General features: G+C 70.2%; 82 protein-coding genes and 10 pseudogenes (2 of these 92 cut by a window edge). 41 read left to right on the top strand and 51 right to left on the bottom strand.

The window, feature by feature from the left end; translation table 11 throughout:
- From OG485_RS06080 to OG485_RS06065, 4 genes and pseudogenes are all read right to left on the bottom strand, one after another.
- Window positions 1-1,365: the 5' portion of a pullulanase X25 domain-containing protein gene (locus OG485_RS06080; RefSeq protein WP_328664967.1), read on the bottom strand. Its footprint begins 1,191 nt before the window's first position; only the first 1,365 of its 2,556 coding nucleotides appear in the window; its start codon is at window positions 1,363-1,365; the stop codon falls past the left edge of the window.
- Window positions 1,366-1,533: 168 nt separating this feature from the next.
- Entirely contained in the window at window positions 1,534-1,839 is a 306-nt protein-coding gene (locus OG485_RS06075; RefSeq protein WP_328664966.1) for a carbohydrate-binding module family 20 domain-containing protein, read from the bottom strand.
- Window positions 1,840-2,472: 633 nt separating this feature from the next.
- Window positions 2,473-3,078 carry a class I SAM-dependent methyltransferase gene (locus OG485_RS06070; RefSeq protein ID WP_328664965.1) on the bottom strand — a complete coding sequence of 202 codons (606 nt, stop codon included), beginning with the start codon at window positions 3,076-3,078 and terminating at the stop codon, window positions 2,473-2,475.
- Between the two features lie 194 nt (window positions 3,079-3,272).
- Window positions 3,273-3,407, bottom strand: a pseudogene (locus OG485_RS06065) (rhodanese-like domain-containing protein); the annotation flags it as partial.
- A 113-nt stretch (window positions 3,408-3,520) separates the two neighbouring features.
- On the opposite strand from OG485_RS06065, the pseudogene OG485_RS06060 reads away from it, so the two are divergent.
- The 4 genes and pseudogenes from OG485_RS06060 to OG485_RS06045 all read left to right on the top strand — a co-directional run.
- Window positions 3,521-3,628 (top strand): annotated as a pseudogene (locus OG485_RS06060) (universal stress protein); the annotation flags it as partial.
- A 277-nt stretch (window positions 3,629-3,905) separates the two neighbouring features.
- Window positions 3,906-4,397: a hypothetical protein gene (locus tag OG485_RS06055; protein ID WP_261709217.1), complete on the top strand. Its 492-nt coding sequence runs from the start codon at window positions 3,906-3,908 to the stop codon at window positions 4,395-4,397.
- 47 nt (window positions 4,398-4,444) lie between these two features.
- Window positions 4,445-4,837 (top strand): hypothetical protein, encoded by a 393-nt coding sequence (locus tag OG485_RS06050; protein WP_328664964.1) that lies wholly within the window; start codon window positions 4,445-4,447, stop codon window positions 4,835-4,837.
- On the top strand, window positions 4,834-5,223 hold the full coding sequence (locus OG485_RS06045) for a hypothetical protein (protein ID WP_328664963.1): 390 nt from the start codon (window positions 4,834-4,836) through the stop codon (window positions 5,221-5,223). Before OG485_RS06050 ends, OG485_RS06045 begins: the two co-directional genes overlap by 4 nt.
- Before the next feature lie 110 nt (window positions 5,224-5,333).
- On the opposite strand, the gene OG485_RS06040 is transcribed toward OG485_RS06045, so the two are convergent.
- The 3 genes and pseudogenes from OG485_RS06040 to OG485_RS06030 all read right to left on the bottom strand — a co-directional run.
- Window positions 5,334-5,540, bottom strand: coding sequence for a hypothetical protein (locus OG485_RS06040; RefSeq protein ID WP_328664962.1), 207 nt, complete (start codon window positions 5,538-5,540; stop codon window positions 5,334-5,336).
- A gap of 245 nt (window positions 5,541-5,785) precedes the next feature.
- Window positions 5,786-6,393, bottom strand: a pseudogene (locus tag OG485_RS06035) (IS5 family transposase); the annotation flags it as partial.
- 292 nt (window positions 6,394-6,685) lie between these two features.
- Window positions 6,686-7,102: pseudogene (locus OG485_RS06030) on the bottom strand (pyridoxamine 5'-phosphate oxidase family protein); the annotation flags it as partial.
- Window positions 7,103-7,171: 69 nt separating this feature from the next.
- Between OG485_RS06030 and OG485_RS06025 the strand changes: the two are divergent.
- Window positions 7,172-8,334, top strand: a protein-coding gene (locus OG485_RS06025) for an IS3 family transposase (RefSeq protein WP_328664961.1) whose coding sequence is annotated in 2 segments (ribosomal slippage) — window positions 7,172-7,456 and window positions 7,459-8,334 — 1,161 coding nt in all. Because the reading frame shifts where the segments join, the coding sequence is not laid out codon by codon here.
- 32 nt (window positions 8,335-8,366) lie between these two features.
- Here the strand turns inward: OG485_RS06025 and OG485_RS06020 are convergent.
- The 3 genes and pseudogenes from OG485_RS06020 to OG485_RS06010 all read right to left on the bottom strand — a co-directional run.
- A pseudogene (locus tag OG485_RS06020) lies at window positions 8,367-8,471 on the bottom strand (pyridoxamine 5'-phosphate oxidase family protein); the annotation flags it as partial.
- A 121-nt stretch (window positions 8,472-8,592) separates the two neighbouring features.
- Window positions 8,593-9,633, bottom strand: coding sequence for a zinc-dependent alcohol dehydrogenase (locus tag OG485_RS06015; RefSeq protein WP_328664960.1), 1,041 nt, complete (start codon window positions 9,631-9,633; stop codon window positions 8,593-8,595).
- Window positions 9,626-10,063 carry a tautomerase family protein gene (locus tag OG485_RS06010; RefSeq protein WP_328664959.1) on the bottom strand — a complete coding sequence of 146 codons (438 nt, stop codon included), beginning with the start codon at window positions 10,061-10,063 and terminating at the stop codon, window positions 9,626-9,628. Before OG485_RS06010 ends, OG485_RS06015 begins: the two co-directional genes overlap by 8 nt.
- Window positions 10,064-10,141: 78 nt before the next feature.
- On the opposite strand from OG485_RS06010, the gene OG485_RS06005 reads away from it, so the two are divergent.
- The gene (locus tag OG485_RS06005; protein ID WP_328664958.1) at window positions 10,142-10,726 is read left to right on the top strand and encodes a TetR/AcrR family transcriptional regulator; all 585 of its coding nucleotides are present in this window, start codon (window positions 10,142-10,144) and stop codon (window positions 10,724-10,726) included.
- A 181-nt stretch (window positions 10,727-10,907) separates the two neighbouring features.
- On the opposite strand, the gene OG485_RS06000 is transcribed toward OG485_RS06005, so the two are convergent.
- From OG485_RS06000 to OG485_RS05955, 10 genes are all read right to left on the bottom strand, one after another.
- Window positions 10,908-11,558 carry a CoA transferase subunit B gene (locus OG485_RS06000; RefSeq protein ID WP_328664957.1) on the bottom strand — a complete coding sequence of 217 codons (651 nt, stop codon included), beginning with the start codon at window positions 11,556-11,558 and terminating at the stop codon, window positions 10,908-10,910.
- On the bottom strand, window positions 11,558-12,313 hold the full coding sequence (locus OG485_RS05995) for a CoA transferase subunit A (RefSeq protein ID WP_328664956.1): 756 nt from the start codon (window positions 12,311-12,313) through the stop codon (window positions 11,558-11,560). Before OG485_RS05995 ends, OG485_RS06000 begins: the two co-directional genes overlap by 1 nt.
- A 44-nt stretch (window positions 12,314-12,357) precedes the next feature.
- Window positions 12,358-13,101, bottom strand: a complete 744-nt coding sequence (locus OG485_RS05990) for an SDR family NAD(P)-dependent oxidoreductase (RefSeq protein WP_328664955.1) — start codon at window positions 13,099-13,101, stop codon at window positions 12,358-12,360.
- Window positions 13,098-13,853, bottom strand: coding sequence for an SDR family NAD(P)-dependent oxidoreductase (locus tag OG485_RS05985; RefSeq protein ID WP_328664954.1), 756 nt, complete (start codon window positions 13,851-13,853; stop codon window positions 13,098-13,100). Before OG485_RS05985 ends, OG485_RS05990 begins: the two co-directional genes overlap by 4 nt.
- A complete protein-coding gene (locus OG485_RS05980) occupies window positions 13,850-14,821 on the bottom strand; it encodes a fumarylacetoacetate hydrolase family protein (RefSeq protein WP_328664953.1) in 972 nt (323 codons plus the stop codon). Before OG485_RS05980 ends, OG485_RS05985 begins: the two co-directional genes overlap by 4 nt.
- 91 nt (window positions 14,822-14,912) lie before the next feature.
- Window positions 14,913-15,851 carry a VOC family protein gene (locus OG485_RS05975; RefSeq protein ID WP_328664952.1) on the bottom strand — a complete coding sequence of 313 codons (939 nt, stop codon included), beginning with the start codon at window positions 15,849-15,851 and terminating at the stop codon, window positions 14,913-14,915.
- A 12-nt stretch (window positions 15,852-15,863) separates the two neighbouring features.
- Complete coding sequence (locus OG485_RS05970; protein WP_328664951.1) at window positions 15,864-16,868, bottom strand: amidohydrolase family protein; 1,005 nt, start codon at window positions 16,866-16,868, stop codon at window positions 15,864-15,866.
- Complete coding sequence (locus tag OG485_RS05965; RefSeq protein ID WP_328664950.1) at window positions 16,865-17,995, bottom strand: FAD-dependent oxidoreductase; 1,131 nt, start codon at window positions 17,993-17,995, stop codon at window positions 16,865-16,867. The genes OG485_RS05970 and OG485_RS05965 overlap by 4 nt, the downstream gene beginning before the upstream one ends.
- A gap of 23 nt (window positions 17,996-18,018) precedes the next feature.
- The gene (locus OG485_RS05960) at window positions 18,019-18,984 is read right to left on the bottom strand and encodes a cyclase family protein (protein ID WP_326789530.1); all 966 of its coding nucleotides are present in this window, start codon (window positions 18,982-18,984) and stop codon (window positions 18,019-18,021) included.
- Complete coding sequence (locus tag OG485_RS05955) at window positions 18,981-19,982, bottom strand: fumarylacetoacetate hydrolase family protein (protein WP_328664949.1); 1,002 nt, start codon at window positions 19,980-19,982, stop codon at window positions 18,981-18,983. Before OG485_RS05955 ends, OG485_RS05960 begins: the two co-directional genes overlap by 4 nt.
- 126 nt (window positions 19,983-20,108) lie before the next feature.
- Here OG485_RS05955 and OG485_RS05950 point away from each other — a divergent pair, with 126 nt between their 5' ends.
- On the top strand, window positions 20,109-21,020 hold the full coding sequence (locus tag OG485_RS05950) for a LysR family transcriptional regulator (RefSeq protein ID WP_328664948.1): 912 nt from the start codon (window positions 20,109-20,111) through the stop codon (window positions 21,018-21,020).
- 258 nt (window positions 21,021-21,278) lie between these two features.
- Complete coding sequence (locus tag OG485_RS05945; protein WP_443048658.1) at window positions 21,279-22,505, top strand: MFS transporter; 1,227 nt, start codon at window positions 21,279-21,281, stop codon at window positions 22,503-22,505.
- Between the two features lie 10 nt (window positions 22,506-22,515).
- Here the strand turns inward: OG485_RS05945 and OG485_RS05940 are convergent, their stop codons facing one another.
- Window positions 22,516-23,607 (bottom strand): LacI family DNA-binding transcriptional regulator, encoded by a 1,092-nt coding sequence (locus OG485_RS05940; protein WP_328455761.1) that lies wholly within the window; start codon window positions 23,605-23,607, stop codon window positions 22,516-22,518.
- 15 nt (window positions 23,608-23,622) lie between these two features.
- Entirely contained in the window at window positions 23,623-24,636 is a 1,014-nt protein-coding gene (locus OG485_RS05935; protein WP_326789534.1) for a LacI family DNA-binding transcriptional regulator, read from the bottom strand.
- 296 nt (window positions 24,637-24,932) lie between these two features.
- On the opposite strand from OG485_RS05935, the gene OG485_RS05930 reads away from it, so the two are divergent.
- From OG485_RS05930 to OG485_RS05880, 11 genes are all read left to right on the top strand, one after another.
- Window positions 24,933-26,249, top strand: coding sequence for an ABC transporter substrate-binding protein (locus OG485_RS05930; protein ID WP_328664947.1), 1,317 nt, complete (start codon window positions 24,933-24,935; stop codon window positions 26,247-26,249).
- A 101-nt stretch (window positions 26,250-26,350) separates the two neighbouring features.
- On the top strand, window positions 26,351-27,235 hold the full coding sequence (locus OG485_RS05925) for a carbohydrate ABC transporter permease (RefSeq protein ID WP_266755484.1): 885 nt from the start codon (window positions 26,351-26,353) through the stop codon (window positions 27,233-27,235).
- Window positions 27,236-27,240: 5 nt separating this feature from the next.
- Entirely contained in the window at window positions 27,241-28,155 is a 915-nt protein-coding gene (locus OG485_RS05920) for a carbohydrate ABC transporter permease (RefSeq protein WP_328664946.1), read from the top strand.
- 44 nt (window positions 28,156-28,199) lie between these two features.
- Entirely contained in the window at window positions 28,200-30,797 is a 2,598-nt protein-coding gene (locus tag OG485_RS05915; RefSeq protein WP_328664945.1) for a family 78 glycoside hydrolase catalytic domain, read from the top strand.
- Between the two features lie 500 nt (window positions 30,798-31,297).
- Entirely contained in the window at window positions 31,298-33,733 is a 2,436-nt protein-coding gene (locus tag OG485_RS05910; RefSeq protein WP_328664944.1) for a beta-glucosidase, read from the top strand.
- Window positions 33,734-33,900: 167 nt separating this feature from the next.
- On the top strand, window positions 33,901-35,112 hold the full coding sequence (locus OG485_RS05905; RefSeq protein ID WP_328664943.1) for an ABC transporter substrate-binding protein: 1,212 nt from the start codon (window positions 33,901-33,903) through the stop codon (window positions 35,110-35,112).
- 51 nt (window positions 35,113-35,163) lie between these two features.
- The gene (locus tag OG485_RS05900; RefSeq protein WP_328455777.1) at window positions 35,164-35,928 is read left to right on the top strand and encodes an IclR family transcriptional regulator; all 765 of its coding nucleotides are present in this window, start codon (window positions 35,164-35,166) and stop codon (window positions 35,926-35,928) included.
- Between the two features lie 130 nt (window positions 35,929-36,058).
- Window positions 36,059-37,048: a PDR/VanB family oxidoreductase gene (locus OG485_RS05895; protein WP_392181493.1), complete on the top strand. Its 990-nt coding sequence runs from the start codon at window positions 36,059-36,061 to the stop codon at window positions 37,046-37,048.
- Window positions 37,049-37,092: 44 nt separating this feature from the next.
- A complete protein-coding gene (locus OG485_RS05890; protein WP_326789542.1) occupies window positions 37,093-38,310 on the top strand; it encodes a cytochrome P450 in 1,218 nt (405 codons plus the stop codon).
- A gap of 65 nt (window positions 38,311-38,375) precedes the next feature.
- Window positions 38,376-39,461 (top strand): S-(hydroxymethyl)mycothiol dehydrogenase, encoded by a 1,086-nt coding sequence (locus OG485_RS05885; protein ID WP_328664942.1) that lies wholly within the window; start codon window positions 38,376-38,378, stop codon window positions 39,459-39,461.
- Window positions 39,461-40,093, top strand: coding sequence for an MBL fold metallo-hydrolase (locus OG485_RS05880; protein ID WP_328664941.1), 633 nt, complete (start codon window positions 39,461-39,463; stop codon window positions 40,091-40,093). Before OG485_RS05885 ends, OG485_RS05880 begins: the two co-directional genes overlap by 1 nt.
- 239 nt (window positions 40,094-40,332) lie before the next feature.
- On the opposite strand, the pseudogene OG485_RS05875 reads toward OG485_RS05880, so the two are convergent.
- Both OG485_RS05875 and OG485_RS05870 read right to left on the bottom strand, forming a co-directional pair.
- A pseudogene (locus OG485_RS05875) lies at window positions 40,333-40,870 on the bottom strand (winged helix-turn-helix domain-containing protein); the annotation flags it as partial.
- A gap of 419 nt (window positions 40,871-41,289) precedes the next feature.
- Window positions 41,290-41,739 (bottom strand): SRPBCC family protein, encoded by a 450-nt coding sequence (locus tag OG485_RS05870; RefSeq protein WP_328664939.1) that lies wholly within the window; start codon window positions 41,737-41,739, stop codon window positions 41,290-41,292.
- A 158-nt stretch (window positions 41,740-41,897) separates the two neighbouring features.
- Between OG485_RS05870 and OG485_RS05865 the strand changes: the two are divergent.
- Window positions 41,898-42,098 (top strand): annotated as a pseudogene (locus tag OG485_RS05865) (XRE family transcriptional regulator); the annotation flags it as partial.
- Between the two features lie 237 nt (window positions 42,099-42,335).
- The gene (locus OG485_RS05860) at window positions 42,336-42,839 is read left to right on the top strand and encodes an AAA family ATPase (protein WP_328664938.1); all 504 of its coding nucleotides are present in this window, start codon (window positions 42,336-42,338) and stop codon (window positions 42,837-42,839) included.
- Here OG485_RS05860 and OG485_RS05855 read toward each other — a convergent pair.
- From OG485_RS05855 to OG485_RS05810, 10 genes and pseudogenes are all read right to left on the bottom strand, one after another.
- Window positions 42,820-43,097: pseudogene (locus OG485_RS05855) on the bottom strand (hypothetical protein); the annotation flags it as partial. The gene OG485_RS05860 and the pseudogene OG485_RS05855 overlap by 20 nt on opposite strands.
- A gap of 102 nt (window positions 43,098-43,199) precedes the next feature.
- Entirely contained in the window at window positions 43,200-44,039 is an 840-nt protein-coding gene (locus OG485_RS05850; RefSeq protein WP_328664937.1) for an IS3 family transposase, read from the bottom strand.
- On the bottom strand, window positions 44,036-45,337 hold the full coding sequence (locus OG485_RS05845; RefSeq protein ID WP_328664936.1) for a protein-L-isoaspartate O-methyltransferase: 1,302 nt from the start codon (window positions 45,335-45,337) through the stop codon (window positions 44,036-44,038). Before OG485_RS05845 ends, OG485_RS05850 begins: the two co-directional genes overlap by 4 nt.
- A gap of 23 nt (window positions 45,338-45,360) precedes the next feature.
- Window positions 45,361-45,507 (bottom strand): hypothetical protein, encoded by a 147-nt coding sequence (locus OG485_RS05840; protein ID WP_328664935.1) that lies wholly within the window; start codon window positions 45,505-45,507, stop codon window positions 45,361-45,363.
- A 5-nt stretch (window positions 45,508-45,512) separates the two neighbouring features.
- Window positions 45,513-46,982, bottom strand: a complete 1,470-nt coding sequence (locus OG485_RS05835) for an NUDIX hydrolase (protein WP_328664934.1) — start codon at window positions 46,980-46,982, stop codon at window positions 45,513-45,515.
- Between the two features lie 407 nt (window positions 46,983-47,389).
- Entirely contained in the window at window positions 47,390-47,929 is a 540-nt protein-coding gene (locus OG485_RS05830; protein WP_328664933.1) for an NUDIX hydrolase, read from the bottom strand.
- Window positions 47,930-48,012: 83 nt separating this feature from the next.
- Window positions 48,013-48,240 (bottom strand): hypothetical protein, encoded by a 228-nt coding sequence (locus tag OG485_RS05825; protein WP_328664932.1) that lies wholly within the window; start codon window positions 48,238-48,240, stop codon window positions 48,013-48,015.
- A 479-nt stretch (window positions 48,241-48,719) separates the two neighbouring features.
- Window positions 48,720-50,708, bottom strand: coding sequence for an acetate--CoA ligase (gene acs, locus OG485_RS05820; RefSeq protein WP_328664931.1), 1,989 nt, complete (start codon window positions 50,706-50,708; stop codon window positions 48,720-48,722).
- 63 nt (window positions 50,709-50,771) lie between these two features.
- Window positions 50,772-51,809: a hypothetical protein gene (locus OG485_RS05815; RefSeq protein WP_328664930.1), complete on the bottom strand. Its 1,038-nt coding sequence runs from the start codon at window positions 51,807-51,809 to the stop codon at window positions 50,772-50,774.
- Between the two features lie 271 nt (window positions 51,810-52,080).
- Window positions 52,081-52,779: a hypothetical protein gene (locus OG485_RS05810; protein WP_328664929.1), complete on the bottom strand. Its 699-nt coding sequence runs from the start codon at window positions 52,777-52,779 to the stop codon at window positions 52,081-52,083.
- Window positions 52,780-52,896: 117 nt separating this feature from the next.
- Between OG485_RS05810 and OG485_RS05805 the strand changes: the two genes are divergently transcribed.
- Both OG485_RS05805 and OG485_RS05800 read left to right on the top strand, forming a co-directional pair.
- Window positions 52,897-53,547: a TetR/AcrR family transcriptional regulator gene (locus OG485_RS05805; RefSeq protein WP_328664928.1), complete on the top strand. Its 651-nt coding sequence runs from the start codon at window positions 52,897-52,899 to the stop codon at window positions 53,545-53,547.
- Between the two features lie 90 nt (window positions 53,548-53,637).
- Window positions 53,638-53,874, top strand: coding sequence for a S1 RNA-binding domain-containing protein (locus OG485_RS05800; protein WP_328664927.1), 237 nt, complete (start codon window positions 53,638-53,640; stop codon window positions 53,872-53,874).
- Window positions 53,875-54,116: 242 nt separating this feature from the next.
- Here OG485_RS05800 and OG485_RS05795 read toward each other — a convergent pair whose 3' ends face one another.
- Window positions 54,117-55,286: an acyl-CoA dehydrogenase family protein gene (locus tag OG485_RS05795; RefSeq protein ID WP_328455482.1), complete on the bottom strand. Its 1,170-nt coding sequence runs from the start codon at window positions 55,284-55,286 to the stop codon at window positions 54,117-54,119.
- Between the two features lie 1,735 nt (window positions 55,287-57,021).
- Between OG485_RS05795 and OG485_RS05785 the strand changes: the two genes are divergently transcribed.
- Window positions 57,022-58,254, top strand: coding sequence for a type III PLP-dependent enzyme (locus OG485_RS05785; protein WP_328674245.1), 1,233 nt, complete (start codon window positions 57,022-57,024; stop codon window positions 58,252-58,254).
- Window positions 58,251-58,808, top strand: a complete 558-nt coding sequence (locus OG485_RS05780; RefSeq protein ID WP_328664926.1) for a GNAT family N-acetyltransferase — start codon at window positions 58,251-58,253, stop codon at window positions 58,806-58,808. Before OG485_RS05785 ends, OG485_RS05780 begins: the two co-directional genes overlap by 4 nt.
- Before the next feature lie 724 nt (window positions 58,809-59,532).
- On the opposite strand, the gene OG485_RS05775 is transcribed toward OG485_RS05780, so the two are convergent.
- On the bottom strand, window positions 59,533-60,873 hold the full coding sequence (locus tag OG485_RS05775; protein WP_328664925.1) for a glutamine synthetase family protein: 1,341 nt from the start codon (window positions 60,871-60,873) through the stop codon (window positions 59,533-59,535).
- A 797-nt stretch (window positions 60,874-61,670) separates the two neighbouring features.
- Between OG485_RS05775 and OG485_RS05770 the strand changes: the two genes are divergently transcribed.
- The 12 genes from OG485_RS05770 to OG485_RS05715 all read left to right on the top strand — a co-directional run bounded on the left by OG485_RS05770 (window position 61,671) and on the right by OG485_RS05715 (window position 96,556).
- Window positions 61,671-61,979 carry a DUF5132 domain-containing protein gene (locus OG485_RS05770; protein ID WP_328664924.1) on the top strand — a complete coding sequence of 103 codons (309 nt, stop codon included), beginning with the start codon at window positions 61,671-61,673 and terminating at the stop codon, window positions 61,977-61,979.
- 210 nt (window positions 61,980-62,189) lie between these two features.
- Window positions 62,190-64,487 (top strand): ATP-binding cassette domain-containing protein, encoded by a 2,298-nt coding sequence (locus tag OG485_RS05765; protein ID WP_328664923.1) that lies wholly within the window; start codon window positions 62,190-62,192, stop codon window positions 64,485-64,487.
- A 117-nt stretch (window positions 64,488-64,604) separates the two neighbouring features.
- Entirely contained in the window at window positions 64,605-88,604 is a 24,000-nt protein-coding gene (locus OG485_RS05760; protein ID WP_328664922.1) for a non-ribosomal peptide synthase/polyketide synthase, read from the top strand.
- Window positions 88,605-88,609: 5 nt separating this feature from the next.
- Window positions 88,610-88,825 (top strand): MbtH family protein, encoded by a 216-nt coding sequence (locus OG485_RS05755; protein ID WP_067380722.1) that lies wholly within the window; start codon window positions 88,610-88,612, stop codon window positions 88,823-88,825.
- 11 nt (window positions 88,826-88,836) lie between these two features.
- Complete coding sequence (locus OG485_RS05750) at window positions 88,837-90,084, top strand: cytochrome P450 (RefSeq protein WP_328664921.1); 1,248 nt, start codon at window positions 88,837-88,839, stop codon at window positions 90,082-90,084.
- Window positions 90,085-90,111: 27 nt separating this feature from the next.
- Window positions 90,112-90,855, top strand: a complete 744-nt coding sequence (locus OG485_RS05745; RefSeq protein ID WP_328664920.1) for an SRPBCC family protein — start codon at window positions 90,112-90,114, stop codon at window positions 90,853-90,855.
- Between the two features lie 32 nt (window positions 90,856-90,887).
- Window positions 90,888-91,076, top strand: a complete 189-nt coding sequence (locus tag OG485_RS05740) for a hypothetical protein (protein WP_328664919.1) — start codon at window positions 90,888-90,890, stop codon at window positions 91,074-91,076.
- A 313-nt stretch (window positions 91,077-91,389) separates the two neighbouring features.
- Window positions 91,390-93,150, top strand: a complete 1,761-nt coding sequence (locus OG485_RS05735) for a DUF885 domain-containing protein (RefSeq protein ID WP_328664918.1) — start codon at window positions 91,390-91,392, stop codon at window positions 93,148-93,150.
- A 129-nt stretch (window positions 93,151-93,279) separates the two neighbouring features.
- Entirely contained in the window at window positions 93,280-93,687 is a 408-nt protein-coding gene (locus tag OG485_RS05730) for a DUF5132 domain-containing protein (protein WP_328664917.1), read from the top strand.
- Window positions 93,688-93,968: 281 nt separating this feature from the next.
- Complete coding sequence (locus OG485_RS05725; protein WP_328664916.1) at window positions 93,969-94,718, top strand: thioesterase II family protein; 750 nt, start codon at window positions 93,969-93,971, stop codon at window positions 94,716-94,718.
- 260 nt (window positions 94,719-94,978) lie between these two features.
- Window positions 94,979-96,121, top strand: coding sequence for an alpha/beta hydrolase (locus OG485_RS05720; RefSeq protein WP_328664915.1), 1,143 nt, complete (start codon window positions 94,979-94,981; stop codon window positions 96,119-96,121).
- 48 nt (window positions 96,122-96,169) lie between these two features.
- The gene (locus tag OG485_RS05715; RefSeq protein WP_328664914.1) at window positions 96,170-96,556 is read left to right on the top strand and encodes a DUF5132 domain-containing protein; all 387 of its coding nucleotides are present in this window, start codon (window positions 96,170-96,172) and stop codon (window positions 96,554-96,556) included.
- A 377-nt stretch (window positions 96,557-96,933) separates the two neighbouring features.
- Here OG485_RS05715 and OG485_RS05710 read toward each other — a convergent pair whose 3' ends face one another.
- The 4 genes and pseudogenes from OG485_RS05710 to OG485_RS05695 all read right to left on the bottom strand — a co-directional run bounded on the left by OG485_RS05710 (window position 96,934) and on the right by OG485_RS05695 (window position 99,954).
- Entirely contained in the window at window positions 96,934-97,509 is a 576-nt protein-coding gene (locus OG485_RS05710; protein WP_328664913.1) for a TetR/AcrR family transcriptional regulator, read from the bottom strand.
- Window positions 97,510-97,779: 270 nt separating this feature from the next.
- Window positions 97,780-98,280 (bottom strand): annotated as a pseudogene (locus OG485_RS43930) (hypothetical protein); the annotation flags it as partial.
- 154 nt (window positions 98,281-98,434) lie between these two features.
- Window positions 98,435-99,229, bottom strand: a complete 795-nt coding sequence (locus OG485_RS05700; RefSeq protein WP_328664911.1) for an oxidoreductase — start codon at window positions 99,227-99,229, stop codon at window positions 98,435-98,437.
- A gap of 272 nt (window positions 99,230-99,501) precedes the next feature.
- Entirely contained in the window at window positions 99,502-99,954 is a 453-nt protein-coding gene (locus OG485_RS05695) for an ATP-binding protein (protein WP_328664910.1), read from the bottom strand.
- 171 nt (window positions 99,955-100,125) lie between these two features.
- Here OG485_RS05695 and OG485_RS05690 point away from each other — a divergent pair, with 171 nt between their 5' ends.
- On the top strand, window positions 100,126-101,007 hold the full coding sequence (locus tag OG485_RS05690; RefSeq protein WP_328664909.1) for a helix-turn-helix domain-containing protein: 882 nt from the start codon (window positions 100,126-100,128) through the stop codon (window positions 101,005-101,007).
- Window positions 101,004-101,195 (top strand): DUF397 domain-containing protein, encoded by a 192-nt coding sequence (locus OG485_RS05685; RefSeq protein ID WP_328664908.1) that lies wholly within the window; start codon window positions 101,004-101,006, stop codon window positions 101,193-101,195. The genes OG485_RS05690 and OG485_RS05685 overlap by 4 nt, the downstream gene beginning before the upstream one ends.
- Before the next feature lie 25 nt (window positions 101,196-101,220).
- Here OG485_RS05685 and OG485_RS05680 read toward each other — a convergent pair whose 3' ends face one another.
- From OG485_RS05680 to OG485_RS05660, 5 genes are all read right to left on the bottom strand, one after another.
- Window positions 101,221-101,640, bottom strand: a complete 420-nt coding sequence (locus OG485_RS05680) for a hypothetical protein (protein WP_328664907.1) — start codon at window positions 101,638-101,640, stop codon at window positions 101,221-101,223.
- Window positions 101,641-101,665: 25 nt separating this feature from the next.
- Window positions 101,666-103,612 (bottom strand): competence protein CoiA family protein, encoded by a 1,947-nt coding sequence (locus tag OG485_RS05675; RefSeq protein ID WP_328664906.1) that lies wholly within the window; start codon window positions 103,610-103,612, stop codon window positions 101,666-101,668.
- A 34-nt stretch (window positions 103,613-103,646) separates the two neighbouring features.
- Entirely contained in the window at window positions 103,647-104,747 is a 1,101-nt protein-coding gene (locus tag OG485_RS05670; protein ID WP_328664905.1) for a Stk1 family PASTA domain-containing Ser/Thr kinase, read from the bottom strand.
- Window positions 104,748-104,828: 81 nt separating this feature from the next.
- On the bottom strand, window positions 104,829-105,029 hold the full coding sequence (locus OG485_RS05665) for a hypothetical protein (RefSeq protein ID WP_328664904.1): 201 nt from the start codon (window positions 105,027-105,029) through the stop codon (window positions 104,829-104,831).
- A gap of 125 nt (window positions 105,030-105,154) precedes the next feature.
- The gene (locus tag OG485_RS05660; protein ID WP_328664903.1) at window positions 105,155-106,807 is read right to left on the bottom strand and encodes a subtype B tannase; all 1,653 of its coding nucleotides are present in this window, start codon (window positions 106,805-106,807) and stop codon (window positions 105,155-105,157) included.
- Window positions 106,808-106,988: 181 nt separating this feature from the next.
- On the opposite strand from OG485_RS05660, the gene OG485_RS05655 reads away from it, so the two are divergent.
- On the top strand, window positions 106,989-108,335 hold the full coding sequence (locus OG485_RS05655) for an ROK family transcriptional regulator (protein WP_328664902.1): 1,347 nt from the start codon (window positions 106,989-106,991) through the stop codon (window positions 108,333-108,335).
- A 104-nt stretch (window positions 108,336-108,439) separates the two neighbouring features.
- Here OG485_RS05655 and OG485_RS05650 read toward each other — a convergent pair whose 3' ends face one another.
- Complete coding sequence (locus tag OG485_RS05650) at window positions 108,440-109,777, bottom strand: aminotransferase-like domain-containing protein (protein WP_328664901.1); 1,338 nt, start codon at window positions 109,775-109,777, stop codon at window positions 108,440-108,442.
- Between the two features lie 92 nt (window positions 109,778-109,869).
- Here OG485_RS05650 and OG485_RS05645 point away from each other — a divergent pair, with 92 nt between their 5' ends.
- Window positions 109,870-110,496 (top strand): DJ-1/PfpI family protein, encoded by a 627-nt coding sequence (locus OG485_RS05645; RefSeq protein ID WP_328664900.1) that lies wholly within the window; start codon window positions 109,870-109,872, stop codon window positions 110,494-110,496.
- A 346-nt stretch (window positions 110,497-110,842) separates the two neighbouring features.
- Here the strand turns inward: OG485_RS05645 and OG485_RS05640 are convergent, their stop codons facing one another.
- The 5 genes and pseudogenes from OG485_RS05640 to OG485_RS05625 all read right to left on the bottom strand — a co-directional run.
- Window positions 110,843-112,240 (bottom strand): hypothetical protein, encoded by a 1,398-nt coding sequence (locus OG485_RS05640; RefSeq protein ID WP_328664899.1) that lies wholly within the window; start codon window positions 112,238-112,240, stop codon window positions 110,843-110,845.
- 3 nt (window positions 112,241-112,243) lie between these two features.
- Complete coding sequence (locus OG485_RS05635; RefSeq protein WP_328674244.1) at window positions 112,244-112,780, bottom strand: DUF3500 domain-containing protein; 537 nt, start codon at window positions 112,778-112,780, stop codon at window positions 112,244-112,246.
- A 49-nt stretch (window positions 112,781-112,829) separates the two neighbouring features.
- Window positions 112,830-113,624: a recombinase family protein gene (locus tag OG485_RS05630; RefSeq protein WP_328664898.1), complete on the bottom strand. Its 795-nt coding sequence runs from the start codon at window positions 113,622-113,624 to the stop codon at window positions 112,830-112,832.
- Window positions 113,625-113,798: pseudogene (locus OG485_RS43925) on the bottom strand (zinc finger domain-containing protein); the annotation flags it as partial.
- Window positions 113,799-114,013: 215 nt separating this feature from the next.
- Window positions 114,014-115,343 carry the 3' portion of an alpha/beta fold hydrolase gene (locus tag OG485_RS05625; RefSeq protein WP_328664897.1) on the bottom strand. It continues 5 nt past the right edge of the window, so the window shows 1,330 of its 1,335 coding nt (coding positions 6-1,335); its start codon lies off the right edge, out of view — the gene reads right to left on this strand; it ends in the stop codon at window positions 114,014-114,016.

The raw sequence follows: 115,343 nt of genomic DNA, 5'->3' as shown, positions 1-115,343 counted from the left end.
GAACTCGCGGATCCGGTCCTCCGGCGCCGTGAACTGCGAGAACTGCTCCTCCGGAACGTTGTAGTCCACCGGGTCGTAGCCCCAGTTGGGCACGGTGCTGCCGAAGTCGAACGAGGGCATGATCTGGACGGTGGTGACGCCCAGCTCCTTCAGGTGGTCGATGCCCGTCTTCGCGCCGTTGTCCGTCGTCCCGGTCTGCACCAGGCCGAGGAACTTGCCGCGCTTGGCCGCGTCGACGCCGGAGCTCGCGTCGATGGTGAAGTCGTGGACGCTCAGCTCGTAGACGACCGCGTCCTCACGGTTCGTCAGGGCCGGGCGCGCCGCCCAGCTGCCGCCGGTGGGCGTCACTGCGGCGGTGTCGACGACCACGCCCTGGGTGGTGCCGGGGGTGGTCATCTGGGCGTAGGGGTCGGGGACGGCCACACCGCCGACGTAGAACTGGTACGTCTGATCCTTCAGGTCCCCGCTCACGACGGTCTGGTAGACGTTCGTGTAGCCGCTGAGGGTCGTAGGGCTGAGCGGGTGGCTGCTGCCGCCGACGCTGACGCTGACGTTGGAGCTGTCCGGCGACCAGAGCCGGAAGGTGGTGCCGGTCGGGGTGTACAGCGCGCCGAGGGTGTTCAGCGAGGACGTGCCGCCGTTGCTCACGACGGTGATCCAGTGGGTCGCCGAGTTGTAGGAGAAGGTGGTGGTCGCCCCGGCCGAGGGCACGTCGAAGGCGATGTTGGCGCCGTTCGCCGTGCCGCCCGCGCCGTAGTTCACGGTCCAGGACTGGCCCAGGGTCACCTTGGTGTTCCAGCTGCCGGCCGGGATCGCGGTGGTGCTGTAGGAGTAGACGCCGTCGCCGTCGGGGTCGGTCATCCGCGTCGTGGCGCAGGTGGCGGACCAGTCCGCGTTGCAGCCGAGCTCGGACTGGTAGTCACCGGCCGCCGTGACGGTGGGTCGGGCGGAGTCGTCGGTGACCAGGTGAGTGTTGGGGTCGTAGACGAAGTCGACGACCTCGCCGCCTGCGGGGACGGTCATCGAGATGTTCGAGCCGCCCGCCACGCCGCCCGCGCCGTAGTTCTCGGTCCAGCTGTCGTTGATCGCGATCTTGTAGTTGTAGCTGCCGCCCGGGACGTTGAACGAGGCGGTCCAGGTGCCGTCGGCCCGCGGGGACATCTGGGCCTGCGGGCAGTCCGGCTGCCAGTCGGCGGAGCAGCCGATCTCGCTGTCGAAGGTTCCGGCCAGGGTGACCGCGCTCGGCGCGGCGGCGCTGGCGGGGAAGGAGGAGAGGGAGACGGTGCCGGCGCTCAGCAGGACGGCGGACACGCCGAGGACGGCGGCTCTGCGCGTTCCGGCGCGGGGGTGTGGTCTGCGGCTCATGAAGGGGAGTGCCTCCGGGCATGCCGAGGGCCGACAGGTACACGCAGCGGCCTGCTGTCCGTACCTACCGTCCTCGGGCGGGGTGGGGTGGAGTCGGCGCGCGGGGGTGGGGACGCGATCGGCGGGGGAGCCGACGGGTCCCCGGGGACCTGGAGTGGCCGGCCGGTGTCAGCGCCAGGAGTCGTTGTGGGTGACGGCTCCGGAGGCGGGGGTGGTGCAGGAGCGGTTGGGGTCGCTCTGCCAGGTGATCGTTCCGTCCGGGTTCTTCTTGAAGTGCCTGTAGGCGAAGCTCGAGTTGGACGGCAAGGTCAGCGCGGTCGACCAGGTTGGGTAGCCGGCGGCCGAGAGTGGGACCACCGCGGCGGTGTTCCTGTTGCCCGGCGCCGCGATGGAGCCGACCACGTCCACGTTCTGGCCGTAGTAGGTGTCGGGGTACTCGTCGAGGGCGACGGAGACCTGCCCGTCTGGCCGCAACTGCTGCCCGTGCAAGGGCTGTTGACGTCGAAGGCGACGGCAACGGCGACCGCGTCCTCGGGCGCGACGGCGACGGTTGCGTTGCCGTTCGCGTCGACGGTCACGACCGGTCAGGTGCACGGACGCGACGGAGTTCCGGTTCCACCGGAACAGGTTGGCGAAGTCGTTGCCCTTGCCGGGCGGCGAGGCCACTACGGGCGTGCTGCCGCCGACCAGGGCGAGCGGCGTGACGGCAGCGAGGAGGGCGGTGGAGGCGGGGGTGGCCTGCAGTCTCCGGGATCTGGGATCTGGGAGCTGCGGGCGTGTGGAGGGTGAGATGCATGTGCGGCTCCGGGGGCAGGGCAGGGCAGTGCTGTGGGTGGGGCCGTCCGCGGCGACGGTTGCCGCGACACCGGGACCCGACCCGGGAGCGCCGCACCGCGCGGGGAAGAGAGTGCCACCGCGCGGAGGAGTCGACAAGACTCATGGAAGAATTTGCTGCAAGTTTCTACAACCTATTTCAGCTTGCTGTCGCCGCACCGCACCGCACCCCGAGCTTCGAGGGGAAGCCTGGACATCCGCGTCCCACACGCACCCGGCATGCTCCATGTGCCCGGCACGCCGACCGATGCGCCTGATCTCCACGGGACGACGTCAACGGCGCACGGCCCGGACGAGGCCGTCGACAGCCGCATGGTTGTTGCCGGCGGCGTCGATCACCGGACGGGTGACCGTCTCGGCCCGCAGGATGTCGGCGTACGGCCGCCAGATGTCGGCCACCTGCTCGACGGCGTACAGCACACGCGCATCCTGTGGGCCGCCGTGACCTCGCTCGGGATTGGTCGCGTCGTGGCCGACGAGCAGCAAGGTTCCGCCCTCGCGTACGCCGGTAGCGGCCCGGAGCAGTACCTGGGCCATCGCGGTCCACGGGAGATGGAGATAGGCGAACAGTGCCAGGTCGTAGATCGCCTCGTCAGGGGCCCAGGCAGTCAGATCGGCGCGGACGGCGTGCAGGCGCACACCTCGGTCGGCGGCCAGTCGCTCGGCCTTCTCCAGTGCCACGGCGGAGAAGTCGACGGCGTCCACATCCCAGCCCCGTTCTGCCAGCCAGACCGCGTTGCGCCCTTCACCGGCGGCGATGTCAACCGCCCGCCCGGTCGGTTCCAGGTCGGACAACTCCTCCTCGACGAACCGGTTGGGTTCCGCCTTCCACACCAGTTCGCCGCCGCGGTACCGCTCGTCCCAACCCGCTGAGTCCATCTCGTGCACCTCGTTCCTCCGCGTGAGCGCAATCCTCGTCCGCACCGGCGTCTTCCTGCGGGTCCGCCTCGCCGTCCCCCGTGTTCTCGGGACAGGGTGAGGAAGGCGCCCTCGGGTTTGCGCAGGTATCCGCCGACCTTGGCGAACCCGATGCGGGCCAGCCGGGTGACGACCTCCTCCTCGCGGTCCTGCGGCGCGATGACGACGACATCCTGCTCCGGCGTGACGACCATGCCGGCCTGCTCGGCGAAGCGGCCGTCCGCAGGCACGTTGACCGAGCCGCGCAGATGGCCGGGCGCGAAGTCCTGCGGCGAACGGGCGTCGACCACGACCGCTCCCGCCGCGCGCCGCCGTATGAACTCCTCGACCGACAGCGGCCGGGGCGCGGCGGTCGCGTCGAACAGGCCGTGCTCCTTGCGATTGAGGATGGCGTCGTGGACGAGTGGTCGGCGCCCGCGGCCGTGGCGGCTTCACGGGCCTGCTGCTCGGCTCGGTCAGCCAGGCACTGCTGCACCACGCGCAATGCCCGGTCGCCGTCATACGAGCCGAGGAGCGGCAAGGACAACTTGCAGAGAATGACCGCCGCGATCCCACTCACCGACGACGAACGCGCGGCCGTCGACGACGGCCAGGAAGCACTGGACCGCCTGCTCGACCGCCTGCTCGACCGCCTCGCCGACATCCGCGGGCCCGACACCACGCGAATTTCACGTGCCGGCCACTGCACGCCTCCTGCCACTCGTCGCCGTCCGGCAAGGCGGCGCAAGCGCGACACCACGCTGATATCGAGGTGCGAAACGGCTCGGGAGAGTGCCACAGTCACTGTCGTGACCCTGATGGACGTACTCGTCGACTTCTCCCACACCGGTCGGATCGGCCCCCTGAGCTGCGGAATGTCCCTGGCTGAGGCTGAAGACCTTCTCGGCCCGGGGCGCCCGCACCCGGCCCACCGCCTGAAGGGGCCCGATATCGACGGCTACCCCTACTCCTGGGACGGGTTGCAGCTGGTGGTCACTCAGCGGGCCGTCAGTGGAATCTGGATCAACCTCTGGCCCGGTTCTACCGCCAAACTTCCGCCGCTCGTCCTGCCTGATTCCGAGTCGTCCGAGGCCACCGTCCTCCGCGAGGAGCTGATCGCCGCCCTCGACGGCGCTGGCTGCCGGCATGCGGTCAACAGCACTCTCACCTTCGGCGAGCAGTCGAGCATCCTCACCCAGCCCGCTGACGTCTGCGCGGTCTTCAGCCTGCCCGGGCGGGACAATCACGTGCCGCACCGCGACCGGCACTACCTCGACGTGATGCACAAGCACACGGCTTGACATCGCCGATCTCACAGAATGATTCAGGGCGAGACCAGGAGGGCACGATGGAGCACCCGCAAGACTCCGACTTCGCCGAGCACGCTCGGGGGCTGGTTGAAGCAGCGTCGACGACCCCTTGGCCGCTACGGGATGGGCGGCAGGTGGTTCCTCAGCAGATCTTGGCCGACCTGGCTGATGTCGCAGTCCGTGCCCCGGTCACCGGTCGGGAGATCGACTACACCCAGACCCTGCGCGAAGTCCTCGACGCCCTCGCAACCGGGGACTCAGGTGGCGATCCGGACCTCCATATCCTGGGCCTGATGCTCGCGATGAGCAGCATCGACCGGGGCGGTCACGCCGCTCAGGCTGACGCCTGCGAGAACGCCCTTCAATACATTGCCAGCCTTCCCGCATGGCACGACGTCAACATCACCTTCGGCCGCAACGACTCTGCTTGACGAAACAGATTCCACAGAATCAACCGGTTGACATTGCCCTCGACTGCGCCGGAACTATGGTGCAGGGACCGGCCGTTGCGGACGGCGTCGAAGTCACGGCGGAGGTTGCGGGCGAAGGATGCGAGCAGTGCCGGAGTGTCCTGCTCGGCGTGGATGATCCAGCCTTCGAGGCGGGTGCCGCGGCGTCGGGTCATCATCACGGCGAACGTCCTGACGTGACCGGTGAACCGGTCGAGTTGGGGGTGGCGTTCACGCAGACGGTGCAGCTTCTCCACATCCCCCAGGCCGAGCTGGACGTCGTGGAGCTAGCGTGGGTGGATCTGAGCGCCCGGGACGAGAAGCACCCCCTGACCTGCGGTGTACCAAAGTGCCAACTATCTCTCTGATTCCGGGCCTCGACATGCTGCAGCCAGTTGGCATCAGCGCAGGTCACGAACGTTGCCCAGTGCCAACTATCCATCCTGGTCACACGCGATGTGACCACAGACGTTAGTTGTCACATACCGAGGATAGTTGGCACCATGATCAATTGATCTCTCCGGTGCGTTCCAGGCCTCGCCGGTCGGGTCTCGATGCCCACCTTGATCTGCAAGTGAGTCGCGCCGATCTCGCGCAGCAGTCGGTGGTGGTGCTCCACCAAGTGTTTGGAGACGTCGATGCGGAGCGGGTTCAGTTCCGTGCTCAGGGCTTCGCGGTCGGTCATGATGGCGTCCCGCCGAGTGATCAAAGCAGCGGAATCCGCAGGTACGGGGACAGTGGCTCCGCCGCGGACGGGTGCCTCAGCAGGGCGCCTCGTGGACCGCCGCGTCTGCGGAGATCGTCAGCGGCCTCGTACCGGAATCCGCAACGCTGGATCGCCCACACCACGACGCGGGACACGACCCGGTCATCTCTAGCAGACCGCTCGGCTCTGGTTCGAGGCGGCGTTCGTATCTGTAACACCGTGTCCTACATGGTCAGCTTGAGGAAGCGCTTGTAGCAGCAGATGGCGGCGGCGATACCAAGGAAGGCCAAGTAGTTGCGGGGGTGGCGCTCGTAACGAGGGGACAGGCGGCGGTATCCGGTGAGCCAGGAGATCGTGCGCTCGATGATCCACCGCCGGCGGCCCAGGCGTTCGCTTGAGTCGATTCCCTTGCGTGCGATGCGGACGCCAACGTGCTGGCTGTGTAGCCATTTCCTCAGGTCAGGGAGGTCGTAGGCCTTGTCGGCGTGGAGTCGCTCGGGCTTGGAACGCTCGCTGTGGGATTCGTGTCCTACGCGGAAATGGGCGACCATCGGCTTCAGTCCGAGGCTGTCGTGAGTGTTCCCTGCAGGGAGGCCGACGCGTAGAGGCAGTCCGTTCGCGTCGGACAGGACATGCATCTTGGAACCCGGCTTGCCCCGGCCCACGGGAGACGGGCCTGCAAGTTCGCCCCTTTTTTAGAGTGGACATGAGCGGAGTCCAGTACCGCCCGGGACAGGTCGACCAGCCCCTGGCCGACGAGCATCTCGAGCACTTTCTGGTGCAGCCGTCCCCAGACGCCGGCTCGCGGCCAGATCAGGAACCGGCGGTGCAGCAGACCCGATTGAACGGCATGTCCTGCGGATGGTGACGAGTCCCAGGGCCATTGATCGTCCTCACGGAATGTGTGCCAGAACCCAGTTGTGAAGTCGCTTGTCGATGGGTTTAGGAGGCGCCCCGTTCCCCGGATGGGTGATGTTGACGAGTTTGGGAGGCGCTGGGGTTCTTGCCAGAGCAGCATCGGGATACTCGTGGTGAAAGGTCCTGGTCATGCCGCGGATGTCGAAGGTCGAGCTGTACGCGGCGATGCGGCGTGACCACCGTGGCGGCATGTCGAAGGATCCCGGCTACGTGTCCGCCCGGGTCCAGAACTGACGCGGCGCGCACCCCTCGCGCCGCAGCCAGTGCTCGGTATAGACGATCCGCTCGGCCTCGATCACGACGAGCGGACCAGACGGCGGTTCGTCGAGAGAGCGCGACCGCTCGACATGGTCGGACTGCCAGCGGAAAGCTGGCCAGTAGTGCTCGAAGTCCGCGTCGGCCTCGGACAGTACGCGAGCCTGACCGAAGAGCTGGGCACCTCGGCTGCTGGCTTGCCCGACCAGCGGAGCGAATATCCCTACCGACACCCGGGGATCCGCGGCAAGATTCCTCATCTTCGGCGAACCAGCGGCCGTGGAGAACATCACCGCGAAGTCGAGGTGGAAGTACCGCACCGGGGTCGCGAGCGGCCCTTCAGATCCCGCCGTCGCGATCACGCACATGGGTCTGCTGCACGATCGGGTGACATCTGAAGTGGCTTGCCCTGTGGGGCGGGTGGGAAGGATGTCGCTGTGCCCAAGCCTTATCCGGAAGAATTCCGCCAGGACGTCGTGCGGGTCGCGAGGAACCGCGGCCCGGGCGTGACGGTGGAGCAGGTGGCCGCCGACTTCGGAGTCCACGCGATGACGCTGTGGAAATGGATGCGCCGCGCGGACATCGACGACGGGACAAAGCCCGGGACGACCAGCCAGGAGAGCGCAGAACTGCGGGAAGCACGTCGGCGGATCAAGCTGCTGGAGCAGGAGAACGAGGTCCTGCGCCGGGCCGCGGCCTACCTGTCGCAGGCACATCTGCCGGGAAAAGGATCTACCCGCTCGTGAAAGAGCTGGCCGGGGACGGTGTGCCCGTCACGGTGACGTGCCGGGTCCTGAAGCTCGCCAGACAGCCCTACTACCGCTGGCTGGAGCGGCCGGTGACCGATGCCGAGTTCGAGCAGGCCGCTCGCGCGAACGCGCTGTTCGACGCCCACCGTGAGGATCCGGAGTTCGGCTACCGCTTCCTGGCCGACGAAGCCCGCAGCGCGGGATCCGGCATGGCGGACCGGACCGCCTGGCGGATCTGCCGGGACAACCGCTGGTGGAGCGTGTTCGGCAAGAAGCGCGGCCGGACCAAGAAGGCCGGCCCGCCGGTCCACGACGACCTCGTCCGCCGGGACTTCACCACCGACGGCCCGAACCGGCTGTGGCTCACCGATATCACCGAACACGCCACGGGTGAGGGGAAGTTGTACCTCTGCGCGGTCAAGGATGTCTTCAGCAAGAGGATCGTGGGCTACTCCATCGACGCACGGATGAAGTCCCGCCTGGCCGTCGCAGCCTTGAACAACGCCGTGGCCCGCCGAGAGAACGTCGCCGGGTGTGTTCTGCACAGCGATCGTGGATCGCAGTTCCGGTCACGGAAGTTCGTCCAGGCGCTCGACCGGCACCAGATCACCGGTTCGATAGGGAGAGTCGGGGCGGCAGGCGACAACGCGGCTATGGAGTCGTTCTTCAGTCTGCTGCAGAAGAACGTCCTCGACCGCCGGGCGTGGGCCACCCGCGAGGAACTGCGGATCGCGATCGTGACCTGGATCGAGCGGACCTACCACCGACGCCGCAGACAAGCCTCCCTCGGCCGGCTGACCCCCGTCGAATTCGAGACCGTCATGACCACACCGGCCCTCCAGGCCGCGTGACCCAACCTGTCACCCAACCCTGCATCAGACCCCATGTTCTGCGACGACAGCAGGTTGAGTATGCGCTCTTCCAGACGCTTGGGATCGAGCCGCTTCTTCGGTGACGGGCCGGCCAGCCACGGATTAGTCACAGGCATGATCAAGCATCCCATGCTCCCGTCCCCAGGCTCCCAGGGGTCGGACAGCCACGACCGTCGACAGTGCCGTCAAAACTCGTCGACATCTCCTCAGCCGTCGATCACCAACCGCCGCTGGAAGTCATCGACAAACGCTGTCGCTTGAAGTCGACGAAGCCCAGCGGCGGACGAAGACGGGCTTGAGGTGCTTCTCGGGCAGGGCGTCGGGGAGTTGTTCCCAGTCGAGGACGTGGGAGACGACTCGGGCGGGGTCGACGGTGCCGGAGGCGGCGAGGTCGAGGGCGTCGGGGATGTGGGCGCGAACGTTGTCGCGGGCGATGCGCAGGGTGACGCCGGTGAGGTACATGTCGAGGAGTGGCAGTTCACCGGGGCGGAAGTGGTTGCCGGCTGATTCGCAGATGCCTTCGGGCGCGAGTGACTTGACGGCGAGGGTGAGCTGGTCGACGCGCCCGGTTGCCTCGACCGCGAGGTCGAAGCCGTGGCGGATCGCTTCGATCGATTCGGCGGTGCGGGCGCCGAAGCCCTCGGCGAGCTTGCGGTGCTCCGCGTCGGGGTCGACGTAGAGAACGTCGGAGGCGCCGAGGGCGCGGGCGATGTCGCAGACGTACAGGCCGATGCTCCCACGGGCGACGACCAGGACCCGGGCGCCGGGGCGGGCCTTGAGGTGGGGCGCGACCAGGCGCCAGGACAGCGACCAGTTGTCGCTCGCCGAGGCCATCGCGACCGGGTCGAGACCGACGGGCAGGGGCACCAGCATGGCGTCCGCGTACGGGACGTGGACCAGGTCGGAGAAGAGGCCGCCCCAGTTGCCGCCGATCGGCGCGCCGTACATGGCCATGTGCGGGACCGAGGTGCAGTGGGCGGTGAGTCCGTTGCGGCAGTGGTCGCAGGTGCCGCAGCTGATGGACCAGGGTACGACGACGAGGTCGCCGGGGGCCACGGTGGTCACCGCGTCGCCGATGTCGGTGACGCGGGCGATGCACTCGTGGCCGAGGGCGAACGGCGGATCGATGAAGCCGTGCCCGGCCAAGATTGCCGAGTCCACGTCGCAGGAGGTCGCGGCGATCGGCGCGACGATCGCCTCCTGGTCGGACTGGAGCTCGGGGTCCGGGGCCTCGCGCCATTCGACCGTGCGGCGGGCGACGTATGTCAGCTCACGCATCCGCCTGCTCCTTGTTCTGCCGCGCCAGAGCGACCAAGTCGGCGTAGCGGATGACGGAGCCGCCCGCGCCCCAGGTTCCGTCCTGCTGCTCATGCACGAGCACCCACACTCGCAGCGCGTCGTCGGGGGAGAGGCCGGCGGCTGACAGAACGGTCTTCGTCGCGTCCTGGACCAGGCCGGCCTTGCGCCGCTCGGACAACGCCCCCCGCGGCACCGTCACCTCCACCAGGAAGCGGGGAGCGTCGTCCTCGGCGGTCCCTTGGGTGCGTTCGGGCAGCTCGACGAGGTAGCTCCACGCCTGGGCGCGGAAGAAGGCGGTGTCGGGCGCGCCCTCCCAGCGCAGCAGCACGGCCGCAAGGTCGCGCTGAACGGTGGTGCGGCCCTCTTTGGTGAGGGCTCCGGCAGGCACGGTCAACCGGATCATGGGCATGGCAGCTCCTATGACGATCGTTATAGACCTGGGTCACGGTAGGCTATGACGGTCGTTATAGCGAGAGGGGAGTGCGAGATGGCCAAAGGCGGTACGCCGTCCCGTGAGCGGATCGTGGCCGGTGCCGCGGACATGATCAGTCGGCGCGGCCTGAGTGCGACGAGCATCCGGGAGATGGCCAAGCACGCCGAGGCGCCGCTCGGCTCGACGTACCACTACTTCCCCGAGGGCAAGCAGCAACTGGCCGCCGAGGCGGTCCGCTTCACGGGCGAGTGGGTCGCGCGGAGGCTGCGCAAGGAGCTGGAACCCGGGCCGGCGGCGGGGCTGCGGGCGTTTCTGGACCTGTGGCGGAGGATCGTCGTCGAGAGCGACTTCCATGCCGGCTGCCCCGTTCTGGCCGTAGCCATCGAGGAGCCCCCGGCCGACGAGGTGCCGCCCGCCCTGGTGGCCGCCGCTGAGGTGTTCGAGCAGTGGGAGAGTTTGCTGGCCGCATCGCTGCGGGAGCACGGCGCCGGGGCCGAGCAGGCTGCGCAGCTCGCCACGCTCATCGTCGCCGCCGTCGAGGGGACGGTGGCGATGTGCCGCGCCAAGCGCAGCACTCAGCCCCTCGATCAGGCCGCCGAACAGCTTCAGACCCTCATCGCCACCGCAACCAGGGACTGAGCCGAGCCGGGCCCGGCCGACCGGTCTTTCGCCGGGTCGGCCCTCGCTACCAGGAAGGCGGGCGGGAGGAACGAAGGAGTGGGGGACTTTGACAACGCCGTGATTTCACGGCGTGACGTCGTCCAGGAGCCAGGAGCCAGGAGCCAGGAGCCAGGAGACGATGGAGACGACGCGGCGCGGGTCAGCAGACAGCGGTGGTGCTGTCCACGCGGAGGGGAGCATTCGTGCGGGCAGTGATGTCCTCGATCGTGACGCCGGGGGCGGTTTCGACGAGGGCGAGGCCGTCTGGGGTGATGTCGAGGACACCGAGGTCGGTGATGACGCGGTGCACGCACTGTTCTCCTGTGAGCGGGAGGGTGCATTCTTTGAGGATCTTGGGGCTGTCGTCCTTGGCGGTGTGTTCCATGAGGACGATGACCCGGCGGGCGCCGTGGACGAGGTCCATGGCTCCGCCCATGCCCTTGACCATCTTGCCGGGGATCATCCAGTTGGCGAGGTCGCCCCGCGCCGAGATCTGCATGGCACCCAGCACGGCTGTGTCGATGTGGCCGCCTCGGATCATGCCGAAGGAGAGGGCGGAGTCGAAGAAGCTTGCGCCGGGCAGGACGGTGACGGTCTCCTTGCCCGCGTTGATGAGGTCGGGATCGACCTCCGTTTCCGTGGGGTAGGGGCCCGTACCGAGGATGCCGTTCTCGGAGTGCAGGACAACATGCACGCCGGCCGGCAGGTGACCGGGGATCAGCGTCGGCAGGCCGATGCCCAGGTTGACGTAGGAGCCGTCGGTGAGTTCGGCGGCGGCGCGGGCGGCCATCTGGTCGCGGGTCCAGGCCATCAGGAACGTACCGTCCTCTTCTCGATCTTCTTGTCGGCGGCTTCCTCGGCAGTGAGCGCCACGATCCGCTGGATGTAGATGCCGGGCAGGTGGATTTCGTCGGGGCGCAGCTCGCCCGGCTCGGTGAGTTCCTCGACCTCGGCGATCGTGATGCGGCCGGCCATTGCGGCCAGAGGGTTGAAGTTGGCTGAGGCTTTCCGGAAGACGAGGTTGCCGTGGCGGTCGCCGCGCCAGGCCCGTACGAGGGCGAAGTCTGTGATGATGCCGTGTTCCAGGACGTGTGTGCGGCCCCCGAAGTCGCGGGTCTCCTTGGGCGGGGAGGCCACGGCGACCGAGCCATCGGGCCCATACCGCCAGGGCAGTCCGCCCTGGGCGACCTGCGTACCGACACCTGCTGGGGTGTAGAAGGCCGGAATACCGGCGCCGCCGGCCCGCAGGCGCTCGGCCAGAGTGCCCTGGGGCACCAGTTCGACCTCGAGTTCTCCGGACAGGTATTGCCGGGCGAACTCTTTGTTCTCACCCACATAGGAACCGGTGACTCGGCTGATGCGGCTCGCGGCGAGGAGAACGCCGAGGCCGCGGTCGTCGACGCCGCAGTTGTTGGAGATGACCTTCAGACCGCTCGTGCCGTGCGCGTGCAGGGCGCGGATGAGGGCTTCGGGTACGCCACTGAGTCCGAAGCCGCCGACGGCCAGCGAGGCGCCGTCGGGTATGTCAGCGACCGCTTCAGTGGCGCTCGCTCGGACCTTGTTCATGCTGAGGGAGTCCTTTCAGGGCTCGAGCCGGGCAGGACGGCGGATCAGCCGCCGTCGAGGACGAGGTTGGCTCCCGTGATGTGGGCGGCTTCGTCAGAGGCGAGGAAGACGGCGGCGTCGACGACGTCGTCGGGGCGTCCAGCGCGGCCGAGCGGGATACGGCGGGCGATGGCGCGCATCGGGTGGTCTTCGCAGAGGAGAGTGGTCCGGGAACCGGCAGTGCCGATTGCGCCAGGGCTGACACAGTTCGCGCGGATACCGTACGGGGCGCCCTCAGCGGCGAGTTGGCGGGTCAGTGCGATGACGGCGTCCCGGGAGGCGGAGTGCGCGGTTGTCCGGTTGGTGAGCGAGCCGGTGAGTCCTGCGGTGGAGCCGATGGTGAGAATGCAGCCGCGGCTGCGCTGCAGGTGCGGCCAGGCGGATCGGACGGTCAGCCATACCGGGTCCAGCTCGGCCCGCATGGTGAAGGCGAAGTCTTTGCAGGGCCGGCTGTTGACCGGTCCGAAGCGATCGGCTCCGGCGTAGATGATGTCGATGCCGCCGAAGGCGTCCACGGCTTCGTGGACCCAGGAGGAGACGGACTGCTCGTCGGTGACGTTCAGGTGGCCGGGGGTCAGGGCGGTCCCGCCTTCGCGGGCGATGAGCTGCTGTGTCTCGAGTGCCTGCTCGTACAGCAGGTCGCCTCCCACGACGAGCGCGCCCTCGGCCGCGAAACGCAGTGCTGCGGCCCGGCCCTGACCGCTGGCGGTCCCGGAGATCAAGGCCACCTTGCCGTCGAGTCGCCTCACGCGCCGGCCTCCCCAAGGAGGGCGTCCGACACGGACTTCACGCCGCCGTGCGCGGTCAGGCCGCCGTCGACGGCGATCTCCGCGCCGGTGATGAAGGAGGATTCGTTCGACAGGAGGAAGACGACCAGCGGGGCCACCTCGGCTGCGGTGCCCGTGCGCCCGAGCGGGGTCTCGCGGATGTTGGCTTCGCGGAAGGCCGGTGCGGCGGAGGCGGTCATCTCGGTCTCGATGTAGCCGGGGTGGATCGTGTTGACGCGGATGCCGCGTGGGCCGAGTTCCGTGGCCGCGGTCTTCGACAGGCCGCGTAGGGCCCATTTGCTGGTCGTGTAGGCGACCGGGTAATGAGCGGTGAGGGCCGCCGAGGATCCGACGTTCACGATGGATGCGCCGGGCGGCATGAGCGGGGCGAGGTACTGGATGCCGAGCAGCGGGCCGGTCACGTTGACCGCGTGGACCCGTGCCAGGCCGTCTGGGCGCGCGTCACCGATGCGGGCGCGCCAGGTGATGCCGGCGTTGTTCACCAGGCCGTGGACCTGCCCGTACGCCTCCTTGAGCTCGGCGGCCAGATCCGCCCAGTCCTTCTCACTGGTGACATCGAGGCGACGACAGCCCGCGGCGGATGCGACGTCGGTGGCGATGACGCGGGCTCCCTCCCGCACCAGTGCCTCGGCCTCGGCGGCCCCCTGGCCCCGGGCCGCTCCGGTGACCACGACGACCTTGCCGAGCAGCCTTTTGGGGTGCAGGTCGCTCACGGCCTCTCCCGGGAGCGGCGCCGGCCGAAGGGAAGGGCGATGAGTTCAGGGCCGGGGGCGACGGTGTTGGACACGGTGCCGATGCCCTCGACCGTGAGCGTGACGGTGTCGCCGGGCTTGAGCGGCGGCGGGGTCTGTTCTCCGCGTACGCCCCACAGTTCGGCGAGGCAGCCGCCGTTTCCGCAGGTGCCGGAGCCGAGTACGTCGCCCGGGACGACCCGGGTGCCGCGGGAGGCGTACGCGACCATTTCCTCGAACGTCCAGCTCATGTTGGACAGCAGGTCCCTGCCGACGACCTCGCCGTTGACTTCAGCAGTGAGGGCCAGCCTCAGGAAGCCGTCGTCGTCCCGATGCCGCTCGAGCTCGTCGGCGGTGACCAGGTACGGGCCGAGGGTGGTGGCGGTGTCCTTTCCCTTGCACGGGCCGAGACCCACCTTCATCTCGGCGGACTGAAGGTCCCGTGCGGACCAGTCGTTGAAGACCGTGTAGCCGATGATGTGCTCGCGTGCCTGGTCGGGAGTGAGGTCGCGGCCTTCGCGGCCGATGACCGCGGCAACCTCCAGCTCGAAGTCCAGGACGGCGGAGCCCGGCGGCATCGGAATGTCGTCGCCGGACGCGTAGATCGCGTGCGGGTTGGTGAAGTAGAAGGTGGGCGCGGTGTACCACTGTTCGGGCACGCCGCCTGTTCCCTCCACCGAGCGGCGTACGCCCTCGACATGCTCCTCGAACGTGACGAAGTCCCGCACGGAGGCGGGCTGAAGCGGTGGCAGCAGGCGTACCTGGGAGACGTGTGGGCCGGCCGGGACGTCGAGGGTGGCGGCACCGAGATCGAGGAGTGCGGGGAGACCGTCCCCGGCGCTGATGACCTCGGTCAACGAGCGGAGGCCGGGCACGGGATACAGCACGCCATCGGCGTCGACCACGGCAACGCGGGGTTGATGCTGGTGTTCGTAGGCGGCGAAGCGCATGAGCAGCTCCTGGCTGGGACTGAGCCCGAGGCGCGGCGCCGTGTGTCAGGGCAGGTGACAGGCTGCCGCGCCCCGGGAGTTCGGAGAGGGATCAGACCGGCGGGGCGACGAAGCAGCCGCGGTCGGGGTCGTTGAAGGACTCCTTGGCGACGAGCTCGTTCATCGGGTTGGCGGTGCCCCACTGGTCGGTGACCTCGGGCTGGGAGAAGTCGTAGACGTGTGGATGCCAGGTGTCCTCGTCCAGGCATTCCAGCTCGGTCGTGTACTCGACGGTGTTGCCGTGCGGGTCGAGGAAGTACGTGAAGGTGTTGTCGCCGGCCATGTGGCGGCCGGGGCCCCAGATCTTCTTGAATCCGGCGCGGATCACCCGGCCGGAGCCGCGCATGTACTCGTCGATGCCACGCATCTCGAACGAGACGTGGTGCAGGGAGGCGTGCGGTCCCTTCGCCAGTGCCATCGAGTGGTGCTGGTTGGAGATCCGCATGAAGTGCATGACCTCGCCCATGTGCGGCGAGCTCAGGGTGTCGGAGAGCCGGAAGCCGAGGTGCTGCTCGTACCACTCCTTCGTCCGGTCCAGATCCGGGGAGTTGAGCACGACGTGGGACAGCTTGACCGGGATCGACTCCTTCTCCTCGATCTTGCGGTGCTGCCGTACCGCCACGTCGGCAGAGACCTCGATGGTCCGGCCGTCCACGTCGAAGAAGCGGAAGCCGTAACCCCCGCCGGGTGTGTCCACCTTGCCCGGGTGCGTGATCAACCGCACGCCACCGGAGAGGAGTTGTTCGGCGAGAGTATCCACGTCAGCCGGCGAAGCGGCACCGTAGGAGACGAGGTCGAGGCGCTTCTCCTCGGCCTTGCGCAGCCTGATGACGTACTGCTCGGGGGAGCCCTCGGCGGCGAGGAAGGAGATCCCGGAGTCCTCGGCGACCTTGGTCAGACCCCAGACACCCGCGTAGAAGTCGAGCTGCTTGTCGTAGTCGGGCACGGCCAGGTCGACGTGCCGCAGATGGGTGAGCAGTCGTGCGCTCATGAGGGTTCCTCCTCAGGACAGGGTCAGGTTGAGCAGGGCGGAGGCGGTACCGCCCCGGATGGCCTCGAAGTCGGCCTCGGAGACACGTGCGGCGCGCAGAGCGCCCACAGGGTCCTTCGTGCCCATGTCGAAGGGGAAGTCGGAGCCGAGCAGGACACGGTCGGGCCCGGCGACCCGGATCAGCTCCCGCAGGACGGACGGGTCGTGGACGAGCGAGTCGAAGTACAGGCGCTTCAGATAGCTGCTGGGCGGATGAGCGCAGCCGGCAGCCGCGTCGGTGCGGGCGGACCAGGCGTGGTCGGAGCGGCCGATGTGAGTCGGCAGGTAGCCACCGCCGTGGGCGGCGATCACCTTCAGCCCCGGGTGACGGTCGAGCACTCCCGAGAAGATCAGGTGCGACAGTGCCACGGCGTTCTCCGTGGGCTGGCCCACGGTGTTGGACAGGTACCACTGGTCCAGGCGCTCGTCCAGCGTGCATCCGAAGGGGTGCAGGAAGATGACGGCGCCGGTCTCCTCCGCTCGCGACCAGAACGGCTCGTAGGCCGGGTCGGACAGTTCCAGGCCCGGAGCGTGGCTCGAGATCTCCACCCCGGCCAGGCCCTGCTCCAGCGCGTGATCGAGCGCCCCCACTGTGTGGTCCGGGTGCTGGAGCGGTACCAACCCGAGGCCGCGCAGCCTGTGCGGAGCGGCTGAACAGTGCCTGGCTGTTGCCTCGTTGGCCAGCCGGTACAGCTTCTCGGCTGTCTCCTCGTCCGTCCAGTAGTGGTAGTGCGAGGGTGAGGGGCTGACGAGCTGGACGTCCACGCCCTGTGCGTCCATCGCGGCCAGCCGTGCGGCCGGGTCGGTGAGCTGCGGAATGCGCTCGCGCACCATGAGGCCGCTGACCGCGAGGGCCGCGGGGCCGTTGCGCCGGGCATCCAGCGCTCTCGCCATCGCCAGTCCGGGCAGGCCGTCGACGAGGGACTCGACTTCGGGCAGCAACACGTGAGCGTGGACGTCGACGGTCGGTGAGGTCACGGCAGCTCCCTGAGCATCATCATCGTGCGGCCCATCAGACCGGGTACGTCCGCGTCGCGCACGCCGTCGAGCTGCCACTGCCCGATCTGCACGGACGCCTCGACCACCGGACGGACGCGGGTGATACGCCGGTCGTAGTACGCCTGGAAGAGCGCGTCGTCCCAGACCTCGGTGCTGGTCAGCAGACGCGAGAGCACCCACGCGTCTTCCAACGACAGGGCGGCGCCCTGCGCGAGAGTGGGCGGACAGCAGTGGGCGGCGTCACCGACCAGGACCACGCGGCCCCGGTGCCAGGAGCCCTCGACCAGCATCCGGTCGAACCAGGTGTAGTTGACCTTCGCCGGATCGGTGATGTGCTCGGTGATCTCCGGCCAGCATCCTCCGTAGGCGGCGGCGAGGCCGCGCATCTCGTCGGCGTAGGACTCCGGCGGGATCGACGCCCGGTCGCGATTGGCCTCGACCACGTAGGCGTAGATCGTGGTGTCGCTCGTCGGACAGTAACCGGCGATGTAGGCCGGACCGCCGTAGGCGAGATCCGTGCGGGTGACGCCGGCCGGCCGGGGGACGGCGACGCGCCAGATGGCCATGCCGGTGGGTTCCGGCTTGGCGGTGATCCCGATGGCCGCGCGGGTGGTGGAACCCAGTCCGTCGGCGGCGATCACCAGGTCGTAGCGGCCCTCGCTGCCGTCGGTGAAGCGCGCGTTCACCCCTGTGCCGTCCTGCTCCAACTGCTCGACCCGGGTGCCGAGGCGCACCGATGCGCCGCTGGCACGGACGGCGTCGATCAGGATGCGCTGCAGCCGGGGGCGCTGCATGCCGACGGTGGCGGGCAGGTCGTCGCCGCCGGTTCGAATGTCGCGTGCGACATGCAGGACCGTTCCCTCGGGAGCGGTGATGCCGACGGATCCGAAACCGAAACCGGACGCACTGACCTCCTCCCACACGCCCAGTTCGCGCAGCACACGCAAGGCGTTGCCCTGCAGGGTGATGCCTGAACCGGCGGTGGCGTTCCAGTCGTCCCTCGCCTCGATCAGGTCAACGGTCAGACCGGCCCGGCGCAGCAGAATGGTCATGGCGTTTCCGGCAGCGCCACCACCGATCACCAGGACCGTGCGGGCTGTGCTCATGGAGGACTCCCTTGCTGAGCGCGTCACTTGATCGCGATCGGGTTGACGGGGGAACCGACAGCGCCGGTGATGCGCAGGGGCGCGGCGGCGAGCAGGAACTCGTACACCCCGTCTGCCGCGCAGTCCTCGGCCAGGGCTTCCAGGTCCCACATCTCACCGATGAGGAGGCCGATATTGGGTATCGCGACCTGGTGCAGGGGCTGGAAGGCGTTCTCGAACTCGTTGGGACGGACCTCGAAGCCCCAGGTGTCCGTGGCGATCGCCGCGATCTCGGTGCCGTGGAGCCAGCCGGCCGTGGTGAAGGAAAGCCCTGGCGCGGGTCCGCCGGCGTAGTCGCCCCACCCGTCTCGGCGTACGCGGGTCAGTTGACCGGTGCGTATCAGCACGATGTCACCGCGTCCCACGCTCACGCCGTGAGCTTCCGCGGTGGCGGCCAGGTGCTCCTCGGTGATGGCGAATCCGTCGGGCAGCTCGCCGGCGGTGCCCACGACCCGTCCCACGTCCAGGAGTACGCCGCGTCCGGCGACATGGGGAGCCATGTGCTCGATGCCGGTGACCAGGTCACCGTCGGAGGTGACGACCTTCTCGGCCGCACGACCGTTCCATGCCTTGCCGTGATCGAAGATGTGCCCGAGCCCGTCCCATTGCGTGGAGCACTGGAGCGGCATGGCGATCACGTCGTCGGCGCCGCCGATGCCGTGCGGGAAGCCCTGGTGGCCGAGCGCGGCGTCGGTGCCGGTGTCCAGCATGGTGTGCACCGGGTTGGTGCGCCGCCGCCAGCCCTTCTGCGGGCCGTTCATGTCGAAGGACTGCGACAGGGAGAAGCTGGCCCCGCGCCGGACGAGACCGGCACCTTCGCGGCGCTTCCCCTCGTCCAGGAAGTTCAGTGTGCCGAGCCGGTCGTCCTCGCCCCAGCGGCCCCAGTTGGAGTACGTCTTGGCCGCCAGCGCGATCGCGCCTTCCGGATCACGGGGATCGACGGCCGTCATGCCTTCGCCTCCGCCACACATCGGGTGCTCTGGACGCCGAGCCCGGTGACCGAGCCCTCCATCACATCGCCGTCACGCAGGAGGCGGCCCCAGTGCATGCCGTTGCCGGCCGGGCTGCCCGTGAGTACAAGATCACCCGGGAGGAGATGCGCCGTCTGCGAGGCGTACGACACCATCCGCGCGACCTTGAAGATCATGTCCTTGGTGGACTCGTCCTGCATGGTTTCGCCGTTGAGCTTCAGCGTCACACGCAGGTCGTCAGGGTCGGCGATGGACTCGGCGGGCACGATCCACGGGCCGAGCGGCGTGAAGCCGGGCGCGTTCTTGCTGCGCAGCCAGTCGGTGCCGATCTGCGGCATGTCCCTGCGGAAGACGGTCGACCGGTCGGTCAGATCGTTGGCGATCGTGTAGCCCGCGATGTGCGCGGATGCCTCCGCGACGGACACCTGGTACGCGGGGCGGCCGATCACGACCGCCAGTTCCAGTTCCCAGTCCGGCTTCTCGGCCCAGGCGGGCAGCACGACGTCGTCGTAGGGACCCGTGATCGCACTGGGCAGGCCGATGAACACATACGGCAGGTCCTCGGTAGCCCGCCGGTCCATGATCTCGGCCGCTTCCGTTCGCCGTTCGGCCTCGGACCGGTCATCGCCGGGGGCACGGTGGGCGACGTGCAGGTCGATCACGTGCTGCCGGTAGTTCGCACCCGACTGGAAGACCTGGCGCGGTTCGACCGGGGCATGGACGTGATAGTCCGTGATCGGCGTGCGGCTGACGCCGGTGTCGGCGGCCAGGGCACGCAGCTGTGGCAGGGCCTTGTCCCAGCGATCCAGCAGGCTCAGCACGGTCAGCTGTTCGTCACCCAGTGCGGCCCGAAGGTCGAGAGCGTTGCCGTCCGGCATGACGAGAGCGGGGAAGCGGGGCCCGTCGGGGGCCGAGAGAGTCGCGAGGGCGAAAGGTCCGGCGAAGAGTGCGGACGCGGATTCAGGTTTCACGGACATGTCCTCCTGATTGCGGTGGGACTAATCTGGACCCCGCACCACTGATCAGGGAAATCGATTCTGTGGATGACCTGCATCCATGTCATGGATTGCTCCGGGTCGGCATCGCTCTGTAGAGGGACTTTCATGAACCTGGCCCGCTTGGATCTCAACCTCGTCGTCGCTCTGCGTGCCCTGCTGGAGGAGCGCAACGTCACCCGTGCCGGGCAGCGTGTCGGCCTCAGCCAGCCGGCGATGAGCGCTGCCCTCTCCCGGCTGCGCCGGCACTTCGACGACGACCTGCTCGCCCGCGTCGGCGGCCACTACGAGCTGACCGCGCTGGGGCAGGTCCTTCTGGACCGGACCTCGACCGCCTATGACGTGCTGGAACGCCTCTTCGCCAGCCAGGCCTACTTCGACCCGGCCAAGGAGAACCGGGAATTCAAGCTGATGGCGTCCGACTACGCCGTGGCGATCTTCGGCACCGAGCTGGCTCGCGTGATCCATGAGGAAGCTCCCGGGATTCGGCTGCGCTTCTCCCAGACCCCGACGACCGTGGTGGACGACACCGCCACCCTGCTGAGCGCCAGCGACGGTCTGTTCATGCCGCACGGCGTCATCAGCGACTTCCCCGCCACCGACCTCTATGACGACCGCTGGGTCTTTCTCGTCGCGCAGGACCACCCGAGCGTCGACGACCGGCTCACCCGCCAGGACCTTGCCCGGCTTCCCTGGGTGACGTACCAGCGAACGTACGACGCCCCAGCGGTACGCCAGCTCGGCATGCTGGGGATCGAACCGCGGGTCGAAGTCTCCGTCGACAGCTTCCAGTCGCTGCCGCTGCTGGTCGCGGGAACCCGGCGCATCGCGCTGGTTCAGGCGCGTATGGCCCAGTTGATGGAACCCATCGCCGCCGTCAAGGTGGTGGAGCCGCCCTATGAAGCCGTACCGCTGAGAGAGGCACTGTGGTGGCACCCGGTGCACACGCATGACGCGGCACACATTTGGCTGCGTGAGACCGCCGCGCGCGTCGGAGCCCGTCTAGGCCCCCGGGGCTGAGCGGCGAGCCGGCTGTAGCGGCCACGGGGCGGGAAGTCGTTGAAGCCCGACGCAGCCCATGAAATCACTATCCACACGATGGATCGAAGGCATCGGCAACTTGGATGACGTGAGGGGTGGGCAGGCCGAGACCCGGAACGCATAGTCGTGGGACACCACCGCGCCCGTGAGCCGACTGCGGGGGCCGCCTGCACAGCCGATTCGGCCCGGTCCGCTACACGGCGCTCCTCCCTTCCTCACGTCCCACGGAGTGCCGCCATGCCCGCTTCCGCCGCCCTGCCCGCCCACGAACATACGGGGGACCCGGCCGTCTGGGGCAGGCTGCCCGCCGTGCTGCTGATGGCCGGCAGCTGCCTGCCGATCCTGGGAGCTGTCCTCATCGCTCCGGTCCTGCCACGCATGCAGGACGAATTCCAGCACGTCCCGGGCAGCGCCGCTCTCGTCCCGCTCGTGCTCACCGTCCCGGCACTCTCCCTGGCCGTGCTCGCCCCGTTCGCCGGTGTTCTCGTCGACCGGCTCGGCCGCAAGCGCCTGCTGGTCGTAGCCACCGTGCTGTACGCGCTGTTCGGCACCGCCCCACTGTGGCTGGGCTCGCTCGTGGGCATCCTGCTCAGCCGTGTCCTGGTGGGCGTCGCCGAAGCGGCCATCATGACGTGCTGCACCACGCTGATCGGCGACTACTACAGCGGACGGACCCGTGACCGGTACCTCGCCCTGCAGACCATGTGCGCATCGGCGTCCGCCACACTCTTCTTCGTCCTTGGCGGGGCCCTCGGCTCGATCGGCTGGAGGGCGCCCTTCTGGCTGTACGCCGTCGGCCTGCTGCTCGCTCCGGCCATGGCCAGGGTGCTGCCCACTCCGAATCCGACGGCTGAGCCGGCAACAGCCGGCCAACACCCCTTCCCGCTGCGGCGCATGGCGGGGATCTGTCTGCTGACCGTCTTCGGCGCGATGGTCTTCTACACCGTGCCCGTGGAGATGGCGTATCTCATGGACGACCTGGGCGTGCGGTCTACCGGAGTGGTGGGTGCGGTCACGGCGCTGGCCAGCGCGGCCACCGTCCTGGGCTCTGTACTCTTCACCAGGCTCACCGATCGGCCACGCCGCCGAATGCCGGCCCTCTTCCTCCTGTGCGCCGTGGGCTTTCTGCTGATGGGGGCGACGGACCACGTCGCCCTTGTCATCGTCGGCGCCGTCGTCAACTGCGTCGGTACGGGGCTGCTTCTTCCCTCCCTGCTGACGCTGGCGCTGTCCCGGCTCGATTTCGCCGACCGCGGGCGTGGCACCGGGCTGTGGACGGCGGCCTTCTTCCTGGGTGAATTCGCCTGCCCGCTCGCCCTGCTGGCCGCCAAGGGCATGCTGGGCACGCTGGCCTCGGCCGTCGTGCTGCTCGGCCTGCTCACGATGCTGGTCTCGGCCGCGCTGCTTCCCCTGACCCGCCGATCACCGAAGACGCTGCCCCAGCATGTTCCCGAAAGCATCTGACTCACTTGGGTCACCGCGCCGGCGTCCGCATGGTCGACCGGCGCACGACCAGTTCCGGCTGCAGCACCACGTGGGTGTGTTCGTGCGTGGCGGCTTCGGCCGTGTCTTCGAGGAGCAGTCGGCCTGCCTCGCGGCCCAATGTGAGAGCGGGGCGTCGTACCGAAGTGAGCGGAACGACGGCGGACGCGGCGAATTCGATGTCGTCGTATCCCACCACTCCGATGTCTTCCGGCACCCGCAGGCCGGCCTCGTACAGCGCCTGCATCACGCCGAGTGCAAGCAGGTCGTTGGCGCAGAAGACGGCGGTGGGGCGCTTTCTGAGGCCGAGGATCCTGTGCCCGGCGTCCCTGCCGGCGCCCACGGTGAGCGCCGGGCACGGCAGGTCCCGAAGCGACTCCGCCGGAAGTCCGGCCAGGTTGACCGCGATGGCCGCTCCCCGGCGCCGGTCCCGAACCTGCTGGAGACAGTCGGGTCCGCTGACGTAGCCGATCGACCGGTGTCCCTGCTGGATCAGGTGGCGCACGGCGGCCTGTCCTCCCGCGACGTCGTCGATGCCGACCGAACAGGCCCCCGGCTGAGGGGCGTTCTGGTCCGCGATGACGAACGGCACCCCGTTGCGGCGGAAGCCCGCCACCCTGCGCCCCGTGCCGTCTCCGGAGGCCAGGACGGCGCCGCGGACCTGGTGCGAGGTGATCAGCGAAAGGTGGCGGGCCTCGTCGGCCGGTCCTCGGCCGGCCGTGCACACCATGACCCCGAGGTCGGCCTCGAGCGCGGCCTGTTCCACGCCGGCGGCCAGCGCGGTGAAGAAGGGATTGGCCAGGTCGAGGACCAAGACGGCCACGAGCCGGGAAGCGAAGCCGCGCAACTGGCGCGCGCCGTCCGAACGTACGTATCCCAGGGCGTCGATGACGTCCAGGACCCGCTGCCGGGTCGGCGCGGCGACGATGTCGGGGCGGTTGAGGACGTTGGACACCGTGCCGAGCGAGACGCCGGCTTCCCGCGCGACGTCCTTGATGCCCACTCTGCGCCGGGCTCTGGCTTCCCGGGCGGCTGCTGTGTGGTGGCGCGGTGGCTCGCGCCGGACCACGGGCACGGTGGGCATCGTCCGTTCCACGGTCTACCGGCCTCCTGGTGTTGCCGTGCTCTTCCGCACGACCAGGCGTGGGGTCATGGTGGTGCGGATCGCCCGGTCGCGGCGGCCTTCGACTCTCTCGATGAGAAGGCGTGCGGCTGTCGAGCCCATGGTGTGTCCGGCCTGGTCGACGCTGGTCAGCTGGACCGGGGCCAGGGCCGCGAGGGCCGTGTTGTTGTAGCCGACGAGGGAGAGATCGTCGGGGATGCGCAGGCCGAGTTCGTGGGCGGCGCGGTAGATGCCCAGGGCCGCGACATCAGCGCCGGTCATGATGGCCGTGGGTGCGCGTTCCGCGGTCAACAAGGTCATACCGGCTTTGAAACCACCATCGTCGGAGTACGCGCCATGGTGCACCTGGGCGTGGTCAGCGAGGCCGTGCCGTTGCATGGCCTCCATGTAGCCGGAGGCGAGCACGATCTCGGGTGTTCTCTTCCACCGGCCCGTCTTGGCTCCAGGCGCCGAGACAAGGGCGATGTCGCGGTGGCCGAGGGAGACCAGGTGGTCCACCACCAGGCCGGCGCCGACATCGTCGGCGTCGACGACCGAATCATGGCTGTCCGCGGCGTCGTCGTGGCCGATCACGACCGTGGGCGTCGACGCAGCGGTGGCGAGGACCTCCGGGCGGGGCGTGCTCGGCGCGATGAGGACCAGGCCGTCCATCTGGCGGTCCACCATGGAACGGATGGTGCGGGCCTGGTCCTGCGCGTCGAACCCGGCCGCTCCGATCAGCACGGTGTAATCGGAGCTGCGCAGCTCGTCCCGGATGCCGTCCAGGATGTCGGCGAAGAAGGCGTTGCGGACGTTGTCCAGCAGGACGCCGATGGTGTAGGTCCGCCCGCGCATGCCACGGGCGGCGGCGTGCGGGCGGTAGTCGAGTGCGGTGATCGCGGCCTGCACCTTCTCGTGCATGGCAGGGCTCACCCCGTAGGCGTTGTTGAGCACCTTGGACACGGCCGCAATGGACACGCCTGCGTGCCGGGCGACATCGGTGATCGTCACGCGCTTGTTCTGCCTGGGTTCTGCAGCGCCGTCCATCGCCCGCACTCCGGTTCTCGTGGTCGTTGGTGTAACGGTTTACAGGATGTCACACGCCCAGCGTCAAGTCTCTGGTTGAAATCCCTGGTGTTACAGCTCCGTGTCTTGACGGAGTAGGGCGACGGGTGCAGGGTGTTGCCCACTCGACATGGAGAACGTTTTACGAACTCCAGCGTGGCGCGGCCGCCTGTCGCTCTCGGCGCCGTCCTTCCGCCTTCCGCCTCACATCTCGCTTCTTCTCCAACCCCTGGGAGTCACCCGTGTCCCTTCGCACGTTCCGCGCTCGGCGCACACGTCTGGGTCTGTTCACGGCCGGCGCGGCCTCAATGGCCCTGCTCGCCACCGCCTGCGGCGGCAGCGGGAGCGGTACCGCGGCGGCGCCGAAGAACTTCAGCTACCTCAGCGTCACCGAGAACACCACCGTCAAGACGGCCCTGACCAGCCTCTCCGAGGGCTCGTGCAAGTCCGCGAACGACGCGCTGCCCCTGAAGGTGGAGACCGTTCCCCAGGCGAGCCTCGACCAGAAGCTGCAACTGCTCGCCGGGCAGGGCGCCCTGCCGGTGCAGTTCGCCGCGGGCAACGCCCCCGCGCTCACCCAGAAGCTCGCCAAGTCGGGGAAGATCGCCGACCTGGAAGCCAAGCTGAAGGAGCTGGGAGTCGACGACCAGCTGGAGCCGGCCGCCGTGTCGACGATCAAGGCACTGTACGGCGGCAAGCTGGAGGTACTGCCGTACGAGTACAACATCGAGGGAGTCTTCTACAACAAGAAGATCTTCGAGGCCAACGGCCTGAAGGTCCCCGCCACCTGGGACCAGCTGGTCGCTTCAGCCGCCAAGCTCCAGGCCAAGGACATCCAGCCCTTCTCCGCCTCCGGTCAGCAGGGCTGGCCGCTCACCCGCCTCCTCAGCGGCTACCTCTACCGCAGCCTCGGCCCGGACGCACTCAAGGACGTCGCCGACGGCAAGGCGAAGCTGACCGACCCGCAGTACGTCAAGGCCGCCACCGAGATCGCCGCCCTCGGCAAGAAGGGCTACTTCGGCAAGGGCGTCGGCTCCATCGACTACGACACCGCCATGAACCAGTTCCTCACCGGCAAGGCCGCCATGCTCTACATGGGCAGCTGGGCACTGGCGAACATCTCGGACGCCAAGCAGGACAAGATCGGCGCGGACAACGTCGGCTTCATGCCCTTCCCGGCCGTCTCCGGCGGCAAGGGCTCCATCGACCAGTACCCGTCCAACGTCGGCCTCGGCATCACCCTGGGCGCCAAGTCCTTCGACAAGAACACCGGCGCCTGGGTCTCCTGCATCGCCAAGAACTACGGCAGCAAGGCGCTCAAGGACCACGGCTCGATCTCCGGTTTCAAGGTCAACACCCCGGTCACCGACGCCAACGAGGTCACCACCCAGGTGCGCGACACCATCAGTGCCTCCAAGCAGAACGTCCTGTGGTTCGAGGCCCTGTTCGGCACCAAGGCCACCACGATCAGCCAGACCAACGCCGCGGGCCTGGTCAGCGGAAGCATGAGCCCCGAGCAGTTCATGCAGACCGTCCAGGACGCGCTGTCCGCTCAGTGAGCCGACCGGGGCGGCGTGCCTGACGCCGCACGCGCCTTCCGCGCGCCGCCCCGGCGCCTGCTCGGCACAACTCCTCATCGTCATCGAAGTGGATACCACTCATGCACCGCGTACTCGGTGACCGCAGGGCCATCGCGATCCTGCTCGGTCCCGCACTCGTCGTCTATTCCCTGATCATGCTCGTCCCGATGGTGTGGTCGCTCGGCTACTCCTTCACCAAGGGCAACTCCATCGACGGCTTCACCGGCAACGGCGTCGCCAACTTCTCCCGCCTTCTCGATGATCCGGCCGTCCGCCACGCCCTGTGGTTCACCCTCAAGTACGCCGTCGTCGTCACCGCCGGCCAGGTGGTCGCGGGCTACCTCCTGGCCCTGCTCTACGTCTTCTTCCTCAAGCGCGCCTCCGCGCTCGTGCGAACCCTCGTGTTCTTCCCCGTAGTACTGCCCACGGTCGCCGTCGGCCTGCTCTTCCAGAAGTTCTTCCAGGTCGCCCCGCAGACCGGCCCCGTCAACTCACTGCTGAACGCGGTGGGCATCGACTCCATCGACTTCTTCGGCAGCTCTTCGAGCGCCTTCTGGGTCCTCGTCGTCATGGACATCTGGCGCTCCATGGGCTTCTACGCCGTCCTGCTCTTCGCCGGTCTCGTCGACATCCCGGAGGAAGTCCTGGAGTCCGCGCGTCTCGACGGAGCGACAGGCCTGCGACTGGTGCGCCACATCGTGCTGCCGCTGTCCCTGCCCGTGCTCATGTCCTCTCTGATCTTCAGTATCAACGGCACGCTGAAGGCCTTCGACTCCATCGTCGCGCTCACCAACGGCGGCCCGGGCAACGACACCACACCACTGACCCTGTACATGTTCCAGACGTCGTTCACCTACGGCGACTACGGCTACGGCAGCACCATCGCCGTGCTGCTCACCGTGGTGTGCCTGCTGGTGAGCCTGGTCGTCTTCCGCGTCTCACGGCGCGACCTCACGGAAGGCTGACAACCATGGCCATCGACACCCCTGTGAAGGCCACCGCCCATCAGGCGAGCCGCGGACCGTCCGCCGCTTCCGGACGGTCCCGTTCCCGGCGGCGCGTCCGGGTCGGCAAGGTGTGGGTGAAGATCGTCGTCACCCTGCTGCTGGTCGTCGAGATCTACCCGCTCGTCTGGATGTTCCTGACCTCACTGAAGTCCAACAGCGACTACCTCAACCACTCGACCTGGAGCCTGCCCACCACGTGGGAGTGGGGCAACTACACCGAAGCGTGGACCACCGGCCACATCGGCCTGTACGTCCGCAACAGCCTGCTCGCCGTCGTCCCGGCGCTTGCCCTGATCCTGCTGCTGGGAGCGGCAGCCGGTTTCGCGCTCCAGGTCATGGTGTGGAAGGGCCGCAACCTGACCTTGCTGGTCTTTCTGGCCGGCATGATGGTGCCGCCGCAGATGATCCTGCTTCCCCTGTTCACGGTGTACTTCCAGACCGGTCTGTCCGGCACGCTGTGGCCGCTGATCCTCACCTACACCGGCACAGGCCTGCCGCTGACCGTCTTCATGATGGCCACCTACTACAAGTCCGTCCCCCGTGAACTCTTCGAGGCCGCCACGATCGACGGCGCCGGGATCCTGCGCTCCTTCTGGACCATCAGCGTCCCGATGGTCCGCAACGCGCTCCTGACGGTCGGCCTGGTCGAGTTCTTCTTCATCTGGAACGACCTGCTGATCGCCCTCACCTTCACCAACAGCCAGGACCTGCGCACCGTCCAGGTCGGCCTGCTCAACTTCACCGGCGACTTCGGCGCCACCCAGTACGGCCCCCTGTTCGCCGCCATCTGCCTCAACGTCTTCGGCACCCTCCTGATCTACCTCTTCCTCAACCAGAAGGTCATGAAGGGCCTCACTTCCGGAGCGCTCAAGGGCTGAACCTCCGAAGCCCAACCGCTCCCGCACGTGAAGAAAGGTTCCCCTTGTCGACCTCCCAACCCGCCCCGGTCTCCTTCGAACACCTCCCGGACGGCCTCGGTATCGGTACGGCCATCCCACGGCTGACCTGGAAGCTTCCCCCCGGCACCGGCAGCCAGCAGGCCTACGAGGTCCGGCTCGAACGTTCCGGCCGTGAGCACAGCACCGGCCGGATCGAAGGAAGCGACCAGCTACTGGTGCCCTGGCCCGGTGAACCGCTGGCCTCACGCGAGAGCGTGACCGTCCGAGTCCGGGTCTGGACAGCCGGAGCCGCAGCTCCTTCCGCATGGAGCGAGCCCAGCGTGGTGGAAGCCGGGCTGCTCGACCCGGCGGACTGGAGTGCGATACCGGTCGGCGGCGGATGGACCGAGGATCCGGCCGCCGAACGCCAACCGGCCCGGGTACGCAAAGACTTCGACCTGGATCGCCCGATCACCCGAGCCCGCCTCTACGTCACCGCTCACGGCCTGTACGAGGTGGAGATCAACGGACTCCGGGTGGGCAGCGAGATCCTCGCCCCGGGCTGGACGGTCTACCCCCACCGCCTGCGCTACCGCACCCATGACGTCACCGCCCACCTCGCCACAGGCACCAACGTCATCGGTGCCTGGCTCGGCGACGGCTGGTACCGCGGCAAGTACGGATTCGACGGCGGCACCCGCAACATCTACGGCACCGACCAAGCCCTCATCGCCCAGCTGGAAGTGACCTACGACGACGGCACCACCGCGGTCATCGCCACGGACGCCACCTGGACGGCGGCCACGGGGCCCATCGCCGGCAGTGGCCTCTACGAAGGCGAGCACTTCGACGCCCGACTCGACGACCCCTATTGGGCGACCCGCACGCCTGAGCAGCACACAGAATGGACCCCCGTTCGGCTCGGCACCCGGAACCCGCGCACACTCGTCGCCCCCCAGGGCCCGCCCGTGCGCTGCACCCAGGAGATGGCCCCTGTCGCCATCACGCGAACGGCCGACGGCCGTCACCTCCTCGACTTCGGCCAGAACCTCGTCGGCCGGCTCCGCCTCACCGCAGACGGCCCCGCCGGCACCACCATCACCGTCCGACACGCCGAAGTGCTCCAGGACGGAGAACTGGCCACCCAACCCCTGCGCGAGGCGTACTCCACCGACACCCTGATTCTTTCCGGACGTGGTCCGTACACGTGGGAGCCCCGGTTCACCCTGCACGGCTTCCGCTACGCCGAAATCAGCGGCTGGCCAGGAGAGTTGACGCAGGAGTCGGTGACGGCCCGTGTCTATCACACAGACATGCGACGTACGGGCTGGTTCGAGTGCAGCGACCCGCTGATCAACCGGCTCCACGAAAATGTCGTATGGAGCATGCGCGGCAACTTCGTCGACATCCCCACCGACTGTCCCCAGCGCGACGAACGCCTCGGCTGGACGGGCGACCTTCAGGTCTTCGCCCCGACCGCGAGCTTCCTCTACGACTGCGCCGGCATGCTGGACTCCTGGCTCACCGACGTCGGGCTCGAGCAGCTTCCCGACGGCACCATCCCCTGGTACGTGCCCGTCATCCCCGGCAAACCGATGTGGACGCCGATCCAGCCCGGTGCCGCCTGGGGAGACGTCGCCACGCTCACCCCCTGGACCCTGTACCGGCGCTTCGGCGACCTGCAGATCCTGCGCCGCAACTACGCCATGGCCAAGGCGTGGGTGGACCTCGTCGAACGGCTCGCCGGCCCCGATCGCCTCTGGGACACCGGATTCCAGCTGGGTGACTGGCTCGACCCCGCCGCCCCGCCGGATGACCCGGCTGCCGGCTGCACCGACCGCTACCTGGTGGCCACGGGCTACTTCGCGTATTCCGCCCGTCACCTGTCCCTGGCCGCGGCCGAACTGGGCATGGAACAGGACGCCGCGCGGTACGCCGCACTGGCCGCAGAGGTGGCGGCCGCCTTCCGCCACCGGTACGTACTGCCCGTCGGCCGCATGACCAGCGACAGCCCCACCGCCTACGCACTCGGTATCGCCTTCGACCTCCTCACCGAGCCGCAACGACGCGCAGCCGGCGACCGGCTGGCCGAATTGGTCCTCGCCGACGAAGCCCGTATCGCCACAGGATTCGTCGGGACTCCGGTGATCTGTGACGCCCTCACCGACACCGGCCACCTGGACGTCGCCTACCGCCTGCTGACCCAGACCGAATGTCCTTCCTGGCTCTATCCGGTCACGCAAGGGGCAACCACCATCTGGGAGCGGTGGGACAGCCTTCGCCCCGACGGCACCCTCAATCCCGGCGGTATGACCTCCTTCAACCACTACGCTCTCGGAGCCGTCGCCGACTGGCTGCACCGCGTCGTCGGAGGCATGGCCGAGTCCATGCCCGGCTATCGGCAGCTTGTCTTCCAGCCCCGGCCCGGCGGCGGCATCACCTGGGCACGGACACGCCACGAAACGCCCTACGGCGCAGCCGAGTCGTCGTGGGAGACAACCGCCGACGGCCGGATGCGCATCCATGTCGTCGTGCCCGACGGCTGCTCCGGCGTCGTGCGGCTCCCAGGGTGTCCGCCGGTCCATGTGGAGCCGGGGGAGCATGAGCTCGACTCCTGGGAACTCCTGGAGAAATCAGCCTGAGAAACATTCACCGATTCCAAACAGTCCGGCGCTGATCACGGCGCCGGACTGTTTGTTTTCGGCATCCTCAGCGGCTTTGCCATTCGGCCTGTCGATGACGCCTATCGATACGGTTTATAGTCAGTCGCGCTGCCTGCTGGTTTCAATTGAAATTTCACGCACACTTTTCAATGTGAGTATCAAACTGGCTGGTCAACAGCCTTTTGTTGCACGGCTGCCGAAAGGGTTGACCCTGCTGGTCGGGTCCTCTAGTTTTTCCGTTCAACAAGCGTACGCCGCATGGAAATCTCCATTCCCTCACTGCTTCTGCCGCCGCGGGACTCGGTAGGCAAGCAGGTGAGTCCGGGAACACCGCAGGGATCCGTTTCCCTCCCCGAGTCGGGGCCGGCCGTGAACCTGACCCTCGGCCGGCCCCTTTTTCCATAAGCGTAGATCCGCCCCCCTTTCGGAGAGCCGCCGTGAAAAGAAGATCATTTCTGTCTGCCGCCACCCTCACAGCAATGAGCCTGAGCATGGCTCCCCTGATGACCGAAGCGGCAGCCGCCGCACGGTCCGAGGCACCGCAGGATCAGGCGGACGCGATGCTCGGCCGTATGACAGCGGCTGAGAAGGAAGCGCTCGTCCGGTGCGACTTCGCGACCATCGCTCACCTGGGTATACCGGCTCTGACCATGGTGGACGCCTCGGCCGGTCTGCGCGGCGAGCAAGGCGTGACCGCATTCCCGGTTCCGGTCGCGCAGGCGGCGACGTTCGACGAGAACCTGGCGGCACGTATCGGCCGCGCGATCGGCGCGGAGGGCCGTGCCAAGGGTTACAACAACCTCCTCGGCCCCACCGTCGATCTCACCCGGACCTGGCATTCCGGCCGACAGTCCGAAGGCATGGGCGAGGACCCGTTGCTCGCCGGCCAGTTGGGCGCGGCTCTCACCACCGGCATACAGAGCCAGAACGTCGCAGCCACGGTCAAGCACTTCGCCGCCTACACGCAGGAGACCAACCGCTTCTCCACAGACACCAAGGTCTCCGACCGTGCGCTGCACGAACTCCACGAAGCACCGTTCCGCCGCGTGGTCACCGCCGCCCCGACCACTTCGGTCATGATGGCCTACCCGAAGATCAACGGAACCTTCGCGACACAGAGTTCGGCTCTCTTCGACGACTTGAAGAAGGCCATCGGACTGCAGGGCTACACCGTGCCGGACTTCTGGGCGGGTGACGACCAGGTCGCCGCCGCGCGAGCCGGCATGGACCTCGCCGGGCTCGGACCCTACGCAGTCAAGATCCCCGCCGGAGCACTCACGGGCGGTGCGATACCGAGCACCCGGCTCGACGACGCAGCCCGACGCATCCTCGTCACGATGTACGCGAACGGTCTCTTCGACCATCCTGTGCCCACTCCGGCGGCCGACGTCAGCACCCAGGCCCACCAGGACCTCGCCCATGAGACCGCCGTCGCCTCCCTGGTGCTTCTGGCCAACCGCTCCGCAGCACTCCCTCTGCCGGCCACCCTGAAATCCCTGGCCGTCATCGGCCCGGCCGGCACCGACGTCCTCACCGGCGTGGGCGGCTCCACCTACGTCGACCCGGGTACATGGACGACGCCCCTGAACGCCATCCGCGCCCGCGCCGGCAGCGGAGTCACGGTCACGCACGCACAGGGCACCAAGGGAGATCTCCCCCTGGCCGCGGTTCCCTCCACCGTGCTGCGCAGCGGCGCCGGGACCCCCGGCCTGTCCGCCACCTACTACTCAGGGGCAGAGGCCTCCGGCACCCCGCTCACCACCCGCACCGACGCCACCGTCGACTTCACCGCTGCTCCCGTGGACAACCTGCCCGACGTGTGGTCGGCGAAATGGACCGGCACCCTGGTGCCGACGACCACGGGCCTGCACCGGTTCTCCCTGCTCACCGCCGGAACCGCCACCTTGAAGGTCAACGGCACCACGGTCGCCACCGGCACCCGGCACAGCCGCCGATTCTTCCTCGGCCCCTACGACTACCCCCTCCAGGGCGCCACCGCGCTGACCTCCGGAAAGGCCGTCACCATCGAGGTGACCTACACCAACGCGACCACCGACCCCGGCACCTGCGGGCTCACCCTCGGATGGCAGCCCGAATCCCTGATCCCCGCCGCTGTCGACGCGGCGCGCGCCGCGGACGCCGCCATCGTCTTCGTCAACCGGGTCGCCGGCGAGGACATGGATCACCTGGCACTCGGTCTGCCTGGTGATCAGGAACAGCTCATCGCCGCCGTGGCAGCGGTCAACCCACGCACCACCGTCGTCCTCAACACCGACGGTCCCGTGACGATGCCCTGGCTCGGCGACGTCGAGGCCGTGCTCCAAGCCTGGTACGGGGGTCGCGGCATGGGCACGGCGCTGGCCGCTGTCCTCTTCGGAGACAGCGACCCTTCCGGCCGCCTGCCCGTCACCTTCCCCGCCGACGCCACCCAGGGGCCGGGCACCACACCCGCGACCTACCCCGGCAGCAACGGAGCCGTCTCCTACGACGAGGGCATCTCCATCGGCTACCGCTACTACGACAGCAAGGGGCAGCAGCCGTGCTTCCCCTTCGGCCACGGCCTGTCGTACGCCACCTTCGCCCACGGCTCTCTCGAAGCCGCATACGACAAGAGCGCCAAGACAGTGACGGTGGGCGTGACCGTCACCAACACCAGCTCACGCAAGGGCACGGAACTCGTGCAGTTCTACGCCACCCTGCCGAGCGCCGCCGCCGCCGAGCCGCAGCGGCTCGTCGCGTTCCGCAAACTCACCCTGGCTCCCGCGGGCTCCCAGCGGCTCACGGTCACCATTCCCGTGGACAACCTCACCATCTGGAAGGCAGGTGCCTGGGCACTTGTCCCCGGCAGGTACACCTTTGCCACAGCGCACAGTTCCCGTGACCTGACCGCGCAGCGAGCCGTTCCCATCAGCTGACCGCAATCCCGGCCGGCGCGTCACGCCGTCCGCCTCCTCGCCACGGCGTGACGCGCCTCAGTCATTCCCGTCCGGCTCGTCGAACCTCCGCCTCCACCACCGCATGGAGCCCGCCAGTGTCCCGCAGACCGAGACCCCTTCGCTTCGCCGCATCCCTTGCGTTGAGCATGACGCTTCTGACCGGCTGCTCCGTCATCGGAGCCGGCAGTGACACGTCGGACACCGAGGTGTCCGTCAGGGCCAACATCACCGACAAGGCTTCGATGCGGGCCGTCGTCGCGGCCTTCCACCGAGCCCGTCCCGGCATCCACGTCAACGTCAGCTACGCCGACACCAACACCCTGCAGAAGGAGCTTCCGCAGCAGCTTCGGGCAGGCAAGGCACCGGACGTCTTCACCGTCTGGCCCGGCAGCGGCAACCCTGCCTCCGTCCTGGCCTTGAAAGAGGACGACTTCCTGGAAGCACTCAGCCTGCGCTTCTTCGCCGGCCGGATACCGGACAGCATGCGGCCGGTCACCGACGGCGGCGTCGGTACGTACCTGGTACCCGTCACCTTCAGCGCTGTCGGCGCGATCTACTCGGCGGAAACGCTCAAGGCCATCGGCGGAACCCGGCCCACCACCTACAGCACCCTTCTCGCCCTGTGCGACACCGCCCGCCGGCACGGGAAGGTGCTCTTCGCACTGGGCAACCAGACCCCGTGGGTCACCCAGCTCGTCGACTACGCACTGGTCGCCACCACGGTGTACGCCCACGACCCCGGCTTCGACACGCAGATGGAGTCCGGCAAGGAGAGCTTCGCCCGGTCGGGATGGCGCCAAGCCATGACCAAGTACCTGGAGATGCGCGATCGTGGCTGCTTCAGCACCGCTCCGCTCAGAACCAGTTACGAGGACGCCCTCGACCAAGTGGCCGACGGGCGAGCGGTGGGAGTGGTCCAGGTCGCCGGCACTCTCGCCGCTCTGCGTTCCGCGGCCCCAGGAATGCACTTCCGGATGACGGCCCTGCCGGCCACGGATCAGCCGAACGAAACCCGGATTCCCGGCGCCGTCTCCGCCGCCTACGGGCTCAACGCCAAGGCCCCCCACCGCAAAGCGGCACTGGCGTTCGTGGACTTCCTGGGATCAGAACGGGGCCAGAACCTGTACAACCGGTCCGGAGCGACGCTGCCCGCTCTGCCCAGCAACTCCTTCTCCGTCGATCCCGCCGTCGCGGAGGTGGCACGGCGGCAGAAGGACGGAACGACGGTACCGTTCATGGATCAGCGATGGCCCAACTCAGAGGTGCAGCAGACGCACTTCGAGCAGGTGCGTGCCCTCTTCGCGGGCACCACGGACATCGCTCACGCACTGGCTGCCATGGACAGTGCGTACGAGTAGACGCAGAGACGGACACCGCCCCCGGCTGGGAGACCAGCAGAACGGTTCGCCATGCACACACCTCATCAGGAGTCGGTGCTGTCCAGGGCAGCTCGCATTCTCGAAGCGTTCAGCCAGGACGAGCCGGCGCTGACGGTCTCCGAGATCGCCCGTCGAACAGGCCTGCACGTGGCCACGGTCTCTCGCCTCGTGGCCGAGCTCGTGGCGCACGGTTTCCTGAGCCGGGACTCCGACCGCAAAGTACGCATCGGCGTGCGGCTGTGGGAGCTGGTAACGCGTGCTTCCCCCACTCTCTCCCTGCGTGATCACGCAATGCCGTTCATGGAAGGCGTCCACGACGTCGTGGGCCACCACGTGCAGATCGGCGTCCTCGACGGCGACGACGTGCTCTTCCTCGAACGGCTCTCGGCACCACAGGCGGTGATCAACTACACCCGGATCGCAGGGCGGCTTCCTCTGTACGCCTCCTCCAGCGGTCTGGTGCTCCTCGCCCACGGCCCCAGTGACCTCAAGCAAAGGATCCTGGACAGCCCGCTGACCGCGTACACACCGGCCACACCGGCCACACCGGCACAACTGCGCGCGACCTTGGCCGAGATCCGGCAGCAGGGTTATGCGTACTGCCCCGGCTACGTCCACGCGGAGGCCCTGGGCGTAGCCGCGCCCGTCCGCGGTGCGGACGGCACGGTGATCGCGGCGCTGTCGGTCATCGTGCCCAATGAGGCCGGCGCCCAGGCCGTGGTCCCCGTCGTACGGACCGCCGCCCGGGGCATCTCCCGCGCGCTGGCCGGACGCGGGACACAGGACACTCCATAGGCATGTGACGGCGATGCGACAGCCACATGACATCTCCGCGAAGTCGGTCTCTCGCTGAATGAGAATGCCGTCGCGGTCCGACGGTGCCCGCGCGCATGCTTCCTGCATTCCACAGACGGGAGGCGACAACGTGGTCGTACACAACCTGCTGCCCACCGCTCCGCTGCAGCAGAACCTCTCCACCGTGACGTTGCAGGTGCAGGACAAGGACCCTGTCGCCGACGGCGTCGTGTCACTCACCCTCGCGCATCCCGACGGCACACGGCTGCCGGACTGGACGCCCGGCTCGCACATCGACCTCATCCTGCCGAGCGGAGTGACTCGCCAGTACTCCCTGTGCGGCGACCGATGGGACCCGTACACCTACCGCATCGCTGTCCTTCGCGAAGCCCCTGGCAGGGGCGGCTCCGCCTACGTCCATGATCAGCTCATGCCCGGGAACCTCGTGGAGGTCGGAGGTCCGCGCAACCACTTCCCCCTGGCGCCTGCCGAGCGGTACCTGTTCATCGCGGGCGGTATCGGCATCACCCCGCTGCTGCCGATGATGCATCAAGCCGACGTGACCGGAGCCGACTGGCAACTGCTGTACGGAGGCCGCAGCCGGGTCTCCATGGCCTTCCTCGAGGAACTCACAGCCTCCTACGGCGATCGCGTACACATCAGCCCCCAGGACGAGGTCGGCCTGCTCGACCTGGAGGCCTGGCTGAGCGAACCAGACGCGGGAACCAAGGTGTACTGCTGCGGACCGGGTCCTTTGCTCGCCGCTGTCGAGGCAGCATCTTCCCAGTGGCCGCCGTACAGCCTGCGGACCGAGCGATTCACAGCCAAGGCCCTGACAGAGCCGGTGCACCGCGGACCCTTCGAGGTGGAACTGTGCCGCAGCGGGCGGACAGTGACCATCACCCCCGACGTCACCGTCCTTCAAGCCGTTCGGCAGGCAGGTGCCGACGTGCTGTCCTCCTGTGAGCACGGCACCTGCGGCACCTGCCTCACCCCGGTCGTGGAAGGTACCCCGGACCACCGGGACTCGGTGCTGGCCGAACACGAACGCGCCGCCAACGACTGCATGCTGCCCTGCGTTTCACGTTCCCGTTCGGCCCGCCTGGTCCTGGATCTCTGAGCCAAGACCCGCCCCTTCCCGAGCCGCACTTCGCTGGAGCCGCCATGTCCGAAGCACCCGCCGTTGCCGTCGAACCGCCCACGAGCGACGCCGACCCGTTCGCCACCGAACACCTCACGACGCCCGAACCCCTGCACCACGCCCTTCGGGAAGCAGGTCCCGTCGTGCGGCTGTCCCGCTACGACGTCTACGCGCTCGCCCGATACCGCGACGTGCACGCGGCCCTCGTCGACTGGCAGACATTCCAGTCCGCCGCCGGCGTGGGACTGGCCAACTTCCGCCATTCGAAGCCCTGGCGGCCTCCGAGCCTGCTGCTGGAGGCCGACCCGCCGCACCACGACGCACCGCGCCGCGTCCTGCGCGAGATACTCGCCCCACCAGCACTGCGCCGACTGCGTGCGGCATGGCAGCCGATAGCCGACGACCTGGTCGACACCGTCCTGGCCACCCAGGGAACCGACTTCGACGCGTTCGAAGCCCTGGCCAAAGCATTCCCGCTGCGCGTCTTCCCGGACGCCGTGGGACTGGGACCCGAGGGCCGCGACAACCTCCTGCCCTACGGCAACATGGCTTTCAATGCCTTCGGCCCCGTCAACGCCCTCGTGCAGGCAGACGCTGCCAGGGCCGCCGACCTGTCCGCCTGGGTGAACGCCCAGTGCGCCCGCCAAGCCCTCACCGATGACGGATTCGGCGCCCGCATCTGGGCCGCTGCCGACCGCGGCGACCTCACCCACGAGCAGGCACCGCTGGTCGTACGCTCCCTTCTCACCGCCGGCGTCGACACCACAGTGCATGGCCTGGCCGCCACCCTCTACGCCCTCGCCGGCCACCCCGGCGAATGGCAGCGGCTCCGCGAACGCCCCGACCTGGCCCGCGTGGCATTCGATGAGGCAGTGCGCTGGCAGTCACCCGTCCAGACCTTCTTCCGCACCGCCACGACCGACGTCGCGATCGCAGGATCCCTCATCCCCGAGGGATCCAAGATCCTCATGTTCCTCGGCGCGGCGAACCGCGACCCGGCCCGCTGGAACGACCCGGACCGCTTCGACCTCACCCGCGATCCATCCGGACACGTCGGCTTCGGCATGGGCATCCACCAATGCGTAGGCCAGCACGTAGCCCGCCTGGAAGCCGAAGCACTCCTCACGGCCCTGGCTCGACGGGTGGAACGCATCGAGCTCGCAGGCGAACCGCGCCGGCACCTCAACAACACCCTGCGCTCCTTCGTAGCGCTCCCCGTACGCGTGCGCCCCGTGAGCTGACCACCGTCCGTCGTAAAACCCGAGCATCACCTCCCACACAGACAGACAGTCGAGAGGATCCATCCATGCCTCAGCACGTACGCGGCGTCGTCGCCCGCGGCAAAGGCGAGCCGGTGCGCGTCGAGACGATCGTCGTGCCCGATCCAGGGCCGGACGAGGCGGTGGTAAGAGTGCAGGCCTGCGGCGTCTGCCACACCGACCTGCACTACCGCGAAGGCGGCATCAACGACGACTTCCCGTTCCTTCTCGGACACGAGGCGGCGGGCATCGTGGAGGCGGTCGGCACCGGAGTCACCGACGTGGCGCCGGGCGACTTCGTCGTCCTGAACTGGCGGGCGGTCTGCGGCCGTTGTCGCGCATGCCGACGCGGACGCCCGCAGTACTGCTTCGATACGCACAACGCGCGCCAGAAGATGACCCTCACCGACGGCACCGAACTGTCACCCGCCCTCGGCATCGGCGCCTTCGCCGAAAAGACCCTCGTCGCCGCCGGCCAGTGCACGAAGGTCGATCCGGCCGCCTCACCAGCCGCCGCCGGCCTGCTCGGCTGCGGGGTCATGGCAGGCATCGGTGCGGCGATCAACACAGGAGGAGTAGGCCGAGGCGACACCGTCGCTGTCATCGGCTGCGGCGGCGTCGGCAACGCAGCCGTCGTCGGCGCACGGCTGGCCGGCGCCGCGAAGATCATCGCCGTGGACATCGACGACCTCAAGCTCGAGACAGCCCGGACGATGGGCGCCACGGACACCGTGAACGCGCGCGACACCGACCCGGTCGAGGCGATCCGCGAGCTGACCAGCGGATTCGGCGCCGACATCGTCATCGAAGCCGTCGGGCGGCCGGAGACCTACCGACAGGCGTTCTACGCCCGTGACCTGGCCGGCACCGTCGTCCTCGTGGGCGTCCCCACCCCCGACATGCAACTCGACCTGCCGCTACTGGACGTCTTCGGACGAGGCGGCACGCTCAAGTCCTCCTGGTACGGCGACTGCCTGCCGTCCCGCGACTTCCCCATGCTCACCGACCTCTACCTCCAAGGCCGCCTGGACCTCGACTCCTTCGTCACCGAGACGATCACCTTGGACCAGGTCGAAGACGCCTTCGCCCGCATGCGCAAGGGCGATGTCCTCCGCTCGGTGGTGATCTTCTGATGACCGGGGTCCGCGTCGAACGCCTCACAACCTCAGGCACCTTCAGCCTGGACGGCGGCCTCTGGGACGTCGAGAACAACGTCTGGATCGTCGGTGACGACCACGAGGGGATCGTGATCGACGCTGCCCACGACGCCGATGCCATCGCGGCAGCCGTAGGCGACCGGCGCCTGACCGCCATCGTGTGCACCCACGCCCACAACGACCACATCAACGCGGTCCCGGCGCTCGCCGAAGCCACCGGAGCTCCCATCCTCCTGCACCTGGACGACCGACTGCTGTGGAAGCACACCCATCCCGAGCACAGCCCTGACGGCTACCTGTCCCATGACCAGCGCATCGACGTCGCGGGGACGGAATTGCGGGTGGTACACACCCCCGGCCACACACCGGGATCGATCTGCCTGCACGCATCCACACTCAGCACTGTGTTCACCGGCGACACTCTGTTCGCGGGCGGTCCCGGAGCCACTGGGCGCTCGTACTCGGACTTTCCCACCATCGTCCGCTCGATCCGCGACCGACTCCTCACCCTGCCACCCGGCACGCAGGTCCACACCGGGCACGGCAGCGATACGAGCGTCCGGGCGGAAGCTCCCCATCTGGAGGAGTGGATGACCGCCGGTCACTGAACGGGGTCGGTTATGGAGTCGGCGCACTCGTCCTCGCCCACCTGCGGTGCGGACATACCTACGCCCAGCCTCATGAGTAGGCAGCGGCACCCCTTGTGACCTGCGCTGCACCAAAGTGCCAACTATCTCGCTGATTCCGGACCTCCGGTTGCTGAAGCCGGTTGGCATCAGCGCAGGTTGCGAACGTTGCATGGTGCCAACTACCGAGCCTGGTCACATGATTGTGACGAGGCTTTTTAGATGGAGAATCCGGCTTCGTCCTCGAAGACGAGCCAGGCTCCGCGGGCCGCCGCGAGTCTTCCGCGCAGGGCCACACCTCCCGGGCCCACCCGGTCACAGCCTCGTCGTTCCGTTCCGTCGCGCGTCGGACCGGCACCTGGCAGGACCAGCCGTTGCGTACTAGCAGTTTCCGAACGTCCTGAATCGTGTAGGTCAGGTGGAAGCGCCGGCCGATCACCGTCTTGATCCGCGCCAGCGTCCACCGCTGGTCCTCCCAGCCATGCGCGGCCGGCCCCTTGGCCGGCTCGGCCTCCAGCTGCGTGAACTGCTTCTGGCTCAGCCTCGGCAGCGACGCCGGCCCTTGCGACTCCAGAGCCCGCGGACCGCCCTCTTTCCACGTCTGCCGCCACCGCTGCACCGACCGGACGCTGACCCGCAGATTTTTGGCGATCGCCGCGCTTGCCTCACCCAGGGCGAACCGTTCCGCAGCTTGGAGTCGTAACCCCTTGCGGAACTGCTGCCGTTCGGCGGTCAGCCCGCCCCTTGTGGATACCGCATGCCTCGGTGATACCGCATCGGTCGACCAGCCGTTGAGCCGAAGCTCAGGAGTTGTCACCAGTAGGCCGGATGAGCTGGCGAATTGGAGTGGTCGAAGCAGCCTGGCTGCCACAAACGAGGCACCCGGCTTGTCACAAGGGCTCGTTCAGCAGTCTTTCCGTCACCCAAAGAGAAGGCGCCGCGCGAGTCTGGAGGATGTCAACGCCGCTACCACACCGTTGATCGAATGGCGGCGGCCCGACTGGTCCGCACGCGGGCATAGTGACCGCTGAGGTGATCGGGTTCGCCGCTGATCAAGTCGGGGTCGATCCGGTGTGCGCACCGAGGTGCCTGACCCGGTCCAGGCTGTGTACGAGACTCCCGGGTGATCCGCCGCGATGCTCGGGCGGTCCCTGGCTGAACGCGCGGCGGCGTAGGCGTCACTGAGCCGGCCTGCACTCCTCGGCGTAGCGGGCCAGCCCTTCCGCCATGCCCTGCATGAACTTCTGGAGGTAGCGCGGCATGACCCAGCGCAACAGCCAGCTCGTCTCGTACTCGCCGTACCAGTGGATGACCGTGCCTGAGCCCGCTGTCGGCTTCAGCTCGATGCGCGCGTGATAGTTGTGCATCGACGAGTTGAACGCGTCTTCGTAGCCCAAGAGGCGTCGCTCGACCTTCTCAGTCAGCCGCTCCCCGGTCACGATGCGTCCCGTGCGGAAAGCCCGGACGGCACCGACGCCGTCGTCGCCGCCGGGGTCGAGGTCGACCGACCGTGTCGTGTCCAGACTGTCCACCTTGGACCACAGCGGCCAGCTTGCGGCGTCGACCAGCAGTTTCCAGACGATGTCCGGCGAGGCGCTGGTGGTCACTGTGACGTTGTATGTGTGCATGGTGGAGGGCTCCTGTGAGTGGATGCGGGCTGCGTCCCCGGCCAAAAAGACCCGGCGGACGCGGTAACGGTCGGCCAGGCACACGTTGATCTGGGAGGGCGAGAGCCACCCTCAACTTCCCCTGCAGTCACGGTCTCTACGCTACGAGGGGAAGGTCACGGCTGCGGCTCGTGATCGGCGAGCGCGACCTGACACTGCCGCCCGGTGAGGCAGCCGAGTTCGACACGTCCCTGCCTCACTGGCTGGGCAGCGCCGACGGCGGCGTGGTTGAGTTTCTCATCCTGTTCGGCCTGCAAGAGGTGCGTGCGCACATACGCACCGAGTCTCACCGATCGCCGCAGGCCGGGAGCCTGCGGTGAACTCAGCGAGAGATTCTGTATGCGCGTCGGTGACGCAGGCCTTTGCGAGGAAGGCGACCAGGCCGTGGTCGCTGTAGACCACGCCCGGGGATCTCGCGCCGAGCAGCTGGCCACAGCGATCGGCAACGGGCCGCGGCCTCCCAGTGACAACAAGCCTGCCTATGTGACAGCTATCGCGCTTTGGCTCAGCCGTCAGCCCCTACGACACCACGAGTTCAACCTCAGTAACCTGGCTCCGTGACGCAGCGATTGAGCACGGTGGTGCTGATGTGTGGCCTTCCGGGAGCGGGCAAGACCACCTACGCGATGGAGTTGGTGCGACGCGGTTACGTTCGGCTCTCCATTGACGAGGTGGTCTGGCAGCGACTCGGGCAGCGCGACGCCGGCTTGGTGCTGGAGGCCGAGGCATTCGACCAGCTCAAGGAAGAGGTCCGTCGCGAGCAGCGGCAGGAGCTGGTCGAGCTGATGCTGGCCGGGCGCGATGTGGTGGTGGACTACAGCTTCTGGAGTCGCGCCGCCCGCGACAACTACAAGGCGCTGATTGAAAGTCACGGCTGCCGCTGGGAACTGGTCCACCTCAAGGCCGACCGGACGACGCTGGAGCGTCGCCTCGAGGTCCGAAATGGCAAGAAAGGTGCTAACTCCGTCACCGTGGATGAGACGCTGTTCAACCGGTACCTGGCCAACTTCGAGGAACCGAGTGGAGAGGGCGAACGGGTCTTCACGCAGTCCTCGACCTGAAGACCTGGAGCCGTTCGGCGGGGAGGGGACGCCCTCCCCAGCGGGAGCCCTTCTCGCTGCGGATCGGACGCGCTCGCGGCGTTGGGCTGCCAGCACGTCAGGATGCCGGGCGTTGCTGTTGCGCCAGCGAAGGTACGCGTGCAGCGCCCGGGTCTGCACGGTGTGGTTGTGGTGGTTGGAGTTGGCGATGGTGAGCTGCCGCAGTGGTCCGAGGTGGGCTTCGATCGGGTTGGCCCATGACGCGTAGGTCGGGGTGAAGACTGTTGAGCAGCTTGCGGAATATCTGGACTCAACTTGGGTCTGCCGCACGATCAGGTGACATCTTGACCTGCCCCACCATTTGGGCTCCAGGCTCGGTGACTAACCAGCAGCCGGGATGGTGTCGTTCTCGGACAGTAGTTCGTACTCGATGGGGGTGCGGTAGCCCAATGCTGAGTGTCGTCGCTGGCGGTTGTAGAAGATCTCGATGAACTCGAAGATCACGTTGGCCAGTTCGACCCGGGTCTTCCACCACCGGCGGTTGAGCAGCTCGATCTGCATCGAGGACCGGAACGACTCCGTCATCGCGTTGTCCAGGCCGTCCCCGACGGTGCCGAACGACGGCAGAAGGCCGGCGGAGCGGATCCGCTCCCCGAAGACCCAGGAGGTGAACTGGGTTCCGTGATCGGCGTGAACGATCCCGCCCGGCTCAGGGCGGCGGTTGCGGATGGCCATGTCCAATGCGTTGACCACGAGGGTGGAGTCCTGCCTGGAGTCGATGGACCAGCCCACGATCCTGCGGCTGAACGCATCCAGGACCGCCGCGCAGTAGACCCATCCTTCCCTGGTGCGGTGCTGCGTGATGTCGGTGACCCACAACTCGTCGGGACGCAGCCGATGGAACGTGCGATCGACCAGGTCCTCGGCGGTGACGACGCCACGCAGGTGCTTCACGCGCACCGGTCCGGGCAGGCCGTGGATCCCGACGAGGTCGATGTGCACCAACCTGTGCAGGACGGGCAGCAGGGCGCGCGGGACCTGGCCGGTGCCGGTCCCCAGGTCCAGGAGGACGGGGCCGGGCACGCCGTGCTGGGTGGCGGCCAGGAGCCGGACCGCCGCGTCCGGCAGGCCGGGACGGTATCGGGCGTAGTCGGCGGCCTCGGTTCCGAACAGGGCATCGTCCGAACCTGAAGCAGGGGCTGCCGGGGTGGGGCGGGTCATCGTGCTTCTCCGGTCTCACCAGGGGCGGGGGCGAGCTGCCAGGTCAGAGCGCCGTCCGGACTGGCGGCTCGCTGGACGCCGTCGGCATTGAGGTGGAGCCGGTAGGCGGCCGGTTCGCCGGCCGCCCTCCAGCGAGTGGCGACGTCCTGGACCTCCGCCCAGATGTCCCGGGGCCCGCGGGTCGTCACGTCCCACCGGTGGGAGCCGGCCTCTTTCACGCGCATCCACGACCCGCACTCGGATGCGCCGATCGTCAGGTCCGCGGCGCCGAAGTGGCGCACCAGGCCCGGGTGAAGGGCGTCCAGGGCCAGCCACATGCCGCGCGCCGTGTCCGGCGGTGGCGCGATCCGGCTGCGCTGCGTCGACCCGTCGGCGGTGGTGATCGTTGCGCGGAACTCGGCGGACAGGAACAGCCGGTCGAAGCCGGCACCGGCGCGGTGCCCGAACTCGACCGCGCGCAGCTCCGCCTCCACGCTCCCGTCCGGCCGTTTGCCGATCACCGCCAGGCCCGGCCACGACGGCGACGACGTCCCGAGCGTCATCAGCGCGAGCCCGCCCGGTGCCAGCTGCTCCACCAGGGCCTTCGGCACGCGGGGGACGGCGAAGGAGACGAAGATCCGGTCGTACGGGCCCGCGTTGGGCCACCCCGTGGTGCCGTCCTCTCTCACCACGGCCGGCCGGTAGCCGAGGGCGGACATCCGCTCGCCGGCGGCAGCGGTGACGTGCGGGTCGATGTCGAGGGTGACGACGCCGGCGTCGCCGCACACGAAGCACGCCACCGCTGCGGTCACCCCGGCGCCGGTCCCGACATCCAGCACGCTCTGCCCGGGCCGGAGGTTCAGGAGCTGGAGCAGGTCCGCGGTCATGCCCATCGTGCTCGACATCGCGGTCATGGCGCCCCCGCGGCGCGGCCCGGCAGCGCGGCCGAGGATCGGCTCGCCCTCGTGCTGGATCGCGACACTGTCCCCGCTGTGCAGCCGCTCCAGCAGCTCGTCCCGGTCGGCTGGGCGGGACCAGTCCAGCAGATCCCAGCGCGGCGGGTCCTCGTCCGGGGCGCTGCGCCGCACGTACGCCTGGGGCATCAGGACCTGGCGCGGGAGAGCGAGCAGGGCCTCGCGGACCGGCCCATGCCTCACTTCTCCACTCGTCTCCAGCCGAGCGACCATCGCGGCCCGGGCCGCCGCTGCCGCGGCGTCGTCGGCGGGGGGCTGCGGCGGCAGGAGGGGCGCGGCGGGCTCGGCAGGGTCGGCCGTCGCGGAGACCCGGGGATCGGGTGGTGCGGGAGCAGCAGAAGTCACCGCCGCCGTGCTCGGCACCCTGTTCACGTGGCATCGCCTCCGAGCAGGCGGTCGTGCCGGGCGCTTCCCGGGTACGCGGGACGGGGCGCCTGCCCCAGCGCCCCGGGCGGTGTCAGCCGGCCGGTGACCTGGGCCCGCCGCCCGAGCCCGTTCTCGATATGTGTGCTCACGGCGTTCACCAGCCCAGTTGCGAGTAGGTGCGGCCCTCGGTGATCCCAGCGATGGCCGTGCGGGTGTAGGGGACGAGCTGGTCCGGGAGCTCGTGCTTCTCCCACCACCGCCAGGCCAGGCACTTGTCGGGCTCGCGGACCTCCGGCGTGCCCTTCCACCGGCGCGCCCGGAACACCAGCTGCATCAAGGGCTGTCCGCCCGGGGTATCCACGACATGCACGACGTGCGCCAGATCCACGTCCACGGGGTCGATGACCAAACCCGCTTCCTCCCACGCCTCCCGGATCAGGCACGCCGTCGCGGACTCCTGCTCGCACCGCCCGGCCAGGTAGTGCCAGGTGTCGCCCGCGTAGCGGGATTCGGGGTGGCGCAGACCCAGGAGCACCCGGCCCTCGTCGTCCTCCAGATGGAGGTGGACGCCGACGCCGTTCAGCACGGTCCGGCTGCCCCCGTCCCACAGAGGAGGGGCCTCGGCCGGTGCGCGGTCCGGGGCGTTCTCGGCCGCGTGCCGACGGATGAGGTCCCGGGTCGCGGGGCTCAGGCGCAGGCGGTCCAGCTCGTCGGGGGTGAACCAACGCAGCAGCACCCCCTCGTGCAGCCGGAGCCGGTCGGGGTTGCCGCGCCAACGGCCGGTGAAAACCTGAACCGGGACGCTGAACCCGTCGACGCTGGTGGCCTCCTCCACGGCATACGGCTCCAGATCCTCCAGACGGAGATCGGGAACCTCCTCGGACAGCTCACGCAGCAAGGTGCCCTGAAGGCTCTGGTCGTCGTGAGCGCGGCCTCCGCCAAGAAGGGCAAACGCCCCCGACTGCCAGATGACGCCGGGCTTGTGGTCGCGCAGATGAAGCAGGTAGCGGCCCGCACCGTCGTGAATCAGCGCGGAGGCGTTCACCGGCTCCGGCTGCCCGTCCATCTGTGCCTGGAGGAGTTTCGCGCGCAGCGTGGGCGAGGTGACCTCCTGCATGGCCAGCCAGCAGGCGCCGGACACCTCCTCGTCCTGCAGCGTGATCGCCGGCGGCTCCTCACCGGCGAGGTGAAACACGTAGCGGAAGTCGTAGTGCCGGTGGGCCGGTTCGCCCTTGGTCGGGCTGGCGTCGATGTCGTGGACGTCGATGTCGATCGGAGAGCCGAGCATCTGCGGGGTCAGACACAGGGCGCCCGGCGCGATCCCGGCCTCCTCCGACACCTCGCGCAGCGCCGCGGCGAGCAGCGTCCGGTCCTCGGGCTCGATGTGGCCGCCGGGGGGCAGCATGAGTCCGCCGGTGGCCCGGTGCCGGATGTGCAGGACCCGGCCCCGGCGGTCGATGACGACGGCGCTGCATGTGACGTGCCCGGGCAGCGTCGTACGGGCGGTCACGTCGACGGGCCGGTCCAGGGCGGCGAGCAGCCCGGCCAGGGCGTCACGCTCGTCAGGATGGCGACCGAGGTACGCCTCGACGGTCTTGCGAATCGCGGAAGTGCTGAGTGGCATGGTGGCGTCTCGCCTTCAACGTGGGGCGGTTTGAGGGCCGGGCTGTGGAACTCGCGCTGGAGGGTCAGCTCGCCGTCTCGTGGTCCGGCGGCTGGGCGTCGCAGGAGCCGGCCACCGCCTTCGGCAGGTTCCCGGCCCCACCGCTGCCTCGTTCGATGGACGTCAATGAGTTCCCCCTCGTGGACGTGGTGGTGTCGCCGTGCTCAACGACGCCGCACCGATTTCGAACACCTGCGCTTTCGGACGGGTTGCGCACCCTGGATTTGAGCGGATTCTCGAAGGTGCGCGCTGCACCGACCCTTGCCGCGCAAGAGCACACGCCCGGTGGCGGATTGGCCGAAACGCCGACGCTCAGGCAACTGTGTCTGCCAGACGGGCATCCATGGCCTGCTGGTCAAGGGCTTGGGCTAGGCGGCGGCGCGCTGCGCGGTCAGCAGGACCGCCGCGAGGGTGCCGGCTTCGGTGATCCGGCCGTCGCCGCACATCACTACCGCCTCCTCCAACGCGACCCAGCGCAGTTCCATGTCGGCCTCGCTCGCGTCCCGGTGGTGCTCACCGATGCTCAGGTCCCAGGCGAGGTAAAGGTGCTCGCGGGTGCGCGCGCCGGCGGGCATCCGCCACATCATCGTCAGCAGCTCGACCTCGGCGGCGCGGATGCCGGCCTCCTCGGCCAGTTCCCGGCGTGCAGCCGCCCACGGGTCCTCGCCGGGCTCGCATCCGCCACCGGGACACATCAGCAGCCGCTGACCGCACACGTAGACGTTCTCCTCCACCAGAGCGATCCGGCCCCGGTCGTCGAGGGCCACGACGCGCACGCCGTCGACCGACTCGGTGTACTCGTAGGTCCCCAGGCTCTGGTCGGTGCGCCGGACCGAGTCGCGGCGCACCACCACCCGGACTCCCTTGTACCGGACGGTCGACGAGACCGTACTCCAGCCGTCGATCATGCTGACTCCTCCTTCAGGCTGCGCTGTGCCGGCAGGAGGCTCACGACCGCTTGGAATCCGTTCGCGCGGCGGAGTCGTCCTGGTCAGGCCGGGCGGTCGGTGATGCGAAGCAGTGCCGGGGGACGGCGGCGTCCGTTGACCTGGAGGGCGAGCTGGTAGCTGCCCGGGGCGAGGGCGGCAGTGCCGGCGGACTTCAGGGGGTGGGCCTTGGCCAGATGCAGGGGTGCGCCCGCCTTGACGGTGGCCCGGGTGAGGTGGCCGACCTTCTCCCCGGCCAGGGTGCCGGGGTCGGTGCGGGTCAGGACGTACATGACGTGCACCGGGGTGTCGGTGGAGGCGGTGAGGTCGGCTTCGAAGACCAGGCCGTCGCCGAGCCGGAACTCGGTATGGGGCAGCCGGAGGGGGCTGACACCGACGGCCGCTTGAGGGCCGTAGCCGGTCAGAGTGTAGGCGGGTGCCCTCTTCGGCGGCTGGTGGCATACAGATGCGGCGCCTTTTGACCTGCGCAGATGACGGGAGCGGGGCCGGTCTGTGGTCTGTTGGCCCGAGGCTGGTCCGGATCTTGGAATGCAGAACCGTTCCGTGCGGGGACTTCGCCCGAGTCGGGTGGTGAGGACATGACGGAGTCGCTGCTGCCATCTGCGGGGGTGAGCAGGCGAAAGGTTGATGATCTCCGGGCCGCGGAGTAGCGACACGGTGATCTGCATCCGAATCAGAAGCGAACCCTGACAGCGCCCCGTCCTCGACCTGCCAGCCTCTTCCTCGATGAGGTGATCACCGCGACACCTCATCAGTCCTGGCTGGGTGCGGCCGGCAGCTTCGCCTGGATCAGGTCCATCACGGTGGAGTCGGTGAGTGTGGTGACGTCACCGAGTTCGCGGTTCTCGGCGACGTCGCGCAGCAGGCGGCGCATGATCTTCCCGGAGCGGGTCTTGGGCAGTTCGGCGACCGGCAGGACCCGTTTCGGCTTGGCGATCGGGCCGAGGGTGGTGCCGACGTGGTTGCGCAGGTCGGCTACCAGTCCGGGGTCGTCGGCGGAGGCCGTCCCGCGCAGGATGACGAAGGCGACGATGGCCTGCCCGGTGGTCTCGTCCGCCGCGCCCACGACCGCCGCCTCGGCGACCGCGGGGTGGGAGACGAGGGCGGATTCGACCTCGGTCGTGGAGATGTTGTGCCCGGACACGAGCATGACGTCGTCGACGCGCCCGAGCAGCCAGATGTCGCCGTCGTCGTCCTTCTTGGCCCCGTCGCCGGCGAAGTACCTGCCCTCGAAGCGTGCCCAGTACGTGTCGAGGAAGCGCTGGTCGTCGCCCCAGATCGTGCGCAGCATGGAGGGCCACGGCTCGGTGAGGACGAGGTAGCCGCCACCGCCGTCGGGGACCTCGTTCGCCTCGTCGTCGACCACCGTGGCCGAGATGCCGGGCAGTGCCCGCTGTGCCGAGCCCGGCTTGGTCTCGGTGACCCCGGGCAGCGGCGAGATCATCATCGCGCCGGTCTCGGTCTGCCACCAGGTGTCGACGATCGGCGTACGGTCCCCGCCGATGTGCTTGCGGTACCAGATCCACGCCTCGGGGTTGATCGGCTCGCCGACCGACCCGAGCACCCGCAGCGAGGACAGGTCGAACTTGGCGGGGATGTCGTCGCCCCACTTCATGAACGTACGGATCGCCGTGGGCGCCGTGTACAGGATGGTGACGCCGTACTTCTGGACGATCTCCCAGAACCGGCCCTGGTGCGGTGTGTCCGGGGTCCCCTCGTACATGACCTGTGTCGCGCCGTTGGAGAGCGGTCCGTAGGTGATGTAGGAGTGCCCGGTGACCCAGCCGACGTCGGCCGTGCACCAGTACACGTCGCTCTCCGGCTTGAGGTCGAAGACGGCGTGGTGGGTGTACGAGGCCTGCGTGAGGTAGCCGCCCGAGGTGTGCAGGATGCCCTTCGGCTTCCCGGTGGTCCCGGACGTGTAGAGGATGAACAGCGGCTGCTCGGCGTCGAACGCCTCCGGCGTGTGCTCGGCCGACTGCCGTCCGACGATGTCGTGCCACCACACATCGCGGCCCTCGGTCCAGGCGACGTCCTCGCCGGTGCGGCGCACCACCAGCACCTTGTCGACCCCGTCGACCCGGCTCACCGCGTCGTCGACGGCCGGCTTGAGCGCGGAGGGCTTGCCGCGCCGGTAACCGCCGTCGGAGGTGATGACCAGTTTGGCGTCGGCGTCCTGGATGCGGGTGGCGATCGCGTCCGCGGAGAATCCGCCGAACACCACCGAGTGCGCGGCGCCGATACGGGCGCAGGCCAGCATCGCGACGACGGCCTCGGGGATCATCGGCAGGTACACGGCGACCCGGTCGCCCTTTTCGATACCCAGCTCGGTGAGGGCGTTCGCGGCCCTCGACACCTCGTCCTTGAGCTCGGCGTAGGTGATGGCCCGGCTGTCGCCCGGCTCGCCCTCGAAGTGGATGGCGACGCGGTCGCCGTTCCCGGCCTCGACATGCCGGTCCACGCAGTTGTACGCGACGTTCAGCTTTCCGTCGGCGAACCACTTCGCGAACGGCGGGTTGGACCAGTCCAGCGTCTCGGTCGGCTCGGTGGCCCAGGTCAGCCGGCGGGCCTGCTCGGCCCAGAAGCCGAGCCTGTCAGCCTTGGCCTGCTCATACGCCTCCGCGGTGACATTGGCGTTCGCCGCCAGGTCGGCGGGCGGCGCGAACCTGCGCTCTTCCTTCTGGAGACCGGCGGTCGAAGCGCCGCCTTCGACCGTTTCACGGTCGCGTGCTGCGGACATGTCCACTCTCTTTCTTCGGCCGTGCCCCAGGCCTGACCTCCTGGGACCGGGTACCGCTCGTTGTCAGGAGGTCACGAATTCGGGGTGCGAGATGTCGGCCGTCTCGGAGCCGGTCGTGGCTTTGGACTCGGGCGCCGTGGTGCGCCTGCCCTGTCGGTCGGCGAGGAGCGCGAAGGTGACCCCGATGAGGACCCAGGCCGTGAGGACCAGGGCGGGGAGGCTCGCGCCCGTCCCGTCGAAGAAGGCATTGGTCCGTAGCAGGCTGCCGGAGGCGCCCGGCGGGAGCAGTTGGCCGATGGTGGCCCATCCGTCGGGGAGCCAGTGGGGGCCGGTGGTCAGGCCGGACAGGGGGTTGCCGAGCAGCATCATGAGGGCGCCGCCGAGGGCGAAGCCGCCCATGCCGAGGAAGGCCTGGAGGCCGAGCAGGGTCGTGGACATGGCCGCCATACCGAGGATGACGCCCAGGGCGGTGAGTCCGTAGCTGCCGTCGATCGAATGCGTGCCGAACTGGAGGACAGCGGCTACGGCGGTGCCCGCGACGACCGAGAACAGCAGGGCTCCCGTCAGCCGGATCCGCAGTCCGCGGTGGCCGGGGAAGACGCCGCTGAGGATCAGGGCAGGGAAGATCCCGCCGAAGATCATCGGCATCAGTGCGGCCGTCAGGCCCGCGCCCCGGGGGTCGTCGTCCGTGAACGGCACCAGGTCGTGGACGCTGGCCCGCGTCTTGTTCTGCTCGGCGACGCCGTTACCGAGTGCCGTGAGGGCGCTGGTGGCTGAGGGGCCACCGGCGGTGGCGGTGTAGACGTCGACTCCGTCGCCGGTGACCGCGAGGCCGCCCGCGATGTCCTTGTTCTTGACGGCCGTCTTGACGGCGTCAGAGGTCTTGTAGACGCGGACGTCCCATGCCGGTCCGTCGACGTTCTCCTGGATCGCCTCGGCTGCCTGCCGGGGCCCGGTGACGCCGATGGGTACGTGGTGCGGACCGCTGTGGAGCGAGGGCAGTACGAAGGCGCACAGCATCGCGGCGATCAGGGCGGCCAGTCCGAGGACGACCAGGGTCAGTTTGCGTCCCGTGCCGGGCGGGGTGGCGTGGTGCGACATGGTGGGAACTTTCTTTGCTGGGTACCGCCCGCCGGAGGGGGTTGGCCCCTTGCCGGCCGGGGTGGTGGAGACAGTCGGCCGGGCGTCGAAAGCCGGGAGCGTTCGCGCCGAAGCTCGGATGCGAGTCGCCCTGGGGTGTCGGGCTGCTGGGGCCTGCTTTCAGAGGGCAGGCCCTATGGCCTCGAGGAGGGCCGAGCCGCCCGTAGTCCGACCGATGACGTGGGCTCGCCGACGGCCGATGACAGCCGGCGGCGAACGTCACCCGCGTCTGTCAGGCCTGGGCTGCGGCCGCGGCGACGATCCAGTTCCTGAACTCGACGGCGTAGTGGCGCAGGTGGTGGTCGAGGACGTCCTGCGGGCAGGGCGCGGGGAAGTAGACCGTGAGGTTCGCGGTGAACCCGTCGGCGGTGTCGCCGAACTGGATCAGCGCCCGCCCCACGACGGTGCCGTCCTCCAGGAACAGGTTCGAGGACATCTTGCGCGGAAACTCCGACTCCGGAAGGAGCTCGTCCGCGTCCTCGGCCCACGCCATCGCGGCCGTGCCCCAGCCGCCCATGTAGAACGAGCAGACGTGCGGGCCGATGTTCTCCACCACGCGCGCGCCGATGGCGTCGGTGCCCATCGCGTAGTGCTCGGGGTGCGCGGCGAGCAGCGGCCGGTCGTCGTCGGCCGCGAAGGCGGCGTCCATCCATGTCAGGAACTCGGCCGAGGTCAGACCACGCGCCGAGAGCACCGTCGTACCCGCGTTGAAGGCGCCGTCGGAGGTGCGCGCGCACTCGCGCAGGAAGGCGTTCCCTTCCTCGATGTCCGCGGCCAGGAGGTCGAGCAGACCCTGCCGGCCCAGTCGCGTCCTGAAGCGGTCCAGGGCGCGGCGCGCGTAGAACAGCTCGAAGTCGTCGATGCTCCCGGAGCCGGTGGGCCCTGACTCGAGCGTCACGGTCACAGCCGGGAGAGTCCGGTCGTCGGTCATGGTCGTACCTCCAGTAAAATGCGAATGTGAATTCACATTCGCATAACGAGGGTACGCGGGGAGGTGCACCACTTGTCAAGAGTCGCGATGGAGACCGCCGCCGATACGATGCGGGGCATGACCGACGAGCACGACCGCCCGACGCCTTACAGGGAGCCCCAGCAGGCGCGCAGCGCGGCGACACTGGCTCGCGTGCTGCAGGCGGCCGAGGACGTGGCCGGCTCGGCCGGCCTGGACGAGATGACGATCTCCGGCGTCGCGGAACGAGCCGGCGTCTCGGTCGGCACGATCTACCGTCGCTTCGAGGACAAAGAGCAGCTGATCAACGCGCTGATGGAGCGGATGCTGGACCGGCGCGAGGAGTACGTGGCCGAGCGGCTCCGTACGGCCGAGCCGTCACTCTCCGGCGTCCTGGACGCCTACGCGCACGCCCTGCTGCAGTCCTTCGCCGACAGCACCAATCTGTTCCCCGAGCTGCTGCGCGTACGGGGGACGAAGTCCCTGGAGCGCGGCGCCCGCACCATCACCGCGGTCCACCGTCTTCTGCTCGAAGCGGCGGCTCCCTACACGGACCAGATCCGCCGCTCCGACCCGCAGGCGGCGCTCGACACTGCCGCCCGCGCCATCCTCGGCGCCTGCTTCCACAACTCCGTACGGCCCGACCCGGCGACCGGCGAAGTGGCCCAACGCCGCTACGCGGACGAACTCAGCGACATGGCGATCGCCTACCTCCTCACACCCGGCCGTCGGGACACCACTCACGCCTGAGCCGGCGGCGCCGTTTGAAGACGCCCCGGAGGGCGACCCCGAAGCCGATCATCAGCGCGACGGCGAGCGGGTATCCCCACGTCCATCGCGGTGAGGCAGGAACTGCCTGGCCAGGTCACCGAGCTGATCCCGTTCGGCGTCTTCGTCCAGGTCGCCGACGGAATCGAGGGGCTGGTTCACCTGCGAGAACTCGCCTGGACACCGGTGGAGACTCCATCAGATGTCGTCGAGGTCGGCGACAAGATCACGGTGGTCGTCACCGAGATCGACCGGGAGCGACGCAGGCTGGCCCTCTCCCGACGACAAGGCTCATCCGCCGGCGTGTGATGCGCTGCGTTCCTGCGACAGTTCCCTTGCGTCAGTGTTCCTGAACGTCTGCTCAGGCAAAGGAAGGCACACGCCCCAGGCCGGCCAGTGAACCTTTGCGGTCACAGCACTGGATCGTCAAAGCCGGGTCCTGCTCAGCCGGTGTTTGCGCCCCGGCCTGCGGCCGCTGACCCGGCGGTGACGGCCTCGTCCGTCCCTTCGCCGTTCGAGGTCGATCTTCCGATCAGTTTCAGAGCCAAGTCTCAAGGGGCCAGGGTGAGGTCACCATGGTTGGACTTGGCGAGCGACCGCCCGATGACCATGCGCTGAATCTGGTTCGTGCCTTCGAAGATCTGAGTCAATTTGGCCTCACGCATGTACCGTTCGACCGGGAACTCGCGCGTGTAGCCGACCCCGCCGAGGACCTGCACCGCATCAGTGGTGACACGCATCGCGTTGTCGGTCGCGACGAGCTTCGCGACCGACGCCTCACGGCTGAACGGCAGTCCCGCGTCCTTCAACCGGGCGGCATGGAGGGTCGCAGCACGCGCCGAAAAGACCGCGGCCTCCATGTCGGCGAGCAGGAACGCGACTCCCTGGTGGTCGATGATGCGTGATCCGAACGTCTCCCGATCGCGTGCATAGGCGATCGCGTGGTCGAGAGCGCCCTGGGCGAGACCGACCGCGACTGCCGCGATACCGAGACGGCCGGAATCCAGGCTCGCGAGAGCGATACGCAGGCCGCCGCCCTCGGCACCGATACGCCGCTCGACCGGGACACGGACGTCCCGGAGGACCATGGTCGCCGTCGTGGACCCGGTCAGGCCCATCTTCCGTTCGGGTACATCAGCGGTGAGGCCCTCGGTGCCGGCGGGGATCATGAAGCACGAGATACCCGTGCGGTCCTCCGAGGTGCGGGCCATGACCTTGTAGTAGTCCGCGTGACCACCGTGGGTCGTCCAGGCTTTCGCACCGTTCAGGACGTAGTGATCGCCGTCCAGACGGGCCCGGGTCCGCAGCGCGGCCGGGTCCGAGCCGGCGTGCGGCTCCGAGAGGCAGTAGGCACCCAGCAACTCGCCACCGAGCATCGCGGGCAGCCACTCCTGCTTCTGCTCCTCGGTGCCCGTCGTCGCCAGGCCGAAACACGACAGCACGTGCACGGAGACACCTACGCCGACCGAAGCCCACACGGACGCGATCTCTTCGACAACCTGCAGGTACACCTCGTAGGACAGGCCGCTGCCGCCGTACGCCTCGGAGTACGGCAGACCGAGCAGGCCGACACGTCCGAGGAGCCTGAACACGTCGCGAGGGAATGCCTCGTTCGCCTCATCGGCATCCGCTCGCGACGCGAGTTCATCGGCCGCCAGCTTCCGGACCAGCCTGATGAGGTCAAGGGACTCATCGTTCGGTAACAGACGACGCGCGCTCATGGCACCTTCCAGCTGTCGGGGCGAAGGTCTTCTTTCTTACGTGGTCAGGCAGATCAGCCCGGCCGACGAGGAGAACACCGTCCTCTTGCCGCACGTTCACCCGCTCGCCGCGACCGTGCCACGCGTCACGGTGAACAACCCGCCCGGAGTCCGCACCGTCAGCTTCGCCGCAACGGCCTTCTTCGAACGGTGTCGGATCACTTCCATCCGGCGGGGCACCACCTTCGGACCAAGCCCCTCCACCGCCTGCCGGCAACACACCGGACCGGCATACCAGGCCGGTACCGCAAGCAGATGTTCCAGAGCCTGGGGGTCCGGCGGATGTCCACCCCGGCGCGGGGCCGGGGACCATGGCGGTGGATCCGGTAGGGGATACCGGCACCGGCTCGGTTCGCGGCAGTTCACCGACGACTTCGCGTGCCGTTGAGATACGGGCCGGCTCCTGCTCACACACCACCGGCCGGACTGTGATCCGCTCAGCCTCGGCCCCAAGCCGTTCCGCTTCGCTGTGACAGGCGGCCTCCCGCTCCCGGAGCAGCCGCAGCACCTCATCACAGCTCATCCGACCCACCTCCCGTGCCAGCTGATCAACCAGCTATCGCAACGAGACGGGCATCACACCGGACACGGGCGACCCCGCTAACCTCACCCAACGGGGACACGCACCCGAGGCGAAGACCGTCCCAGGTCGGCCCGACACCGGCAAGCTGGATGCGGTCCGGCTGGCCATGGCCGCCGAACGGGGCATTTTCCGGGCCTCGTTCGTCCCTTTCTTCAGGTACGCAGATCAAACCGCCCAGGGTGCTTGGACCCTTCGGGTATCGAGTGGGGCCCGGCTGGTAGGGGGCCGGCGCTGAGCGAGGTTCTGACCGGGCAGTTCGACGAGCGCCACGGCCGCCTGTGGACGGTCATGACCAGCTGAGTCCACACCGATGGATTGGCTGGACGCGGAGTGGTGTCGTGGCGTGTGCACGGCCGGTGCGCACGCCGGCTCACTGACGCGCGCGTCGAAGGAGTCCCGGCGGGGGCCGAACTCGTGGTGCGCGGCTGAGGTGGCTCGATCCACTGTGTCCGGCGGCGACGTTCGCCGAGCGGGTCGAGGGGCCGACCGGCCCGCAGCATCCGGTGGTACCTGATCGTCAAGGTCGTGGAGGTTCACACCGAAGCCGTTCGGGTGGTTCTGTGTGCCGAGCGGTGGCCCAAGGCGCGCTGCAACTGCCCGGCGGCACCTTGCGGGAACGGGACCGGGGGACTTCTCAAGGGTCCGCTGCCTCGCCGGTACCGGCAAACACGTTCGCGCGCTACGCGTTCGATACCTGGTTGGACCGGGCGCTCCCCACCGCCCGGTTCGAGCGCTGCACCGATGGCGCGGTGGCCTACTGCGTCAGTGAGCGGCAGGCCGGACAAGGGCCGGCCGCGCTGGGAGACAGGCATGATCGTCGGCCTTTACACCGGTCGGCGCGAAGGTGGCGGGCAGGCCGCGCAGGGTGCACAGCAGGTGCAGGTGCAGGCCGCGGAAGTGCATAGAGTGCGGCGTGGAGGGAGTCCAGGTCAGGCGTCACAGCCGACCTTTGGACTCCCTCGCCTCATCTCATGCGGGCCGGCAGGCCCTTGGCATCATTCATCCAGTCGGACCGGGAGTTGACACGTGAAACCTCAGACCACCGACGTGCGCCAGATCGCCGAACCGCGTCGGACGGCCGACCATGGCAGAACCGGCCATCGCGCCCCAACCATGCCGGCCACCGTCCACGCATCCACCGCGTCCCTCCCCGACCAGCACGACCACCCCGCCCTGCGTGCCGCGCTCGCCGCCGCCATCGAGGACACCATCATCTACGACCTGGACGGCATCGGCCGCCAGTACGCCGCCCTGTGCGCCGAACTGCCCGGCGTCGCCGTCCGGTTCGCGATGAAGGCCTGCCCGGTGGACGAGGTGCTCTGCCACCTCGCCCGGCTCGGCTCCGGCTTCGACGCGGCGAGCCCGCAGGAGATCGCCCAGGCGCTGCGCACCGGGGTGGCCCCCGGGCTGATCCACTACGGCAACACCGTCAAGTCCGACCGCAACATCGCCGAGGCCTACCGGCTGGGTGTACGCGACTACGCCACCGACTGCCTGGAGGACGTCGGCGCGATCGCCGAACACGCCCCCGGCTCCCGGGTGTTCTGCCGACTGGCGACCACCGGCGAGGGCGCGCTGTGGGGCCTCAGCCGCAAGTTCGGCTGCTCGCCCGAGGACGCCCTGCGGGTGCTCGGCGCCGCCCGGAGCGCCGGGCTGGTGCCCTCCGGCCTGTCGGTGCACGTCGGCTCCCAGCAGATGACCACCGAGGCCTGGGTCGCGGCGGTCGACTCGCTGGCGGCGGTCCTGGAGGCGCTCCGCCGGCGCGGCATCACCCCGGACCGGATCAACCTCGGCGGCGGACTGCCCGCCCTCGGCGTCCTCGACCGGCGCGGCCGGCCGTTGGAACCGCCGCTGGACAAGATGTTCGTGGTGATCCGCGAGGGCATGGAACGGCTGCGTGCCGTCAACGCCGCCCCGCTGGACTTCCTGCTGGAGCCCGGTCGCCACCTGGTCGCCGACCACGGAGCGATCCGCGCCCACGTCGCCCGGCTCTCTTCCCGACATCGGCTCGACGGCACCCGCGAGGACTGGCTCTATCTGAGCTGCGGCAAGTTCAACGGCCTCTACGAGATGGACCAGTTGCAGTACCGCCTGGAGTTCCCCACCCGTTCCGGCGGGCAGTTCGTCGACGCCATGGTGGCCGGCCCGACCTGCGACAGCGACGACGCGTACGCCCAGGAGGACGGCCTGGTACGGGTCCCGCGGGCGATCACCTCCGGCGACCCGGTGTGGGTCCACTCCTGCGGCGCGTACGCCGCCGCCTACGCCACCCGGGGGTTCAACGGCTTCGCGCCGCTGCCCTACACCTGCGTCGGAGGCCCGGCCCCGGACGGAGGAGGCGCATGACCGACACCCGGATCCGGCTGTTCCGGGAGGAGGACTGGGACGAGGTGGTCGCGCTGGAGGAACGCGCCTACGCCGCGAGCGGCCTGTCCGAAGGGCGGGAGACGCTCCGCTCCCGGCACCGCGCCTCGCCCTCGACCTGCTTCGTACTGGAACACGCGGGTGGCTTCGGAGGCTATCTGCTCGCATTGCCGTACCCGCTGTTCCGCTGCCCGGACCTGAGCCTGGCCGAGGAAGGCGCGGCACAGGAGAGCAACGGGGGAAGCAACCTGCACACCCACGACCTGGCGGTCGTCGAGCGGGCGCGCGGCAGGGGCCTGGCCCGCCGGATGCAGCGGCATCTGGAGGAGACCGGGCGGGCGGCCCGCTACCGGACCCTTTCCCTGGTCGCCGTGCGCGGCTCCGAGGCGCTGTGGTCCCGGCTGGGCTACCGTGCCCGGCCCGAGATCGGGCTGCCCGCGAGCTATGGTGCCGCGGCGGTCTACATGGCGAAGCCACTGGAACCCGCTGTCACCGGTTCGACTCTCGGATCCTCTTCCAGAGCCGAAGTGGGCTGATGCGGACGTCCTCCGTACCCGACGAGTCCCGCCGATCTCAACTGACCGTCAAGGCACTGCTCTTCGTCCTCGGATTCCAGTACGCCACCTGGGTTCTTGGACACTTGCCGAGTCGCGAACGCGTTCGTCCTGCCCGGACAGGCCGGCCGCAGCAGGACAACTGATCAAAATGCCGGGGTAATCGCCGGTCTCGGCAGCAGTACCGCCGACGCCACCGCGTCCCTCCCCGGCGCCCTCGCCACCGTCGGCACTCCACCCGAGGTCACGGCCGCCCTCGCCGAGGACCTGCTCGACCACCCTGCCAGGACGGTGAGACGTGGTACCTCGAAGGAGCTGACTCCCCTCTCGGCGGGGCCGGCACCACTACCCACGCCGGAAGTCCCACCGAACGTACGAGTTGTCGAGCACGGAAAAGTGGGCCTCGCCTCTCGGCACGCGCGACAAGCATCCACACACCGAGGTGGCCGGCAGCCGCCTCGGGCAGGAACGTGGCGAGGGCCGTACGAAATGAACTTCGCCATGTGGAGCGACCGCCGCTCACGCGGTCCGGAGCGTGGGCGCCACGTGTGGTGGGTGCGGGGCTGCCGCCGCAGAACGCCTGGTGTAAGGATCTGCTCCGCGCCTTCCGGGGCCGTATCCTGCTGAGCTCCGTGAAGCTTGACGGCGACCAGCGGGCCTCCACCAACTCATGGAAGGGGAGCCGGAGGAGCAGAGCCTGTGCTCGTCAGTAGCGCCAGCGGACGGCCTCGATGACGTCCGTATCCGTGTGCATCGCGAACAGCTCCGCCTCCGCCCGCCGGACGGCCAGCACGGCCTCGTACAACTCGGGACCGAGGGCCTGCCGCAGCAGTGCGGACTTCTCGAAGGCGTCGATCGCCTCCGGCAGGCTCGCCGGGAGGCGCTCGGCCGCGCCGAGGGAGGCGGGGTCGCTCGGGGTCTCGGGCGGGAGGGGCAGGCCGGCGTCCAGGCCGGCGAGTCCGGCGGCCAGCACGCCGCCGATCTCCAGGTACGGGTTGGCGGCGGCGTCGAAGCACTTGAACTCGGCATTGGCCTGCCCGGCGGCGGAGCCGGTGATCAGGCGCAGCGCCGCCTCACGGTTCTCCAGACCCCAGCAGCGGTAGGCCCCGGCAAAGCGGGAGGGGACCAGCCGCAGGTAGGAGGCGACGCTGGGCGCGCCGAGGGTGAGCAGGGCGGGCAGCTCGGCCAGTACGCCCGCGAAGAACTGCTCGGCGTCGGGGTGCAGCCCGTGGCGGCCGGGGCCGCCGTGCCCGAGGTTCCGGCCCTCTCGCCAGAGGCTGAGATGCAGGTGGCCGCCGTTGCCGACCGAGCCCTCGGTGAAGACGGGCGCGTACGAGACCCGCAGGCCGTGCCGGGCGGAGACGGCCCGGATGGTGTGGCGCACCAGCATCGTGGTGTCGGCCGCCTCGACCGGCCCCTCGGCGGCGACCGAGACCTCGAACTGCCCGGCGGCGTACTCGGGGTGGAGCTGGAGTACGGCCAACCCCTGGGCGGTGAGGGCTCGCAGCACCTCCCGCAGGTAGTCGGAGTGCTCGATGAAACGGGTCATCCCGTACGCGGGCCCGACCGTCGCGGGGGCCTCGGACGGGTCGGCCACCACCCACTCGACCTCGATCCCGGCTCGCACCGACAGCCCGCGCCGCTCGACGGCCTCGGTGACCTGGCGGGCGAATCGGCGCTGGCAGCCGGGGTGCGGGGTGCCGTCCTGGGCGTAGCGGTCGGCCGGGGCCCAGGCCCAGCCGGGCTGGGCGGCGAGCGGCGTGAGCCGGTCGAGGTCGGGGACGAGCCGCAGGTCGCCCACCGGGCCGGTACTCGAAGGCGCGGTGGTGATGGAGTCGTCGACCAGGGCGACGTCGAAGCAGGGTACGGCGCCGACGCCGTACTCGGCGGCGTGTTCGAGCTGGGCGAGCGGGACGGACTTCACCCGGGTCAGCCCGGCGTTGTCGACCCAGCCGAACACCACCCCGTCGATTCCGTCGGCGGCGAGCTGGGCTTCGGCCGCCCGGGCCTGGGCGGCCCGCTCAGCTCGGGGGTACGTGGTGGCCATGCCGATCATGCTGGCGTTCGCGGCAGCCGGCGCGCCAGTGGCCGGCCGGGAGTTCACTCGTCCGTGAACGGTCGGACCTGCGACGTGACTCAGGACGCGGGCGCGGGAAGTCTCGTCCGATTCACTGAGCTTTTCAGGGCGGGCTCGGTGAGATGAGTCGAGGGGCAGGGCGGTGGCGTTGAGGCAACCGCCGGCAGGTGGGGCCGGAGCCGGATCCTGTGTGACGCGCGGCGGAGTGTGCGGTCGAGGCCGTCGGGTGTGCCGGAGACGGTGTGGGTCATTGCTCTGCGCGCGAGCGACCGGACGCGGCCTCGACCGGGCTCAGGCCGGGCGCGTACGGCGGCGGCCGGACCGCGGTGAGTGCCGGGTCCGGGACGTGCGGGCCTTCCGCGAAGCGGTGCCGGGAGGAGTCGCGCTGTCATTTCCCGCCCGGCGCCGGAGGGTGCCGCGCGAACTCGGAAGTCACCATGAAGCAGATCACCGGTAATAGGTAAATGAGAAAAGCGCTTCGCTCGGTGAGTTCGCCTACTGGAATTCGTAGCGGTCGGAACAGGGATGGCACTCGCATGAGTGAAACCCGCCGAGACCGTTTGGCCTCGACAGTCATGACTGGGCTACGGTGATCGACGAGCGGACGGTTTACCTCATCGACAAGGAATTCAACCCGGCGGGGAGTCCGGCACGGGATATCGAGAATTCCGGAAATGGGTGCTTCCGCCTTCCCCGCTGTGTGTGTTCCGGAGTGCGCAATGCTCTGGGTCCCCTGTCATACATCTGAGTAGAGAAGTTGGAGCATCATGCCGCCCGTCGTTCCGCCGTTCCTGATCGGTCTCATCGTCGCGCCACTGGCCAAGCGTGTCCTCAAGCCACTGATGCGCGGTGTCGTCACGACGTCCGTCGGTCTTGTCATGGAGGTGAAGAAAGCGGCCCAAGAGGCCGGAGAGAACATCCACGACCTCGCGGTCGAGGTGGCTGCCGAGATGGTGGCGGCGCAGATCGCCTCCGGCGACGACCAACGGCCTACCGAGGGTGCAGCCTCGAACGCCGAGAAGGACGAGGCCAGGACTCCGAAGATCCGCGCGACCGCCGGTGCCGCGAAGGCGTAGCGACGCCCTGATGCCCGCCCGCCGCCTGGGCGCGTCTTCCTGCCGACCTCGGAAGACGGGTCCTCGCGGCGGTCGGCCGTGGGCCTTTCGGCCGCCCCTCTTTCTCCCTCTCGGACTTTCCGCTCCGTCGCAGTGATCCGCCGTGCGCCGAATTCCGTCGCGCCCGTTGACGGATTACCCGTGACCTCCGCAATACAGGTGATTGTACGCATGTCATCGCTACTGGGTGCCGCAGCCGGATTCCGGTCCGCGGAATGGGACGTGAACCCGCGCTCGGTCACTCCGGGCCGTCAGCGTTGGGACGTCAAGCTGGTGCTCGGACGGCCACGGACGGCCGAGTTCCTCGCCGCCGCGCTGCGCCGCGTTCCCGGGATCACCGAGGCCCGGGCCAACCCGGTCACCGGCGGGGTGCTCGTCCGGCACGATGCACGGCTGCGCGCCACGGACGTCGGCCGGATCGTCCGCAGAGCCGTCACCCTGGTCGCGGAGGATCCGACCGGAGCGGGACGTCCGGCACCGGCCCGACCCGTCGCCGTACCGGCCCCGCAGGCGGACCGCGGCCTGGTCGTGCGACCGGTGCTTGCCGTCGGCGGCGGGGCCGCGGCCGGGATCGCGCTGATCAAGGGGTCGGCGCTGAGCAGGCAACTGGTGGCAGTGGGCGGGGTGGCCGCGCTGACCACGGCCGTCCTCCGGAAGGCCTGGCGCGGAACGGTCGACGTGCCCCAGGAAGCGGGCGGGCCCGGCGTCGAACGTCATCCCCTGCTGGAGATCGTCGGACCGCACCGACGCCGTCTCTACGGGGCCGTTGCCCTGTCCGTCGCCTGCCAGGTCTCGGAGATGGCGCTCGGTACCTTCCTCGGCTGGACCGGACTGGTCCTCATCAAGGGTGAGGCGGCTCCGCTGGCTCGCCTCGGCCTGACCACCGCGTCCGCCCAACTCTTCGGTCTGGCTGGGCTGATGGCCGCCGCCTGTGCCGCCGTGGCGGGCCTCTCGTACGCCTCGAACCTCCAGTGGCGCCGACTCGGCCAGGACATCGAGCACGACTGGCGCAACCGGACGTACGCCCACGTCCAGCACCTCGAACTGCGGCACCTGGAAGGCGAGCGGACCACCCGGATCGCCGGCGCGCTCACCGACGACGTCCGTCAGCTGGGCACCTTCTTCGCCACCTCGGCGGGCGACCTGCTGCACCTTGGCACCAGCCTGGCCCTCCTGGTGCCACTGTTCCTGTTGCTGGCGCCACAGATCGCCTGGATCGCGTTCCTGCCCATCCCGGTCATCGCCTGGCTGTCGTTCCACTACCAGGACAAAGTCGCGGCCGACTACGCAGTCTCCGGCGAGCACCGGGCCAAGCTGCACAGCCAACTGGTGAACACGCTGGACGCCGGTGCCACCGTCAAGAGCTTCTGCACCGAGGATTACGAGGCCGAACGCATCGACCGGCTGAGCGGGGAGGTCCAGGACAGCAGCCGGCGGACCGACCGGAGCACGATCCGCCACGCCGAGATCGTCCGGGTCTGCACGACCAGTTCGATGGCCGGGACCCTGCTGATCGGCGGCCGGGCGGTACTCGACGGCAGCCTGCCGTTCGAGGTGTTCAGCCCGCTCATCGGGCTGCCCCAGATGGTGTTGCTGCGGATGAACCGGCTCGGCGGCATCGTCGACCAGTACCAGCGCACGCTTGTCGCCTACGACCGGGTCCGGCGGCTGCAAGCCCTCCCCCTCGAGGCCGACGGCGACGGCGGACCGCTCGACGCCCGGAAGGTGCGCGGCGAAATCGTCCTCGACGACGTGACCTTCGCCTATCCCGACCGGCCGCCGGTGCTGGAGGGGCTCTCGCTGGCCATTCCCGCCGGGCAGGTCACCGCCCTCGTCGGCTGCACCGGCTCCGGCAAGACGACCGTCGCCAAGCTGCTGATGCGCTTCCTGGAAACGGAGTCGGGCAGCGTGCTGCTCGACGGGCGGGATGTCCGCGACCTGCCGAGGCAGGATCTGCGCCACGCGATCGGGTTCGTCGCGCAGGACCCCTTCCTCTTCGACGGCACCATCGCCGACAACATCCGCTACGGCAGCTTCGGCGCCCCGGACGAGGCCGTGGCCGAGGCGGCCAGGATGGCCGAGGCCCACACCTTCGTCGCGACGCTGCCGGACGGCTACGACACGGTGATCGGCGAACGCGGCGCGGCCCTCTCGGGCGGCCAGCGGCAGCGGATCGCGCTGGCGCGCGCGATCCTCAAGGACGCGCCGGTGGTGATCCTCGACGAAGCCACCTCCGCCGTGGACAACGAGACCGAGGCCGCCATCCAGCGCACGCTCCGTGTCTTCGCCGCCGACCGGACGATGGTGGTCATCGCCCACCGGCTCTCCACGGTCCGCCACGCCGACCGGATCTACGTCATGGACACGGGCGGCGTCGTGGCCGAGCAGGGTACCCACGACGAACTCCTCGCCCTGCACGGACTCTACGCATCCCTCTGGCAGCTCCAGGCCGGAGAGCTCGTCGCCTGACCCCACCAGCCGTACCACCGGCCGCCCGCCACATGACGTCACCGCGGCCGGTGCTCCCTGGCGCGCCCTCCCCCCACCCTCCCCCCACGTCTGTCCCACTCCCGGAGGTATCCCCCCATGCCCCGTCCCGACGGCGCCTCCCTTCCCCTGACAGCGGCCCAGCGCGAGATCTGGCTTGCCGAGCAGAGTTCCCGGACGCCGATCCCGGGCTACCGCGTCGGCGAGTGCCTGGAGATCCACGGGCCGGTGGACCGGGAGCTGTTCGAGACCGCGCTGCGCCGGGTGGTCGGCGAGGCCGACGCCCTGCACGTGACCTTCGTCGACGGCGGCGAGGGCCCGCGCCAGGTCCTCAGGGAGAGCTGGGACTGGGCTCCGGCCCACCTCGACCTCAGCGGGGAGCCCGACCCCCGGGCGGCGGCCGTGGAATGGATGGAGCGGGACCTGCTGCGCCCGCTGGACCTCGCCCGTGACCCGCTGTTCGGCCACGCGCTGATCAAGGCGTCGCCGACGGAGTACCTCTGGTACCTGAACTACCACCACGTGGTGCTGGACGCGATCAGCAGCTCCATGCTCCGGCAGCGGGTCGGCGAGGTGTACTCGGCACTGGCCGAGGGCGGCGCCGTGCCGCCCTGCCCGTTCGGCTCGCTGCGGGACCTGGTCGACAGCGACGCCGCCTACCGCGCCTCCACCGACTTCGCCGCCGACCGCGCCTACTGGACCGGGCGCTTCGCCGACCTGCCCGCCCCGACCCGGCTCACCGACGCCTCCGCGACCGACCCGCACCGCGCCCTCCGGCTGGCCGAGGAGCGGGAACTGCGCCGCCCGGACGCCCTGCGGGCGGCGGCCGGACGTTCCGGCGTCCGGTGGTCCCGGCTGGTGGTCGCGGCGACGGCGCTCTACGCCCACCGGCTGACCGGCAACCAGGACGTGGTGCTCGCCCTGCCCGTCACCGCCCGTCGGGGCGCCGACCGCGACCTGACGGCGGTGCCGGGCACGACGTCCAACGTGGTGCCGCTGCGGCTGACGGTGCGGCCGGACATGCCGTGGCGCGAACTCGTCGCCCAGGCGGCGCGGGAGGTCGAGACGGCCGTCGCGCACGAGCGCTACCGCAGCGAGGACCTGCTGCGGGACCTAGGCGCCCCCGGCAGTATCGGGACGGCGTTCCCGCTGATCGTCAACATCATGGCCTTCAACTCCAGGCCGAGCTTCGCCGGGCACCCGGCCTCCGTGCACCACTTCGTGTCCGGGTCGACCACCGACCTCGCCGTCTGGGTCTTCGACTACCGGGACGGCAACCCGCCGCTGCTCCGGCTGCACGGCTCGCCGGAAGCGTACGGCGACGACGACCTCGCCGCGCACCAGCAGCGGCTGCTCGCCCTGTTCGACGCCGTCGCGGACTGCGACCCGGACGAGCCGGTGGGGCGGATCGAACTGCTCACCGCCGAGGAGCGCCGCGAGCTGGCGGTGCTCGGCGCCGGGCCGGTGGCGCCGGCCCCGGCCGCGAGCCTGCCGGAGCTGTTCCGGGAGCACGTCCGGGCGACTCCGGAGCTGGTCGCGCTGGTGTGCGGCGACGTCTCGCTGACCTACGCGGAACTGGACGCGCGGGCGAACCGGCTGGCGCACGCCCTGATCGCGCGGGGTGCGGGGCCGGAGCGGCTGGTGGCGGTGGCGCTGCCGCGCTCGGCGGAGCTGGTGGTGGCGATCCTCGCGGTGCTGAAGACCGGCGCGGCGTACGTTCCGGTCGACCCCGAGTACCCGGCCGCCCGGATCGCGTACCTGCTCGACGACGCGCGGCCGACGCTGGTGGTCACCGACTCCCGCAGCGGGGACCGCCTGCCGGACAGCGGTCCTGTCGACCGGCTGGTGCTCGACGCCCCTGAGACGGCCGCCCTGGTGGCGGACTGCCCGGCGGCCGACCCGATGGTGGCCGTCGACCCGGGTCACCCGGCGTACGTCATCTACACCTCCGGTTCCACCGGCAGGCCCAAGGGCGTGCTGCCGACCCACGGCGGCCTGCTCGACCTGCTCGCCGACCTCCGGCAGGTGCACTTCGCGCCGGTGCTGAAGGCGCGGCAGCGGCTGCGGGTGGCGCTGACCACCTCGGTGTCCTTCGACGCCTCCTGGAACCAGTTGCTCGCCCTGTTCGGGGGCCACGAGCTGCACGTCCTGGAGCACGCGACCTGGACCGACCCCGACGCCTTCGTCGGTTACGCGGCGCGTTGCGGACTGGACTACATCGAAGCCACCCCGTCCTATCTCCAAGTGCTCCTCTCCCACGGGCTGTTGAGCGATCCGCAGCGGCGCCCGGCACTGGTCGCGGTGGGCGGCGAGGCCGTCCCGGAGCGGCTGTGGGAGCAGCTGCGGGCGGCGGAGGGGGCATCCTGCCTCAACCTCTACGGGCCGTCCGAATGCACCGTCAACTCGGTGGTCGCACAGCTGGGTTCGAACGCACGCCCGGTGATCGGCCGGCCCGTCACCAACGCCCGGCTGTACGTGCTCGACAGCGCCCTGCGGCCGCTGCCGACCGGTGCGGCGGGTGAGCTGTACATCGCGGGCGCGGGGCTGGCCCGCGGCTACCTCGACCGGCCGGGGCTGACCGCCGGGCGGTTCGTCGCCGACCCGTCCGGGCCGAGCGGGTCGAGGATGTACCGCACCGGGGACCTGGTGCGCTGGGACGAGGCCGGGAACCTGGAGTTCCTCGGCCGCACCGACGACCAGGTCAAGATCCGCGGCTTCCGGGTCGAGCTCGGCGAGATCGAGGCCGTCCTCGCCGAGCACCCGCAGGTCGCCCGGGCCGCCGTGACGGTGCGCACCGAGGGGGAATCCCGGCTGGTCGCCTACGCGGTGCCCGAGCCCGGCGCCACCGTGACCGACACCGCCCTGCGCGACCACCTGCGGGACCGGCTGCCCCGGCAGCTGGTGCCGACCGCGTACGTGCTGCTGGACGCGCTGCCGCTGACCCCGAACGGCAAGCTCGACCGGCGGGCCCTCCCGGCGCCCGAGCGAGCGCCCGCCGCGCCGGGCCGGGCACCGCGCACCGCGACCGAACACCTGCTCGTCGGGCTGTTCGCCGAGGTGCTCGGGGTGTCCGAGCCCGGGCTGGACGACAGCTTCTTCGACCTCGGCGGGCACTCCCTGCTGGCCACCCGACTGGTCGCCCGGGTCCGCTCGATCCTCGGCGTGGAGCTGCGGCTCGGCGACCTGTTCGACGCGCCGACGGTCGCGGAACTGGCGGCGGCGGTGGACGTCGCGGGCCGGGCGCGGCCGGCCCTGCGGCGGTGCGAGCGGCCCGAGACGGTTCCGCTGTCCTTCGCGCAGCGCCGGCTGTGGTTCCTGCACCGCATGGAGGGCCCGAGCGCCACGTACAACATCCCGCTGGCGCTGCGGCTGTCCGGGAACCTGGACCAGCGGGCCCTGGAAGCCGCCCTGGCGGACGTGGTCGAACGGCACGAGAGCCTGCGCACCGTCTTCCCGGTGCTCGACGGCGTGCCCTGCCAGCGGGTGCTGGACCCGGGCGCGGCACGGCCGCGGCTGCGGGTGACCGAAGTGGGCGAGCGTGACCTGCCGGAGCGGCTGGCGGAGGCGGCCCGGCACGGCTTCGAGCTCTCCGAGGAGTCGCCGCTGCGCGCCGAACTGTTCGGGCTCGGCGCCGAGGAGCACGTGCTGCTGCTGGTGGTGCACCACATCGCCGGTGACGGCTGGTCGACGGGGCCGCTCCTGCGGGATCTGACGAGCGCCTACGCGGCCCGTGCCGAGGGGGCGAAGCCTGAGTGGTCGCCGCTGCCGGTCCAGTACGCCGACTACGCCCTCTGGCAGCGGGAACTGCTGGGCGACGGCGCGGACCCGGGCAGTCTGCTGAACAGTCAACTCGCCTACTGGCGGCATCAGTTGACGGACCTTCCCGAGCAGGTCGAGCTGCCGTTCGACCGGCCCCGGCCGGCGGCGATGTCCTACCGGGGCGCCCACCTGCCGGTGCGGATCGACGCCGAGCTGCACCAGGGCCTGCGCGTGCTCGCCCGGGACGGCGGGGCCAGCCTCTTCATGGTGCTCCAGGCCGGGCTGGCCGCCCTGCTGGGCAAGCTGGGCGCGGGCACCGACGTACCCGTGGGCACGCCGATCGCCGGACGCACCGACGAGGCCGTGGACGACCTGGTCGGCTTCTTCGTCAACACCCTGGTGCTGCGCACCGACCTCTCCGGCGACCCGTCGTTCACCGAACTGCTGGGCAGGGTGCGGGCCGGCGCGCTGGCCGCGTACGCGCACCAGGACGTGCCCTTCGAGCACCTGGTGGAGGCGCTCAACCCGACCCGGACGCTGGCGCACCACCCGCTGTTCCAGACCATGCTCGCCCTGCAGAACGCGCCGCTCGGCACGTTCGACCTGCCGGGACTGCGGGTGGCGACCGACCTGGTCCACACCGGGACGGCCAAGTGCGACCTGACCTTCATCCTGGCCGAACAGCCGGGCGAGGACGGCCTGTCGGGCGTGGTGGAGTACAGCACCGACCTGTTCGACGAGGCCACCGTGACCGGGATCGTCGAGCGGTGGCTGCGACTGCTGTGCGCCGTCGTCGCCGACCCCGGCCGGCGGATCGGCCAGGTGGACGTGCTGTCCGCCGACGAGCTCCGCGCGCTGTTCCCGGCACGCACCGACCGGAGCGAGGGGCCGTCGGAGAGCAGCCTGACCGCGCTGTTCGAGCGACAGGTACGGGCGAACCCGGCCGCCGTCGCCCTCACCGACGGCGAAGTCACCCTGACGTACGGCGAGTTGAACGCCCGCGCGAACCGGCTCGCGCACGCCCTGATCGACCGGGGGGTGGGGCCGGAGCAGCGCGTGGCGCTGGCCCTGCCGCGCTCGGCGGAGCAGGTCGTGGCGGTGCTCGCCGTGCTGAAGGCGGGCGGCGCCTACCTGCCGGTGGACCCGCAGTACCCGGCCGCCCGGATCGCCTACCTGCTCCAGGACGCCCGGCCCGCGCTCCTCGTGACCACCAGCCGGACCGGCGACCTGCCGGGCGCGGACCCGGTGGACCGGCTGCTGCTGGACACCGCCGACCTGGACGGGCTGCCGGACACCGACCCGGAGGTCTCCCTCGACCCGGGCCACCCCGCCTACGTCATCTACACCTCCGGGTCCACCGGCAACCCCAAGGGCGTGGTGGTCACGCACCGGAACGTGGTGCGGCTGTTCGGCACGACCGAGAAGCTGTTCGGCTTCTCCGCAGCGGACGTCTGGACGCTCTTCCACTCCTACGCCTTCGACTTCTCGGTGTGGGAGCTGTGGGGCCCGCTGCTGCACGGCGGCCGTCTGGTGGTCGTGGACCACGAGACCAGCCGCTCGCCCGGCCGCTTCCTGGAGCTCCTCGCCCGCGAGCGGGTGACCGTGCTCAACCAGACGCCGTCCGCGTTCTACCAGCTGATGCAGGCGGACGCGGAGGCCCCGGAGACCGGCCGCCCGCTCGCGCTGCGCACGGTGGTGTTCGGCGGTGAGGCGCTGGAGCACGCCCGGCTGGCGAGCTGGTACGAGCGGCACCCGGACGACGCGCCGCTGCTGGTCAACATGTACGGCATCACCGAGACCACGGTGCACGTCACGTATGCGGCGCTCGACCGGTCCGGCGGCGCCGTCGGCGCCGTCGGCGGGATCGGCACGGCCCTTCCGGACCTGCGGACGTACGTGCTGGACGCCCACCTGCGGCCGGTGCCCCCGGGCGTGCCCGGCGAGCTGTACGTCGCGGGTCCAGGGCCGGCGCGCGGTTACCTGAACCGGCCCGGCCTGACCGCCGGGCGCTTCGTGGCCGACCCGTTCGGACCGCCGGGATCGCGGATGTACCGCAGTGGCGACGTGGTGCGCCGCGCGGCGGACAACAGCCTGCACTACGTCGGCCGGGCCGACCAGCAGGTGAAGGTGCGCGGCTTCCGGATCGAGCTCGGCGAGATCGAGGCGGCGCTGGCCGAGCACCCCGGCGTCGCCCAGGTCGCCGTCCTGGCCCGGCAGGACCGGGCCGACGACACCCGGCTGGTCGCGTACCTGGTGCAGGCCGCGGGCGCCGTACCGAGTCCGGCCGATCTGCGTGGGCACCTGTGCGAGCGGTTGCCGGAACACATGGTGCCGTCGGCGTTCGTCGTGCTGGACACGCTGCCGCTGACCGCCAACGGCAAGCTGGACCACCGGGCCCTGCCCGCCCCCGACCTCGCCCCGACGGCAACCGCCCGCGCGCCGCGCACCCCGCAGGAGCAGGTCCTGTGCGAGCTGTTCGCCGAGGTGCTGGGCGTGGCGTCGGCCGGCGTCGAGGACGGCTTCTTCGACCTGGGCGGGCACTCGCTGCTGGCCACCCGCCTGGCCGCCCGGATCCGCGCGACGCTCGGCGTGGAAATGCCGCTGCGCACCCTGTTCGAGGCGCCGACCCCGGCCGGCCTGGCCGCCGCCCTGGTGGCGGCCGGACCGGCGCAGACCGCCCTGGCACGGCGCGAACGCCCCGAGGCGATCCCGCTGTCGTTCGCGCAGCGGCGGCTGTGGTTCCTGCACCAGTTGGAGGGCGCCGGCGCGAACTACCACATCTCCCTGGCCTGGCGGCTGTCCGGGGATCTGGACCGGCGCGCCCTGGAGTCCGCCGTGGCGGATGTGGTCGAGCGGCACGAGAGCCTGCGCACCGTCTTCCCGGCGGTCGACGGAGTGCCGTACCAGCAGGTGCTGGACGTCGAGGCATCCCGCCCGCGGCTGCTCGTCAGCCGGACCACCGAGTCCGGGCTGCCGGACGTCATGGCGGAAGCGAAGGCCCGTCGGTTCGACCTGGCGGCCGATGTGCCCCTGCGTGCCGGGCTGTTCGAGCTGGCGGCGGACGAGCACGTGTTCCAGGTGGTCCTCCACCACATCGCGGGTGACGGCTGGTCGCTGGGCCCGCTCGCGCAGGGCCTGACCACCGCCTACGCGGCGCGCCGCCGCGGCGAGGCGCCGCAGTGGGAGGAGCTGCCGGTCCAGTACGCCGACTACACCCTGTGGCAGCACGAGCTGCTCGGCGACGCGGCCGACGGGGACAGCCTGTTCGCCCGCCAGGCGGCCTACTGGACCCGGCAGCTGGCCGATCTGCCCGAGCAGCTCCAGCTGCCCGGCGACCGGCCCCGCCCGGCGGTCGCCTCGCACCGGGGCGGTTCCGTGCGTGCCGGGCTGGACGCCGAGCTGCACCGCGGGCTGCGCGAACTCGCCCGCGCCCACGGCACCAGTCTGTTCATGGTGCTCCAGGCCGGTCTTGCGGTGCTGCTGAGCAAGCTCGGCGCGGGCGACGACATCCCCGTCGGCAGCCCGGTCGCGGGCCGTACCGACCAGGCGCAGGACGAGCTGGTCGGCTACTTCGTCAACACCCTGGTGTTCCGTACCGACACCTCGGGCGATCCGACGTTCGCCGAACTGCTGGGCCGGGTCCGGGAGACCGCGCTGGCCGGGTACGCGCACCAGGACCTTCCGTTCGAGTACCTGGTCGAGGCCCTCAACCCGGTCCGGTCGCTGGCGCACCACCCGCTGTTCCAGGTCATGCTGGTGCTGCAGAACGCGCCCCGGGCCGACTTCGCGCCGTCCGGGCTGCGCGTCGGCGAGATGCCGTCGACGTCGACCACCGCCAAGCTCGACCTGATCTTCACCCTGTCCGAGCGGCACGCGCAGGACGGCTCCCCGGAGGGGATCGACGGGTCCGTCGAGTACACCGGCGACCTGTACGACCCGGCCACCGTCGAGACGATGATCGAGCGGTGGGAGCGGCTGCTCCGCGCCGTGGTCGCCGACCCGCAGCGGCGGCTCAGCCGGTTCGGCCTGCTCACCGACGGGGAGCACGGTGAGCTGACGGCGCTGGGCACCGGCCCGGCGGCCCAGGCCTTCACCGAGAGCCTGCCGGAGCTCTTCCGGGCTCAGGTGCGTGCGACTCCGGACGCCGTCGCGCTGGTGGGGCCGGAAGCATCGCTGACCTACGCGGAGTTGGACGCGCGGGCGAACCGGCTGGCGCACGCCCTGATCGCGCGGGGTGCGGGGCCGGAGCGGCTGGTGGCGGTGGCGCTGCCGCGCTCGGCCCAGCTGGTGGTGACGATCCTCGCGGTGCTGAAGACCGGCGCCGCGTACGTTCCGGTCGATCCGGAGTACCCGGCCGCGCGGATCGCGTACATGCTCGACGACACCCGACCGGTCCTGGTGGTGACCGACACCCGCACCCGGGGCCGGCTGCCGGACACCGGTCCCGCCGGATGGCTGGTGGCCGACGACCCGGAGACGACCGCGCTGGTGGTGGGGTGCCCGTCGACGGACCCTGCGGTGGCCGTCGACCCTGGCCATCCGGCCTACGTCATCTACACCTCCGGTTCCACCGGCAGGCCCAAGGGCGTGGTGGCGACGCACGGTGGCCTGTCCAACCTGTTCGCCAACCAGTGTCCGCTGGTCTTCCGGACGGGGGAGCGGGTGCGGATGGGGCTGACCACGTCGGTGTCGTTCGACGCCTCCTGCGACCAGATGTTCGCCCTGTACGCCGGCCACGAGCTGCACGTCCTGGACGAGGCGACCTGGACCGACCCGGACGCCTACCTCGAGTACGCGGCGCGGGCCGGGCTGGACACGGTCGGCGGTACCCCGTCCTACCTGCAAGTCCTCGTCGACCACGGCCTGTTGGACAACCCGCGGTGGCGTCCGTCGCTGGTCGGGCTGGGCGGGGAGACCGTTCCGGAGCAACTGTGGGAACGGTTGCGGGCGGCCGACGGGGTGTTCGCCCTGAACTACTACGGGCCGGCCGAGTGCACGGTGGACTCGACCGTCGCACCGCTGGAGTCGAGCCCGCGCCAGGTGATCGGCCGCCCGCTCGGCGGTGTCCGGTTGCACGTGCTCGACGCCGCGTTGCAGCCGGTTCCCGCGGGTGTGCCGGGTGAGCTGTACATCGCCGGTGCGGGGCTGGCGCGCGGCTACCTGAACCGGCCGGGCCTGACCGCGGGACGGTTCGTGGCGGACCCGTTCGGTCCCGGCGGTTCGCGGATGTACCGCACCGGTGACCTGGCGCGGTGGGGACCGGACGGGAACCTGGAGTTCCTCGGCCGCATCGACGACCAGGTCAAGCTCCGGGGATTCCGGATCGAGCTCGGCGAGATCGAGGCGGCGCTGGCGGAACACCCGCAGGTCGCGCAGGCCGCCGTGACCGTCCGGCAGGACCGGGCGGGGGACACCCGCCTGGCCGCCTACCTGGTGCCCGCCACCGGGGCGGAGCTCCGGCCGGAGGACCTGCGGGCGCACCTGCGCGAGCGGCTGCCCGACTACATGGTGCCGGCCGCGTTCGTCGCCCTCGACGTGCTGCCGCTGAACGCCAGCGGCAAGCTGGACCGGCGCGCCCTGCCCGAGCCCGAGTACGGGGGGTCGCGGGCCGGCCGGGCCCCGCGCACTCCTCAGGAACACGTGCTGGCCGGGCTGTTCGCAGAGGTGCTGGGCCTGCCTCGGGTCGGTGTCGACGACGACTTCTTCGACCTCGGCGGGCACTCCCTGCTGGCCACCCGGTTGGTGGCCCGGATCCGTGCGGCCCTGGGCGTGGAACTGGCGCTGCGCACCCTGTTCCAGACCCCGACGGTGGCCGGGCTGGCCGCCGGGCTGGGCGGCGCGGACCGGGCCCGGCTCGCCCTGAGGAGGGCGGAGCGGCCCGTGGGGGCACCCCCGGCCGAAGGCCGGGGGATGGTGCCGCTGTCGTCCGCTCAGCGGAGGCTGTGGTTCCTGCGCCAGCTGGAGGGCGCCGACTCGGTCTACAACATGCCGCTCGCGTGGCGGCTCTCGGGGCCACTGGACCTGGCGGCCCTGGAGGCGGCGCTGGGCGACGTCGTCGACCGGCACGAAACCCTGCGCACGGTCTTCCCGGCCGTGGACGGAGTGCCCCACCAGCAGGTGCTGGCCGCCGCGGAGGCGTGCCCGAGGCTGTCGGTCACCACGGCCGACGAGACGGTCCTGCCGGAACTGCTGGCGGGGGCCGCGGCGCGCGGATTCGACCTCGCGGCCGAACCGCCGCTGCGCGCCGAGGTGTTCGAGGTTTCGGCGGATGAGCACGTGCTGCTCCTGGTGATGCACCACATCGCCGGTGACGGCTGGTCGCTGGGCCCGCTGGCCGCCGACCTGGCCACCGCGTACGCGGCACGCCGCCAGGGCGAGGAACCGGGGTGGGCACCGCTGCCGGTGCAGTACGCCGACTACACCCTGTGGCAGCAGGAGCTGCTCGGCGACCCGGCCGACCAGGACAGCCTGTTCGCCCGCCAGCAGGCCTACTGGACCGAGCAGTTGGCCAACCTGCCGGAGCAGATCCGGCTCCCTGCCGACCGCCCTCGCCCCGCGACCCCCTCCCACTCCGGCGGCCACCTCGCGATCGAACTGGACGCCGAACTGCACGCCGGGCTGATCCGGCTGGGCCGGGAGCACGGCGCCAGCGTGTACATGGTGCTGCAGGCCGCCCTGGCATCGCTGCTGGACAAGCTCGGCGCGGGAACGGACATCCCGGTCGGCAGCCTGATCGCGGGCCGGACCGACGAGGCCCTGGACGACCTCGTCGGATTCTTCGTCAACACCCTGGTGCTCCGCACGGACACCGGTGGCGACCCGAGCTTCGCCGAGCTCCTCGGCCGGGTCCGCGAGGGCGCGCTGGCCGCGTACGCGCACCAGGACCTGCCGTTCGAGCACGTCGTCGAGGCCCTCAACCCGTCCCGGTCGCTCGCCCGTCAGCCGCTGTTCCAGGTGCTGCTCGCGCTGCAGAACGTGCCCCGCACCGAGTTCGCGCTGGACGGTCTGGCCGCTGAGATCGTCCTGGTGCGGACGCCGACGGCGATGTTCGACCTCGGCTTCCACCTGCTGGAGCGCGACGGCACCGGCGGGCCGGCCGAGGGCATCGTCGGGCGGGTCGAGTACAGCACCGACCTCTTCGACCCCGCCACGGTGGAGGCACTGGTCGCCCGCTGGCTGCGTCTGCTGGCGTCGGTGGTCGCCGAACCGGACCGGCCGCTGAGCCGGATCGACGTCCTCACCGCCGAGGAACGGCACGAGCTGCTGGTCGTACGCAACGACACCGCCTGCCCGGCTCCCGATGCCGGCCTGCCCGCTCTGTTCGAGGCGCAGGTCCGGGCGACCCCGGAGGCTCCGGCGGTGGTGTTCGAGGACACCGTGCTGGCCTACCGGGAGCTGAACCGAAGGGCCAACCGCCTGGCGCACGCGCTGATCGCGCGCGGGGTGGGGCCGGAGCAGGTCGTCGCCCTGCGGCTGCCGAGGTCGACCGAGCTGGTGGTCGCCGTCCTCGCGGTCCTCAAGACGGGTGCGGCGTACCTGCCGGTCGATCCGGACTATCCGGCCGCCCGCATCGCGTACATGCTGGACGACGCCCGGCCTGCCGTGGTGCTCGACGACCTCGCGGCCGTCACACCGGACGGGGACCTGCCGGAGCACGATCCGGCAGTCGCCGTGGACCCGCGGCACCCGGCCTACGTCATCTACACCTCGGGCTCCACCGGCCGGCCCAAGGCCGTGGTGATGCCCGCCGCCGGGCTGCTGAACCTGCTGGCGTGGCACCACAGGTCCGTCGGCGGCGAACTCGGCACGCGTACCGCGCAGTTCACCGCGATCAGTTTCGACGTCTCGGTGCAGGAGACGCTCTCCGCGCTGCTGTACGGCAAGACCCTCGTGGTGCCGACCGAGGAGCAGCGCCGCAGCGCCGAGCTGTTCGCCCGCTGGCTGGACCGGCACGGGGTCGAGGAGCTGTTCGCGCCCAACCTGGTGGTCGAGGCGCTGGCCGAGGCCGCCGAGGAGGCCGGGCTGGAACTGCCCGGCCTGCGGCTGGTCGCCCAGGCCGGTGAGGCGATGCGTCTGGGCGGTGCCGTGCGCCGCTTCCAGACCCGCCGGCCGGGCCGGGAGCTGCACAACCACTACGGGCCCGCCGAGACCCATGTGATCACCGCCTACCCGTTGCCGGCCGACCCCGCCGACTGCCCGCTGCCGGTGCCGATCGGCCGCCCGATCGCCAACTGCCAGGCATACGTGCTGGATTCGGCGCTGCGACCGGTCGCCCCCGGCGTGCTGGGTGAGCTGTACCTCGCCGGGGCGGGACTCGCCCGCGGCTACCTGAACCGGCCCGGGCTCACCGCCACGCGGTTCGTCGCCAACCCGTACGGTCCGGCCGGCGCGCTGATGTACCGAACCGGTGACCTGGTCCGCTGGCAGGCCCACGGCGAGCTGGAGTTCGCGGGCCGGGTGGACCACCAGGTGAAGATCCGCGGGTTCCGGGTCGAGCCGGGCGAGATCGAGGCCGAGCTGGCCGCGCACCCGGGTGTCGCCCAGGTCGCGGTGCTCGCCCGGGAGGACCGGCTCGTCGCGTACGTCGTCCCGCCGGCCGGGGCCGGGGCGACCGCGGCGGCGCTGGCGGCGTACCTGCGCGACCGGGTGCCGGACCACCTGGTGCCGTCCGCGTTCGTCCTGCTCGACGCGCTGCCGCTGACGCCGAACGGGAAGCTGGACCGGGCGGCGCTGCCCGCGCCCGAGCCGGGCCCGGCCGCCGGCGGCCGGGCGCCGCGCACGCCGCAGGAGCAGATCCTGTGCGAGCTGTTCGCCGAGGTGCTGGGCGTGCCGCGGGTCGGGGTCGACGACGGCTTCTTCGACCTGGGCGGGCACTCCCTGCTCGCCACCCGGCTGGTCTCGCGGGTGCGGGCGACCCTCGGGGTCGAGCTGGAACTGCGCAGCCTGTTCCGGGCGCCGACACCCGCCGGGATCGCGGCCGGGCTGCACGACGCCGGCACCGCGCGGCAGGCCCTGGTACCCCGGCCCCGCCGCGATCCGATGCCGCTGTCGTTCGCCCAGCGCCGGCTCTGGTTCCTCCAGCAGTTCGGGGCGCCGAGCGCGACCTACCACATGCCGCTCGCCCTGCGGCTGTCCGGCGACCTCGACCGGGCAGCGCTGAGCGCCGCGCTCGCGGACGTGGTGGCCCGGCACGAGACCCTGCGCACGGTCTTCCCGCACACCGCCGGAGTCCCGTACCAGCGGGTGCTGGACGCCGGCGAGGCCGCCGTCCCGCTGACCGTACGCGCGGCCGGCGAGGCGGAGGTGCCCGCCCTGCTGCGCGAGGCGGCGGTACGGGCGTTCGACCTGACCTCGGAAGTACCGCTGCGGGCGGAGCTGTTCGCGCTCGCCCCGGACGAGCACGTGCTGCTGCTGGTGATGCACCACATCGTCGGGGACGGCTGGTCCATGGGCCCGCTGGCCCGTGACCTGGCCACCGCCTACACCACCCGGCAGGGTGGCGGGGCTCCGGCATGGCCGCCGCTGCCGGTCACCTACGGCGACTACACCCTGTGGCAGCACGAGATCCTCGGCGACGAGCACGACACGGACAGCGTGTTCGCCCGCCAGGTCACCTACTGGACCGAGGCGCTGGCCGGGCTGCCCGAGCAGCTTCAGCTGCCTGCCGACCGACCGCGCCCGGCCACCATGTCGTACGGCGGCGACCTGCTGGAACTCCGGATCGACGCCGAACTGCACGCGGCACTGGTGGAGTTGGCCCGAAGTTCGGGTGCCACCCTGTTCATGGTGCTGCAGGCGGCGTTGGCGGCGCTGTACACGCGGCTGGGCGCGGGCACGGACATCCCGGTCGGGTCTCCGATCGCGGGGCGTACCGACGAGGCGCTGGACGAGCTGGTCGGGTTCTTCATCAACACGCTGGTGCTGCGCACCGACACCAGCGGTGATCCGAGTTTCGCCGAGCTGCTGGGCCGGGTGCGGGAGACGGCGCTGTCGGCGTACGCGCACCAGGACGTGCCCTTCGAGCACCTGGTGGAGGCGCTGAACCCGTCCCGCTCGCTGTCGCACCACCCGCTGTTCCAGACCGGTCTTGTCGTGCAGAACGCGCCGGGCGGCGACTTCGAGCTGCCGGGTCTCCAGGTCTCCGGGGTGACCGTACTCACCGGGACCGCGCGGCTCGACCTGACCTTCGGGTTCGCGGAGGAGCACGGGCCCGACGGCGCGCCGGCCGGGATCGGCGGTGCGGTCGAGTACAGCACCGACCTGTTCGACCGCTCGACGGTCGAGGCCCTGGTCGCCCGGTGGACCAGGCTGCTGGCCGCGGTCGCCGCCGCGCCCGACCGGCCGATCGGCGGGATCGACCTGCTGTCCGCCGAGGAGCGCCGTGAGCTGCTGCCCGCCGTCCAGGACGGGGCGGCCGGGGGGAGCCTGCCGGAGCTGTTCACGGCGCAGGTGACGGCGACGCCGGACGCGGTCGCGCTCGTCTGCGGTGATGTCGAGGTGACGTACCGTCAACTCGACGCTCGGGCGAACCGGTTCGCGCACACGCTGATCGCCCGGGGCGTCAGTCCGGAGCAGGTCGTGGCGGTGGCGTTGCCGCGGTCGGTGGAGTCGGTGGTGGCGGTCCTGGGCGTGCTGAAGGCCGGGGCCGCGTACCTGCCGGTGGATCCGGGGTACCCGGCGGCACGGATCGCGTTCATGCTGGACGACGCGCGGCCGGCCGTGGTGGTCGACGATCCGGCACTGGTGACCGAGGCTTCCGGTCTGCCGGAGACCGATCCGGATGTCGTGGTGGACGCCCGGCACCTGGCCTACGTGATCTACACCTCGGGCTCGACCGGCCGCCCGAAGGGCGTCATGGTGAGCCACACCGGCGTGTCGGGCCTGGTGGCGGCGCAGGTCGACCGGCTCGGCGTGGCGCCGGGCAGCCGGGTGCTCCAGTTCGCCTCGCCCAGCTTCGACGCGTCGTTCTGGGACCTGTGCGGCGCCCTGCTCACCGGTGCCGCCCTCGTCCTGGCCCCGGCCGAGGCCCCGCTGGAGGCCCTGACGGACCGCCGGCTCGACGTCACCCACGTGACGCTTCCGCCCTCGGCGCTGGCCGCGTTGGAGAGCTCCGACCTCACGGCCACCACCCTGGTGGTGGCCGGTGAGGCCTGCACGCCGGAGCTGGTGACCCGGTGGGCGCCGGGCCGGCGGATGATCAACGCGTACGGTCCGACGGAGACGACGGTGTGCGCGACCATGAGCGACCCGCTGTCCCCGGGGCGCGGTGTACCGCCGATCGGCCGATCGGTCGCGGGCTTCCGGGTGTACGTCCTCGACGAGCGGCTGCGCATCGTGCCGCCGGGGGTGGCGGGGGAGTTGTACGTCGCCGGCCCCGGTCTGGCGCGCGGGTACCTGAACCGGCCCGGGCTGACGGCCGGGCGGTTCGTCGCCTGCCCGTTCGGGGCCGGTGAGCGCATGTACCGCACCGGGGACGTGGTGCGCCGGCGCAACGACGGCGAGCTGGAGTACGTCGGCCGTGCCGACGACCAGGTGAAGGTGCGCGGCTTCCGGGTCGAGCCCGGGGAGGTCGAGGCGGCGCTGGCCGAGCACCCCGCCGTCGCCCAGGCCGCCGTGCTCGCCCGGGACGACCGGCTCATCGGCTACGTCGCGGCCCGTCCCGGCACGGTCGTACGTCCGGCGGAGCTGGCGGCGTACCTGCGGGACCGGCTGCCCGACTACCTGGTACCGGCTGTCTTCGTGGTGCTGGACATGCTGCCGCTGACGCCGAGCGGGAAGCTGGACCGGGCGGCGCTGCCCGCTCCCGATCGCGGCTCGGCCGAGGCCGGGCGGGCGCCGCGCACGCCGCAGGAGCAGATCCTGTGCGAGCTGTTCGCCGAGGTGCTGGGCGTGCCGCGGGTCGGGCTCGACGACGACTTCTTCGACCTGGGCGGGCACTCCCTGCTCGCCACCCGGCTGGCCGCGCGGGTGCGCTCGGTGCTCGGAGTGGAGGTGGCGCTGCGCGCGCTGTTCCAGGCGCCCACCGTGGCCGGCCTGGCCGAGGCGCTGGGCGGGGCCGGCCACGCCCGCCCGGCGCTGACCACGCACGAGCGGCCGGAGGCGGTGCCGCTGTCCTTCGCCCAGCGCCGACTCTGGTTCCTGCACCGCATGGACGGCACCGCCGCGACGTACCACATCCCGTTGGCGCTCCGGCTGACCGGGACGCTCGACCATGCGGCGCTGGACGAGGCGCTGGCCGACGTGGTGGCCCGGCACGAGAGCCTGCGGACGGTCTTCCCGGAGGTCGACGGCGTACCCTGCCAGCTCGTCCTCGACCCGGCAGAGGCCCGGCCCCGGGCGCGGCTGACCGAGGTGTCGGAGGCCGAACTGTTCGAGCGGCTCGCCGAGTTCGCACGACAGCCCTTCGACCTGGAGGCCGAAGCGCCACTGCGGGCGGAGCTGTTCGTCCTCGCGCCGGACGAGCACGTGCTGCTGCTGGTGATGCACCACATCGCCGGGGACGGCTGGTCCACCGGCCCGCTGGCCCGCGACCTGGCCGAGGCGTACGCCGCCCGGTGCGAGGGGCGCGCGCCGCAGTGGCCGGTCCTGCCGGTGCAGTACGCGGACTACACGCTGTGGCAGCGCGACCTGCTCGGCGACGCCGCCGACCCTCAGAGCCGGTTCGCCGAGCAGCTCGACTACTGGAAGCGTCAGCTGTCCGACCTGCCGGAGCTGCTCCAGCTGCCCGTCGACCGGCCGAGGCCGGCCGTCGCCGGCTGGCGCGGGGACCACGTCGGCCTGGAGCTGAGCCCCGAACTGCACGCAGCCCTGGTGGAGTTGGCCCGAAAGTCGGGCGCGAGCCTGTTCATGGTGCTGCAGGCGGCGCTGGCGGCGCTGTACACGCGGCTGGGTGCGGGCACGGACATCCCGGTCGGGTCTCCGATCGCGGGGCGTACCGACGAGGCGCTGGACGAGCTGGTCGGGTTCTTCGTGAACACGCTGGTGCTGCGCACCGACACGAGCGGTGATCCGAGTTTCGCCGAGCTGCTGGGCCGGGTGCGGGAGACGGCGCTGTCGGCGTACGCGCACCAGGACGTGCCCTTCGAGCACCTGGTGGAGGTACTCAACCCGTCCCGCTCGCTGTCCCATCACCCGCTGTTCCAGACCGTCCTGGCGGTGCAGAACGCTCCGATGGGCCGGTTCTCCCTGCCCGGCCTGGACGTCGCCACCTACGCGGTGGCCACCGGGACCGCCAAGTTCGACCTCGGTGTGAGCCTCGTCGAACAGTTCGGTCCGGACGGCAGTCCGGCGGGGATCGTCGGCGCGGTGGAGTACGCCACCGACCTGTTCGACCGCTCGACGGTCGCGGCGCTCGCCAGGCGCTGGACGCGTCTCCTGGAGGCGGTCACCGCCGACCCGGACCGGTCGATCGGACGGATCGAGCTCCTCGACGCCGACGAGCGGCACCGTTTGCTGGAGCAGGGCAACGCGACCGCCCGCGAGGTGGCGGCCGTCCCGGTGCCGCAGGCGTTCGCGGCACAGGTCGCGGCGACCCCGGACGCCCTCGCGCTGGTGTGCGGCGACGCCGAGTTGACGTACCGGCAGCTGAACGCCCGGGCGAACCGGTTCGCGCACGCGCTGATCGCCCGGGGCGTCGGGCCGGAGCAGACCGTGGCCGTGGCCCTGCCGCGCTCGGTGGAGTCCGTGGTGGCCGTCCTGGGCGTGCTGAAGGCCGGGGCCGCGTACCTGCCCGTGGATCCGGCGTACCCGCCGGCGCGGATCGCGTACATGCTGGACGACGCCCGGCCGGCCCTGATGGTCGACGACCCGGCGCTGGTGACCGAGGTGTCCGCCTGGCCGGACACCGATCCCGTGGTCGCGCTCGACGTCCGGCACCCCGCCTACGTGATCTACACCTCGGGCTCGACCGGCCGCCCCAAGGGCGTCGTGGTCGGCCACGGCGGCGTCGCGAGCCTGGTCGCCGCACAGATCGAGCGGTTCGCGATCGAACCCGACAGCCGGGTGCTCCAGTTCGCCTCGCCCAGCTTCGACGCCTCGGTGTCGGAGATCTACACCGCCCTGCTGCGCGGCGCGGCCCTGGTGCTGCCCCCGACGGCGGACCCGGTCGCCGCGCTGGCCGACCGGGACCTCGCCGTCACCCACGTGACCGTGCCCCCGTCCGTCCTCGCCGCCGTGCCGGAGGGCTCGGTGCAGGTGCCGACGCTGGTGGTGGCGGGTGAGGCGTGCCCGCCGGAACTGGTGGACCGCTGGGCGCCCGGACGCCGGATGATCAACGCGTACGGTCCGACCGAGACCACGGTGTGCGCGACCATGAGTGCCCCGCTGTCCCCGGGGACGGGCGTCCCGCCGATCGGCCGTCCGATCGCCAACACCCGGGTGTACGTGCTGGACGAGCGGCTGCGGCCGGTGCCGACGGGCGTGGCGGGGGAGCTGTACGTCGCGGGTGCGGGACTGGCGCGCGGCTACCTGAACCGGCCGGGCCTGACGGCCGGGCGGTTCGTCGCCTGCCCGTTCGGGGCCGGTGAGCGCATGTACCGCACCGGAGACCTGGTGCGCCGGCGCAACGACGGCGAGCTGGAGTACGTCGGCCGTGCCGACGACCAGGTGAAGGTGCGCGGCTTCCGGGTCGAGCCCGGCGAGGTCGAGGCGGCGCTGGCCGAGCACCCCGCCGTCGCCCGGGCCGCCGTCCTGGCCCAGGACGACCGGCTCGTCGGCTACGTCGTCCCGCACCAGGGCGAGGGCCGGGACAGTGGCCTGGAAGCGGACCACGTGGGCGAGTGGCAGGACATCTACGACGCCCTGCCCATCACCCCCGAGGAAGCCGGCTTCGGCCAGAACTTCGTCGGCTGGAACAGCAGTTACGACGCGAGCCCGATCCCGGTCGAGCAGATGCGTCAGTGGCGGGACGCCACCGTGGCCCGCATCCTGGCCCTGCGCCCCCGCCGGGTGCTGGAGGTCGGTGTCGGCACCGGACTGCTGCTCTCGCAGATCGCACCGCACTGCGAGACCTACTGGGCGACGGACTTCTCCGCCACGGCGGTCGACGCGCTGACCGCGCAGGTCGGCCGACAGGACGACCTGGCCGAGCGTGTCGTGTTGCAGACCCGCCCGGCGCACGACACCGAGGGCCTGCCGGCCGGGTGGTTCGACACCGTCGTGATCAACTCGGTGGTGCAGTACTTCCCGTCCGCCGACTACCTCGCGGACGTGATCGGGAAGCTGATGCGGCTGCTCGCCCCCGGCGGCACGCTCTTCGTCGGCGACGTCCGCAACCTGCGGCTGCTGCGCCCGCTGGCCACCGCGGTCCAGCTGCACCGCACCGGTGCCGACGGTGACCTCGCGGCGGTGCGCCGCGCGGTGGAGCAGGCCGTCAGGGTGGAGAAGGAACTCCTGGTCGACCCGGACTTCTTCACCGTCCTGCGGGAGCACGGCACGGACATCGGCGCGGTGGCCGTGGAGGTCAAGCGCGGCCGTCACCACAACGAACTGACCCGTTACCGCTACGACGTGACGCTGCACAAGGCCCCGGTCGTTCCGGCGGCCCCGGGCCGGACGGTCGAGCTGGAGTGGGGACACCGGCTCGCGGGAATGGCCGAGCTGCGCGAACTCCTCGCCCAGCCGCCCGCCGACGTGCTGCGGATCACCGGAGTGCCGAACCGTCGCGTGGTGCGGGAGGCCGCCCTTTCCCGCGCGGTGCACAACGGCGACGGCTCGCTCGCCGAACTGCTGGAGCGGCTGCACGGACCGGAGGAGAGCGAACTCCCCGACCCGGAGGACTTCCGGGCCATCGGGCTGGAGTTCGACTGCCAGGTGGGCGTCACCTGGTCGGCCACCGTGGCCGATGCCTTGGACGTCGTCTTCGCCGGCCCGCGGGCGCAGCACGGCTCCCCGGCCGAGCCGTACCGGTCGGCCCGGACCGACGGCACGCCGCTGTCGTCGCTGACCAATTGTCCGACCGGCAGCCGGGGCACCGGCGCCCTCATCGGCGAACTCCGCGAATGGCTGCGCGGGCGACTGCCCGACTACCTGATCCCGTCGGCGTTCGTGACGCTGGAGACGTTGCCGCTGACGGCCAGCGGCAAGCTCGACCGCCGCGCGCTGCCCGCGCCCGACCTGGGCCCGGCCGGAGCCGGGCGGGCGCCGCGGACCCCGCAGGAACAGCTCCTCGCCGAGCTGTTCGCCGAGGTGCTCGGCCTGGCCCAGGTCGGTGTCGAGGACAGCTTCTTCGACCTGGGCGGACACTCACTGCTGGCGACCCGCCTGGCCTCCCGCGTCCGGGCGACCCTCGGCGCGGAGCTCGAGGTCCGGACCCTGTTCGAGACGCCGACCGTGGCCGGACTGGCGGCCCGCCTCGACGGCTCCGGCACGGCCCGGCCCGCGCTGACCGCCCGGCCGCGACCCATGGGGGCACCCCCGGCCGAAGGCTGGGGGAAGGTCCCGCTGTCCTTCGCCCAACGCCGCCTGTGGTTCCTGCACCGGATGGACGGCCCGAGCGCCACCTACAACATGCCGCTCGCGCTGAGCCTGACCGGCGAACTCGACCGCCCGGCCCTGCACGCCGCGCTCGCGGACGTGATCGCCCGGCACGAGAGCCTGCGGACGGTCTTCCGCGAGACGGACGGTGTGCCGTACCAGGTCGTGCTGAGCGCTTCACAGGCGCACCCGGAGCTGCCGGTGGTCGAGCTCGACGAGAGCCGGCTGGCCGGGCGGCTGGCGCGGACGGCCCGGCGAGGCTTCGACCTGGCGGCGGAGCCGCCGGTCCGGGCGGAGCTGTACGCGCTCGCCCCCGACCGGCACGTGCTGCTGGTCGTGGTGCACCACATCGCCGCCGACGGCTGGTCTATGGGGCCGCTCTCCGGCGACCTCGCGGCCGCCTACACGGCGCGCTGCCGTGGCGAGGAGCCGCGGTGGTCCCCGCTGCCGGTGCAGTACGCCGACTACACCTGCTGGCAACGCGACCTGCTCGGCGACACCGCCGACCCGGACAGCCTGTTCGCCCGGCAACTGGCCTACTGGAAGGACGAACTGGCGGGCATTCCGCAGCAGGTGCAGCTGCCCGCCGACCGGCCCAGGCCGCCGGTGGCCTCCCAGCGGGGCAGCCGGGTCGTGGTCCGGCTGGAACCCGAACTGCACCAGGCACTGCGGGACCTGGCCGCCGAGCGCGGCGCCAGCATGTTCATGGTGCTCCAGGCCGGCCTCGCCGCGCTGCTCACCCGGCTCGGTGCCGGTACGGACATCCCCGTGGGCAGCCCGATCGCCGGCCGTACCGACCAGGCGCTGGACGACCTCGTCGGCTTCTTCGTCAACACCCTGGTGCTGCGCACCGACACGAGCGGCGATCCCGGCTTCGCCGAACTGCTCGGCCGGGTGCGGCAGAAGGCGCTCGCCGCCTACGACCACCAGGACGTGCCGTTCGAGTACCTGGTCGAGGTGGTCAACCCGGCCCGTTCGCTGTCGCACCACCCGCTGTTCCAGATCATGCTGGCCCTGCAGAACGCGCCGGTGGGCGAGTTCGCCCTGCCGGGCCTGGTGACCGGCCATCTGGAGGCGTCCACCGGGACCTCGCGGGTCGACCTGACGTTCAGCCTGGCCGAGCAGTTCCGCCCCGACGGCGACCCCGACGGCCTGGTCGGCGCGGTGGAGTACGCCACCGACCTGTTCGACCCGGCCACCGTGGAGCTGCTGTTCGAGCGCTGGGCACGGCTGCTGCGCGCGGCGGTCGCCGACCCCGGCCGGCCGATCGGCCGGATCGACATCATGTCGGGCGAGGAACGCCGCCGGCTGCTGTCCCGGTCCACCGGCGCCGCGGTCGAGCTGCCCAAGGCCGCGCTGCCGGAGCTGTTCGCCCGCCAGGTGCGCGCCACCCCGGACGCGGTGGCCGTCGTGGCGGGCGCCACCGAGCTGACCTACCGGGAACTCGACCAGCGGTCCAACCGCCTCGCACGGGCACTGATCCGCCAGGGCGTACGGCCGGAGACACCGGTCGCGGTGCTGCTGGACCGCTCGGCGGGCCTCGTCGTGGCACTCCTGGCGATCATCAAGGCGGGCGGCGCCTACGCGCCCCTCGACTCGCGCTTCCCGCAGTCCCGGATCGACCTGATCCTCCGGGAGGCCGGGGCCGCCCTGGTGCTCACCGAGGACGTGCTGACCGCGTCGATCGAGGGCGAGCCCGACGCGTCCGACATCGAAGTACGCTGCGACCAGCGGCAGTTGGCGTACGTGATGTACACCTCCGGCTCGACCGGCCGGCCCAAGGGCGTGGCCGTCACCCACCGCGACGTGGTGGGCCTCGCGCTCACCCCCGAGTACCACGGCGGCGGACACGAGCGGGTGCTGATGCACTCCCCGACCGCCTTCGACCTCTCGACCTACGAGCTGTGGGTGCCGCTGCTCAATGGCGGCCGGGTCGTGGTCGCACCGCCCGAGCGGCTCGACCTCGACCTGCTCCAGCACACGATCAGCACGCACGGCGTGACCGGACTGTGGCTGACGGCCGGCCTGTTCCGCCTGGTCGCCGAGGAGCGGCCGGCCCTGCTCGCGGGGGTCCGCGAGGTGTGGACCGGTGGTGACGTGGTCTCCCCGGCCGCCGTCGCCCGGGTGCTGGAGGTCTGCCCCGGCATCGAGGTGGTCAACGGCTACGGGCCCACCGAGGCCACGACCCTGGCCACCCGCCACCCGGTGCACAGCCTCCCCGAGAACGCCGCGACCGTGCCGATCGGCGGGCCGATGGCGAACATGCGCGCCTACGTCCTCGACGACCGCCTGCAGCCGGTGCCCACGGGCCTGGTCGGCGACCTGTACCTCGCGGGGACGGGCGTGGCCCGCGGCTACCTCGGCCGACCCGGCCTGACGGCGGAGCGCTTCACCGCCGACCCGTACGGGCCGCCCGGGAGCCGGATGTACCGCACCGGCGACCTGGCGTGGTGGCCGGCCGAGGGCACACTGGAGTTCGCCGGACGGACCGACCACCAGGTCAAGCTCCGCGGCCTGCGGATCGAGCCCGGCGAGATCGAGGCGATCCTCGCGAGCTGCCCGGGCGTCGCCCAGGCGGCCGTCGTCGCCCGCGAGGACCGGCCCGGCGACAAGCGGCTGGTGGCCTACCTGGTGCCCGCCCCCGAGGGCGCGCCCGAGGCGGGCGAGCTCTCCGGGCGACTGCGCCGTGACCTGCCCGACTACATGGTGCCGTCGGCGTTCGTCACCCTGGACACGCTGCCGTTGACCGCCAACGGCAAGCTGGACCGGGCCGCCCTGCCCGCCCCCGAGTACGGGGCGCCGGGCACCGGACGCGGCCCCCGGACGCCGCGGGAGCAGCTGCTGTGCGGCCTCTTCGCCGAGGTCCTCGGCCGGGAACAGGTGCACATCGACGACAACTTCTTCGATCTGGGCGGGCACTCGCTGCTGGCCGCCCGCCTGGCCTCCCGCGTCCGCGAGACCCTCGGCCTTGAGCTCGGCCTGCGCATGCTGTTCGAGGCGCCGACCGTGGCCGGTCTCACCGAGCGCCTGGTCATGGACGACCCCGCCGACGCGCTGGACGTGGTGCTGCCGCTGCGTTCGACCGGGACCGCTACGCCGCTGTTCTGCATCCACCCCGGCGGCGGCATCAGCTGGTCGTACAGCGGGCTCCTGAACCACATCGGTCCCCAGCACCCGGTCTACGCGATCCAGGCGCGCGGCCTGGGCCGGCCCGAACCCCTGCCGACGTCCTTCGAGGAGATGGCGGCCGACTACGCCGACCAGATCCGCAAGATCCAGCCCGAGGGCCCGTACCTGCTGCTCGGCTGGTCGGCCGGCGGGCTGATCGCCCACGCGGTCGCCTGTGAACTGCAGGCGCGCGGTGAGCGGACCGCGTTGCTGGCCATCCTCGACGCCTATCCGGTGAAGGACGTGCAGTTCGAGGAGATGCCCGTGCCCACCGAGCGGGACGTGCTCGTCGGTGTGCTCGACGTCGACCCGGACGAGCTGGGCGACCGGGAGCTGACCTACGCCGAGGTCGCCGAGGTCCTGAACCGGCGGGGCAGCGCGCTGCAGGGCCTGACGGAGCAGCAGATCGAGGTCATCGTCCACATCATGATCAACAACGCGAGGCTGGCGGTCGACTTCGTCCCCGTCGGGTTCGACGGCGACCTGCTGCTGTTCAACTCGACGATCGACCGCGACGGGGACGACGCCGGGCCCGCGACCTGGCGCCCGTACATCGCGGGCCGGATCGAATCGCACGAGATCACCACCCGGCACAACCGGATGACCGAAGCCGGCTCACTGGCCCAGATCGGACCGATCCTGGCCGCCCGCCTCGCCGAGGTCGCCGGTGACACCCCAACCCACCACCAGGAGGACTGATTCCCATGACCAACCCGTTCGACGACGAGGACGGCACCTTCCTCGTGCTCACCAACGACGAGAACCAGCACTCGCTGTGGCCGCAGTTCGCGGACGTCCCCGACGGCTGGAGCGTCGCCCACGGACCCGACACCCACGCCGCCTGCCTGGAGTACATCGAGCGGAACTGGACCGACATGCGGCCCAAGAGCCTCGCCGACGCCATGAACGCCCAGCGGTAGCGCGGCTCGCAGTGAACCTGACCGAAACCACCGACGAGGCCCGCGCCGGCGCGGGCCTCGCCCGGTCCGACGACCTCGCCGCGGGCCTGCTCACGCCCGAGGCCCGCCGGGACCCGTACCCGTTCTACGCCCGCATGCGCCGCGAGGACCCGGTCCACCGCAGCGCCCAGGGCATCTGGTACCTCACCCGGTACGCCGACGTCGAGGCGGCCCTGAGCGACCTGCGGCTGTCCAACGACCGGGACCGGATGACCCGCGCCTACAGTGCGCTCGGCGGCGACCTCAAGGCCTTCAGCCGGCTCACCGACCGGCTCGGCCGGGTGATGAGCAACACCGACCCGCCGGACCACGCCCGGCTGCGCAGGCTGGCCAACCGTGCCTTCACCGCCCGGCGCGTCGAAGCCCTGCGCGACGGCATCCAGCGGATCGTCGACCGGCTCGTCGACGAGGCGGTCGCGGCCGGGCCGGCCATGGACCTGATCGAGGCGGTCGCCTCCCCGCTGCCGCTGTCCGTCGTCTGCGAGCTCTTCGGCATCCCGCCCGAAGACCTCCCGCAGGTCAAGACCTGGTTCCACCGCTTCGGCCGGCTGAGCGAGGACATCGACAAGTCCGAGGCGGCGATCGAGCAGTACGAGGAGTACCTCGCCCGGCTCGTCCGCCGCCGCCGGGCCGACCCCGGCGACGACCTCATCAGCGCCCTGGTCGCCACCCAGGCGCAGGACGACCGGCTCACCGACTCCGAGCTGCTGTCCACCTGCTTCGTCCTGATCACCGCCGGCGACGAGACCACCACCCACCTGGTCGGCAACGGCATGCTCGCCCTGCTGCGCCACCCCGACCAGCTGGCCCGGCTGCGCGCGGACCCGATGCTGATCCGCACGGCCGTCGAGGAACTCGCCCGCTACGACACGCCGACCCAGGCGATCGTCCGGGTCGCCGCCGAGGACGTCGAGATCGGCGGTCGGACGCTGCGCGAGGGCGAGCTGGCCTACCTGTTCCTCGCCGCGACCAACCGGGACCCCGAGCGCTTCGAGGACCCCGACCGGCTCGACCTGACCCGCCCGGGCAACCGGCACCTCAGCTTCGGCAACGGCCCGCACTTCTGCCTCGGCGGCCCGCTGGCCAAGCTCCAGGCGGAGGTGGCCGTCGGCACGCTGGTCCGCCGGCTCCCGCACCTGGGGCTGGCCGACGACGCGGTACTCGACTGGCGGTCCAACCCGCTGCAACGGCGGCTCACCGCGCTTCCGCTCACCTACTGACCCATGAACGACGAAGGAGAAGTGACCATGGCCCGAGAGCTCGAGGTCCGCCGGGAACAGGACCTGCCCGCCACGCCCGAACAGGTCTGGGACGCGGTCGCCACCGGCGCCGGCAACCTCGGCTGGCTCTACCCGATGGAGGTCGAGCCGCGCGTCGGCGGAAAGGCCACGCGCGGCGACAGCACCGTCGTGGCGTGGGAGCCGCCGCACCACTTCGCGGTTCGGGCCACCCAGGACGGCGGGTTCTCCAACACGCTCACCTACCGCATCGAGCCGGCCGACGGCGGCGCGAGCCACCTGCGGATGGGAATCCACTGGGTGCACACGGGCGTCGTCGACGACACCTGGAACTGGGACACGAAGGCGGACGCGGCCGAGAAGCACGTCGACTTCTACCAGCACTCCCTCCCCGAGTACCTGAGGAACTTCGCCGGCCGCCCCGCCGTCTACGTCAGGGCCGCCCGTGGCGAGTCCACCGAAGACCCCGCCGACTTCGCCGCCCTGTGCCGGCGCCTCGGCCTCGACGACGACGCGGCCGTCGGCGACCGGTTGTCGCTCGACCTCCCGGGCACGGACGGCGGTTCGACGGAGGTGGTCGTGGACTGGCTGAGCCCTGACTTCGTCGGCCTGCGAGGCCCGGACGCGCTGTACCGGTTCTTCAACGGCAGCTCCTGGAACTGGCCGATCTGGCTGGGCCACCACCTGTTCGCCGAGGACGCGGACGAAGAGCTGGCCGCCAAGGCCTGGAACGCCTGGCTCAACGGCGCCTGACCCCGCCGCACGACACGACCGAAGGACCCCTGGTGGAAACACTGCTCTACGCCGCCGAACTCGTCGAGGAAGACGGCATCTACAAACTCGTGGTGCAGGACGTGGTGCGGGACACGGTCCAGGTCACCCCGGTTCCCGAATCCGCGGTGGCCAGGCTCCCGATCCTCCTGTCGGTGCTGAGTTCCAAGCTCGGCTCGGCGTCGGCACGCGGCCGCCGGTAGACCGCTTCCGGATCAATGAGGCCGGTGTCGTCCCGCACATCGACTGCCGGACGGCACCGGCTTCGTGAACGGGCGCTGATGGCCGAACGTCATCCCACGACGGTTCGAGAGGCGGCACCCTCGGCCGGGGGGCCGACACGGTCCGGCGGTGCCTGGCGCTCATCGTGCCATCGCGATCGACGGCGTCGGCCGGGCCTTCCCGGGCCGGACGCGAACAGGCGGGACCATTTCCCCCGTCCGAGTGAGGCCGCCCGACGCGCGGTTCACGGCCTCGTTGCTGACGCCGTGTCACCTCAAGGCGCACACTGGCGCCATGGTCATCAATCCAGGAGGCTCCCCGGACGACTCCACGGCGCGAGAGATCGACCGACTCGCGACCTCGTACTGGGACTTCCTGCTCGCACGCGAGCCCTCGCTGCGCACGCGCCGCGGGCTGCCGGTCGAGTCGCTGCCGGGGGTGTCCGCGGGGGAGGCCGACAAGCGCGCCGGGTTCGCTGCCGGGGTGCTGAACCGGCTGCGTGTGCTGCGACCGGCGGAGCTGTCCGGTCCCGCCGCCGACACGGCGGGCTTCCTCCGGGCACTGGCCGAAGGGGAAGCGGAGGCGGGACGTTTCCACTGGCTCACCCCAACCGCCACGCCGTACCAGCTCTTCCGCCTCCAGCAGTACGGGGACACCGTCTTCCGCCCGTTCCGCTTCGAGCACCGAGCCGACGCGGACCGGTACGTGACCCTCGTACGGGACCTGGCCCGTTGCGTCGCGACGATCGGCGACAAGGCCGCCGGGCAGGCGGAGCGGGGCTTCCACATCCCCGCTCCGGCCCTGACCGGTGTCCACACCACACTCACCCGCCTGCGGGAGTCGGCGGCACAGTGCGTCCGGGTGGACGCCGAGCGGCTCACCCGGCTCGACGCGGCGAGCCGGGGGCACCTGCGCGACACGGTCGAGCGGCTCGTGGCCACCGAACTGGAGCCGGCGTTCGACCGCCTCGTCGCCCTCGTGGGCGACCCGCACTACCTCCGGCGGGCGCCGCAAGCCGTCGGCTGGGCCCGCTACCCGGAAGGCGAGGCGGCGTACCGGGCCTTCGTCAGGACGTACACCTCCGGCGACACACCACCCGAACGCCTCCACGAACTCGGCCGGGAGCACTGCCGCGAACTCGGCGAGCGGATGCGGGAGATGCGCGACACGCTCGGCTTCGCCGGGACGGAGGCGGAGTTCAACGAACGGCTCGCCACCGAGCCGCGCCTGTACGCCGCCACCCCGGAGGAGGTCGAAGCCCGCTACCGCGGACACCTCGACCGCCTCACGCCGCTGCTGCCGCGCTGGTTCGCGGTCCTGCCCCGCGCCCCCTACGGCGTGGCCCGCCTCGACCCGGCGCTGGAGGGGTCGATGACGTTCGGCTACTACGAACCGCCGACCGCCGCGCAACCGGTGGGACGCTACCGCTACAACGCCTCGGACCTGGCACACCGGTCACTGCTCGGCGCGGCCGCGCTCATCTACCACGAGCTGTCGCCCGGACATCACTTCCACCTCGCCCGCCAGGCCGAGAACACCGCGCTGCCCGACCTGCGGCGCGAGCTGGCGGCCTTCAGCGGGTTCGAGGAGGGCTGGGCGGAGTACGCGGCAGGGCTCGCCTGGGAGATGGGGCTGTACGACGACCCGTGGGACGCGTACGGACGACTGGCCCATGAACGGTTCACCGCGCAGCGCCTCGTCGTCGACACCGGCCTCAACCTCGGGACGATGACACTGGAGGAGGCGCGCACCTTCATGCGGGCCCACGCGGCAGCCGAGTCCGAAGGACAGATCACGACCGAGTTGCTGCGCTACGCGACCGATCTGCCGGGGCAGGCGCTGACGTACCGGGCGGGTCACGCGGAGTTCACGGCATTGCGGGCGGCGTGTGAACGCGGCGCCGGCACCGCGTTCGACGTGCGCGCCTTTCACGAGACCGTGCTGGCCGGCGGCACACTGCCGTTTCCCGCCCTGCGCCGACGGGTGGAGAGAGAACTGCACGGGGCACACGGCCGAACAGGCTTCCAGGGAAAGCCGCTCTACTCGAATGAGTGAAGGCCACAGGGAATTGGTAGCCGCTTACCCGCCCTTGGATACTCTCTGTGATGGAGGGTGCGGGTCCGCTGAAGCGGAGTGCGTCCATCCAATCATCGTCTCCTCGACAGAAGAGAAGGATGTTGTGCCATGCCGCCTGTAGTACCTCCTTTCCTGATCGGTCTGATCGCCGTATCCCTGGTGAAGAGGCTGGGCAAGCCCTTGGTGCGAGGGGTCGTCAAAGCGTCGGTGGGCCTGGGAATCGAGGTCAAGAGGGCCGTCCATGAAGCCGGCGAGGGAATCCATGATCTCGCTGCCGAGGCGACTGCCGAGGTGCTCGCAGCCCAGACGACACCGGGAGCCGGACACGGTGTCGGCGCCCCGGAGGACGGCACCACGGGCGGGGCCGGAGCGGCCGCCAAGCCGGTGCCCGTAGCGGCAAAGGCCCACGAGGGACGGACCGGCCGTCAGGCCAAACCCGCCGGCAAGGCCCGTAGCGCCGGTTCGGCCGCTGCCAAGGCCCGTAGCGCCGGTTCGGTCGCCGCCAAGGCGCACTGAGTCTGCCCGCCGGCTCTCCGTGTGATTCTGGCTCGTCCCGATGTCACGGCCATGTTTTCGTCTGCGTAACCGGTCGAGACTGCCAAGTGTGGGCCGGAGCAAGCCCGTTCCTTTCCGCGCAAGTCCCTCCGTGAAAAAGTTGGCTTTGTTCCATGGAGTCTTCGGCGGACACAGCGGCCGTTCGTCGGCCCGGCCTCTCGCATGCGACCGCCGCGCCACCGGCGACATGGTGGACTGCGCCGTATCGGCCATCACGACACACCCTGATGGAGGCAGGTCAGATGTATGCGACCGACGCGAAGAAGTGGTTCCGTGTTCACCGGCGTGCGGCGGACCCCAGGCTCCGACTGGTGTGTTTCCCTCACGCAGGCGGCACGGCACAGCTGTTCCACGGCTGGCCCGCGTTGCTGCCGACGGACGTCGAGGTGCTCGCCGTGCGGTACCCCGGCCGCCAGGACCGGCTTGCGGAAGCCTGCATCGAGGACATGGCCACCCTGGCCGACACGATCGAGGACGCACTGCGGCCCTGGCTCGACCGGCCGCTGGCGCTCTTCGGACACAGCATGGGCGCCTGCGTCGCCTACGAGGTGGCCCTGCGGCTGGAGACCCGCGGCATCGTCCCCGAGCACCTGCTGGTCTCCGCACACGAAGCCCCCGGGTGGGCCGAACGCGTCGCGCTGCACGACGCCGACGACGAAACCCTGATCACCCACGTCCGGCACCTCGGAGACCTGCACTCGGAGGCCTACGACATCCCGGAGCTGCGTGACCTGCTGCTGCCCGCCCTCCGTTCGGACTACCGGCTGATCGAGGGCTACCACCCCCCGAACCCGGCTCCGGTCAAGGCGCCGGTCACCGCGTACGTCGGCCAGGACGATCCGAGTTGCGCGCTCGACGGGGTCCTCGCCTGGTCCGGCCTCGCCGCCCCGGGCTCCTTCGAGCTGTGCCCGTTCCCCGGGGATCACTTCTACCTCGCAGCCCGGGAGGCCGAAGTGGTCGCCGACGTGGCAGCACGCCTCGCGCGCGCGTGAGGCGCCGGTCGGGCCCGATGGCGAATGCCCGTACCGAGAACCTGGAAGTCCACGGCGCACACCCACAACTCCCGGGCCGTGCGCGGTCGGTTCCTGGCAGGGGCCGTACGGTGTCGGCGGCTGCCCGGCTGTGACGGAAGGCGGGGTCCCGGCACCGCGCATGGCGCCCGCGGGGTTCCCAGGGGACGATGGTCGTACCGGTCGCTGAGACGTGCGGTGTCCCCGGCAGCGGCCGCGAAGGCTGGGACGGAGAAGGGACCATGCGACCGGGAAGACGTGCCGCCGACGCGATACTCCGGCTGCTCAGCCGCGACTGGGCCGGGCTGGGCATCGCTCTGCTGCCGGCGGCCGCGGGTGCGCGGTGTGTATCCAGGGGTACCGGCCGGCGGATTCTCGGCGGTGTGCTGTGGGCCGTGGCCCTCGCACTCGGTCTCGGGTCGTTCCGCCATCTGGTGCATGTGGGCCGGATACGCGGGAGGTATCCGCCACCCGGGCGAATGGTCGACGTGGGCGGCTACCGCATGCACGTCCTGGCCGAGGGAGACGCCGGACCGAGGCCCACCGTGGTCTGGATGCCGGGCGGACATGCCGGCGGATACGCCATGTACCGGCTGCACGCGCTGGCGCGGGAACAGATGCGTTCGGTCCTGGTGGACCGTCCGGGGTCCGGCTGGAGCGACCCGGGCCCGTTCCCGCGCACGACGGCGGCAGAAGCCGTCGAACTGCTCACGGCGTTGGAACGGGCCGGTGAAAAGGGGCCCTATGTCTTCGTGGGGCACTCGTTCGGGGGGCTGCTCATGGCCAACGCCGCCAGGCGCCGCCCTGACCTGGTGGCCGGTCTGGTGCTACTCGATCCCACCCCGCCCGATGCCGTGGCCTTCGGCCCGGAGCTTCCGGCCCTGCGACGTGCTCCGAGGGACCAGACCGTCCTCGCACTGCGTCACCTCTTCGGCCTCCACCCTCTCGCGGGCAAGCAGGAGACAGACACCTCCGACGACCCGGCGCAGGTTCTCGCCATGATCGAGCTCAGGACCAAGGCGAGCTGCGCCGCGGCATCGATCCTGCGAGAGCTGTCGCCGGACGGCATCACCAGAGACGGCTGGCAGACGGCCGTGCACGACGGCGAGCTCGGCTCGCTGCCCCTTCTTCTCGTGGCGCCACGCGATCTGACGGGCGGTGGCGAGATCTTCGACGCGGTCGACGATCCGGAGGAGAGCGCCCGGGTCCGGCACTTCTTCCTCACCGTGAGAGAACGGTTCCTCGCGGCCTCCAGCAGGGGGCGGAGGGTTTACACCCCAGAGGGAACCGGCCACGACTTCCCGGATCGCGTACCGGAGTTCGTTGTGCAGGTGGTGGACTCGCTGCTGGACCAGTGCGGGCCGGGGGCGCCGAAGCCGTTCTGATCCCGTTGCGCAGCCACGGTCCGCTCCGGCGAGCTTCCGCCCGACCGAATGAACAGCGCCGGCGTCTACGGGCGCATCGGCCAAGGTCCGACTATCGTGTTTTTGGTGGGGGTGACATTCCTGCCCAGCCTTGTCGGCCGGACGGTATCGGCTCGTGCGGCGTCGGCAGTCGTGCTGTGCACACAAGAAGAGGGTTCACACATGCTCCCTGCTGTTCCTCCCTTCCTCGTCGGCGTGATTGCGGCCCCTCTGGCCAAAAGAGTGGCGAAACCGCTGGTGCGAGGGGTCATCAAGACGTCGGTCGGCCTGACCCTTGAAGTCAAGCGTGCAGTCATCGAGGCCGGGGAGGAGATCCAGGGCCTCACCGCCCTGGCTGCTGCCGAGAAGATGGCGAGTTCGGCTCGCACAGGTGGTGTGGAGTCGGCGGCGAGGTGACGGCGCACGGTGCCACGGCTGGCTGAAGTCCGTCGGCCTCGGCCTCGCCGAGGACTGCAACGCGGGCAAGAGGCCCTGCACCGTCGCGGCGGACTCCGCGACTGGCAGTGGAGGTGGTCTGCGCTGGAGTGCCCCGGGCCAAGGCGACCGAGCCCGACGGGCCGACGGAATTCGTGACGCGTACGCGGCCATCCGCAAGGCGGGCTGCCCCCTCCAGGCAGGGAGCCGTCTTCTAGGAGTCCGAAGTGCTGCGTACTCCATTCAAGTCCAAGATCTAACATCTGGGCATTTGTGCAGGTCGGTGGCATGGTCAGGTTTCTCAGGTCAGTAAACGTTGCTGATCTGGTGACCGTCGCTGCGGGGGCCTCCGTGCGGCCTCAGTCCAGCACCTTCAGGGCGCCGGACACAGCGCCCTCGAGGAACTCCCGGTCCGCGTGGGCCTTGCCCATCACACGCATGCCCTGGATGAACGTCGTCAGAAAGCGGGCCAGCTCGGCCGGACGCTTCTCGGCGGCCAACTCACCCCGAACCTGGGCGCGCTGCAACGCTCCGGTCAGCGCGGATTCGACGCTGGCCATGGTCGATTTCACACGTTCGACCGTGCCCTCGTGCGCCGCGCGTTCCGTAGCCGCGTTGACCAGCAGACAGCCGCGCTCGGGGTCCGCGAGGTCTGCTTCGGCCATGGCGAGCAGCGTCTCCCGAAGTGCCGCACGGATGTCGGAGGCGGAATCGAGCCGCTCCACGAGCGAGGCGGCCTGGTCGTCGCAATAGCGTTTCAGAGCCTGGGCGTACAGACCCTCCTTGGAGCCGAACGCGCCGTACAGACTGCCGCTGCCGATGCCCAGTTCCATCGTCAGTTGCGGCAGTGACGTCGCGTTGTAGCCCTGACGCCAGAAGAGGTCCATGGCTCGTTCCAGTACCTGATCTGTGTCGAACTCCCGAGGGCGTGCCATGAAACGACCGTAGCATTTCTGGAATGTTTATTCCAATATCGGGGGGCGATCACCGCTCCAGGGGCAAGCGCGTCCCGGGCCGGCGGCCTCGGCGGCCGAGCGGAACGCGGAGCCGAGGTGTGCCGGAGGGCTGCGCCCCGCTCAGTTCTGAGCGGCCGTGGTGCTGATCGCGGCGGTGATCGGCTGGTCCTCGACGAACGCGTCGAAGCCCACCAGCAGGCCGTCCTTGACCGTCAGGACATGCACGACGGCCGAGTCGAAGGGTGTCCCGGTGGCGCGGCCGGTCCCGCGGGTACGTCCCACAGCCACCACAGTGTCGGCCCCCGCGTCGAAGAACCGCTCGATCTCGATCCGGCTCTCGAGCAGTCGAAGGTGTTCTTGAACAGCGCGGCGAAGCCCAGCAGGCCGGTGTACTCGCCGCCGTAGGCGAGGGCCTTCGTGACATGTATCCGGATCTCGGGGGAGGTGATGGCCGCGAGGGTCGCCCGGTCGGAGTGCAGGAGAGCCTCGTACATCGACTCGGCGACCTGGCGGGGAGTGGGGGTGGAGGTGGCGGGCTCGGACATGGCTGTCTCCTTGGGATCCGGGGTGAACGGCGAAGGGGTGTACGGTCTGCGGGCGCGGGGCTCGGGCGGTTGCCCGCGGCCGGTCGAGCCGGACGCGGATGCGGCGGTGTGTCCGCGGGGTGTTCCTCGAGGATCCGGTGGCCCGAGCGGGCCAGGACCCCTGCTCGCGCGTCCGTTGCGTACCGACCGGCCTGGGCGGCGCCAAGAGGCGAGCGGAAGCCGAAGCCGTGGGTCATGCCGTAGATCTTGGCGGGATGGTCGCATGGAGCGCATGAGTCGATCGACTGCGTCGAGCGGGGCGCGGATCGGGCGTGTGTCCGTTCCGCGCCCCGCGATGCGCGGGTGGCTCCGGGCGGGTGTCACAGGGTCTTGACGAGTCCGCCGTCGATGGTGAAGTCGGCGCCGGTGACGTTGCCGGTGCGGTGGCTGGCCAGTAGCAGGGCGAGGTCGGCGACCTCGTCGGGGCGGCTGAAGCGGCCGGTGGCCAGGCCGCCGAGGCCCGCGACGATGGCCTCACGTGCCGCGTCACGTCCGACCCCCATGGCGTTGGCGACGGTGTCGGCCATGCCGCCGTCGGCCAGCCAGATGTCGGTCTCGACCGGTCCCGGGCTGATGGTGTTGACGCGGACACCCTTTGGGCCGACCTCCATGGAGAGCGACTTGGCGAAGCTGGCCAGGGCGGCCTTGGACGCCGAGTAGTCGACGATGCTCGGGTCGGGCAGGATCGCGTTCACGGAGCCGATGTTGATGATTGCTCCGCGGCTCTCCAGCAGGTGGGGGAGGGCTGCCCGGCTGGCCCGCACGGCGCTGAACAGGTTGGTGTTGAAGGCCTGTGTCCAGTCGTCGTCGCTGACGGACGAGAACCCGCCCAGCCGCGGAGCGACCGAGCCGACGTTGTTGACGAGTACGTCGACGGTGCCGAAGTGGGTGACCGCCGCGTCGATGAGGGCGGCGGCGCCGTCGGCCGTGCTCAGGTCCACCGCCAGCGAGACGAGACCATGCCGCTCGCTCAGCTCGGCGAGCTCCTTGCCAGGGGTGCGTGCGCCTGCGACCACGTGAGCGCCCTCGTGAGCGAAGGCTCGGGCCACAGCCAGGCCGATGCCCCTGCTGGCACCGGTGACGACGACGACCTTGTTGTCGAGTTCGAGATCCATGACTTCACACCTTTTCTGGATTGATCAATACGTAACCCGTGTGCGGAAGGGGGTTCCCTTGCCGCGGTGATGCCACCGTAGCAATAATGGATAGTTCAATCAAGAACTATTTTGGGAGTGGGCGTGGACCTGGACCACCGACCTCCATCGGCGGGACCCGCTGGCCGGGGACGCGCAACGCGCGCCGAAGCTGCGGGAGATGGAGAACGCGGCGCGCGGATTCACGACGAGAACGCCTGACAAGGGGCCGTACCCCTCTCCCGTCGGCGTGATCACGCGCTGGTCGTGATGTTGAGGAGTTCGGCCCGGACGGTCTTTCCGCTGGGCGGGTAGGGGACCGTGTCCCAGTGGTCGGCGAAGGCGGCGACGAGAGGCAGGCCGCGACCGCCCGGCCGGAGCGGATCGAGTGCGGCATCCGTCGGAGGGATGTGTGGGAGGACGTCTCCACGGGGGTCGGTGACTTCGACGCGGAGGCGGCCGGCCGACGGGACGAGGACGAGCGTCAGCCGGAAGCAGCGACCGGACAGACGGCCGTGGAGCACGGCGTTGGCGGCAAGCTCCGCGACGACGTGTTCGGCACGCTCGGTGAGGTCCTGCGGGGCGCCCCAGAGACGCAACTCGGTCACGGTGAGGAGGCGGGCGAGCCGGGCGCCGCGCCGGGTGGACGAGAGAAGTTGCGTGAAGGTGCGCGTGGGGGCGCCGACTTGGGACGTCGCGTGGTCCATGGCGCCAGAGTGCCGGTCGGATGCCAGGGACGGGGAGCGCCGCACCCCGTACACAAAGTGAGCGTACGGACGCGAAGGGTGGACGGTACGCCGGATTCTCCGTCACGCTGGGTGGTGAGCGCGGGACGGCTTGAGGGGCCGTCGTGTGCGGTACGGAGAGAGGGGCGGCGGATGGGCATCGTCGAAGGGGAGGCGTCCGGACACGCCCGCGAGCGGGCGGTTCCGGCGGGGGAGTGGGAGCGGGAGCCTCACCCCTCCGACAGTCTGCGCACGTTCGGCGCCGTCGTCCAGGCGCTGCGCGAGCACGCGGGGCTCAGCCGGGGCGACCTCGGTACGTTGGTGCGGTACTCCAAACACACCGTGGAATCGGTGGAGTTGGGGCGCCGCATGCCGGACGAGGCGTTCGTGGAGCGCGCGGAGGAGGCACTCGGCAACACCGGTGCGCTGCGCAGGTCCGCCCGCCATCTCACCCGGGGTGAAGCGGGGCTCGCCGCGTGGTTCCGGCGGTGGGCGCGGCTGGAGCGGGAGGCGGTGAGCCTGTGTACGTACGAATGCCGGCTGGTGCCGGGGTTGTTGCAGTCGCAGGCGTATGCGCGGGCGGTGTTCGAGGGCACGATCCCACTGCGCACGGACGCGGAGCTGGAGGCCCAGCTCGCCGCACGGATGGAACGGCAGGCGATCATGCGGGACCGGCCCACCGTGCCGTTCAGCTTCATCGTCGAAGAGCACGTGTTCCGGCGGCGGTTCGGGGACGCGGAGGCGATGCGGGAGCTGTACGACCACGTGCTGGAGCGGAGCGCGCCGCGCAACGTGACGTTTCAGGTGGTGCCGCTGGAGGCCGGTCTGCACGCGTGCCTGGACGGGCCGTTGCAGGTTCTGGAGACCCCGGCGGGGCAGCGGCTCGGGTACTCCGAGGGCCAGAAGAACGGGCGGCTCATCTCCGATCTGAAAGAGGTGAGTGTGCTCTGTCAGCGCTATGACACACTGCGCTCGCAGGCACTGAGCCCGAAGGAATCGCGGGACCTGCTGGAGCGACTGCGAGGAGAGCTATGAGCAGCGGTGCGGCGGAACTCGCCTGGTTCAAGTCCAGCTACAGCGGCAGCGAAGGCGACAGCTGCGTGGAGATCGCGATCGCCGAACAAGCCGTCCACGTAAGGGACTCCAAGGATGTGAGCCGCCCGGCCTTCTCGGTGGAGCGGGAGCGGTGGTCACGGTTCGTCGGGTTCGTGGCGGACGCCTGAGCGGAGGTGCGGCGCGCGAACCCGATCAGAAGATCTTGCAGAGCGTCATCGCGCGCATGTCGACATCGCCCGGTGATCCGAGTACGGAGCTGCGGCCCACATAGATGGTGTCCCACCGAGAGGTTCCGACCGGGCAGGATCCGGAGCTGATGAGCAGGCCGCCGGAGAGGTCGGGGCTCGCCGTGCTCGCGTCCGGTATGTCCAGAGTGGCCGGTTCGGCGGAGGCTCCGGGCTCGCCCTGCTCGCCCTTGGATCCGCGTTCGCCCTGTACTCCCGGCACGCCTTGAGGTCCCTGCGGCCCTTCGGGGCCCGCAGACCCCCGAACTCCGGCCGGACCGGTCGCGACGAAGTAGGCGCCGGCCACGGCTCCTGTCGCTCCGGACAGTGTGATGACGGCTGCGACGGCGGCGACGCCGATGGCGAAACGACGACGGTTCGGTCTCATGATCTCATCCATGGTGCGGGGTCTTTCAGCGGCTGGTGTGTCCCAGGGCGGAAGGCAGGCGCCACTGTAGATCGGAGTGCCGACGCAGTGCCATGCGCCAGTGCATGAACACCGCCCCGGCCGGGGGCGCAGGTCGGTCCAGGTTGAACAGGATCTGCGAGTAGAGCGAATGTGGCCGGTCGCGTCGGGGCGCGGTGACCAGTGCGGACAGCGGGGGCATGTCGTCCGGTGTCTCGCGGTCCGCCTCGACCAGTACGGCGATCTTGTCGTCGGGGTGGAGGTTCCTGAGGGAAGCTCCTGTCCGCAGCGCCAGGTCGCCCCATGTCACAGTGCGGCCGTTGCGCGCTGCCCGCTGTAGCGCGACGCGTACGGCGACGGCGTGGCCGCGTATCTGCGCGAGATCGAGACGCTCGGTCGTCCGTTCCAGGTGTCGCCGCCAGCGCGCGATGTCTTGGCGTTCCTCCGCCGCCAGATCGTCTCCGAGGTCTTCGGCGAGTCCCTCGGCGGTCCTGAGTGCGTTGCGCAACTGGTCGGGATGGAGGTCGTCGCCGTCATGGTTGAGCTTGGCGACGAGCGCTGACAGACGCTTCCAGGTCGCGTCCAGCTCGTCGGCTCGTCGGTCCACCAGCCAGTCGGTGAGATCCCGCAGGATTTCGTGGGCATCTGTGGAGGGCGCCGCTTGTTCCACTCGTTCCGCCAGGAGAAGGCTCTTTTCGAAGGCGTCGAGATCACCGGCGTGCCGTGCCTCGTGAGTCAGGTCGATCAGCGCGTCCAACGCGGCGCGGAACTCGGCCTCCTCGCCTCCTATTCGCCCCGGTGGTCGGCGACGGGCTGCATGGCGGGGACGAGACGGCGGGTTCGCCTGGTTGCTTCCGCTGTGCGTCGGGTGGACGGGGAGACGCTCCGGGAGAGGCTGCTCCTCGGGCGTCGGATCGTGTGTGGCGGCGGAGGGCGCGGCGCCGCCCGGGGTCCGGCCGGGGGTTTCGGTCGGGACGCGGTGCAGCGCGCCGGCCTCGACCAGCCATGTGCCGTCACTGTCGAGACGAAGAGTGGCCTCCATGGGCAGGTACGTGTGCTGGTCGTCCGGCGGAACCGCCTGGGCGGGGAGCGACAGGCGGGCGTTGACGCGTAGGGAGACATCGAACCAGCGGTGGGTGTCGGTGGCGTGAGACGGCGCGGCGTCGGTGATGAGGACGGAGGCGGGGGTGAGGGGCAGGCCGGGCGGAGGAAGCTCTGGTTCCGCCGGGACGTCACGGCCTGGAACGATGCCGTTCGGAGTGTGCACGAGACTCGGGGTGACGATGCCTTCGAGAGTGAGCGTGCACTCCGAGAGCGAGGTCCACTCCACGGACATGTCGGGGAACTGAGTCCCGATCTCCACCGCTCGCGTCGCCCCGAGAGACCGGCACTGCACGCGAAGGGCGTACCCGTGTCGCTCGATCTGCCAGTTGGCCAGGAGACTGTCGGGCCCGAAGAGCCAGTCGAGTTCCGGGTGCCGGGCCCGAAGCTCCGCGTCGGCCTGCTCCCACTCGCGCTTCGACCGCCGGGCGAACTGGACGCGTATGAGCCCGCGGTCGGCCTTGTACGACACGTCGACGGCGTCGCGGACCTGGTGCCCCTTGGGCCTGTAGACGGGCTGGACCGCCCGCTGCCCCTGCTCCTTCAGCCAGTCGGCCACGGCTCGCCCGATGTAGAGGTGGTCGGCGCTGTCCTCGCCGATCTCCGCACGGCGGCAGTGCAAGGGCGGCCGGTGCGCGAAGTGGCATTTCTTGTCCGTGTACCGCCTCGGGGTCAGCTTCTTGCCGCACCCGCCGAGCAGGATTCCGCAGTAGAAGTCGTCGCGCGTCCGACCCCGCATGAACTGGTCGAAGTCGTCACGGTCGTACGGTAGGAACGCCGGCCAGTCCGACTCGGCGCGGCCGATGACGGCCGTCTGGACCTTGCGGGTGTCCTCGTCCTCTGCGTACGGCACTCGGGCTCCTGGTAGCGGGTTTTTGGGCGGTTGATCAGGCACTATGCCAGCGGTTGCGGCCGTCGGACCCGGGACCGCAGATCATGGGGGTCCCTGCCCGGCTGACGCCGGTCGCTCCGGGAGGGGAGCAGAACGAGCCGGGGTGGACCGTGCCCACGCTCGTGCCGCCGCCGGTCGGGCCGCCGGAGGAGGACGAGGAGTCGCGGTGCGGGGCGCTGCTGCTGCGGTCCGTGCTGTTGCCGCCGTAGTCGGGGTCGTTGGCCGGGATCTTGTAGGTCGTGTCCTTCTCCGACGGGCAATGCCGCACGAGGTCGGCGTCGGTCCACTGGCCCAGATCGAGGCGGACCGTGGTGGCGGAGTCGACCTTGGTTCCCTTGTCCGGGGACTGGAAACACACTCGCCAGTCGTCGCCGTCCTCCGCGGCTTCTGTGGCGGTCGGAGTGTCGACGTCGAGGTAGACGTCGTCGAGCGTGACGCGGTCGAGGTCGACACCGGCCTGCTTCAGTTCCTCGACGGCCTTGTCGTAGGTGGCGCCGACGACATCTGGCATCTTCGGCCAGGGGAGCGGGCCGCCGTCCTTCTCGGGGCACGGCTCCGAGCTCCTGACGGCCGCGAAGTCGATGTTGTTCGCGGCCGTGGCGGTCTTCTGGAAGCACACCATCCATCCGGACCGCAGGATGATCGTGCGACTCTCGTCAGCCGCGTCATGGTGGGTGGCGGTGTAGCCGGCGGAGCGCGCGTCCTTCTCCGCCTCGTCCAGCGACCGACCGGTGTAGTCAGCGGCCTTGGCGGGCCTGGACGCGCTCGGTGACGCGGAGACGGCCGTGCCGCTCGCGCGGACCTCGTCGCCCGTCTTGGCATCGGCCTTGCCTGTCCCGCTGTCGTCGAGCCGGCCACCCAGGCCCGCGCCGACCGTCAGGAGCAGCAGGGCGCCGAACGTCGCGCCGATCCTCACGAACCAGCGCCACGGTGACAGCACCCACACGGCCACCACGGCGGCGATCATCACGAGGAAGCCCAGGGCGAGACTGAACGCACTGAGCAGGGCGACCAGCGCGAGCAGGCCGAGCATGGCGGGTGTGGTCTTGCACCATGGGCGGGACGGGGCTGGGGTCGGGGTGTTGTACGGGTTCATGTGACGCCTAACTCCTGAAGTGCGGGCCCAGGCACGGTGGCTGGGCCCGCTGAGTCCCTTGCAGGGGCCAGGTTCCGACTGTCAGGCGCTGTGCCTGGGGCCGTGGCCAGGGGGCGGCGTGAGGGTGGAGCGGTAGGTACCGGACTCGCTCTCGACGAGTGGGTTCTCCAGGGTCAGGCCGACGGCGGCCATGCGGTCGTACTCGGCGAGGATCAGGTTCTTGGTGCGGTACTCGCCGTGCGCCTTGGTGTCGTTGTCGCGGGTCCGGTGACGCGGGGACACCGGGCGCCGAGCCCGCCCGGCTGGTGCGGACAGGCTCGGTGCCGTGGTGGGTCTGCACCCTGGGGGCGAAACGACGAGTCGGGCGCCGTGTGTGCCACAGGGGATGGAGAGCTGTTCCTGGCGGGCTACTTCTTGTAGCCGGTGACCTTGGCGACCCACTTGACGAAGTCGCCGGGATCGACGTTGGTGGCGTGGCCCTGGTCCCAGTAGAAGGAGTGGTTGAGGTCGTCGCCGAGGTTGTCCACGGCTGCGGCGAGGTTGGCGGAGATGACGTGCGAGGTGTCGGTGTCGCTGGTGCCCAGGCGGATCCACCAGTGCTTCGACCGGTTCGGGTTGTGCTTCTCCAGCAGGTGGTACATCGGGTTCATGAGCTTCAGCAGCTCGGGAATGTCACTCGCGACCCGCTTGGTGCCGAGGCCCGTGCTGTCGTTCTTCGTGCTGTACGCGGTGAAGTGGCGGGACTCGGTCGTACCGGTGCCGAACTCGTTGTTCTCGCCCGCGGACAGGTCGAAGGCGTCGAAGGCCGGGGTGGTCTTCTTCCGGGCGCCGACATGGGCGAGGTAGTCCTCCCAGGTGAAGGTCGCCTTGCCGCCGGACCACGTGATGAAGGTGTTCTTGCCCAGGTACGTCTCGCGGTCCGCGTCCGACAGCGCGGCGAGGTACGTGGTGGCGGACGCCTGGAGGTAGGTCTTGAGCAGGTAGTCGTCGTAGTTGCGGGCCGTGAGGGCGCCGTACCCGTTGAGGCCGCGCAGCTTCAATCCGGCCTGGTACTCGGCGAACTGGGACTGCAGCTCCTTGGACACCGCCTGGTCGACGGCCTTGCCGGTGGACTGGGTGACATTGGTGCCCCAGTTCCACTCGTAGGCGCCGTCGGCGTGCTCCAGGTCCGTGATCGGGCACCAGGCGCCGGTCGCGAAGACCGCGTCGGAGGCGTCGGCCGCGCCGGCCTCCTTCAGGTACTTGTCGTAGATCTCGCTGTCGCCGGACGCGCCCAACAGGGCGGAGACGGCGCCGCCGGCGCTGGTGCCGGTGGAGACGATCCGGTCGGTGTCGCCCGGGATGCGGCCCTTGTTGGACTTCACGTATCGCACCGCGGCCTTCAGGTCCACGATGACCGCCGGGGCGGTGCCGTAGTAGGTACCGTCGGAGTCGGTGAGGCTGCGGCCACGCGTGCCGGGTTCCACGGCGACGTAGCCCGCCACCAGGGCCAGCTTCGCGAGGTTGACCATTCCGTTGACGGCACCCGTGCCGCCGGCACCTGGCCCCGGGCCGCCCGGCGCCGAACCGCCGGGCATCCCGGACGGCATTCCGGACGGCATTCCGGACGGCATTCCGCCGGCGCCGCCGCCCAGGGAGCCCATCTCCAGCGCGGCCTGGCCCACGCCCGTGGCCGTCGCGACGCTGGACGGCATGTAGGCGCCCACCGCGTTCGCCAGCACGATCGGAGCCCTGGAGGCGTCGACCGCCGTGCCGTCGATCTTGACGGGGACGCTGACGACCAGGCTCTGGTGCTTGTCGTCGCTCGGGTTGGTGACGTAGTCGCGCGGCTTGTAGAAGTGGTAGGTCACCGAGTGCTCGGTGCCGGTCGCGTCAGCGATCGTCTCCGTCACCTCGGTGTAGTCGTCCTTGTCGAAGACGAGAGCGCCGGAGGACGTTGCGGAGTCCTTCTTGTCGCCGGACGCCTGAGCCGTCAGCGCGATGCCACCGGCCGCCGCGACGCCCGTGGCCGCGCCGATCCCGATGACGACGGTCCTTCGTTTGACTGCCCTGCGCTCCATGGTCGCTCTCCTCATCACGTGACTCATCGCTTGCCTGTTCTGTAGGCATTCGCGAAGCTAGTGATGTTTCGCATGGATCGTCAACAATTTCGTCGACTTCTCAGGGAATCCTCAGTTATATTTTTCAACCTGTGAAAAATATAGTTCCACGCTACCAGACGGGTCGGGGACAATCGGCTGTGTGACCAGCCCAGCCGACTCCGCGGACGTGCGCCGCACCAACCTGTCCCTCGTGCTCCGCCACATCGAGGCGTACGGCCCCTGCGCGCGCACCGAGATCGCCGCCGCCACGGGGCTGGTGCACGCCTCGGTGACGGCGCTGGTCGCGGATCTCCTCGAGCGGGGGCTGGTGGAGGAGGCGGGCGCCGCGGCTTCGGGCGGACGGGGACGGCCGAGACGGTTGCTGCGGCTGGTCCCCGGGCGGGTGTGGACGGTGGCCGTCCAGGTGTCGTGGGAGTACGTGCATGTGTGGGCCGCGGATCTTGCGGGTGCGGTCGTGCACGCGGAGCGGGTGGCGCACGACGTGCCGCTGGGGGCTCCGGGACGGGAACGGGGTGCGGCGGGGGTTCCCGGGCCGGCGGATGGCCCGCCGGGCGAACCGGGCGTCGGGCCGCGAACCGGGCCGGCCGGTGGGCCGATGCCCGGGTGGAAGGCCGGGCGGAAGCCCGGACCCGTGGCCGAGACGATCGCCCGCGCCGTCGGGCGTGCTGTCGCCCGGGCCCAGGGCGCCTACGTGGGGAGGGTCGTCGTCGCTGTGCCCGGACCGGTGATCGAGGGTGTGGTCGGGGCGGCCATCGGGTTCGGGTGGGGCGTGACAGATCTGGCGGGACTTGTCGCCGGGCACCTGCCCGACCTGGGCTGTCCGGTCGAGGTCGTCAACGAGGCGAACGTGGCCGCGCTGGCCGAGTACCACGCCTTGTCCGCCGCCGGCGTCAGCCGGCCCGACACCGTCGTCTACGTCAAGGGCGAGATCGGAGTCAGCGGCGGACTGCTCATCGGGGGCCGGGTCCATCAGGGCAGCCATGGCATGGCCGGCGAGATCGGCCATGTCCCGGTGTCCCTCGAAGGCCGGTATTGCCTGTGCGGTTCACGCGGTTGCCTGGACACCTATCTCAGCCTCAGGGCCCTGATCACTGCTGCGGGTATGGGGCCCCTGGCCCCGGGACAGCGGCCCGGCGACGACCGCGCCGAACTCGGCCGCCGCCTCCGGGCCGGGGATCCTCGGGCGCTCGCGGCGCTCGATCACGCCGGCCACGTCCTGGGCGCCGCACTCCTGGCCGTCGCCGGCGCCACGGACGCCGGCGAGGCCGTCCTCGGCGGCTATCTCGCCGAATGGGCGCCCTGGCTGACCCCCGGCATCGACGCCCGCCTCACCGGACGCCGCACCGGGATCCCCGGAGTGGGGCTCACCGTGTCCGTCGGTGTCCTCGGCGCCGACGCCACACTCCACGGGGCCGTCCAGGCAGGCCGGGACCGGATCCTCGACGACCCGACCACCGTGCCGACCGCGGGTGTGCACTGCCTGTGAACCTCGCGAACGGTCACCAGCCTGAAAGCCGCGCATTCCTCATCGGTCTCGGGTCGCATCGCACGCAGACACCTATGGGCAGGAATCCGCTGTTCGAAGGGAGTTCAGGCGTAGGCGTCCTCGACGGCGACGCGGCGCACTGTGCGCAGTGTCGACCGGAGGCTGTCCAGGTCGGTCGAGCCCAGAGCGAGGCGGATCGCCTGGGGTGTGTGCGTCGAGGTGGTGAACGGTTCGGCTGTGGATACCGAGATGTGCCGACGCGCGAGGGTGGCTGTCAGGCGGTCGGCGCGTGCGTCATCGGGCAGCGGCAGCCAGGTGAAGTAGGACGAGGGGTGGCTGACGAGTGGCAGGCCTGCCAACTCCTGTCCGGCGATCGCCTGGCGGGCCTTGGCGTCGTCCCGTTTCTGCGCTTCCAGGCGGTCCACCGTGCCGTCGTCGAGCCAGCGGCAGGCGATGGCGGTGGTGAGGGCGGGCGTGTTCCAGGTGGTCGCCCGGATCGCGCGTTCGAGCGAGGGCACCGCGGACGGCGGGGCGGCGGCGAAGCCGACCCGGAGGCCGGTGGCGACGCTCTTGGACAGGCCCGAGACGTACACGGTGATGTCCGGCGCGGTTGCTGCCAGAGGCGGTGGCGGGTCCTCGGCCAGGTAGGCGTAGGAGGCGTCCTCGATGATGAGCGCACCGTGCTGTCGGGCGATCGTGACCAGACGGGTTCGGTCGGTTGCCGGCATGACCCAGCCCAGCGGGTTGTGCAGGGTGGGCATGGTGTAGATCGCGCGCACCGGGCGGGTCGCGCACAGCTTCTCCAGGGCGTCGAGATCCGGCCCGTCGGGGGTTGCGGGGATGGGCGCCAGGTCGAGACGAAAGGCATGCGCGAGCACCTTGAAGCCCGGGTAGGTGAGTGCGTCGACCGCGACGACGTCTCCGGCGTTGAGCGTGGCCATGACGGTGACGGCCAGGCCGTGCTGTGCACCGTTGGTGATGAGGATCCGATCCGCGTCCGTGGTGATGCCTCGACTCCTCAGGTGCCGTGCGACCGAGGCTCTGTCCTGGGGACGCCCTCGATGCGGTTGGTAGTGCAGCAGCGTGTCGAGATCACCGGAGGTGGACACCTCTCGCAGGGCCTGCCGGAGGAGATCGGCCTGCCCTGGCAGTGACGGGTAGTTGAAGTTGAGGTCGACCGCGTCCGTGGCGACGACCTGCTGATCGATGCCGTGACCGGCGGGAACCGCGATGTCGCGCACGAACGTGCCGCGGCCCTGTTCCCGGCTGACCAGGCCCATTGTCTCCAGCTCGGCGTACACCCGGGTCGCGGTCACCACGGCGATGCCCTCACGGGCGGCGAGTCCGCGGTGGGTCGGCAGCCGCACGCCTGCGGCGAGCTGTCCGGTCCGGATGTCGGATGCGAGCGCGTCGACGAGCGTTTTGTACCGCGAGGCTGCCATGTACGGGATTGTATGCATGACAATTCTTTGACTGTCCTGTTCGCGGGTCCTTACCGTCAAGACCCGCCCGCCGACCCGGAAGGACAGCCGCCGTGCCGCACATCGCCATCCTCACCTTCGAGGGCTACAACGAACTCGACTCCCTGATCGCGCTCGGTGTGCTCAACCGCATCAAGACCGACGACTGGCGCGTCACCATCGCCACCCCCGGCCCCAAGGTGACATCGATGAACGGGGTGGTCATCGAGCAGATGTCCACCCTTGAGGAGGCATGCGCCGCTGACGCCGTCATCGTCGGGAGCGGTATCGCCACCCGCGAGGTCGTCGAAGACCCGGCGATCATGGGCATCCTGCGCCGCCTGGACCCCTCGCGCCAGCTCGTCGCGGCCCAGTGCTCCGGCGCCCTCGTGCTGGCCAGACTCGGTCTGCTGGGCGACATCCCCGCCTGCACCGACCTGATCACCAAGCCCTGGGTCGTCGCCGCCGGCGTCGAGGTCCTCAACCAGCCCTTCCACGCCAAGGACAACATCGCCACCGCCGGCGGCTGCCTGGCCTCTCACTACCTCGCCGCCTGGATCATCGCCCGCCTCGAGGGCAACGACGCCGCCGAGAGCGCGCTGCACTACGTCGCCCCGGTCGGCGAGAAGGAGGAGTACATCGAGCGCGCCTGGCGAAACATCGCCCCTTACCTGCCCGCTCCCACACCGGCGCTCGTCTGAACAACCAGTCGCAAGCAGCGCGAAGCGGCAGAAGGGCGAGGTGTTCACCCAGCTGACCGACACCCTCGGCCTGCTGCTCGCGGTGTCGGTCACCCGCGCCCCGACGACGCAGAGGGCCAGAGGTGGGCGTCCGGTCTCCGTCAAGGGTGCATACGGCGGGGCACGAGGGCCTTTCGGCCGGTGTGGACATCGTCATCCACACCGAACTCGAAAGGCCCTCACCTGTTCAAGAACCCTCGACCGAGACCTGCCTCACCCGTCCACAGCCTTCCGGCGGCAGGGGCGTTTGGAAGTCAGGGGTTGCCGCGGTGCGATCGTGCGGCAGACCTGGGGGCCGTGGTCGGCATCACCTCGCCCCAGTGAGCCCCGTTGCCCCGCCGGCCGCGAGGGTCAAGCCGAGGATGGTGACCACGGCCGCGGAGACGATCGGAAGCCACTTGACGAGGGGGCTCTCGCCGGAACGCTGGAAGCACTCCAGCTTGGCTCGGGCGCTCACCAGGACCAGCCCCAGTCCGACAAGGACACCGGCCAAACCCATGCTGAAACAGACGATCATGGTCAGGCCCAGGGCCGTGCGGCCCAGGCCGATGGCCAGCAGAAGGACGCTCAACGCCTCGGGACACGGGATGACTCCGCCGGAAACACCCATGGTCGCGATGCCGCGAACGGTCGTAGGCATGATGGGGGTCGCGGGCGGGTGATGGTGATGGGTCGCGCGGTCACCGCCACCCCCATGACTGTGGCTACCGCTGTGGCTGTGGTGGTCGGCGTGGGTGTCGCCCGTACGCAGCCTCCACCGGCGCCGCAGCAGTCGTATCCCAAGGATCAGCACCACTGTCCCGCTGATCACTTCGAGTACCGGCACCAGTACCTCCGGTACGACGAATCGTCCTGCGAACAGGACCGCCGTTCCGAGTGCGATGACGGAAGCCGTGTGTGTGCAGGTGATGACCGCTCCGAGGATCACCGCCTGACGCGGGGTGCTGTCGGCACCGACCAGATAGGAAGCGAGGAGTGCCTTGCCGTGGCCGGGGGTGAGGGCGTGGAAGGCTCCGAGCAGGGCGCAGGTGCCGAGCAGGGCGAACAGGGCCCAGGGGGATGACAGGGGAGAGCGCAGGGCGCTGAGCATCGTGCCGCCGCCGGAGTCCGCCACCTTGACCGGACCGGCCGGGATCGGCGACTTGGCCTGCCCGGACAGCGTCATCGTGATCATGCGTCCCCCGTTCCCGTGCTCGATGCCCGAGGGCCGTACCGGACGGTGTGCCGCGATCAGCACGTTTTCCTGCACGGTCGTACGGGTGCCGGGGTCGTAGGCGTCGGTGAAGGTGACTGTTCGGGTTCCGGACGGCAGGTCGGCCACCGCCTCGACGCTCACTGTGCCTCCGCCGGCCGCGAGCAGCTCATAGGGCGGATAGGTGCTCCCCGTCACCTCCAACGCGATGGCCTGTCCGTCCGCGCGGACCACGAGGGCCCGGGTCACACGGCGCAAGTGGGCGGCCGTCTCGGTCGGGCCGAGTACGCCGTTGCCGTTCGTGTCGGCGGCTTTGGCGAAAGAAGGAGCCACCAACACACCTGGTGTGAGCTCGAGTTGTACCTCCATACGCGAGACGGTCGGCGTCAGGTAGGCCTGTTGAAGCACTTCGTCGGTGGGGTGGGCCGCGGCGGGCGCGGCGGCGAGGCCGGACCCGGCGGCGGCCAGCAGAGCTGCGGCCGTCCACCGGGCCAGGCGGCGTGCAAGAGCCATCCGTCAGTCCTCGGCCCCGTAGTCGTTGCCGTTCTCGCGGTAGATCGAGTGGATGTGGGTGATGCCGCCCGCGTTGGCGCCCGAGCCCTGCTGGTGGGCGAACTCGATGGTGAAGGCGGGACTCTGGACGCGGTAGTAGATCGGCTGGTTGGCGGCCGTGGACCCGGACCAGGCGAAGTACGTCTGGTCGAGACCGGCCTGTGCCTCCGTCAGCTTCGCAGCCGCCTGTTCGTCGTTGAGCGGGGTGATCCACTCGCTGATGAGGTCGAGCAGCAGAGTCTTCTGGGCGGCGGTGAAGGTGGAAGCCTTGACGCCGTCGTAGGCGAGAGTCTTCCCGTCCTGGCCGGCGCCGAGGACGATCTCCTTCACCGGTGTGTCCAGGACGGCGGCGGCCAGTTGGGTGGAGTTCAGGGACTGCAGGACCGTGTATGCCTTGTCGGTCTCGCCCACCAGCGGTTCGACGGTCGCGCCGGTCTTTGTGTAGTAGGCGGGCTGCGCTCCCCACAGGGTCGGGCCCAGTGTCATGGTGCCGCCCGACAGGGCCCTGTTCTCGTATAGCTACCGCCAGGTGGTGTGTAGCGTTGAGTAACTATTTGGGGCTGCGGTCGCGCTGCTGGAGGGCGGCGAAGTCGGCGTGTGCCGTCTCGACGGCCTCCGGGTACGCCTGGGTCTTCTCGTGCTCGGCCAGCGCCCGGTAGATGCTGGAGAGGCTGGGGCTCTGTCCCTTGCGGCGGCCAGTGGGGATGAGGAGGTCGGGCTGGATGTCCTCGACAGTCTCGCCGTTCGCGCGGCGGCGGAGCACGGTGTGCAGCATGTCGTCAGTGATGACCGGCGGTCGGCCGCCGTGGTTGCCCTTGCGGGCCGCGGCGTCCAGCCCTTCGAGGGTGGACTCCCGGATGTTCTCACGTTCCGTCTCCGCCATTGCTGCGAAGAACCCGAACAGCAGGCGCCCCGGTCCGCTGGGGTCGTACATCCCCTGGAGAGGGCCGGCGAGCATTTCCAGGACCAGGCCGTGGGCGGTGAGGTGGTCGGCGAGCGCTGTCAGCTCCGCGGCGTCGCGTCCCAGCCGTTTCATCTCGTTCACCGTGAAGATGACGCGGCAGTGCGGGGCGTGGGCCTTGATCTCCCTCGCGGCGGCGAGCGCGGCCTCGAACTGCGGGCGGACCCGCATCCGGGTGCTGATCTTCTCGGCGAAGATCTTGTCCCGTGGGATGCCGTGTCCGGCGAGCGCGTCGAGCTGCGACTGGAGTTCCTGGGTGAGGCTGGAGCACCGCGCGTACCCGATGCGGATGTCCGCGGTCGGGGTGTCGTAATCGACAGGCGCGGGCGCCGGGGTACCGGGCCGCCACGGCTGGCCGGGGCCGCGGTCGGCGGGGGTGGGCACGCGCAGGAGTTTCGCGAGCCGGGGCACCTTGGTGAAGCGGCCGGTGTGGTAGGTCCCGGCAACCGCGCCGGAACGCGAGCGGCAGGGTGAGCCTGGCTGAGCGTTACAGCGTGGGCAGGGGTGGCGCTCGACGTCGTCCGCTTCGGACGTGAGTGCGATCTGAGGGCCCGTCATGACCCCGGATACTGTCACAAACATTTCCCAGAACATGCCTGGTTCCACTTTTGAGTGAGAACGGGTTGTGACAAAGAATCCGCACCCGGACCGCTTCCGTCGACTGTTCTTGATCTTGCTCCGAGAAAGGGTCGTTTGTGAGAGACGCGTAACGTCGCTGCGGAACCCACCAACTCCTCCACGCACCTTGGATGCGATGCCATGGGTCTGCTCGCTTACTTGTGGCCCTGGAGGAAGGCCGGGATGTCGGCTCGGGTCGGGTAGTCGGGCAGCGGTGCGGGCTTGTCTTGGAGGAACGCGGTGATGGCGGCGGCTGCTCGTTGGTCGTTGTCACCCAGGCCGTTCCACATGTGGTGGCCGACTCCGGGCATGTACTGGGTGCGCTGGATGGCGGGGTTGTCCGCGAGGATGGTTGTTTGCCACTGCCGGACCTGGGAGGAGCACTCGGCGATCATCAGCATCGCGGGTGTCCGGGAGCGCCTGAGCTGCGGGGCGATGGAGGGGGAGTCTTTGATTGTTTGCTGGATGCGGAGGCTGGCAGCGGCGCTGAAGGAGAAGTTCTCCGCAGTGTCCTCGACCGGGATGCGGTGCGAGTCCCGCGCGCAGTAGGCGGACGCGGTGTCGCTGCCGAGATCGGCAGCGGTGAAGGCATTGTCGCCCTCCGCCTGTCCTACCAGCCCGTTGTCCGGGCTGAGCAGTCCGAGCCGCATGAGGCCGAACGCGACCGCGTACCGCGGGACGTGTGTGGAGCGCGGTCCGGTCATGGCCGGCGCGATGTCGCGGGCCGACGGCCGACCCTTCTGCTCGGCCATCCGGGCGGTGGGGCCGTCCATCGGGCCCGGCTCGGCGATGACCGCCCGGCGCAGGTGGTCGGCGATGGCCGGGTCGGCCAGCGCGCGGGTGAGCACGACCGCGCCTGAGGAGAATCCCAGTACGTCGGCGCGGCCCTTGCCGAGTTTGCTGACGAAGGCGCCGAGGTCATGGACGGACCGGGTGATCGAGTACTGGCCCATGGGCAGCAGGTCGCTGCGTCCACCACCGGCCTGTTCGTAGGCGTACACGTCGTAGCCCTGTCCCGCGAGCCGCTGCAGGAAGCGGTGGTCGAGCACTGAGATGCCGCGCACCGGGCCGCCGTTGAGGTAGACGAGCGGGACGCGCTGCCGGGAGTTGTTGCCGGTGGGCGGGTAGTGGTAGACCGCGACCCGGCTGCCGGTGGACAGGCGCCAGTGCTCGGCGGTCACGAACGACAGGGCGGGCGGGTAGTGGCGCGTCGTGGGGACGGTGGGGACGCACACCGACAGCGTCAGGGCCGCTGCGACGAGCACCGGCAGGAATGGCACCAGCCGTCCCCGCCAAGAGCGGCGGCGGCCCCGCCACAGCTCTGCGAAAACCGCGATGCCGACAGTCGCGGACCATGCGACGAATCCCGAGCCCGCGCCGTCGGTGGCGACGATCAGCGCCAGGAAGAAGGCGACGAGCCCCACCACCGCGGCGGTGGCCGCCAGCAGGCGGCCGACAACGCGCAAGGAACGTATGACGGACGGT

The sequence above is a fragment of the Streptomyces sp. NBC_00328 genome (assembly GCF_036139655.1).
Taxonomy (GTDB): Bacteria; Actinomycetota; Actinomycetes; order Streptomycetales; family Streptomycetaceae; genus Streptomyces.
The sequence above is the reverse complement of the archived record's forward strand: the minus strand, read 5'-3'. Positions and strand labels throughout refer to the sequence as shown.

Bases quoted from the DNA above. Each gene is read 5' to 3' on its own strand.
- OG485_RS05760 (WP_328664922.1), top strand. From the start codon at position 64,605: ATGCCCCGTCCCGACGGCGCCTCCCTTCCCCTGACAGCGGCCCAGCGC.
- OG485_RS05795 (WP_328455482.1), bottom strand. From the start codon at position 55,286: ATGAGCGCGCGTCGTCTGTTACCGAACGATGAGTCCCTTGACCTCATC.
- OG485_RS05965 (WP_328664950.1), bottom strand. From the start codon at position 17,995: ATGAGCACAGCCCGCACGGTCCTGGTGATCGGTGGTGGCGCTGCCGGA.
- OG485_RS05695 (WP_328664910.1), bottom strand. From the start codon at position 99,954: ATGGACCACGCGACGTCCCAAGTCGGCGCCCCCACGCGCACCTTCACG.
- OG485_RS06040 (WP_328664962.1), bottom strand. From the start codon at position 5,540: ATGACCGACCGCGAAGCCCTGAGCACGGAACTGAACCCGCTCCGCATC.
- OG485_RS05660 (WP_328664903.1), bottom strand. From the start codon at position 106,807: ATGGAGCGCAGGGCAGTCAAACGAAGGACCGTCGTCATCGGGATCGGC.
- OG485_RS06015 (WP_328664960.1), bottom strand. From the start codon at position 9,633: ATGCGTGAGCTGACATACGTCGCCCGCCGCACGGTCGAATGGCGCGAG.
- OG485_RS05810 (WP_328664929.1), bottom strand. From the start codon at position 52,779: ATGACCGACGACCGGACTCTCCCGGCTGTGACCGTGACGCTCGAGTCA.
- acs (WP_328664931.1), bottom strand. From the start codon at position 50,708: ATGTCCGCAGCACGCGACCGTGAAACGGTCGAAGGCGGCGCTTCGACC.
- OG485_RS05710 (WP_328664913.1), bottom strand. From the start codon at position 97,509: ATGGCACGCCCTCGGGAGTTCGACACAGATCAGGTACTGGAACGAGCC.
- OG485_RS05980 (WP_328664953.1), bottom strand. From the start codon at position 14,821: ATGCGCTTCGCCGCCTACGAACACCAGCATCAACCCCGCGTTGCCGTG.
- OG485_RS05725 (WP_328664916.1), top strand. From the start codon at position 93,969: ATGTATGCGACCGACGCGAAGAAGTGGTTCCGTGTTCACCGGCGTGCG.
- OG485_RS05775 (WP_328664925.1), bottom strand. From the start codon at position 60,873: ATGGCCACCACGTACCCCCGAGCTGAGCGGGCCGCCCAGGCCCGGGCG.
- OG485_RS05715 (WP_328664914.1), top strand. From the start codon at position 96,170: ATGAACAGCGCCGGCGTCTACGGGCGCATCGGCCAAGGTCCGACTATC.
- OG485_RS05640 (WP_328664899.1), bottom strand. From the start codon at position 112,240: ATGGCTCTTGCACGCCGCCTGGCCCGGTGGACGGCCGCAGCTCTGCTG.
- OG485_RS05730 (WP_328664917.1), top strand. From the start codon at position 93,280: ATGCCGCCTGTAGTACCTCCTTTCCTGATCGGTCTGATCGCCGTATCC.
- OG485_RS05720 (WP_328664915.1), top strand. From the start codon at position 94,979: ATGCGACCGGGAAGACGTGCCGCCGACGCGATACTCCGGCTGCTCAGC.
- OG485_RS06005 (WP_328664958.1), top strand. From the start codon at position 10,142: ATGGCCAAAGGCGGTACGCCGTCCCGTGAGCGGATCGTGGCCGGTGCC.
- OG485_RS05755 (WP_067380722.1), top strand. From the start codon at position 88,610: ATGACCAACCCGTTCGACGACGAGGACGGCACCTTCCTCGTGCTCACC.
- OG485_RS05910 (WP_328664944.1), top strand. From the start codon at position 31,298: ATGAGCCTGAGCATGGCTCCCCTGATGACCGAAGCGGCAGCCGCCGCA.
- OG485_RS05960 (WP_326789530.1), bottom strand. From the start codon at position 18,984: ATGACGGCCGTCGATCCCCGTGATCCGGAAGGCGCGATCGCGCTGGCG.
- OG485_RS05850 (WP_328664937.1), bottom strand. From the start codon at position 44,039: ATGACCCGCCCCACCCCGGCAGCCCCTGCTTCAGGTTCGGACGATGCC.
- OG485_RS05890 (WP_326789542.1), top strand. From the start codon at position 37,093: ATGTCCGAAGCACCCGCCGTTGCCGTCGAACCGCCCACGAGCGACGCC.
- OG485_RS05780 (WP_328664926.1), top strand. From the start codon at position 58,251: ATGACCGACACCCGGATCCGGCTGTTCCGGGAGGAGGACTGGGACGAG.
- OG485_RS05925 (WP_266755484.1), top strand. From the start codon at position 26,351: ATGCACCGCGTACTCGGTGACCGCAGGGCCATCGCGATCCTGCTCGGT.
- OG485_RS05670 (WP_328664905.1), bottom strand. From the start codon at position 104,747: ATGAACCCGTACAACACCCCGACCCCAGCCCCGTCCCGCCCATGGTGC.
- OG485_RS05700 (WP_328664911.1), bottom strand. From the start codon at position 99,229: ATGGATCTCGAACTCGACAACAAGGTCGTCGTCGTCACCGGTGCCAGC.
- OG485_RS05745 (WP_328664920.1), top strand. From the start codon at position 90,112: ATGGCCCGAGAGCTCGAGGTCCGCCGGGAACAGGACCTGCCCGCCACG.
- OG485_RS05905 (WP_328664943.1), top strand. From the start codon at position 33,901: ATGACGCTTCTGACCGGCTGCTCCGTCATCGGAGCCGGCAGTGACACG.
- OG485_RS05950 (WP_328664948.1), top strand. From the start codon at position 20,109: ATGAACCTGGCCCGCTTGGATCTCAACCTCGTCGTCGCTCTGCGTGCC.
- OG485_RS05995 (WP_328664956.1), bottom strand. From the start codon at position 12,313: ATGAACAAGGTCCGAGCGAGCGCCACTGAAGCGGTCGCTGACATACCC.
- OG485_RS06010 (WP_328664959.1), bottom strand. From the start codon at position 10,063: ATGCCCATGATCCGGTTGACCGTGCCTGCCGGAGCCCTCACCAAAGAG.
- OG485_RS05685 (WP_328664908.1), top strand. From the start codon at position 101,004: ATGAGCAGCGGTGCGGCGGAACTCGCCTGGTTCAAGTCCAGCTACAGC.
- OG485_RS05835 (WP_328664934.1), bottom strand. From the start codon at position 46,982: ATGCCACTCAGCACTTCCGCGATTCGCAAGACCGTCGAGGCGTACCTC.
- OG485_RS05765 (WP_328664923.1), top strand. From the start codon at position 62,190: ATGTCATCGCTACTGGGTGCCGCAGCCGGATTCCGGTCCGCGGAATGG.
- OG485_RS05650 (WP_328664901.1), bottom strand. From the start codon at position 109,777: ATGGCAGCCTCGCGGTACAAAACGCTCGTCGACGCGCTCGCATCCGAC.
- OG485_RS05830 (WP_328664933.1), bottom strand. From the start codon at position 47,929: ATGATCGACGGCTGGAGTACGGTCTCGTCGACCGTCCGGTACAAGGGA.
- OG485_RS05815 (WP_328664930.1), bottom strand. From the start codon at position 51,809: ATGTCGCACCACGCCACCCCGCCCGGCACGGGACGCAAACTGACCCTG.
- OG485_RS05885 (WP_328664942.1), top strand. From the start codon at position 38,376: ATGCCTCAGCACGTACGCGGCGTCGTCGCCCGCGGCAAAGGCGAGCCG.
- OG485_RS05955 (WP_328664949.1), bottom strand. From the start codon at position 19,982: ATGTCCGTGAAACCTGAATCCGCGTCCGCACTCTTCGCCGGACCTTTC.
- OG485_RS05785 (WP_328674245.1), top strand. From the start codon at position 57,022: ATGCCGGCCACCGTCCACGCATCCACCGCGTCCCTCCCCGACCAGCAC.
- OG485_RS05690 (WP_328664909.1), top strand. From the start codon at position 100,126: ATGGGCATCGTCGAAGGGGAGGCGTCCGGACACGCCCGCGAGCGGGCG.
- OG485_RS05870 (WP_328664939.1), bottom strand. From the start codon at position 41,739: ATGCACACATACAACGTCACAGTGACCACCAGCGCCTCGCCGGACATC.
- OG485_RS05880 (WP_328664941.1), top strand. From the start codon at position 39,461: ATGACCGGGGTCCGCGTCGAACGCCTCACAACCTCAGGCACCTTCAGC.
- OG485_RS05825 (WP_328664932.1), bottom strand. From the start codon at position 48,240: ATGTACGTCCTGACCCGCACCGACCCCGGCACCCTGGCCGGGGAGAAG.
- OG485_RS05900 (WP_328455777.1), top strand. From the start codon at position 35,164: ATGCACACACCTCATCAGGAGTCGGTGCTGTCCAGGGCAGCTCGCATT.
- OG485_RS05735 (WP_328664918.1), top strand. From the start codon at position 91,390: ATGGTCATCAATCCAGGAGGCTCCCCGGACGACTCCACGGCGCGAGAG.
- OG485_RS05770 (WP_328664924.1), top strand. From the start codon at position 61,671: ATGCCGCCCGTCGTTCCGCCGTTCCTGATCGGTCTCATCGTCGCGCCA.
- OG485_RS05805 (WP_328664928.1), top strand. From the start codon at position 52,897: ATGACCGACGAGCACGACCGCCCGACGCCTTACAGGGAGCCCCAGCAG.
- OG485_RS05945 (WP_443048658.1), top strand. From the start codon at position 21,279: ATGCCCGCTTCCGCCGCCCTGCCCGCCCACGAACATACGGGGGACCCG.
- OG485_RS05975 (WP_328664952.1), bottom strand. From the start codon at position 15,851: ATGAGCGCACGACTGCTCACCCATCTGCGGCACGTCGACCTGGCCGTG.
- OG485_RS06070 (WP_328664965.1), bottom strand. From the start codon at position 3,078: ATGGACTCAGCGGGTTGGGACGAGCGGTACCGCGGCGGCGAACTGGTG.
- OG485_RS05920 (WP_328664946.1), top strand. From the start codon at position 27,241: ATGGCCATCGACACCCCTGTGAAGGCCACCGCCCATCAGGCGAGCCGC.
- OG485_RS06050 (WP_328664964.1), top strand. From the start codon at position 4,445: ATGGAGCACCCGCAAGACTCCGACTTCGCCGAGCACGCTCGGGGGCTG.
- OG485_RS05680 (WP_328664907.1), bottom strand. From the start codon at position 101,640: ATGAGACCGAACCGTCGTCGTTTCGCCATCGGCGTCGCCGCCGTCGCA.
- OG485_RS05940 (WP_328455761.1), bottom strand. From the start codon at position 23,607: ATGCCCACCGTGCCCGTGGTCCGGCGCGAGCCACCGCGCCACCACACA.
- OG485_RS06000 (WP_328664957.1), bottom strand. From the start codon at position 11,558: ATGGCCTGGACCCGCGACCAGATGGCCGCCCGCGCCGCCGCCGAACTC.